This is a genomic window from Sphingosinicella sp. LHD-64 (assembly GCF_031157375.1).
In the GTDB taxonomy this organism is placed as follows: domain Bacteria; phylum Pseudomonadota; class Alphaproteobacteria; order Sphingomonadales; family Sphingomonadaceae; genus Allosphingosinicella.
The window spans coordinates 1-111139 of record NZ_JAVIFV010000006.1 but is presented as its reverse complement, the minus strand read 5'-3'; the positions used below and the strand labels follow the sequence as shown (position 1 = coordinate 111139).

Here is a 111139-nt window from a genome sequence, read left to right as displayed (position 1 = left end):
CCGGGACGAACGGCAAGACCTCCAATGTCGAGCTGTGCCGCCAGCTCTGGCGGATGGCGGGGCATCCGTCGGCAAGCATCGGGACGCTGGGCGTCACCACCGCCGACGACCAGGTGACGACCGGGCTGACGACGCCGGACATCGTCACCTTCCTTTCCAACATGGCGGGGCTGGCGCGCGAGGGGATCACCCATGCCGCGTTCGAGGCGTCGAGCCACGGCCTGTCGCAATACCGGACCGAGGGGCTGCCGGTGCGCGCGGCCGCCTTCACCAATTTCAGCCGCGACCATCTCGACTATCACGAGACGATGGAGGCCTATTTCGAGGCCAAGATGCGGTTGTTCGACGAGGTGGTCGAGCCGGACGGGACGGCGGTGATCTGGGCGGACGACGCGAAGTCGGACGAGGTGGTGCGGCGCTGCGAGGCCCGCGGGCTGCGGGTGATGACCGTCGGTACGCGCGGCGAGGCGTTGAGGCTGGTGAAGCGCGAGACGACGCCCTTGGGGCAGAAGCTCGCGGTCGAGGCGGAGGGGCGGACGCATGTCGTCAACCTCGCGTTGATCGGCGCCTATCAGGCGGCCAATGCGCTGACTGCGGCGGGCCTCGTGGTCGCGACCGGCGGTGAGCTGGCGCCGACGCTGGCCAATCTCGCCCGGGTCCAGCCGGTGCGCGGGCGGCTGGAGCGGGCGGTGATCACCCGCGCCGGCGCGCCGGTCTATGTCGATTACGCCCATACGCCCGATGCGATCGAGAGTGCGATCGAGGCGCTGAGGCCGCATACGCAGGACCGGCTGATCACCGTGTTCGGCGCGGGCGGCGACCGCGACGCCGGCAAGCGGCCCGAAATGGGCGCGGTCGCGGCGCGGCTCTCCGACCTCGTGATCGTCACCGACGACAATCCGAGGAGCGAGGACCCGGCGGCGATCCGCGCGGCGATCATGGCCGGCGCGCCGGGCGCGACGGAAATGGCCGGGCGGCGCGAGGCGATCCGGGCGGCGGTGGCCGAGGCGAAAGCGGGCGACATCATCCTGCTCGCCGGCAAGGGTCATGAGCAAGGCCAGATCGTCGGCGATCGGGTGCTGCCGTTCGACGATGTCAGCGTGGCGCGGGAGGAAGCGGCGTGAGCGCGCTCTGGACCTCCGCAGAAATCGCGACGGCGGCCGGCGGGGCCGCGAGCGGCGACTTCGCGGTGACCGGCGTCGCGTTCGATTCGCGTGAGATCGGGCCGGGCGACCTGTTCGTCGCGATGAAGGGCGAGGCGACGGATGGTCATCGCTTCCTCGACAAGGCGTTCGCGGCCGGTGCGGCCGGGGCGATCGCGAGCGAGGATACGACCTATCCGCACGTCCGGGTCGCGGAGAGCTTCGTCGCGCTGAACGCGCTCGGGCGGGCCTCCCGCGAGCGCACGCAGGCCAAGGTGATCGGCGTCACCGGCTCGGTCGGCAAGACGGGCACGAAGGAGGCGCTGTTCGCGGCGCTCGACCGCACGGCGCCGGGGCGGGCGCATCGATCGGTCAAGAGCTACAACAACCATACCGGCGTGCCGCTGTCGCTGGCGCGGATGCCGCGCGAGACCCGGTTCGGCATCTTCGAGATGGGGATGAACCATGCGGGCGAGCTGGCGGCATTGACCCAGCTGGTGCAGCCGCATGTCGCCATCGTCACCGCGATCGCGCCGGCGCACCGCGAGTTCTTCGCCAGCGAGGCCGAGATCGCCGACGCCAAAGGCGAGATTTTCGGCGGACTCCAGCCCGGCGGCACCGCCATCATCCCTTTCGACAGCCCGCACCGCGACCAGCTGATTGCGGCCGCGCGCCCGCATGCCGGCCGTATCGTCACCTTCGGCCAAAGCGAGGGCGCCGACGTGCGCGCCAATTATGTCGTGCGCTCGCCTAAAGGCGGGTCGATGATCACGGTGACCCTACCGGACGCGCAGCTGAGCTACACGATCGGCCAGCCGGGCGACCATTGGGTGAGCAACAGCCTCGCGGTGATCGCCGCGGTGCAGGCCGTAGGCGGCGACCTCGCCCAGGCGGGCCTCGCGCTTGCCGAGCTCGGCGGGCTCAAGGGGCGCGGCGAGCGCCGGCGGATCGCGCGGGACGGCGGCGCGGCGCTGCTGATCGACGAGAGCTACAATGCCAACCCGGCTTCGATGGCGGCGACGCTGCAGGTGCTGGGCGCCGAGGAGGTGGACGGGCGAAGGATCGTCGTGCTCGGCGCGATGCGCGAGCTGGGGGGCGAGACGGCCGACTTCCACGCGGCGCTGGCGGCGCCGATCGAGGCTGCGAAGGTCGACGAGGCGATCCTCGTCGGACCGGAGATGGCGGCACTTGCGAAAGCGCTTGGCGGCCACATCAAAATGACGCATGTGCCGGATACGGCATCCGCCATCGATCTCGCCCGCGCGGCGATCGGCCCGGGGGACGCCGTTCTCGTCAAGGGATCGAACTCCGTCGGACTTGCCGCCCTCGTCGAGGCGCTGGCAGGTGGGGAAAGCTGATGTTTCTGTGGATCGCCGAGCAGCTGGGTTTTCCCGGGATTCTCAACCTCATCCGCTACATCACGTTCAGGGCGGGCGCGGCGACGGCGACCGCGTTGTTCCTCGGCCTGATCATCGGCCCGAAGTTCATCGGCTGGCTGCGCGTCCGCCAGGGCAAGGGGCAGCCGATCCGCGACGACGGGCCGCAAAGCCACCTCGCCAAGCGCGGCACGCCGACCATGGGCGGGCTCATGATCCTGACTTCGGTCGCGGTCGCGATGCTGCTGTGGATGGATTTCTCCAACCGCTTCCTCTGGGCCTGCCTGTTCATCACCGTCGGCTTCGGCGCGATTGGGTTCCTCGACGACTATGACAAGGTGAAGAAGCGCAGCACCGCGGGCGTCTCCGGCAAGGTGCGGCTCGCGGCCGAGTTCATCGTCGCCGGAATCGGCTGCGCGATCATCCTGTGGGGGGTCGAGGGGCAGCTCTACATTCCGTTCTACAACGGCCCGGCGATCAACCTCGGGCCGTTCTACATCCTGTTCGCCGCCTTCACGGTGGTGGCGTTCGGCAATGCGGTGAACCTGACCGACGGGCTCGACGGGCTCGCGACCATGCCGGTGATCATCGCGAGCCTCGCCTTCATCGTCATCGCCTATCTGGTCGGCAATGCGGTGTTCGCCCGCTATCTCGGCATCCCGCATGTGCTGGGCGTCGGCGATCTCACGGTGCTGTGTTCGGCGATGGTGGGGGCGGGGCTCGCCTTCCTCTGGTTCAACGCGCCGCCGGCGGCGGTGTTCATGGGCGATACCGGCAGCCTTGCGCTCGGCGGCGCGCTCGGCGCGATCGCGGTGGCGACGCGGCACGAGATCGTGCTCGGCATCATCGGTGGGCTGTTCGTGGTCGAGGCGATGAGCGTCATCATCCAGGTCTTCTACTTCAAGCGGACCGGCAAGCGGATCTTCCGCATGGCGCCGATCCACCACCATTTCGAGCAGCTGGGCTGGAGCGAGCCGACGGTCGTGATCCGCTTCTGGATCATCGCCTTCGTGCTGGCGATGGCCGGTCTGGCGACGCTGAAGCTGCGGTGATGAAGATGCGATCATCTTCAGCACCGCACCCCCGCGCAGGCGGGGGTCCAGGCAAAAGAACAAATCTGGGCTCCTGCCTTCGCAGGAGCACGGCCGCCGCATGATCACGAGCCCCGCCTTCGCCGGAAAGAAGTACGCCGTCCTCGGCCTTGCGCGCTCAGGGCTGGCGACGGTCGACGCGCTGGTGGCGAGCGGGGCCGAGGTGGTCGCGTGGGATACGCGCGAAGAGGCACGGGATGCGGTCGCGGACAGGGCCCAAATCGGCGATCCGGTCGGGGCCGATCTCACCGGCTATGCGGGCGTGGTCGTTGCGCCGGGCGTGCCGCTCAACCGGCATCCGATTGCCGGCCATGCAGCGAACTATGGCGTGCCGGTGATTGGCGATATCGAGCTGTTCGCGCAGGCGCGTGCCGATCTGCCCCGGCACAAGGTGGTCGGCATCACCGGCACCAACGGCAAGTCGACGACGACGGCGCTGGTCCACCACATCCTGAAGACCGCCGGCGTGCCGACGACGATGGGCGGCAATATCGGCCTGCCGATCCTCGGCCAGGACCCGCTACCGCAGGGCGGCGTCTATGTGCTGGAGCTGTCGAGCTACCAGATCGACCTCACCTACAGCCTCGATTGCGATGTTGCGGTGCTATTGGAGATAACGCCCGATCATCTCGACCGCTATGAAAATATGGCGGCGTACATCAACTCAAAGCTGCGCCTGTTTGACATGCAGTCTCCAGACCATCTTGCCGCCTATTATCACTATCAACTTTTGTCGACCACCATCCGTAAACGAATAGGCGACGGACATAGGAAGGTAGACTTTGCAAACGACGATGAGGCTCTAGTCGAACTTCAGCGTCACTGGCCTGCACTGCAGGGGCCGCACAATGCCCAGAACGCTGCTGCTGCGATGGCGGTTTGCATTGAACTCGACGTCGGCAAGGATGCTTTGAAGGAGGGTTTCCGCACTTACCCGGGTCTTCCACACCGGATGGAAAGAGTGGCGGAGAGGAACGGGATCCTGTTCGTCAACGACAGCAAGGCGACTAACACCGAATCGAGTGCACCGGCGCTTGCCTCCTATCCGCATATCCACTGGATTGTCGGCGGGCTCGCCAAGACCGAGGATCTGGGTCCCTGCGCGGCGCAGCTCGGCCATGTCCGCGCCGCCTATACGATCGGCGAGGCGGGGCCGATGTTCGCGCGGTTGCTCGAGGGCAGGGTGCCGGTGACGCAGTCGGAATTGCTGGTGACGGCCGTGAAGGATGCGGCGGCGGCGGCGCGGCCGGGCGAGGTGGTGCTGCTGTCGCCGGCCTGCGCGTCGTTCGACCAGTTCAGGGATTATGAGGCGCGCGGGCAGGCGTTCCGCGACGCGGTGGGGGCATTGGGGGAATGAGCACGAACGCGCTCGACATCGGCCCGGCGGGCAAGGCGGGGCGACTGGGCCGCTCCGACCGCAGCGCGCTCGGCCGCTGGTTCTGGGAGATCGACAAGCTGCTGCTCGTCCTCGTCGCGGTGCTGATCGCGATAGGACTGATCGCGGTCGCGGCGGCCTCGCCGGCGGCGGCGCAGCGTTATTCGGGCGGCAGCGTCAGCTTCGCGCCGCTTTACTATTTCTACCGCCAGCTGTTCTGGATCGCGCTCGCCGTGCCGGTGATGATCGCGGTCTCGATGCTGCCCAAGCCGACCGCGCGGCGGCTCTCGCTGCTCGGCGCGGCGGTGTTCATCGGCTTCCTCTTCCTGGTGCCGTTCATCGGGCAGGAGGTGAACGGCGCGCAGCGCTGGATCGGCATCGGCATCACCCAGTTCCAGCCGTCGGAGTTCCTCAAACCCCTGTTCATCGTCTCGATCGCCTGGATGCTGTCCCTGAAGGAGAAGGACCCGTCGCTGCCGATGGTGCCGCTGACCGGGCTCGTCACCGGCGTCGTCGCCCTGCTCCTCATGCAGCAGCCCAATTTCGGCGAGACGATCATCTTCGTCGGCATCTGGGTGCTGCTGCTCGCGCTGTCGGGCGCGCCGATGCGCTTCCTCTATGTCCTCGGCGCGGCGGGCGTGGCGGCGATCGTGCTCGCCTATTTCTTCTACCCCGTCGCGACCGCACGCATCGACGGCTTCCTGTTCTCGGAAGGCGATAACTATCAGGTCGAGTCGGCGCTGCGGACGTTGACCGCCGGCGGCCTGTTCGGTGCAGGGCCGGGATCGGGAACGCGCAAATTCTCGCTGCCGGAGCCGCACACCGACTATATCTTCTCGGTGATCGGCGAGGAGTTCGGCATCATCGCCTGCCTCGCCATCGCGATCCTCTACATGACGATCGTCGCCCGGGTGCTGGTGCGGATGCTGCACGAGGAGGACAAGTTCATCGTGCTGGCCGGCGCCGGCCTCGTCTGCCAGTTCGGGATGCAGGCGCTGATCAACATGGCGGTCAACGTCCATATCGCCCCGTCCAAGGGCATGACGCTCCCGTTCATTTCCTACGGCGGTTCGTCGATGATCGCGCTGTCGATGGGCTTCGGCCTGCTGCTCGCCTTCAGCCGCCGGAACCCGTATCTTCACCGCTCGCCCTATGTCGTGACGCGGAGCGTGAAGAGATGACCCTTTCCCGGCACTACGTTCTCGCCGCCGGCGGGACCGGGGGACATATGATGCCGGCCCATGCGCTGGCCGAGGAGCTGCTGTCGCGCGGCCACCGCTGCGCGCTGGTGACGGACGATCGCGGCGCGCGGATTCCGGGGCTGTTCGAGAATGTGCAGGTCCATATCCTGCCGGCGGGGCGCCTCAGCGGCGGGCCGGTCGGCTGGTTCCGGGCGGCGCGCTCGATCATGACCGGGCGGGCGATGGCGCTCAGGCTCTACGAGACGTTCCGGCCGTCGGCGGTGGTCGGCTTCGGCGGCTATCCGGCCTTTCCGGCCTTGCTCGCGGCGCGGCGCGACAAGATTCCCACGATCATCCACGAGCAGAATGCGGTGCTCGGGCGGGTGAACCGGCTGGTCGCCTCGAAGGTCGATGCGATCGCCACCGCCTATGACCAGGTCGACCGGCTGCCGGGCAATGCGGCGGACAAGGTCCATCTCGTCGGCAATCCGGTGCGCGACGAGGTCATGGCGCTGCGCGACCAGCCTTTCCCGCCGCTCGACGAGGAAGGCGTGTTCCGCCTGCTCGTCACCGGCGGCAGCCAGGGCGCGTCGATCCTGTCCGAGGTGGTGCCGGAGGGGCTGGCGCTGCTCCCCGAGCATTTCCGCCGCCGGCTGCAGGTGACCCAGCAGTGCCGCGCCGAGGATATCGAGCGGGTGCGGGCGCGCTATGCCGAGCTCGGCATTCCGGCCGACCTCGCGACCTATATGCCGGACCTGCCGGACCGGCTCGCCTGGTCGCATCTCGTCATCGCGCGGGCGGGGGCCTCAACCATTGCCGAGCTGACCGTGGCGGGCCGTCCGGCGATCCTGGTCCCGCTGCCGAGCGCGACCGACGATCACCAGACCGCCAATGCCCGCGAGATGGCGAAGGCCGGCGGCGCGCGCACCATCGCGCAGGGCAGGTTCACCCCGATCGAGCTCGCCAAGCAGATGCAGAAGCTGGCGCTCGATCCCGGCGCGCTCGCCAATGCCGCGGCGCGGGCGCGGGCGACCGGCCGGCCCGACGCGGCCCGGGCGATGGCCGATCTCGTCGAACGGGTCGGCCAGCATCCGGACTGCCCGCCGCAATATATCGGCGAGACGACTCCGGCCTTCACCGGGGCGGTGCCGGCATGAGAGCCCTTCGACACGCGCGGACCGTCTTCCAACTCATACCCTCTCCCCTGCGGGGAGAGGGCAGGGTGAGGGGGCTCGGCGTTTGCGGAAAATCCCGGACTCAGAACCCCCTCACCCCGACCCTCTCCCCGCAGGGGAGAGGGGGAGATCGCTTCATTGGAGACGTTCGATGAGGGGCGTCGCGACCGACATCGGCACGATCCATTTCGTCGGCATCGGCGGCATCGGCATGTCCGGCATCGCCGAGGTGATGAAGATCCTCGGCTATCAGGTGCAGGGTTCGGATTCCGCCGAGGGCTATGTCGTCGAAGGCCTGCGCAAGAAGGGCATACCGGTCGCGATCGGCCAGAGCGCCGACAATCTCGGCGACGCCGCGGTGGTGGTGATCTCGACCGCGATCAAGAAGGACAATCCGGAGGTCGTCGCGGCCTATGAGCGGCGCATCCCGGTGGTGCGGCGCGCCGAGATGCTGGCCGAGCTGATGCGGCTCAAGTCCACCGTCGCGGTGGCGGGGACGCATGGCAAGACGACGACGACCTCGATGGTCGCGGCGATGCTGGACGCGGGCGGCATCGATCCGACCGTGATCAACGGCGGCATCATCAACGCCTACGGCTCCAACGCGCGGCTCGGCTCGTCCGACTGGATGGTGGTCGAGGCGGACGAGAGCGACGGCAGCTTTCTGAGGCTCGACGGCACGATCGCAGTGGTCACCAATATCGATCCCGAGCATCTCGACCATTACGGCTCGTTCGACGCGGCCAAGGACGCCTATGTCGAGTTCGTGGAGAACGTGCCCTTCTACGGCGCCGCCCTGCTGTGCGTCGATCATCCCGAGGTGCAGTCGCTGATCCCGCGTCTGCGCGACCGGCGCATCGTCACCTACGGTTTCGCCGCGCAGGCCGACATCCGCGGCGACAATGTGACGCCCTTCCCGGGCGGCAACCGCTTCGACGTCTCGATCCGGGGCCGCTCCGGCGAGACGCGGGTGATCGAGGGGATCGAGCTGCCGATGCCCGGCCGGCACAATGTCCAGAACGCACTGGCGGCCATCGGCGTCGCGGCCGAGATGGGCATACCGGACGAGGTGATCGCGCGCGGCTTCGAGAAGTTCGGCGGGGTCAAGCGCCGCTTCACCAAGGTCGGCGAGGTCGACGGCGTCACCATCATCGACGATTACGGCCATCATCCGGTCGAGATCAAAGCGGTGCTTTCGGCGGCGCGCGAGGGCGCGGAGGGCCGGGTGATTGCCGTGGTCCAGCCGCACCGCTTCACCCGCCTGCAGAACCTGATGGAGGAGTTCCGTGGCGCGTTCAACGATGCCGACGTCGTGCTCGTCGCGCCGGTCTATGCGGCGGGCGAGGCGCCGATCGAGGGCGTCGATCATGTCGCCTTGGTCGAGGGGCTGAAGGAGCGGGGGCATCTCGGCGCCTATGCCGTGGCGGATGCGGACGAGGTGTGCCGGCAGCTCAGGGATCTCGCTGCGCCGGGCGACATGGTGATCTGCCTCGGTGCCGGCGACATCACGAAATGGGCGGCCGGCCTCGCTGAGGGCTTACGCAGGGCGCGGGCGGCATGAGCGCGGTGATCGACATGCCCGCGGTGCGGGGGAGGCTGACGCCAAAGGCGCCGCTGGCGCCGCTCGTCTGGTTCAAATCGGGCGGGCCGGCGGAGTGGCTGTTCGAGCCGAAGGATTCCGAAGACCTCGGCGCGTTCCTCGCCGAACTCGATCCGGCAGTGCCGGTCATGGGGCTCGGGCTCGGCTCCAACCTGATCGTGCGCGACGGCGGCGTGCCGGGCGTCGTGGTGCGGCTCGGCAAGGCCTTCGCGAAGGTCGAGCGGGTGGAGGCGACCATGCTCGCCTGCGGCGGCGGCGCGAGCGGCATCCTCGTCTCCTCGACCGCGCGGGATGCCGGGATTGCCGGTCTGGAATTCCTGCGCTCCATTCCCGGCACGGTCGGGGGCTTCGTGCGGATGAACGGCGGTGCCTATGGGCGTGAGGTCAAGGACGTGCTTGTCGACTGCGAGGTCGTGCTGCGTTCGGGACAGCGCCGGACGCTCGCGCTTGCCGATCTCGGCTACACCTACCGGCACAGCAAATTGCCGGAGGGCGCGATCGTGGTCGGCGCGACCTTCCGCGGCCATGCCGGCGAGCCCGCCGCGATCCAGGCGGAGATGGACCGGATCGCCGCCGAGCGCGAGGCGAGCCAGCCGCTCAGGAGCCGCACCGGCGGATCGACCTTCAAGAATCCCGACGGCACCAGGGCGTGGCAGCTGATCGATCGGGCGGGCCTGCGCGGATTTCGCGTGGGTGGTGCGCAAGTGTCGGAAAAGCATTGTAATTTCCTGCTCAATCTCGGCAATGCGACGAGCGCGGACATCGAGGGGCTGGGCGAGGAGGTGCGCCGCCGGGTGAAGGCGCAGTCGGGCGTCGAGCTGGAATGGGAAATTCAGAGGGTGGGAGTGACAGGATGAGGGGCCGGCCTTTCCCGTCATTCCAGCGAAAGCTGGAATCCCCCTTCTCTTGCGGCGCTGAAGGCAAAGAGATTCCAGCTTTCGCTGGAATGACGGAGAGTATGCGTTGAAGGAGAAGTTGCATGTCGCGGTGTTGATGGGCGGCTGGTCGGCCGAGCGCGAGGTCTCGCTGACCAGCGGCAATGGCTGCGCCGACGCGCTGGAGAGCCGCGGCCACCGTGTCACCCGGATCGACATGGGCCGCGATGTCGCGCAGCAGCTTGCCGCCGCCAATCCGGACGTGGTGTTCAATGCCCTGCACGGGACGCCCGGCGAGGACGGTACGGTGCAGGGCCTGATGGACCTGATGGGCCTCAAATACACCCATAGCGGCCTCGAAACCTCGGTCATCGCGATCGACAAGGAGCTGACCAAGATGGTGCTGGTGCCGCACGGCATCCGCATGCCGGCGGGGACGATGGTGGAGAGCGAGAGCCTCTACGACGCCGATCCGTTGCCGCGGCCCTATGTGCTGAAGCCGGTGAACGAAGGCTCGTCAGTCGGCGTCGCCATCGTCAGCAAGGAGAGCAATTACGGCGATCCGATCGCCCGCGACGCGAAGGGCCCGTGGCAGGAGTTCGGCCGGCTGCTCGCCGAGCCGTTCATCAAGGGGCGCGAACTGACCGTCGCCGTGCTCGGCGAGGAGGCGCTGGAAGTGACGGAGCTGAAGCCCAAGGCGGGCTTCTACGACTACGACGCCAAATATACCGACGGCCTCACCGAGCATGTCTGCCCGGCCGACGTGCCCGCCGATGTCCGCGCGGCGGCGATGGACATGGCGCGAAAGGCGCATATCCTGCTCGGCTGCAAGGGCGCGTCGCGCTCCGACTTCCGCTGGGATGACGAACAGGGCGTGGACGGCCTCTATCTGCTCGAAGTGAACACCCAGCCGGGCATGACGCCCTTGAGCCTCGTGCCCGAGCAGGCGCGCGCGCGCGGCATCGACTATGCGACGCTGGTCGAGCGGCTGGTGGAGGCGGCCCTGTGAACGCCCGCATCGCCCGCGGATCGGCGCAGCGCACCCGGCCGAAGGGGCGGGCGGCGCCGCGCTCGGTCAATACGCGCCGGTCGAAAACGCCGGGTATGCTCGAGACGATGGGTGTGCCGCCGAAGATGGTGCGGCGGATCGGCGGCTGGCTGCTGGCGCTGGTCGTGTTCGGCGTGCTGCTCGGGGCTGTCCTCATGCTCCGCCTGCCGCAGCTCGCCGGCCTGACGCTCGGCGAGGCGATCGGCGAGGCCGGCTTCAAGATGCAGCGCGTCGAGATCCACGGTACCGAGCGCGTCTCGCGGCTCGACATCTACAATGTCGCCTTCGACCAGCCGTCGATGGCGATGCCGCTGGTCGATCTTGCGGCGACCCGCGCGCGGCTGCTCGAATTCGGCTGGATCCGCGAGGCGCGGGTGTCGCGGCGTCTGCCCGACACGTTGGTCGTCGACATCGTCGAGCGGCGGCCGGTGGCGATCTGGCAGAATGGCGGGCGTTTGAGCCTGATCGATGCCGAGGGCGTCGTGCTGGAGCCGGTGCGGGTCGAGGCGATGCCGCAGCTGCCACTGGTGATCGGCGCGGACGCCAACCGCCATCTTGCTTCGCTTGCCGGCCTGCTCTCCGCCGCGCCGCACCTCAGGCCGCAAGTCGCGGGCGCGACCTGGGTCGGCGGGCGCCGCTGGGACATCCGCTTCCAGACCGGTGAGACGCTGACCCTGCCGGAAGGGAATGATCTGGCGCTGCGTGCGATCCGGCGCTTCGCCAGCATGGACCAGCAGACCCAGCTGCTCGGCCGCGGCTTCGTGCGCTTCGACATGCGCGATCCGGCGCGGATGGTGGTGCGGGTGACGCGCGAGCCGGGCTCCTCGGTGCCGCAGCTGGTGCCCTCTGATCCGGGCCAGATTCCCGAAGACCTGTCGAGGACGATATGAGGCGTCCGACCCCGGCGCCCTCCCGCAACCTGGTCGCGGCGCTTGATGTCGGCTCCTCCAAGGTTACGGCGATGATCGCCGAGCCGGGCGAGGACGGGCGGCTCAGGATCCTCGGCACCGGCCAGCGCGAGAGCCGCGGCGTCAAGCGCGGCTTCATCGCCGACATGGCGAAGAGCGAGACCGCGATCCGCGAGGCGGTCGAGCAGGCCGAGCGGATCGCCGGCACCAATATCGACCAGGTCCATGTCGGCTATTCGGCCGGCGGGGTGGTGAGCGACGTCGCCAGCGTCGAGGTGGCGATCGGCGGCGGCCAGATCGCCGATGCCGACATCAATGCGTTGCTCCGCGCCGCCCAGGAATCGATCGATCCGGCCGGGCGGATGGTGCTCCATGCCATGCCGGCACTCTACACGATCGACGGAATAAACGGGGTCAGGAAGCCGCACGGCCTTCATGCCGAGAAGCTCGCCGTCGACATCCATGTCATCGCCGCCGATCCCTCGCCGGTGAAGAATCTCGACCTGTGCGTGCGCTCCGCCCATCTCGGCGTCGAGGCGATCGTCGCCGGGCCGGTGGCCGCCGGCAAGGCCTGCCTCAGCGACGAGGAGCGCGAGCTCGGCGTCGCCCTGGTCGAGCTCGGCGCCGGCGTGACCAACGTCTCGGTGTTCGCCGGAGGCATGCTGGTCGGGCTCAAATCCATTCCGGTGGGCGGCAGCGACATCACCGACGACATCGCCGCCGCCTTCGGCACGCGGCGCACCGAGGCGGAGCGGATCAAGTGCTTCTACGGTTCTGCTATGATGAGCCCGCGCGACAATCACGACATGATCGAGCTGGCGCCGATCGCCGGGCATCAGGACGGCGTCGAGAGCGCACGCATCACCCGCGCCCAGCTCGTCACCGTCGTGCGCCAGCGGCTGGAGCAGCTCACCGGTGAGATCGAGGCGGCGCTGAAAGGTCTCGGCTTCGCCGGACCGTTCGGCCGGCAGGTCGTGCTGACCGGCGGCGGGGCTGAACTCAAGGGCATGGCGGATTATGCCCAGGGGGTGCTCGGCCGTGCCGTCAGGGTCGGGCGGCCGACCATGGCGGGCCTGCCGGAGGCGCATAGCGGTCCGGCCTTCTCGACGCTGGCCGGGCTCGCCCAGTTCGCCGCCTCGGACGACACCGATCTGCGCGCCGGCTTCGCCGCGCCGCAGGCGGACGGGCGGAGCGGCAACATGGTCCAGCGGCTGATTGCGGCTTTTCGGACTCAGTATTGAGGAAAGTTGGGGAAAACGTGACGCTGCTGTTAACTTTTCGCTCGCACCGCGGAATCGCATCGTGCAGAAGGGCTTAGAGGGTATCCGCCACGCGGTGCGCGGGGATAGGGGAGACGAGGAATGAGCATCGATTTCATCCGTCCGGAAGTGGAGGAGCTGCGGCCCAGGATCAGCGTGATCGGGGTCGGCGGCGCTGGCGGCAACGCGATCGCCAACATGATCCAGTCGGACGTGCAGGGGGTCGACTTCATCGTCGCCAACACCGACGCGCAGGCGCTCAACTATTCGACCGCGGACCGCAAGATCCAGCTCGGCCCGAAGATCACCCAGGGCCTCGGCGCCGGCTCGCGGCCGGAGATCGGCAAGGCCGCCGCCGAAGAGGTGAGCGCGGAGATCGAGACCGCGCTCGACGGTGCGCATATGTGCTTCATCGCCGCCGGCATGGGCGGCGGCACCGGCACCGGCGCGGCGCCGGTGATCGCCAAGGCGGCGCGCGACCGCGGCATCCTGACCGTCGGCGTCGTCACCAAGCCGTTCGCCTTCGAAGGCGCCCGGCGCGCCCGCTCGGCCGAGGCCGGCATCAACGAGCTCCAGCAGCATGTCGACACCCTGATCGTCATTCCCAACCAGAACCTGTTCCGCATCGCCAACCCGAACACGACCTTCAAGGAAGCGTTCATGATGGCGGACGAGGTGCTGCAGCAGGGCGTGCGCGGCATCACGGACCTGATGGTCATGCCCGGCCTCATCAACCTCGACTTCGCCGACGTCCGCTCGGTGATGAGCGAGATGGGCAAGGCAATGATGGGCACCGGCGAGGCCGCGGGCGACAACCGTGCGATCGAGGCGGCCGAGCAGGCGATCGCCAATCCGCTGCTCGACGGTGTTTCGATGAAGGGCGCCAAGGGCGTCATCATCTCGATCACCGGCGGCGAGGACATGCGCCTGATGGAGGTCGACGAGGCCGCCAACCATATCCGCGAGCTGGTCGACGAGGACGCCAACATCATCTGGGGCTCGGCGTTCAACAACGATCTCGACGGCAAGATCCGCGTCTCGGTCGTCGCGACCGGAATCGACGTCGAGGAAGCGACCCAGGCGACGCCGCTGCAGGCGAAGGTGTTCACCTTCCCGGGCTCGCGCGGCGCAGCTGCCCCGGCCGCCGAGCCGGCGCCAGCCCGCGCGGCCACCATGCCGTCGGTCGAGGAAGCACCGTCGGCCGCGCCTTCGATCACGCTCACGCCGCCCGAGCCGGCCGCCGAAGCGCCGGCCGAGGAGGAGACGGTCAGCTTCATCGACGAGACCGTCGAGGCGCCGGCCGAAATGCTGCTCGACCAGCCAGCCGACGATGAAACCGGCGATGACGAGTTGCTGCTCGACAATCTCGAAGGGCAGGAGGTCGCACCGCCGCTGCGCGGCGACGAGGACATCAGCCAGAGCGAGCGCCGTTCCTGGCTGAACCGCGACGCCGAGGAGGAACCCGAAGAAGCCGCCAAGCCGCGCGAAGGCGGCACCTTGTTCGAGCGCATGTCGAGCATCGCCCGCGGCGCCGCCAAGGCCCAGGTCGACGACGAGGATTCGCCGCGGGTGCGCCCTGGCCGCGACCCGCTCGACATCCCGCGTTTCCTCAACCGGCAGAACAACCAGTAGGGGGAGTCCAAGCGGCCGATCCGCGATGCAGCTGGTCTGCCGACGGACGTTCGTAATAGGTGCTGCCGCCGCGGCGGCAGCATCTGCGATCGCCGCGCCGGACGCGCCGCAAGGCCGTATCGAGACGGTCGAGCCGCTTCGTTCCGGCGATGATCCTGAGCTGCGCGTCCGGATCTGGCTGCCGTGCGGCTATGACGAAGAGGTTCGGTCCTACCGCACGCTCTACATGCTCGACGGGCAGTGGGCCTTCGCGAGCGACGCCGACGGCGAGAACTTTGCCGCCGATCACCGCGTCGCCCGGCTTGCCGCCGCTGGCCGCATCGAGCCGGTCCTGATCGTCGCGATCGACAATCTCGGGACGATCGCTTCCGGCAATATATGCCGCAGACGATCTACGATCTGTCGGAGGGCAGTCTGCGCGCCGCGATCGATCGTGAGATCGCGCGCCTCGCGGGGCGGCCGCTTCTCTCGGCGCGGTTCATCCAATATCTCACGACAAGGCTGAAGCCGTTCATCGACGCGCGCTACCGCACTCTGGCGGACCGCCTCGACACTGCCATCTTCGGCGCCAGCCAGGCCGGTGTGATGGCCGGCGCCATCTTCGTCGAGGCGCAGCAGACTTTCGACCGCGCCGCGTGCATGTCACCGAACTGGCCGATCTACGACGAGCGTTTCATCGAGCATCCGCAGCTGCTTACGCTCTGGCCCGATTATTTCGGCCGGCTCGGCGGCCCGGCCGGACGGCGGCTGTGGCTGGATCATGGCACCTTGATGATGGACGCCGGCATGGCCCCGCATCAAATCGGGATCGCGCGGCGACTGGCGGAACTGGGATGGCGGCCCGGTCGCGATCTGGAGACGCGCGTCTAAGGGGGGCGCCGGCCACGCTTTCGCCCGGACGGCCGTGCAAATGGACGAGGTTCTGGCATGGCTGCTTGCCTGATGCCGCCCGGCAACCGGGGAGACGCGATTTCATCGTCTTGCGATACCGCCTCGGCGCACGACGGGCACGTCGGTCATTGCCGGTAAAGGCATGCGCGGCTCTACATGTGACATGATCTCATCGACGGTGCGGTCTCGCCGCGTTGGCCTTGTGCTGCTGGCGTCCGCCGCCTTTTCAACCAGCCTTTCGGCGCAGCCGCCGCGGCGGCCGGCCAATCTGCCGCCCGGCGCGGTCGTCCAGCCGCTCGATACCGGCGCCGGCGAGGAATTGCGCCGTCATCTTTCCGCCCTCAACGAGAATCCGCGCAGCGTCTCGGCCCTGGCCGGCGCCGGCCGCGCCGCGCTCGATATGGGCGATCCCGATGCGGCGCTGACCTTTTTTTCCCGTGCCGATGAGGTTTCGCCGCGCGACGCGCGGGTGAAGGCCGGCCTCGCCGTGGCCATGACCCAGCTCGAGCAGGCGCCGGCGGCGCTCAATCTCTTTGCCGAGGCGGTGCAGCTCGGCGCGCCCGAGGCGGAGATCGCCGGGGACCGTGGCCTTGCCTATGACTCGGTCGGCGATCCGGCCCGAGCGCAGCGCGATTATGCGCTGGCACTCCGCAACCGCGACGACCCCGAAATTCGCCGGCGCATGGCGCTGTCGATGGCGATCAGCGGCCAGAGCGAGGCGGCGAGCCGAATGATCGATGCGCAGCTCCGGCGCAACGATCGCGCGGCCTGGCGCACCCAGGCCTTCATCCTGGCGATGAACGGCGACACCGCGGGCGCCAATCGCGCCGCGGCCGGGGTGATGCCGGCCGGCATGGTACAGGCGATGGCCCCCTTCTTCGCGCGCCTGCCGTCGCTGACGCCCGCGCAGAAAGCGATGGCCGCGCATTTCGGCCACTTCCCCGGCAACGGTACCGTGCGGATGGCCAGTCGCGGCAGCGGCACCGTGCCGCCGGCCCCGACGAGCGCACCGCCATCAGTCCCGCCGCCGACCCGCGCCCAACCGGACGCGCCGGGAACCACCATGCCGCCGCGGCGGCAATGGCCAGTCTCGCCGATCGAGAATGCGGCGCCTGGCCGGAGCCGTCCGCAGATCGCCGAACTCAACCCGCGCGTCGTTGGCCCGTCGAACCCTGCCGTCTCACCGCCGACGGGTCCTGCTTCATCGGCGACCACACAGCCGCCGCTGGCCCGCTTCCAGCCCAATGTGCCGGGCACGGGCGCATCGATCACTTCGACGGCCATCCCCGCTTCGACCGTCGGTGCGACCCCCGGTTTTTCTCTGACTCCTTCCGGCACGCAGCCGTCACCTGGTGCGCAATCGCCGCCCGACGAAACCACGCCAGTCGTTGCGATCCCCGCCCGGCCATTTTCCGAGATCGCCGCATTGGTGAACGAGCTGCGCGAGGAGGAGACGGTGCGGCCGCCGGCCAATTCCGCCACGCCGCCGATGACCGACCGGCAGATTGCCGATGGCCTTGCCCGCGAGCGGGCGCGCGCCAACCCACCCGCGCGTACGACGACCGCGCAAGCCCAGCCGGCACGGCCGGCGCCGGCGCCGGCGCGCGCGACGCGGCCGGCGAATCCGAGCCGGCACTGGGTGCAGATCGCGACCGTGCCGGACCGGGCGGGGCTCGCCGGTGAGTTCAACCGGCTGCGGGGGCGGGCGTCGGAGCAGCTCAGTGGCCGGACGATCTACACGGCGCCTTACGGGCGCTCTTCCAGCCGGCTGCTGGTCGGTCCGTTCGACACCCCGCGCGCGGCGCAGGAGTTCGTCAACCGGCTCGGCCAATCCAGCGTCTCGGCATTCGCCTGGACAAGCGAGGCCGGCCAGGAGATAGAGCGCCTCCAGACGCGCCGATGACCCTCGCCCCTTACGCCTCCGATCCCTCCCGCAGCCGCGGGCGGCGCCATGCGGAGGGGGGACGGACGACGCGGGGCCCCCGCGACGATTTCCAGCGCGACCGCGACCGGATCATCCATTCGATCCCATTCCGGCGGCTCAGGCACAAGACCCAGGTCTTCGTCGCCCCGGACGGCGACCATTTCCGGGTGCGCCTGACCCATAGCCTCGAGGTCGCCCAGATCGGCCGGACGATGGCCCGAGCGCTGGGCCTCAACGAGGATCTGACCGAGGCCCTGTGCCTCGCCCACGACATCGGCCACCCGCCTTTCGGCCATGCCGGCGAGGACGTGCTCGAGGCGGCGATGGCGGAGGCGGGCGGGTTCGATCACAACGCGCACACGATCCGACTGCTGACGAAGCTGGAGCGGCCCTATCCCCGCTGCGACGGATTGAACCTTACCTGGGAGACGCTGGAGGGGCTGGCCAAGCATAACGGGCCGGTCGCCAAGGCGACTTGGGCACTCGCTGAAGCCGATGGCGAGTTTCCGCTGGAGCTCGGCACCTGGCCGAGCCTGGAGGCGCAGGTCGCGGCGATCGCGGACGACATCGCCTATGACAATCACGACGTCGACGATGGCCTGCGCGCGGGCCTGTTCCGGCTCGACGATGTGCTGGACGTGCCGCTGGCGAAACAGAACTGGACGGCGGTGCGGGCGCGTTTCCCGGATGTGCCGCAGGTGCGCTTGCTGCCCGAGCTGATCCGCGAGCAGATCGGCGCGATGGTCAACGACGTGCTGGCCGAGACGCGGCGCCGGATCGTGGAGGCCGGCGTGGCGAATGCCGAGGAGGTGCGGCACGCGGGACATGCGCTCGCCGGCTTCTCGGAAGCCTTCGCGACCGACGAGCGGCGGCTGAAACGCTTTCTCTACGCCCGCATGTACAATGCCCCGCCGGTCCAGGCGGTGCGCAAGGAAGCGCAACGCGTCCTCGCTGGCCTGTTCGCCGCCTATCGCGACGATCTGCGCCTGTTGCCGTCGGAATGGCAGCCGGTTGAGGCGAGCCCGACTGCCGCGCTGCGCGCGATCGGCGACTTCATCGCCGGCATGACCGACCGCTATGCGGTCCGCCGCTACGAGGAGCTGGTCGGCCCGGCGCACCTGCCCGAAGGATTCTGACGACTGGCGCGTTTGGGCTATATCGGATCGACCGATCGAGGCCCGCTTATGACCGAAATCGCCATTGCCCTCAATCGCTTCGGCCTTGGCGGCCGGCCTGACGAGGCGCCGCCCGGCGACGCGAAGCGCTGGCTGCTCGGGCAGCTCGATCGCTTCGAGCCGCGTCCGCCCTCAATCGCCGCCGCGCCGCAGCGTCAGACCGTGGTCGCCGATCTGGCGGACTTCTACGAGGAACAACGCGGCCAGGCGCAGCTGCGCCGCGCAGCGGGTGGCGCAGGCCGTCGCGGACGCCTGCGTATGCAGCCGGCCGCGATGAAGGATATGCCAGATCCGGAGGCGCAGCCCGGCATGGCGCAAATGCCGGACGCCATGGCCAATGTGCCGGACCAGGCGCGCCGCTTCGTCAGGCGGCAGGCGCACGATTATTATCTGAACCTGGTCGGCGCGCGGACCAATGCCGCGCTCGCCGCGCCGGCGCCGTTCGTCGAGCGGCTGGTCCATTTCTGGGCCAATCATTTCGCCGTGTCGGCGGACAAGCTGACCGTGATCGGGCTTGCCGGGCTGCTCGAGTTCGAGGCGATCCGGCCGCATGTGCTGGGCAAATTCTCCGACATGCTGATGGCGGTCGAGCGGCACCCGGCGATGCTGCTCTATCTCGACCAGGCAGTGTCGATCGGGCCGGACTCCACCATCGGCCGGCGCATCGCCCAGCGCGGGCGGCAGCGCGGCCTCAACGAGAATCTGGCGCGCGAGATCCTGGAGCTGCACACGCTCGGCGTGAACGGTGGTTATGCCCAGGCGGACGTGACCGAGTTCGCGCGCGCTCTGACCGGCTGGACCGTGGCCGGCATCACGCGCGGCCCCGGCCAGCGCTTCATTCGCGGCGCGCCGGGCGAGTTCGCCTTCGTGCCGATGATCCACGAGCCGGGCCCACGGACGATCATGGGGCGCAATTACGCCCAGGAGGGCGAGGCGCAGGCGACGGCGGTGCTTGCCGATCTCGCCGCCCATCCCGCGACCGCCAGGCACCTCGCCACCAAGCTGGCCCGCCATTTCGCCGGGGACGCGCCGCCGCCGGCGATGGTGCAGCGGCTGGAGCAGGCGTATCTGAGGAGTGGCGGTGATCTGCCGGCCGTCTATCGCGCGCTGATCGATTCTCCGGAAGCATGGACCCCGGCGCCGGCCAAGTTCCGCAGCCCCTGGGATTGGTCGCTGGCGGCCCTGCGCGCGGTCGGCACGCGCGAAGTGCAGCCGCAGCCGGCGGCGGGCCTGCTCACCCAGCTCGGCCAGCCGGTCTGGCGACCGGGTTCGCCGGCGGGGTTCGACGATATCGATGCGAACTGGTCCGGCCCCGACGCGCTGATGCGCCGGGTCGAGGCGGCGGAACGGCTCGCCGGCCGGACCGCCGAGACGATCGACGCCCGCCGGCTCGCCCCCCGGCTGCTGCCCGGCGCGGTGAGCGACGCGACCGTCCAGGCGATCGCCCGGGCAGAGAGCTCGGCGCAGGGGCTTGCGCTTCTGCTCGTTTCGCCGGAATTTCTCAGGAGATGAGCATGTTCGACCGCAGGGCCTTTCTGGGTGGCGCGGCGGCCACGGGCGCGGTGTTGCTCGCCGCGCCCCATCTCGCCGTCGCGCAGGCGGCGACCGATCGGCGTTTCGTCTTCATCATCCAGCGCGGCGCGGCCGACGCGCTCGGCACGTTGGCCCCGACCGGTGATCCGGCCTTCGCCCAGGTGCGCGGCGCCTTCGCCGAGGATTTCGCGAGCGGGGCGCGGATGGGCGACTTCACCCTTCACCCCAATCTCGCCGAGATTGCGCGACTCCATGCCGCGCGCGAGGCCCTGTTCGTCCATGCGGTCGCCTCGCCCTATCGCGAGCGATCGCATTTCGACGGGCAGAACGTGCTCGAGACCGGCGGCAACGCCGCCTATGCGCTGCGCGACGGCTGGATGAACCGGTTGCTCGGCCTGCTGCCGCCGGCGGAGTCGCGCGCGATCGCCGTGTCGGCGACTGTGCCGATGGTCCTGCGCGGATCGCACGAGGTCAGTTCCTACGCTCCTTCTGCGCTGCCCGACGCATCAGACGATCTGCTCGCACGGGTGAGCGCGCTCTATGAACGCGATGCGGAACTTCACGCTGCCTGGCAGCAGGCGCTGCAGACCCGCGCGATAGCGGGCGATCTGGCCCAGGCCGGCGGCCGCAACGCCGCGGCGACCGGCACGCTGGCGGCACGCCTGCTGACCGGCGAGGGCGCGCGGATCGCGGTGATCGAGACCGGTGGCTGGGACACCCACGCCGGTCAGCGTGCCCGGCTCGGGATACAGTTGCGGGGGCTCGATGCGATGATCGCGGCGCTGAAAACCGGGCTCGGGCCGGACTGGGCGAACACTCTGGTGATCGTCGCCACCGAGTTCGGGCGCACGGTCGCGCCGAACGGCACCGGCGGCACCGACCATGGCACCGGATCGATGGCGATGCTGCTCGGCGGTGCGGTCGCCGGCGGGCGGGTGATCGCCGACTGGCCGGGCCTCGGCAACGCGGCGCTCCATGAGGGCCGCGACCTCAAGCCGACGATCGATCTCGACCTGCTGATCGCAAGCGCGATGGCGGAGCATTACCGGCTCGATCCGGGGCGCGCCGGGCGGACATTGTTCCCGAACATCGCCAGCGCCCGGCCGCTGGAGGGTCTGATCCGCGCCTGACCTTGCGGCTTTTGCGGTTTCGCGCGGACCGCGCCGTCCCTATGAATGGGCAAAACAGGAGGGACGGGAATGGCGCCGCTTTCGATCGCCCTGTTCGTGCTGACGCTCGCCGCCGCTTTGGGATCGGCGACGATCGGCGGCCTCTATTTCGCCTTCTCGACTTTCGTCATGCGCGCACTCGGCGAGCGCCCGCCGGTGGAAGGGATGGCGGCGATGGTGTCGATCAACCGGGTAATCCTGCGCTCGCTGTTCATCCCGGTCTTCATGGGCACGGGCGTCCTGAGCCTGATCCTCGCCCTTTACGGCGGGTTCGTGCGGACCGAGGCGTCGGGCTGGCTCCTGTCCGGCGCGCTCGCCTATCTCGCCGGCAACATCTGGCTGACCATGGCGTACAACGTGCCACTCAACAACGCGATCGACCGCGCCGATCCGGCGGCGGACAATGAGGCATTGTGGAAGCACTATCTGGTCCGCTGGACGCAGTGGAACCATGTCCGCACCATTGCCTGTCTGGCCGCGGCGGGGTTCTTCATCATGGCCATGGTGGTCGACGGATAGTCAGCCTTCTGCGGGCATTCGGGTGGTTATGCGCCGATCTCATTGCCATCGACGCCGTTGACCTCATTACCCTCGGTCATGCCGGCCTCATTCGTCTCGGGTCGCGTTGCTTCGCAACGTGGCCACTGATTGGCATCTATTGCAGATCGACCGATCTCCGCCTCGGCGCGTTGGCCACGGCCGTCGATGACGGTCAGGCGCGCGCCGACAGGACAGAATTCGTTCGATCTGACGTCGAGGGAGAGGACACGGCCGTCCACGTTCATCTGCCTGCCGCCATCATTCTCAAATTCAATGAGGCCGAAGAATGGTCCGGTCCCCTGCGCGACGGCGGCCGTGATCCGGCCTTCGGTGATGGCCACGCTCAATTCCGGCTCGGTCGGAACGCCTTCGCGATCCGACGCCCCAAAATAGAAACCGATTATGGTTCCAAACACACCCGAGAAAACCAGAAAGACTTCCCGGGCGAGCCGATAGCGACCTTGAAGTGCGTCATCGGCTTCGGTGGCATATAATGCGCGAACAATCAGAAGGCCGCCGAAACCGAGCATGGCGACAATGAGCGTGAAAACCAATATGGGTCGAGTCGCTTCAATCGATGAGTATCGATCTGGGCCGAGGCCGACAAAATAACCGACCACGCAAACAAAGAATGCGAAGACGACCAGTCCTACCAGCCATCTGGAAAAATTCGACCACAACTTGACATTCGAAGCGATATCTGCAGATCTTTTCAGTTGAATAATTTGATCTTCAAGGACTTTCTTTTCATTTTCATCCGCTGTTTTCATTCTATTGATTATATCGTTCAACTCTAGATTTAGCTGTGATCGCACACTTTCCGTTGGTATCTTGTCGATTGACTCTCTTGCATCCGAAGGATCTATCGAGTCAGCCATATTCCTTCCCCCTCAGTTCATTTAGTTTATTCAAAATACTCCTCTGATCATAACACATAAGTAATAAAAGATCGAGGCTTTGGCTCTGACGTTTGATCGCATTGCTTTGATTCTGAATTCATGACCGGAGCCGAAAAGGGTTGGCAGCCACCGCTTCAAATCTGCGCCCATGTTCGCTAGAGCGCGCCGTCCCTACGAGACTGGAATTGCTGCAGTGATCCTCTACGCCCGCTTTGCCGCGTATGTGAACGATGCGCTCGACGCCCTCGAAGGCGAAGGGGTGTTGACGCGCGGGATCGAGCGCGGGGCGGTGGCGGTCGAGCCGCCGCGCGATCCGGCGCATGGCGATCTCGCCACCAATGCGGCGATGGTGCTGGCCAAGCGCGCCGGGACGAACCCGCGCGCATTGGCGGAAGCGATCGCGGCGAAGCTCGGGGCGCTCAATGAAGTCACGAGCGTCGAGGTGGCAGGACCGGGCTTCATCAATCTCTGGCTCGCGCGCGGCGTCTGGGAAGCCGAGCTGGAGACGATCCTCGCCGACGCCGGCGATTATGGCCGCTCGGCGATGGGCGACGGGCAGATGGTCAATGTGGAATATGTCTCCGCCAACCCGACCGGGCCGATGCACATGGGCCATTGCCGGGGCGCGGTGGTCGGCGATGCGCTCGCCGCCGTGCTGGAGCACGCCGGCTATCGGGTGACACGCGAATATTACGTCAACGATGCGGGTGGTCAGGTCGACGTGCTCGCCCGCTCGGCGCACCTGCGCTATCGCCAGGCGCTCGGCGAGGAGATCGGCGAGATCCCCGAAGGCCTCTACCCCGGCGACTATCTGATCCCGGTCGGGCAGAAGCTTGCCGCGGAGCATGGCGACGGGTTCGTCGGCAAGCCGGAGAGCGAATGGCTGGCGCTGTTCCGCACCGAGGCCGTTGCGGCAATGCTGGTGATGATCAAGGCCGATCTGGCCCTTCTCGGCATCCATCATGACCTGTTCTCGTCCGAGGCCGAGCTGCAGGCCGAAGGCAAGCCGGAAGCGGCCGAGGCCTGGCTGCGCGCGCGCGACCTCGTCTATGACGGGATGCTGGAGGCGCCGAAAGGCGAGACCCCCGAGGATTGGGAACCGGTCGAGCTGCCCTTGTTCCGGGCGACGCGGTTCGGCGACGACCAGGACCGGCCGATCCGGAAGTCCGACGGGAGCTGGACCTATTTCGGCGCCGACCTCGCCTATCATTTCCAGAAGGCACAGAGCGCCGACCAGCTGATCGACATCTGGGGCGCCGACCATGCGGGGACGGTGAAGCGGATCAAGGCGGCGGTCGCGGCGCTGACCGAAGGCAAGACGCCGTTCGACGTGAAGCTGGTCCAGATGGTGCGGCTGCTGCGTGCCGGCGAGCCGGTGAAGATGTCGAAGCGGGCCGGCAATTTCGTGACGCTGGCGGACGTCGTGAACGAGGTCGGCAAGGACGTGGTGCGCTTCACCATGCTGACCCGCAAGGCCGACGCCCAGATGGATTTCGACTTCGCCAAGGTGGTCGAGGCGTCGAAGGACAATCCGGTCTTCTACGTCCAATATGCCCATGCCCGCATCCGCTCGCTCCACCGCCGCGCGAAGGAGGAGGGTCTGTCGCTGCCCGGGGATGCCGATCTGTCGCTGCTCGATGCGGACGAACTCGATCTCGTGAAGCTCGCCGCGCAATTTCCCCGCATCGTCGAAGGGGCGGCCTCGGCGCATGAGCCGCACCGCATCGCCTTCTACCTCGGCGATCTCGCCGCCGCGTTCCACGCGCAGTGGAACAAGGGCAATGACGATCCCGAAAAACGTTTCCTGGTGGCACAGAATCCCGATTTGACACGCGCGCGGCTGGAACTGGCCGACGGGATCGGGCAGATTGTCCGCAATGGCCTGGCCTTGATGGGGGTGGAGGCCGTCGAGGAGATGCAGTGATGCCACGCCGCCGGGGGGACGAGACGGAGAGCGACGCGACGCCGTTCGATCAGGACGAGGTCGTCGATTTCAGCGCCGGGGCGCCGGACGAGGACCGGCTGCCCTGGCTCGAGGCGGTCGAGGAGGACGAAGGCAGTGCGGGTCCCGGAATCGCCAAGCTGGTCGGCGCGGTCGTGATCGGCCTGCTCGCCATCGGGCTTATCGTCGGCGGTCTGTTCTGGCTCGGCAATCGCGGCCGCGAGGGCGGCACCGGCGACCTGATCGCGGCGCCTGAGGGCGACTACAAGGTGCGCCCCGACGAGCCGGGCGGCATGAACGTCGCCGGCGAGGGCGACACCGCTTATGCCGCGAGCGCCGGTCAGGTGCCGCAGGGCCAGCTCAATACCAATGCGGTCGCGGAGACGCCGGTGGCCCGCCCGGCGCCGCAGCCAGCGCCGCAGCAACAGGCTGAGGCACAGCGGCCTCAGGCGCCGGCTCCGCAGCCGCAGCGTCCGGCGCCGGCCGCCACGGGCGGCGGCGCGACGATCCAGCTCGGCGCCTTCTCGACCGGCGCCAGCGCGAACAGCGCGTGGACCGCACTCTCCGGACGTTTCCGCTATCTTGCGCCGCTCAGCCGTTCTGTGATCCCGGTCCAGTCGGGCGGCCGCACGCTCTACCGCCTGCGCGCCAGCGGTCCCGGCGCGGCCGACGTCTGCCGGCGCCTGCGGGTTGCCGGCGAGGCCTGCACCGTCGTCGGCTGAGCCGGCTCAACGGTCCGGATAGGTGCCGAAAAAGCCGAACCCGCCCCACAGGATCGGGTTGGCGAGCGGCGCCTCGCCGGGCGGCGTGCCGGCGGTCGCCGTCGCGATCGTCTCGCGCAGGCTCGCGAGAGAGGCCCGGCTCTCGGGATCGACCCGCCGCTCGCTCTCGACAAGGAACCGCATGATGTCCGCGGTGCTGGCATCGCGGACCCAGAGCTGCGCCTCGCGCAATGCCGCGGCCGGCGGCCGGTCGTGGCGCAGCAGCCGCTCGTAGAACTTGCCCATCACCAGCGCGGAGACGGCATCGTCGACCTGCCAGAGCGCGCCGACCACGCCGGCCGCGCCGCTCGCCATCAGGGCGGCGGCGACGCTGTCGGTCGCGGTGGTGCCGTTGGCGTCGCTGAGGCCGGTCTCGCAGGCGGAGAGGACGGCGAGCGACACGGTGGTGGGATCGGAGACGAAGCGGATGCCGGCGATGGTCAGCACACGTTCGGGGCCGACGGTGATGCCGGTGTTGAGCGGGCCGGCCGCGCTGAAGGTGCCGTGGGCGGCGATGTGGAGGATGTCGGCGCCGCTGGCCGGCCGCAAGACGGTCTCGTCGGTCGTCGGATCGACCGGGGTGATCTCGCTGCGGTTCCCGACGGCGGCGGCGATCAGCGCGCGCTCGGCCTGGGCGAAGGGGAGATTGTTCTGCGGATCCCAGACACCCGAGATCCCACTGAGCTCCCGGCTCGTTCGCCAGCCGGCAGCCGAGGCGCGGGCGGCGGCCAGGGTCGGGGCGCGGCGGAACTCGTAGCAGTCGATCAGCCGCCGGCCGTTCGGCGCCCGCGCCATCTCGACGGGATAGATGTTGAGGCCTTCGGAAGCGATCAGCAGGATGCGCGGCGTCCGACCGGCGAGCGGGCGGTCCGCGGCGCAGCGGCCGCCGGCGAGATCGTCGATCGGCTTGCCGAAGGCCTCGAAGAACTGGTCCTCATAGTGCGGCAGCCGGCTGGTCATCAGCGCGATGAATTCCGGGATGTCGCCCCACGGTCCGCGCAGCCCCGACAACCGGTCGACCTCGGGGAGATAGGTGGCGTAGCCGCGTCCGGTCTCCAGGAACCACAGCCTCGGATCGATGCCCGAACGCGCCGCGGCGGAGACGGGGCCGGCGCGGGCGGCCTCGGCGCCGACGGCGAGCCGACCCCAATCGACGAAGGAGGTCGGCGCCATCGGCGTCGTGTCGCCGCGCTGGACCCGTGCCGCGACCTCGGGATCGATCCGCCCGCCACCGTCGCCGAGCGCGATGATCACATAGTCGACGCCAAGTTCCTCCCCCAGCTGGGCCGGGGCGGGAGCAGCCGCAGCAACGGGGGCCTTGAGGCCGCTCGAGAGGCGTGCGTCCCTGAGGTTCGCGAGCAGGTCCAGCCGATCGATCGCCGCACGGGCATCGCCGCGCCGGAGCGGCATCGCGGCATAGGACAATTCGCGCTCCTGCGTCGCCGGCCCCGGCCCGCCGCCGATCAGCGGCGCGTTGCCGAAAGCGCGGTCCTCGCGCAGCGCCGCGATCCAGAGCTCCGAGAACCTGTCGAACGCGGCATGATCCCCGCGCGCCTCGGCGATCCGCATCCGGATCTCATAGGTGCCGCCCCAATCCAGCCAACCGGCCGGCCCTTGCGGCGCGGCTTCGGCGAGCAGCGCCTCGGCCTGCCGTCCGGCCGGATCGGCGAGGAAGGTCTTGCCGGCCGCCTCCCAGACGATCTGCCGGGCGAGATCGGCCTTGCCGCCGTCGAGCGCCGTCCGCCAGGCGCGCCGATAGACATCGAGACCGACGGGCGTGTTTCTCTCCTGCCCGACATAGGTCGCGCGCCCTTCCGGAGTGTAGCCACGGGCAACCGCAACGAGCAGTTTCGCCCGCATCTCCGGCTCGACACCCTCGTCGTCGAGCAGCGGCGCGATGCGGTCGCGAAGCCAATCGGCGGTCACGGCGATATCGGGACGATACTCGCCCGGGCCGGGTTGATGGCGCGCGCGCAGGAAGCGCCAGAAATAGCGGCCGATGAATTCGGCCGTGCGGGCCTGGCTGGCGCGCCACGCATCGGGCTCGCGATCGCGGTTGATCCGATCGGAGGCGGCAATCATCCTGACGCCCATCTCGACGACCCGATTGCCGCCGGCGAAGACCCCCTGATTGAACTGCCGTTCCAGCTCGTACATCTGGAGGACGCCGCGGACGCTTTCGCGATCGGGCAGCGACTCCGGCCAGGGATCGAGGCGCGTCTCGGCCCGGACGGCGTCGTCCAGCCGGATGCCGCGTCCCGGGCCCTCGGTCATGAAGGTGCGGAGCGTCGCGATGTCCGCGTCGCGCGGCGACAGGGTGGCGGCTGCCGGCTTGTCCTGTGGCAAGGCTGGCGCCTCGGCAGTCGCGGTCGCAAGAAAGGCCGCGAAGGCCCAGGAAACGGCGCGGCCAGACGGATATGGCATGAGCATATTCTCCCGCGGCGTCGCATATCCGCGGCGGATGACGCTCTCAACCTGCGGCAATCCGCAGGCCGTGCCCGCCGCCGCTCGGGATGAAAGGTTTCATTTCGAACCCATTGGGGTCTAGGATCGGCCCACAGGGGTGAATGGTGGCGACGACGGGCTCGACAGGGGACGGCAGGGGGTGGCGCGCGGCATTCGGCGTGCCGGCGATCCTCGCCCATATGTTCGCGCCGCCGCCGCGGTTCGATCCGCTGCTGGAGGCGGTCTATCGGGCCGAGATGGCGAAACGCTGGGCGACGGCCCGCCATGCCGCCGTCGTGCTGCTGGCGGCGATCTGGGTCGCCTATTTCGGCTGGGACTGGTTCCACAGCCAGCGCAATGCCGAGTTCGGCGCGGCCTTCGGCATCATCGCGACGCTCCGCCTGGCGGGCGCCCTGTGCATCGCCGCGCTGGCGGTTGCGATCGTCCGCGCCCGTGAGCCGCGCACCGTCGCGATCGCGTCGGCGGGGGGCCTGGCCGTGCTCTATCTGCTGTCGCTGGCGATGATCGCGGTCACCGAGTTCCCGTACAATTACCTCTTCTACTTCATCTGCCTGCCGATGATCATGCTGTTCATGTTTGGCCTGTTCCGGCTGGACAGCCGGCTGGTCTACCGGCTCACCGCCGTCTTCCTCCTCGCCAGCATCGCCTTCCTTGTCTTCGCCCAGACGACCGACACGAACTCGCCCAAGAGCCTGGTCGAGTTCCTCTCCAAGACTCTCTCCTACTACAATGTCGCGGCGCTCATCTTCCTCGTCACCTTCTCGCTGGTCGGCTGCGCGGTCGCGGTGGAGCTCGAGCGCAGCGCCCGCGACGCCTTCGCCCGCGAGCGCCAGCTCACCGACCGCAACAAGCGGCTGGAGGCGGCGCAGGAAGAGACCCGGATCAAGACCGATGCGCTGGTCAAGGCCAAGGACGAGCTGCGCGCGCTCGCCGAACGGCAGAATGTCGCCAAGTCCAAGTTCCTGGCCGATGCCGCCCACGACCTCAGGCAGCCGATGCAGGCGCTGACCAACCTGCTCGGCGCGGCTCGCCACGCGCTCGACCAGGATGACAGGGCGCGCTGCGACGAGGTGCTGTCGCTCGCCCAGGACGCCTCGCGTCTCACCCGCAACTCGTTCAATGCGGTGCTCGACATCTCCCGCCTCGAATCCGGCTTCGTCCAGGCCGAGCCCATTGATTTCGACCTGACCGGCATGCTCGAGGAGGCGCTGGCGCCCTTGCTGCCGGTCGCCACCGAACGCGGCGTCGACGTGCGCTTTCGCTGGCGCCGCGACCGATCGATCGCCGTGCACAGCGATCCCCACCTGCTCGGCCGGGTGGTCGGCAATCTCGTCGCGAACGGCATCAAGTACAGCGATCCGGCGAGGGAGAATGGTCCGGGCGTGCTCGTCGGCGTGGTCTGCCTGCCCGGGCGGGTGCGGATCGACGTCGTCGACAATGGCGTCGGCATTCCGCAAGCGGACTGGGCGAAGGTGTTCAACCCGTTCGTGCAGCTCGGCAACAGCGAACGCGACCGTGAGAAGGGCGTCGGGCTCGGCCTTTCGATCGTCAATGCGATCATCCCGCTGCTTCCGGAGCATCGGCTCGACATGCGGTCGCGCGAGGGGGTCGGCACGCGGTTCTCGCTGGAGCTGCCCTACAGTCGCGCCGCCGCCGCCTCGGTGCCACGCCACGAGCCGACCCGGCCGCCGGGGCCGATGGATCTCTCGGGCTTCTACATCCTCTATGTCGAGGACGATGCGATGGTGCGCCGCTCCGCGACCGCGCTCTTCGACACGCTCGACATGCGCTACGAGGCCTATGCTTCTTATGACGAGCTGGCCGCCGCCGTCGCGGACCTGGAACGCATTCCGGACCTGCTCATCACCGATTTCCGCCTGCCGGACGGGCGGACGGCGAAGGACGTGGTGCGGCTGACCAGTGAAGCGTTCGACACGGTGCTGCCGCTCATCGTCATCACCGGCGAGATGCAGGCGTTCGAGGAAGGCGACTGGCTCGGCGACGGCCGCGTCCTGCGCAAGCCGGTCTCATCGGAAAGCCTGATCGCCGAGATCAGCGCACAGTGTCTGGCAATAGCGCTGGCTGAGGGATCGCAATCCCCCGCCGCGACACTTCAATGAGCAGCTCGGTCCGCCGCACCACCTTGAAGATACGGAACAGCTTGGGAAGATAGTCCTTGCGGACCGTGCCCTCCTCGATCCCCATGTTGCGGGCGATCGATTTGTTCGGCAGCCCTTGGCAGACATAATAGAGCACTTCGAGCGCCCGGCCGGTGACGCCCAATGATTCCGGCGAGACCGGCACCGGCGCGGCCGGCAAAGCGGGCGAGAAGCCGCCGCGGCCGATCACCGAGGCCGGCAGGTAGATGCTCCCCTGGAACACCGTGTCGAGCGCGCGGCGGAACACGCCGTCGCTCTCCATGTCCTTCAGGATATAGCCGCTGGCGCCCTCGTTGAGGCAGGCCATGACGATGTCCTTCTCGGCCCGGCCGGACAGCATGATCGCGCGCGTGTCGAGCTCGCGCACCCGTAGCCAGCGCAGGAAATCGAGGCCGGAGCGCGAGTCCTTCAGATCGATGTCGAGGAAGGCGATGTCGATCGACGTCGATTCCGCTTGGGCGACCGCTTCTTCATAGCTTGCCGCCTCCAGCACATGCGCGTGCGGCTCGCTGATCTGGACCAGCGCGCGCATGCCGGCGCGGACCAGAGACTGGTCTTCGAGGAGGAGGATGGTGAGCGGCTGATCGGTCATGGGGGCGGCGTTCCGGAACAAGCAGGCATCATATCGCCCGCCTATAGTCCCCCGCCATCCCGGCATTTGTCGGATGCCGCCGCCCGACATCTGCGGGGCGGCTTTCAGGACATCTGCGGGAATTACTTCTTCGGTTCACCCGGGCATCTTCCCGATTGTCGAGCGGCGGGGACGCCGAAGCGACACCAGGTTCCAACCCTTTCGAAGGGAGTTCGCCATGTCCTTGTTTCGCCCCGTGAAGGTCGCCGGATCGCTGGCTTTGGCCGCTGCGCTCGCCGCCGCCATTCCGGCTTCGGCCCAGAATTTCAACGGCAACCCGAGCTACGGCACGGTCAACCTGCGCACCGGCTTCACCCCCGATCCGAACGTCGTCAACGTCCGCTCGGGTGGCAATATCGACGCTTCGTCGTCGATCGGCGGCGCCTGCCGCGGCTTCATCGCCAGCGCGCCGGACGTGCGGCTGAACTTCACCGCCGGCAATCTGCCGCTGATCATCTCGGCCAATTCCAGCGCCGATACGACGCTGGTCATCAACGGCCCGGACGGGCGCTGGTATTGCGACGATGACGGCGGCCAGAACGGGCTCAACCCGGCGGTGCGTTTCAACAACGCCCCGTCCGGCCGCTACGAGATCTGGATCGGCACCTACGGCAACAGCAGCCTGCAGCCCGCCCAGCTCCACATTTCCGAGTTGTACAGTCAGTAGGGCAGCCGGTCGCTGCCCTGTTGTGGGGGGAGGAGGGGCGCCGAAAGGTGCCCCTCCTTTATTGTGCGGGTAGGCTTTGTTAGGGCGCCTGGATGCTGCCCGCCATCTTCGGCCTGTCCGGCGAGACACTGAGCGCCGACGAGCGCGCTTTCTTCGGCGATGCCGATCCCGCCGGTTACATCCTGTTCGCGCGCAACTGCCGGGACAGGGCGCAGGTCAGGGCACTCACCGACTCGCTTCGCGCGCTGAGCGGACGCGACGACCTGCCGATCCTGATCGACCAGGAGGGCGGTCGCGTCGCCCGGTTGGCGCCGCCCGCATGGCCCCCCTTTCCCGCCGCCTGGCGCTTCGCCGAGCTCTACGAGGTCGCGCCGATCAGCGCGATCGAGGCGGCGCGGGTCAATGCCCAGGCGATCGCGCTGACCCTCGACGAGATCGGCATCAACGTCGATTGCCTGCCGTTGCTCGACGTGCGGCGGGAGGGCGCGCATGACGTGATCGGCGATCGGGCGCTCGGCGGCGAGCCGATGCGGGTCGCCGCGCTCGGCCGGGCGGTGCTGGAGGGGCTGGAGGCAGGCGGCTGCATCGGCGTCGTCAAGCACATGCCTGGCCATGGCCGCGCTGGCGCGGACAGCCACAAGCAATTGCCCGTGGTGGAGGCGAGCGAAGACGGGCTGGCGGATGACCTTGCACCGTTCCTGGCTCTGAGGAACGCGCCGATGGCGATGACCGCCCATGTTCTCTATCCGGCCTGGGACGCCGAATGCTGTGCCACCTTGTCCCCGACGATCATCGACAAGGTCATCCGCGGCCGGATCGGTTTCGACGGTTTCCTGATGAGCGACGACATTGCCATGGCGGCGCTGGCGGGACCTCTCGCCGCCCGCGCCGAAGCGGCGATCGCCGCAGGATGCGACGTGGTCCTGCATTGCTCCGGGATCCTTGCCGAAAGCCGGGAGATCGCCGCAGCCTTGCCGGCGATCGGCGACAAGGCCCGCGCGCGTCTCGGGCGGGCAATGGCCCGCATCGGCACCAAATCGGGAAGCTACGAGGCCTTGGCGGGCAAGCGCGACGTGCTTTTGGCGCAGGCATAGACTCTTCCGGTGGGCGGACTATATTCGAACTGAATTCAGTTCGAGGTCGAGATGCGTTATTCCAGCCGTGTAAAGCCGATCAGCTTTCTCAAGGCCAATGCGGCCGAAATCCTGTCCGACATCGCATCCCGTCGCGAGCCGATGCTGATCACCCAGAACGGTGAGGCCAAGGCCGTTCTTCAGGATGTCGCGTCCTTTGAGGAGACGCAGGAGACACTGGCGCTGCTGAAGCTGCTCGCGCTCGGCAACCGCGACATCGAGGCGGGCCGCACCCGGCCTGCACGCGAGGTCCTGAAGCGCCTTCGCGAGAAAAAGACCTCCGCCTGATGGCGCAGGCGAGCGCGTACGAGGTGCTTCTCACGCAGGGCGCCGAAGAGGACCTGGAATCACTCTACGACTATATGACGGTCCATCGGTCGCCCGAGAAGGCCGAGGCACTTCTGGATGCGCTTGCCGGCAAAGTCGAAACGCTTGAGGCGTTTTCTACACGCGGCACCGTTCCGAAGGAACTCGCCGCACTTGGTATCCGCGAGTTCCGCCAGTTGCTCCATGCGCCCTACCGGATCGTCTACAAGATTGTTGATGGGATGGTGTTCGTCGTTCTGATTGCGGACGGGCGGCGCGATATGCGTGCGCTGCTGGAGCAGCGATTGCTTGGTGGCGGCTGATCCGGTGGCGTGACGGGCGGCGCCTCGCAATCGCCGCCCGCCACGCGGCGCCCTGGCGGATTCTCAGGCCAGTGCGCGTCTCAATCCCAGTTCGGCGACAAGCAGATTCGGATTGTGTCCGGACAGCTCGGCCAGCAGGCGAAGGCCCTGCGGCCATTCGGCGAGGCCCGACTCCGCGTTGATATGGCCGGCCGCACCGAGGTCGACCAACCGGCTTCCCCAGCCTTCGGCCGCGGCCTGCGACCATTCTAAACGCGCATAGGGATCGTCGCGGCTGGCGACCACTATCGTCGGGAAGGGCAGGCGCAGCCGCGGCGACGGGCGGAAGTCGCGGAGGCGTGGGGAGGCGTCGAGCACGTCCACGTCGGGCGGCGCGACGAGCAGCGCGCCTTTCACCCGGCCCGCGAAGGCTGCGGTCCAGCGCAGCGACGCCCACCAGGCGACGGCGAGGCAGCCGAGGCTGTGTGCCGCAAAGACAAGTGGCCGCATGCTCGCACGCACCGCCCGGTCGAGCGCGGGCACCCATTCGTGAAGTCGCGGTTTCTCCCAATTGCCGAAGTCGACCCGGCGGAATCCGGTGAGCTCTCCCCAGTGGGCCTGCCAGTGACGCGGTCCGGAGTTGTCGAGCCCCGGCAGGATCAGAATGTCTGTCGGGGGCTGTGACGCCGTTCTTTCGAACCCGGCGTCGTCCGTCTTGCCCGGCAATCCGATGATCTGCACCTTCGCCTCCCATGTCTCTCCAGGAAGCCCTCCGGTGGACCGGTCGGTGCCGTTCTTGATGGCCGCAGATTATCTCTACCTGATAAGTTGACAATGGCCATGCGGCCAACCGAAGCTTATCCGCGTCCGGCGTTGAAGCATAAGCGACACAATCGGCTGCTACTGGACGACTCGTCCCGATCACTGGGGAGTCGTTCGATGGCGATATCGAACTTTTTCAAGGGCCTGGGCGGGTCAGCCCTGCTGTTCGGCAAGCTCGCTTTGTGCTTTTTCCTGAGCGCGAGCGACCGGTTGCGCGAGCGCACGGCAATTTTCTGACACCGGCCGCATTGGCGTCAGCGCCGCGCGAAACTGGCGCGCGCTCGCGGTCCAGGTGAAGCCCTGCGCATAGGCGGCGCAATCCGCCGGGTTCCTGGTCAGCGCCGCTGCAGTCGCGCGCGCGAGGTCTTCGTCCATGCTGCCGACCGCCTCGGTCAGCACGTCGAGCGGGCCGGGAACCGGATAGGCAGCGACCGGCGTGCCGCAGGCGAGCGCCTCGATCATCACCAGTCCGAACGTGTCGGTGCGGCTGGGGAAGACGAACACATCGGCCGAGACATAGGCCGAGGCAAGCGGCGGCCCGCGCAGCGCGCCGAGGAAGTGCGCTTCGCGAAAACGGCGTTTCAGGCTCTCCAGAGCCGGGCCGTCGCCGACCACGACCTTGCTGCCGGGGTGGCCGCTTTCCAGGAACGCCTCGATATTCTTCTCGATCGCGACCCGGCCGACATAGAGCTGGATCGGGCGCGCCAGCCCTTCATAGGCCGGATGCGGCGCGGCGTCGGGGCGGAACAACGTGAGGTCGACGCCGCGGCCCCAATGGGCGGTCTGCGGCAGGCCCTGGGCGGCGAGCTGGGCGGCCATCGTCTGGGTCGAGACCATGATCGCCTGGCTCGGCCGGTGGAACCAGCGGATGTAGCGCCAGAACAGGCTGGCCGGCAGCCTGGTGCGCTGCGCCACATAGTCCGGGAACTGGGTGTGGTAGGCGGTGGTGAAGCGGTAACCGCGCTTCAGCGCCCAGCCGCGCGCCGCAACGCCCAATGGGCCCTCGGTCGCGATGTGCAGCGCATCGGGCGCGAACGCCTCGATCCGCGCGCCGACCGTCCGCCTTGTGGCGAGCGCCAGGCGGATTTCGGAATAGGTAGGGCAGGGGACGGAGTGGAACAGGTCCGGCGAGATCACCTCGACGGCGCAGCCCTCCTTCTCCAGCTCGGCGCGCACCGTCTGCAGCGTGCGCACCACGCCGTTGATCTGCGGCGACCAGGCGTCGGTGACGATGAGGATCCTGTTCAAGCCGCGACCAGTTCGTCGACCGGATCGTCCACCGGATCGGAGGCATGGGCCGGCTGCGGCACCGCGCGTGCCGCAATCTCGTCGGCCCAGTGGAGAATCTCCATCCGCCCGTCCTGGTGCTCGACCAGCGCGGTGCAGCCTTCCACCCAGTCGCCGTCATTATAGTAGGTCACGTCGCCGAACTGGCGGGTCTCGGCGGTGTGGATGTGGCCGCACACGACGCCGTCGACCTTCAGCCGCTGCGCCTCGTGCGCCACCGCCTCCTCGAAACGCGAGATGAACTCGACCGCGTTCTTGACCTTGTGTTTGGCATGCTTGGAAAGCGACCAGTAAGGGAGGTTCAGCCAGCGGCGGACCACGTTCACCACGATGTTGAGCCGCATCAGCATGTCGTAGGCGGCGTCCCCTAAGAAGGCGAGCCAGCGGTGGGCGAGCATGATCGCATCGAACTCGTCGCCGTGGAGGACGAGCAGCTTGCGGCCGTCGGCGGTGGCGTGGACCGCCTTCTTGCGGATCTCGACGCCGCCGAAGTTCATGCCGGCGAACTGGCGGAACATCTCGTCATGATTGCCGGGGATGTAGACGACCCGCGTGCCGTGCTTGGCGCGCTTCATGACGCGGCGGACGATCGCATTGTGCCGCTCGGGCCAGTAGAAGCGCTTCTTGAGACGCCAGCCGTCGATGATGTCGCCGACCAGGTAGAGCGTGTCGGAATCGACATGGTCGAGGAAGTCGATCAGCAGATGATCGTTGCAGCCGCGCGTGCCCAGGTGAATGTCGGAAATCCAGATCGTGCGATAACGGCGTCGGGGCGCGCCCGACGGCCCGACTTTCTTGTCGAACTTCGAGATGTTCTTGCGAAGTTGATCGGTGGTCGGCGTGCCGGAATCGGCGACGACGACGGTTTCGGCATTCATCCGGCGCCTCCCCATGCCCTTGGGTTCGACTTGAGGCGCTTATGCTTTGGGATTGTTACAGAATGAATCGCGCGGGCGACGGCCCGCCGCGTGTCAGCGACGGACCTGGACGAGTCTCAATTCGATGCTCTGGCCGGGCGGCGGCAGAGGATTGCGCGTGTCGGTGATCCAGGCGAGCTGGCCCTGGCCGTCGAGGATGCGGGCCGAGACGGCGTAGGTGCGGCGCGGCTCGATCCGCGCCGGATCGTAGGTCAGCGAGAAGGGAAGCGGCACCTGGCGGCCCTCGGTCGCCGTCTCGGTCTCCGCGATCGTCGTCGACGGCGCGTCGGCGAGGCTCACGTCGCTGATCGTGACGACGAGGCGGGAATCGGGCGGCAGCGCGATCCGCTGGAGATAGGTGGCGGTGCCGGTCAGTGTCGCCGAACCCGGCGACGGTGCCGTCGCACAGGCGGCGAGACCGATGAGCGGGATGAGCAGCAGGGGTCGCATGGGCCGTCTCCTTCCCGCTCAAGCTACTCCGTCTCGGGCAGGGGCGGCAAGCCGGCCAGGCAGGCAAGGGCCGCGAGCTCGAGCACGAATGCGCCGATACCCAGCGGCACGAGCCCCTGCTCGATGAACGGTGCGACCGCTGCGGTGCCGAAGGCGGTCACGGCCATGATCGCGAGAATGACGAGCGCGCTGCCGCGGGCGTCGTCGCCATGGGAGGCGATGACCGCGCGGTAAAAGCCCGGTGGGCCGCGCAGGCCGAGGCCGGTGTTGATCGGCACGAACAGCGCCGCGATCACGATCGGGTTCGTGCCGCCGATGAGCGCGTAGCCGAGGATCGCCGCGGCGCCGGCCGTCGCGACCAGCGTGCCGAGCCAGATCATCCGCTCCGCCCCGAAACGTCTTGCCAGGCTGCCGGCGACATTGGCGGCGAGGATGAAGGTGGTGATGCCGCTGAGCTGGATGACGATGAAGTCGGCGAGCGTGCCGCCGAGCGCACGGACCAGCACCGCCGGCGCACCGAACACGAAGACGAGCAGGCCGCCGAGCACGCAGGCCTGGCTCAGCGCATAGCGCAGGAAGACGGGATCGCCGACCAGCCGGCCATAGCTGCCGCTGGCGCGCCGGCTGGTCTGCGGGACGAGCGGCAGGACGAGATTCAGCGCCGCCAGCGCCAGCGCGATCGCGCCGATCAGCTCGAACGACAGCTCCCACCCGCCGATCGCGAGCAGCCAGACGCCGAGGATCGGCGCCAGCGCCGGCGCCAGCGATTCGATGCTGCCGAGCGCCCCGATCGCACGCACGGCTCCGGCCTCGTCGAACATCGCCCGCGCGATGGCCGGTGCGAATACTGCCGGCCCGGCGGCGACCGCGCCCTGCGCCGCGCGCATCGCGATCAGCGCGCCGATCGACGGCGCCCAGGCGCAGGCGAAGGAGACCAGGCCGGTCAGCAGCAACGAGACGATGACGAGCGTGCGTGTCGCGAAACGATCGCCGAGCGCGCCGAAAGCGAGCAGGCCCGCGCCGGTCCCGGCGACATAGGCGGCAAGGACGAGCTGCGCCGCTGCCGCGTCGCCGCCCAGCGTCTCGGGCAGCGACGGCACCGCGGGCAGCACGAGGTCCGTACCCATGATGCCGAGCACCGTCGCCGCCACCACCAGCCCCAGCGCCAGCCGCGGGCGCGCGATCCGTTCCCCTGTCACGTGGCTTATCCCCAGATTTCGACCGGGCTTTATCGTCCGCGGCCGCGCCGGGCTAGCGCCGCCGTCCGCGTCGTCTTAGGCTTGCCTTCGTGAGCGACTCCCCGGATGATTTCGAGCTGGCCGCCCCTGCCTCCGAGGCGGACCGGCTCACGCTCGACCTCGACGGCTGGGAAGGTCCGCTCGATCTGCTGCTGACGCTGGCGCGGGCGCAGAAGGTCGATCTCGCCAAAATCTCGATCCTCGCGCTGGTCGAGCAGTATCTCGCCTTCATCGTCGATGCGAAGAAGCTGAAGCTGGAGATCGCCGCCGACTATCTCGTGATGGCGGCCTGGCTCGCTTATCTCAAATCCTGCCTGCTGCTGCCCAAGGACCCGATCGTCGATCCCGGCCCAGAAGAGCTGGCGATGCGGCTGCAGTTGCGCCTCCAGCGTCTCCAGGCGATGCGCGAGGCCGGCGCCAGGCTGATCGCCCGCGACCGGATCGGCCGCGACGTGTTCGTGCGCGCGGCGCCGGAGGGGCTGACCGTGGTCCGCCGTGCCGCCTGGCGGGCCGATCTCTACGACCTCATCTCCGCCTATGGCATCGTGCGGGCGAGATCCCAGCCCGCGGTCCATGTGGTGTCGCGCCGGCCGGTGATGACGCTCGATGAGGCGATCCACCGGCTGGAGCGGATGATCGGCGCGAAGATGGATTGGACGACCCTCGAATCCTTCCTGCCCGAGACGCAGGACCGGGAATTCCGCAAGTCCGCGCTCGCCTCCAGCTTCGTCGCCACGCTGGAGCTGGCGCGGACCGGCAAGGTCGAGCTGCAGCAGGAGGAGGCGTTCGCGCCCCTCTATGTGAGGGCGGCATGAGAAGGGAAAGAAACTCCCCTCCCTCTTTAGGGAGGGGTTGGGGGTGGGTCGCAGCCGAGCGGGCTCGATGCCCGCAAGGATGCCGCAGGCGCCTTCGCGCCCATCGAGGGGGCGCAGTCGCTACCCACCCCCGGCCCCTCCCTGCTAGGGAGGGGAGGTGATGCGGGAGCTGCCCGACTCGGTCCGCGCCGTCGAGGCCACCCTGTTCGCCGCCGCCGAGCCGCTCGGGCTCGACGACATCGCGGCCTATCTCGGCGAGGGCATCGATGTGAAGGCGGCGCTGGCCGAGCTCGAGGCGCACTATGCCGGGCGCGGCGTCGAGCTGGTCGAGCGGGGCAAGCGCTGGCATTTCCAGACCGCTGCCGATCTCGCCCATCTCCTCAGGCGCGAACGCGAGGAAAGCCGCAAATTGAGCCGTGCCGCAGTCGAGACACTGGCGATCATCGCCTATCACGAACCGGTCAGCCGCGCCGAGATCGAGGCGATTCGCGGCGTCCAGATCAGCAAGGGCACGCTGGACGTGCTGATGGAGGCGGGCTGGGTCCGCCCCGCCGGCCGGCGCGAGGTTCCGGGGCGCCCGCTCACTTATGCGACGACGCAAGAATTTCTGACACATTTCGGGCTTAAGAGCCGGCGCGACCTGCCGGGAATCGACGATCTCAAGGCGGCAGGGCTGCTCGATCCGGTCGATACGGCGCTCGAACGGCTGGGTCTGGACGGCATGGAAGAGGGCGAAATTGACGCCGAACTGGAAACTGACGGCGAAGACGCCTAAATTCAGCGTGATATTGGGAGAATCTTGAAATGGGCGGTTTCAGCCTTTGGCATTGGCTCATCGTTGGCCTCGTCGTCCTGCTGCTGTTCGGGAAGGGCCGCTTCTCGGACATGATGGGCGACGTCGCGAAGGGCCTCAAGAGCTTCAAGAAGGGTATGACCGAGGACGAGGAGGCGTCGACACCCGCGCGTCGCATCGCCGACGAGCGCACCGTCGAGGCGCGCCCGGCCGTCGATCCCGCGGTCACTCCCGCGCCGGCCCCCGACGCCGACCGGCGCTAGGTTCGCTCGCCTCTCTTGAGGCCTGAAAGGGCGCGATGTTCGGAATCGATTCCGGCGAATTGTTGATCATTGCGGTCGTCGCCCTGTTGGTGATCGGGCCGAAGGATCTGCCGCGCGTGATGCGCACCGTAGGTCACTGGGTCGGTCGGGCCCGTGGCATGGCCCGCCATTTCCGCTCCGGCCTCGACACGATGATCCGCGAGGCCGAGCTGGAGGAGATGGAGCAGCAGTGGAAGGCCAACAACGAGCGGATCATGCGCGAGGGCCCGTCGTCGGCGCCGCCGGCGGTGGAAAGCGACTGGGGCAAGTCCGCTGACGTCGTGTCGGCGCCTGCCGATCCTGTCTTGCCCTTGCCCTTGCCCTTGCCCGAGCCGGCGACGGCCTCCAGCGAAACGCCGGTTGCCTCCAAGCCGAAGGCGCCCCCGCGTCGGGCGCCGCGGGCGCGCAAGGCCAGCCCGGCGCCGCCGATCCCGGCGGTCGGCCCCGCATCTGCCACGGACGACCGGCCGTGAGCGACGTCGACCGGACCGCCGAGGACGAGCTCGACGCCAGCAAGGCGCCGCTGCTCGATCATCTCATCGAATTGAGGCGCCGGCTGCTGTGGAGCTTCGCCGCGCTCGCCATCACCTTCGCCTTCTGCCTCTGGCAGGCGCGGCCGATCTTCGCCTTCCTGGTCCAGCCTTTGCTCGCAGCCGGACAGGACCGCGTGATCTATACGGCGGTGTTCGAGGCCTTCTTCGTCGAGATCAAGGTCGCCTTCTTCGCGGGGCTGATGCTGTCCTTCCCGATCATCGCCAACCAGCTCTGGCAGTTCGTGGCGCCGGGCCTCTACGCCAAGGAGAAGCGTGCCTTCGCGCCGTTCATCTTCCTGACGCCGTTCCTGTTCCTGTGCGGCGCGGCGCTCGCCTATTACGTGGCGATGCCGGTCGCGCTGCATTTCCTGCTGAGCTACCAGGGCAATATCGGCGGGGTCGAGGCGCAGGCGCTCCCCGGCATCGGCAATTATCTCGATTTCGTGACCCGCTTCATTTTCGGCTTCGGCGTCGCCTTCCTGTTGCCGGTGCTGCTGATGTTGCTGGAGCGTGCCGGGCTGGTCACGCGCGACCAGTTGAAGCGGGGACGGCGCTATGCGATCGTTGTTGCCTTCGTCATCGCCGCGGTCCTGACCCCGCCGGATGTCGTCTCGCAGCTGCTGCTCGCGATCCCGCTGGTGTTCCTCTACGAAGTTTCGCTGATCGCGATCTGGTTTACCGAGCGGCGCCGGGCGAAGGACGCCGCCAAGGCCGACGCATAAGAAAAGCGCCGCCGGGCGGACGGCGCTCTCCTTCTCCCAAGCTTGCAACACTCAGTCCGCGGTGTCCTCGATCGCGTTGCCGACCGACTGGACGTCGCGGCCCGCGCCCTCGACGGTGTTGCACGCGGTAAGCACGAATCCGCCGGATAGCGCGAAAATCAACATCAGCTTCTTCATCGACCGTCTCCTGAACCTTGGCGCCGCCGGAGGATGAGGCAGTGCCATATGTGCGCAAAATGCCCGCGCAGGCGCTTCGGTTCCGCGGCCGTGACGAACCGGTGGAAAGTGTCGCTAAGTCAGGAAAAACAAGCGTTTGGCCCAAAAAGAATTCGGACCCGGACGCGCTACCGGGGGGGGGGAGGTTTGCGCATCCGGGTCCATGTTCTGGATAGCGAGAGCGGGGGGGCAAAAGGTCACTATCCGAACCGCACAACGACAGAGGAGGATGCCGGTTCCACGGGTTGATGATTTTTTTCCGAGAGTTCCGGCGGAGCGCCTGATTCCGGCGCCATGAGGCGTCGCAATGGACTTGCCCGCTGGCGCCATGTTAGCCCGGACAAGGTCGAAGCGGGAGCCGAACATCATTTCCAGGCCACGAACGAAAGCGCCGCATCTTCGCCGCGACGAGCTGATGGATGCGGCGGCGGCCCTGTTCATCGCCAAGGGCGTCGAGGCGACGATCGTCGACGAGATCGTGTCGGCGGCCGGCGTCTCCAAGGGCACCTTCTATCATTATTTCGAGACCAAGGCGGACATCGTCACGGCGCTGCGGGCACGCTTTTCGGACGCATTCGTCGCGAGCGTCGAGGCCGCCGTCCAGGCATCGCCCGACAATTGGGACGCCCGGATGCGTGCCTGGGTGGCGGGCGCGGTCGATGCCTATCTCGACAATTTCCAGATCCACGATGTCGTCTTCCATGATTACGGGCCCTATGATCGCGGTAGCGATGAAATGAACGCCATCCTCGATCGGCTGGGAGGGCTGATCTCGGGCGGCATCGCGGCGGGCGCGTGGGCGGTCGACGATGTCCGGCTTGCGGCCATCATGATCTTCCAGGGCATGCACGGAGCCGTCGACGACTGCATCGCGCGGGGCAGTGACCGGACGGGTCTCGCCGACCGGGTTTCGGCGATGGTGCGGCGCCTGCTGGGCCCGGCGCACTGCTGAGCGGAGTCAGGCGGGATCCGATTTTGCCGCAGCCAGTGCGGCGCGTGCCGCGTCGAGCATCGCAGCCATCTCCTCCAGCCAGCCGGCCTCGCCACCATTCTCCCAGCGCTTCGCCGCGGCCCGCTCGCGGCAACGCCAGGCCGCGGCGGCGAGTCGGCGCTCGAGCTTAATGTGCAGGCTCTGGCGCAGCCGAAAGGCACTGCGGGGCGACAGAAGCCCGGTCCCTGGTTGCGCTGCGTCATCCTCCCGACCCATCCTCGCCTGCCCGTGTCCAAATTACTGCGACTCGTTCTCAATAACACCAGACCGACCGTCGGTCAATATCGCACTTGCGCCGGGAAACATCTATTTTTGGGTGAGGGGTGATTACGCCTCGGCGCGGTCGATAACGGCCAGCCGGACGGCGTAGCGGCCGTGCTCGGGGTCGCGGTCGAGCGCCGAGCGAAGCTGGCGGGCGAGGCCGATCACGATCCTGTCGAACCGCTCGGCCAGAGCCGGATCGCAGTCGAAGCCATCGACAAGGCTATCTGCTTCGATGGTGAGGCGGGCGGCGCCAGCGTCCTCCGCAGCCTCCAGCACGATCGAGACCGCGCTCGCCCCGCATAACATGCCGAACTCGACGATCTCGGTGACCAGGAAGGCAACCGACACCGCCGTGTCCTGCGTCACATGGAAGGGCGCGATGTCGAGCCGGATCTGCATGCCGGCCGCCTGCGCCGGTGCGCTGGCGCGCAGGTTCGCGGCGAGCTCGGAGACGAGCGACTTCAGCGCGACGCCGCGATTCTCCTCGAGCTCGGCATAATGGTTGCGGTGGACGACGGCGAGGGCGTCGACGCGCCGCTGGATCGAGGCATAGGCGGCGGCGACCTCCTCGTTGGGCGAGCCGCGCGAATGGAGGTTGAGCAGCGAGGCGACCACCTGGAGGTTGTTCTTGACGCGGTGATGGACCTCCCGGACGAGCCGCTTCTGGCGCTCGACCGCCGCCTCCAGATCGGCCTCGTGGCGCGCCATGGTGCGGGTGACCTGATCGAACGCCTGGCCGAGCTCGCCGATCTCCTTGGCGGGCGACCGCAAGCTCGGCAAATCGAGCGGGCGGTCGCCCGGCTTGTAGAGCGAGACGACGCGCTGGATCCTGCCGAGCGGCTGGAGCAGCAGGCGATTGACGATGATCCAGCCGATCAACGCCGCCGCCAGCCACATCAGGACCGGAAGCAGGATCAGTAGGACATCGACCGCGCGGACCGGCGCGGCGCCGAGCCGGATGCGCAGCTGGAAGCCTTCGTCGCCGATCGGAGCGAGGTCGGACAGCGCCTGCACGAAGGGGACCGCCCGGTAGTCGTTGCGCAAGAGCATGCGCCGGCCGCCGCCGAGCAGCTCGAGATCGAAATCCGCGCTGGTGCCCGGGATGAAGGTGAGGTCGCGCAGCGCCGCCCGGCTAAACTCGGCAATCCCCTCGATCCGGCCGAAATCGTCATAGAGGACGAGTCTCAGCGCTTGGCCGTCGGCGCCGATCGCCAGGTCGCTGCCCGGATCGGCGACCCGCGCCGCCGACGGCGCGAAACCGGCGCTGGCGCAGCTCGGCTGTCCATCGGTACGGTAGAGGGCGTAGCGGCCGGGGATCGCCTGTAACGTGCCGAGCCGGCGCAATGCGACCTCGCAGATCTGCGAATTTGGTGGCGCGGCGACAACGGCGGCGTTGGCCGCCCGGATCGTGCCGGCGGTGCGGGCGAGCAGCTCGTTGAGCCGTTCCGCCTTGTCGTCGAGCCGGGCCAGCGTCTGGCGCGCCCGCTCGGCGCTGTTCTCGCGCGCGCTGTGGATCGAGGTGAGGATCGCGACGACGCCGAGCGGCAGCAGGCCCAGCGTCAGGATCACGAGCATCTTTGGACCGGTCGCCAGACGCGCCCAGAATCGGGTCCACCACCCGGTTCGCTGGTCGCTCACGTCGTCCCCTGCGGCATGGCGGCAGCCCGCCTAGCCGAGCTTGCCCAGCAGATCGAGCATCTCGGGCGGGATGTCCTCATCCACGGTGCGCTGGTAAACCGAGCGAAGCGCGTCGCCCACGTTGCCCGGGGTGGACTCCTTCCGGTTGCGGGTCGATTTGGGGGAAGGGACGGGAGCCTCCTCGGTTTCTGTTCTTCGCTTGCGCTGCTTGTCCCTGTCGGCCTGTACGCTCAACGTTCCTAACCCCTCGCGGCCAGCACCAAAGGCCGCGCCCCGCAGCCCTCAACAATGCGCCTGTGCAGCTCCAGCCAAGCCGTCCCCGCCGACAGACGCCCGATACCAAAGGCGACCCCGGATAATGGGGCCGCGTGGGCTTGGAAACAAAAAAGTCCTCTGTTGGTTCCACCTTGGCACGTGCTGGGCCGGGGATCGTTTCGGAACCGTACGAGTTATAGAGCATTCTCTATCAAGGGTTGCTTGGGGTGGGCTGCATCCGATAGCCCGGGAGCACCGCAAAGGAGTTTAACCGAATGTCGCTTGGCCAGGAACTAGCGCCGCATCTTCCCTTTCTCCGGCGCTATGCCCGCGCCCTGACCGGCAGCCAGGCGCATGGCGACGCCTTCGTCCGGGCGACGCTGGAGGCGATCGTCGCGGCGCCGGGCGACTTTCCGCGCGACGTCGATCCACGCCTCGGCCTCTACCGGACGTTCCACGCGATCTGGTCGTCGGCCAATGTCGAGGAGGAGCCGGGCCATGTCGATCCGGACCAGCCGGAGAGCATCGCGCAGGCGCGCCTCGCCCGGATCACGCCGCTGTCCCGCCAGGCGCTGCTGCTGACCGCGATGGAGGGATTCACGCCGGAGGACGCGGGCTATCTGATCGGCGCGTCGGCCGGTGAGGTCGAAAGCCTGGTCGCCGAGGCGCTGGCCGAGATCGAACGGCAGACCCGCGCCGACGTGCTCATCATCGAGGACGAGCCGATCATCGCGATGGACATCGAGACGATCGTTCGCGACCTCGGCCACAATGTCACCGGCGTCGCCGTCACCCGGGACGAGGCGGTGAGCCAGGCGCTCGCCAAGCGGCCCGGCCTGGTGCTCGCCGACATCCAGCTCGCCGACGACAGTTCCGGCATCGACGCGGTCAAGGACATCCTCGGCGAATTCCAGGTGCCCGTGATCTTCATCACCGCCTTTCCCGAGCGGCTGCTCACCGGCGAGCGGCCGGAGCCGACCTTCCTCATCACCAAGCCGTTCCAGCGCTCGACGGTGAAGGCGGCGATCGCCCAGGCCCTGTTCTTCGACACGGCGACGGTGCCGGCCTGAATGTCGTTTGGCGGGAACCGGTTACGACGTGCGGGCGTTGCCCTGCTGTAACGAATGGAACCTGAAGAGCGAGCGGCATGGACGAGAAACGCGAGCATCTGAGTACGACCGAGGCACGGGCCGGATCGACTCCCCATGTTGCGCGCTATGCGCTCGGCTGGGGGCTCGCCTTGGTCGTCGCGATCTTCCTGATCCTGTTGTTTGTCTGGCGTTAGGGCCTATCTTGGCCACCGATGATCGGTGGTGCTTGCGGGCGCCGTCGCCGATCCGGGTTCGCGTATCAATGAAGGGCTGACCGATGGCGGGCGTGAGGCCGGCGATTCACATGGAACGGGAGCGTGCCGAGGAAACGGTGCCGCTCAGCGATCCCGAGTTCAAGGACCAGCTGACCCAGGTCATCCCCCATCTGCGCGCCTTTGGCCGTTCCTTGTCGGGCAGCCGCGACCTCGCCGATGACCTCGTCCAGGAGACCCTGCTCAAGGCCTGGGCAGCCCGCAAGCGCTTCCAGGCTGGGACCAACATGCGCGCCTGGACCTTCATCATCCTGCGCAATCTCTTCCTGAGCCAGATGCGTCGCGCCCGCTTCAAAGGCGAATGGGACGAGATCACCGCCTCCAAGCTGCTCGCCGCCCCGGCGAGCCAGGACCGGCATATCGAGCTCAGCGACATGCAGCGCGCGCTGCTCCATCTGCCGCAGCCCCAGCGCGAAGCGCTGATCCTCGTCGGCGCCGGCGGCTTCGCCTATGAAGAGGCGGCCGAGATTTGCGGCTGCGCGGTCGGCACGATCAAGAGCCGGGTGGCACGCGGCCGCGTCGCGCTGGAAAGCCTGCTCAACGAAGGCAAGTTGCCGTCACGCCGCGAGCAGCCGACCAGCGACAAGACGGCGCTGCAGACGATCATGGGCGAGGTCGACGATCTCAGCCGCGATCGCGACCCGCGAAATAGTGGGGATGAGGGCGAGCCGTTGGAGTAGATGCGGCCCGATGGCTCAGTCGAGCCGGTCGAGCAGGTCCTGAAACTTCTTGAGCGACACCCCTTCGCCGTTCATGTGGAATGCGCGCCGCAGGGCATCGCCGACGCCGGCATGGACATTCGGCGCCGGTACTTTCACAAAGTGCCGGGCGGATGCCTTGATCAAAGCCACGTCGTTTGAACCCATCTTTTCCACGTCTGTCTTAACGTATGTTGTCGTGTCCGGTTGCAATTGTTGCGCGCAGTGAACGGAACGGAGCCGCTTCTGTGACATGAAAGCGACAGTCTTAGCCGTGCGCGAAGCGATTGAGCGGGGCCGAACGCATTCCCCGTTCCTTCGGTTCCAACTGGATCAACGTCCTCAAGTCGCGGCGGCGCTGGAGGCTGGCGACATGGCCGCCGCCATCGTTGCGGCGGCGGCCGAGGCCGGGGATGGCAACGAGGTCATGGTGGCGTTGCGGCGTCGGCGCAGCGCGCTGGCGCTGGCGCTGGGGATTGGCGATCTCGCCGGCGTGCTGAGCTTCGCCGAAGTCTCCGGTGCGCTGTCCGATCTCGCCGATGCCACGCTGGAACAGGCGCTGACCGCCGCGATCGCCGAGCGGACGCCGGAGGAGGCGCCGCGCGGCTTCGCCGTGATCGCGCTCGGCAAGCTGGGGGGGCGCGAGCTCAATTATTCGTCCGACGTCGATCTCATCTATCTCTACGATCCCGGGACGCTGCCGCGCCGCCCGCGCGAGGAGCCGGATCAGGCGGCGCTCAGAATCGGCCAGCGCGTCACCGAGCTGCTCCAGAAGCGGACCGAGGACGGCTATGCCTTCCGGGTCGATCTGCGCCTTCGACCGTCACCCGAGGTGACGCCGATCGCGCTGCCGGTCGAGGCGGCGATCAGCTACTATGAATCCTCCGCGCTGCCGTGGGAACGCGCCGCCTTCATCCGCGCCCGGCAGGCCGCCGGCGATCCGGAGGTCGGCCGCTATTTCCTGGACGCCGTCCAGCCATTCGTCTGGCGCCGCAGCCTCGATTTCGGCGCGATCGGCGAGGTCCAGTCGATGAGCCGGCTGATCCGCGATCACTATGCGCAGGGGCAAAGGTTCGGCCCCGGCTACGATCTCAAGCGCGGCCGTGGCGGCATTCGCGAGGTCGAGTTCTTCGTCCAGATCCACCAGCTCATCCATGGCGGGCGGGAGCCGGCGCTGCGTGCGCCGCGGACGCTCGATGCGCTTGCGGCACTTGCCGAGGCGGGCCGGGCCGATGCGGATGACGCCGCGGCCCTGGCCGCCGCCTACCCGCTGCTGCGCACGATCGAGCACCGTTTGCAGATGGTCGACGATCTCCAGACCCACAGCCTGCCGCAAGGTCGTGAATCGCTCGACAATGTCGCCCGCCTGCACGGGCTGGCGGACGGCGAGGCATTGCTCGATCTCGTCCGGCCGCATGTCGAGCGGGTCGAGGCGATCTACGACCGGCTCGGCGGTGGCGAGGCACGACGGCTGCCGGCCGATGCCGACGCGCTCGAAGCCGGCCTCGCACAGGCCGGCTTCGCGGACTCTGCCGGCGCGCGCGGGCGGATCGAAGGCTGGCGTTCGGGCAAGGCGCGGTCATTGAGGACGCCGGCCGCGATCGAGGCGTTCGAGGCGATGCTTCCGGCCCTGATCGATGCCTTCGCCGCGGCGCCCGATCCGATGCGGGCGATGAACCGCTTCGACAATGTCGTCGAGCGGCTGCCGACCGGCCTCAATCTCTACCGCCTGCTGGAGGCGCGGCCGGCGCTGACCCAGCATCTCGGCGCGATCCTGAGTCATGCCCCGGCACTCGCCGATCAGCTGGCGCGACGGCCCGAACTGCTGGACGGGCTGATCGACGCAAGTGCCTTCGAGCCCGCCCGCAGCGTTCCGGCATTGGCCCAAAGCTTCGCCCGGGCCGGCGAGGACTATGAGCGCTATCTCGATCGGGTCCGCCGCGATGTGAACGAGGCGCGTTTCGCCCTCGGCACGCAGGTCGTGCTCGCCCGCAGCGATCCGCTCGAGGCGGCGCTGGGCTATGCGCGCGTGGCCGAAGCCGCGGTGGAGGCGCTGGCCGGCGCCGCCGTTGCCGAGTTCGAGCAGGCGCATGGCAAGGTTCAAGGCTGCGAATTGATCATTCTCGGGCTCGGGCGGCTTGGCGGCGGGGCCCTCACCCACGCGTCGGACCTCGACCTCATCTATCTGTTCAGCGGGTCGCACGAGGCGGAATCGGACGGCGCGAAGCCGCTCAGGGCCAATGACTATTTCAACCGGCTCGCGCCGCGGGTCACGGCCGCGCTCAGCGTGCCGACCGCGGCCGGCCCGCTCTATGAGGTCGATACTCGCCTCAGGCCCTCCGGCACCGACGGGATGCTGGCGGTGAGCGCCGAGAGCTTCGCGGACTATCAGCGCACCAGGGCCTGGACATTCGAGCATATGGCCCTGACCCGCGCCCGGCCGGTCTTCGGATCCGACACCGATCGCATGGCGCTGTCGGCGACGATCGACGGCCTGCTGCGGATGGATCGCGATCCCGCCAGGGTTCGCGCCGATGCGGCGCGGATGCGGCTCGAGATCGCCCGCCACAAGCCGGCAAAGGGCCTGTTCGACATCAAGCTCGGGCCGGGCGCCCTCGTCGATCTCGAATTCGCCGTGCAGGTCCTCCAGCTGGTCCATCATGCGGGCCTGACCCCTGACACCGGCGCGGCGATCGATGCACTGATCTCCGCGGGCCTGATGCCGGGCGAGATCGGGGACGCCTATCGGCTGCTCACCGCGATGCTGGTGACGCTGCGCCTCGTCTCGCCCGAATCCACCGAGCCGGCAGAGGCGTCGCGCCTCCTCGTGGCGCGCGCCTGCGGCCTCGGCAGCTGGCAGGAACTGCTTGCGGCGCACGCGCGGGCGCGGCAGAGCATAGGGGCGTTGTGGCTGGAGGTTTCGGCTGCGAAGGGAGGCTGACATGCTGCGCGAGGGCGACCGGGTGCCGGACGTAAAGCTGACCGGCATGGACGGCGAGGCGGTGAGTCCCGCCGACTTCCGCGGCCAGAAGCTGGTCCTCTATTTCTATCCCAAGGACGACACCGCCGGCTGCACCCGCGAGGCGCAGGACTTCACCGCCCTTGCCGGCGAGTTCGAGAAGGCCGGCACCTGGATCCTCGGCGTATCGAAGGACAGTCCGGCGAAGCATCGCAAGTTCACCGACAAATATGATCTCAAGGTCCGCCTTGCCAGCGACGAGGACGGCACGGTCTGCGCGGCGTTCGGCACCTGGATCGAAAAGTCGCTCTACGGCCGCAAATATATGGGCATCGACCGCGCCACCTTCCTGATCCACCGTGACGGCACGATCGCCCGGATCTGGCGCAAGGTGCGGGTGCCGGGTCATGCGGAGGAGGTGCTCGCGGCGGCGAGGGACCTGCCGTGAGGCGCCGCGCGGAACGCAGCCGGCGTGGCTTCGTTTCGCGGGTCATGGTGCAGCCCTATGCTCTGGTCGGTATCGCGCTCGGGCTGATCGTCGCGATCGTGGTGGGGATCAATCTCGGCAATGCGTCGGTCAAGGGCATCAACCCGATCCATTTCCGTCCCGTCACCGCATTCGAACCGCGCGTGCCGGTGCTCGATGAAGCGCCGCCGGCGCCGCTCGCGCGGCGGCTGCCGAGCTATTCCGAACTCTACAGCTGGGAGGACGGGCGCGCGGCGATCGAACAGGAGTGCGGCCCGCCCTGCGGCGGCAGCGCCACCTATTCGGCGAGCGTGCCCTATTTCGGCAGCCGCGAGGAGATCGAGGCGGCGCAGCGCCGGGCGATGCGGGTGATCGACCGCGACTTCGCCGAGGAAACGGCCGACGCGATGAACCGGCGGGTCCGGGAGAGGATCGAGGAGGCGCCCGCCGTCGTGAACGTCGCGGCGCCAAGCCCGGTCGAGGGCGCCGCCGCGCTCAGCCTGCCTCAGGAATAGACGATCCGCACTTTCGCGGCGGCCTCGGCCGCGATCCGCCGTGCCTCGTCGGTGCTGCCGGCACGGGCGAGCGCGACGCCCATGCGGCGATTGGGCCGGGTCACCGGCTTGCCGAACAGGCGCACGTCGACCTCGGCGTCGCCGCCGAGCGCCAGCGCCTCGACGAGCCCTTCGAAGCGGAAGCCGTCCGCGCCGCGGTCGGCAAGGATCACCGCCGAGGCCGACGGGCCGGCGAGGCGGATCGCCGGGATCGGCAGGTCGAGCACGGCGCGCGCGTGAAGATCGAATTCGGAGAGGTTTTGCGAGACCAGCGTCACCATGCCGGTGTCGTGCGGACGCGGCGAAAGCTCGGAGAAGATCGCTTCCTCGCCCGCGATGAAGAACTCGACGCCAAAAATGCCGCAGCCGCCGAGATCGTCGACCACCTTGCGCGCCATGGCCTGCGCCTGGGCGAGAGCCGTGTCGGACATCGCCATTGGCTGCCAGCTTTCCTGATAGTCGCCGCGCTCCTGCCGGTGGCCGATCGGCGGGCAGAACAGGACGCCGTCGCGGGTGCGAACGGTGAGCAGGGTGATCTCGTAGTCGAAGGCGACGAATTCCTCGACGATCACCCGCGGGCGGTCGCCGCGCATGTTGGCGACGGCATAGTCCCAGGCCGCGGCCAGCTCCGCGTCGCTGCGGACCAGGCTCTGGCCCTTGCCCGAGGAGGACATGACCGGCTTGACGACGCAGGGGAGACCGGTGTGGGCGGCGCCGGCGCGGACCTCGTCCAGGCTCTCGGCGAACCGGTAGCGCGAGGTCCTGAGGCCCAGTTCCTCGGCGGCCAGCGTGCGGATCGCGTCACGGTTCATCGTCATCTGGGTGGCGCGCGCCGACGGGACGACCCTCCAGCCCTCGCTCTCCAGCGCGACCAGTTCCTCGGTCCGGATCGCCTCGATCTCCGGCACGATATAGTCCGGCCGGTGGGTCTCGACCGCCCGGCGCAGCGCAGCGCCATCGAGCATCGAGAAGACCTCGTGCGCATCCGCGACCTGCATCGCCGGCGCGCCGGCATAGGAATCGCAGGCGACGACATGGGCGCCGAGGCGCTTGGCGGAGATGGCGAACTCCTTGCCGAGCTCGCCCGAGCCCAGGAGGAGGATTTTGGCGGTGAAAGTCATGGCCGCAGCCGGTACAGCGCCGGCCATGGAGAAGGAAGAGGCATCGATCGCCACGGCCTGCCGCACGGTGCTGCTGGCCGCCGAGCCCTACGCCAAGGTGAAAGCCGCGCGCGCCGTCGCCCGTGCCTGGCGCCGCGGCCGTCTCGCGCACCGGTTCGACGCGGCGATGCCCGATCGTCCGGCCCGCCCGGCGGCGCCCGAGCTGCTGCCGCCCAACCGGATGCCCAAGCGTGGGAAGGCGGGATCGGAGCGCAGCCGGATCGCGCTGCTCCACGCGCTCGCCCATATCGAGTTCGGCGCGATCGACCTCGCCTTCGACATGGCGGGGCGGTTCGGGGCGGAGATGCCGCGGGCCTTCATCGACGACTGGATCGGCGTCGGCGCCGACGAGGCGATACACTTTGCGCTGCTCGACCGGCGGCTGCGCGCGCTCGGCTCACATTATGGTGCGCTGCCCGCGCACGACGGCCTCTGGGCGGCGGCGACGGCGACCGCGCATGACGTGGCCGCACGCCTCGCCGTCGTGCCGATGGTGCTGGAAGCGCGCGGCCTCGACGTGACGCCGACGACGGTCGCCGCGTTCGAGCGCGGCGGCGACCCGCGCGCGGCGGCGATCCTGATGCGCATCTATCGCGATGAAATCCGCCACGTCGCCGCCGGCACGCGCTGGTTCGGATTCGCCTGCGAATCCCTTGGATTGGACCCGGTTCCTCACTGGCATGCGCTGGTTCGGCGGCATTTTCACGGCGCCGTTAAGCCGCCGTTCAACGACTCGGCGCGCGGCGAAGCCGGTTTGTCCCGGGATTATTACGGGGGCCTTGCCGCCTCAGAGTTTCGTTAACAAAGTCCGGCCACACGCACGGGGTGGGCACCTTCCTGCGTCTGTGAGGGGCACAAGGCCCGATGGTTCAACGCGGTCGCCTGAGCGTGGCCGAGCCGGCTCACTTCGGTGAGTCGACCGGGGAAGCTGATGATGCATTCGATTGCCGCGACCAACGTTGGCTGGACCGCGAAGTTCCGCGAACTTTTCAAAGCGCGCGACATTTTCCTCCACGACGGCAAAAGCCTGCGTCGATTCACGATCGGCGCCCGGGTGCAGATGGCGGCGGCTTTCGCCGCCTTTGTTTTGCTGGCCTGGTGCGCCTTCGCGACCTTCCAGGCGATGGCGGCGATGAACAGCGACGTCGTCGAAATGCAGCGCCAGGTCGCCCGCATGCAGGCGGATGTCGCCCAGATGCGCACCGAGACCCAGCAACACGCCGCAATGCTGGAGCGTCGCCAGGCCTTCCTCGCCGAAATGCTGTCGGGCGACGCCGACGCCGCTGAGCTCGCCCAGATGCTCCCCCAGGCCGAAGCGGCCGGTCACAACCCGCTCACCCGTTCCTATGCCGGCGTCGAGGGCATGCAGCAGGAGCTCGCCGCGCAGGCCAAGGCCGCCACCGTCGCCCGCTACCGCGAGACGGCGCAGGCGGTTCGCCAGCTCGGCCTCAATCCGGCCCGTTTCCACCGCGCCCGGGGCGGCGTCGGCGGCCCGCTGGAAGAGGTCGACAATGCCGACCCGCGCTTCCGCGAGCTCTTCGCCTCCTGGCGCCAGCTCGAGCAGCTCGAGCAGGGCGTCGCCGCCATCCCGTCGGCCCGCCCGATCCGCACCGAAATCGCCTTCACCAGCGGCTTCGGCGTCCGCTCCGACCCCTTCCGCGGCCGCGCCGCGATGCACGGCGGGATCGATCTCGCCGGCCCGATCGGCACGCCGATCTACGCCACCGCCGACGGCATCGTGCAGCGCTCCGAATGGAACAGCGGCGGCTATGGTAACCTCGTCGAGATCAACCACGGCCAGGGCATCCAGACCCGCTACGGCCATATGTCGCGGCTGATCGCCCGCCCAGGCCAGCGCGTCCGTCGCGGCGACCTCATCGGCCTGATGGGCTCGACCGGCCGTTCGACCGGCAGCCACCTCCATTACGAGGTCCGCATCGACGGCCGCGCCGTCAATCCGATCCCCTTCATGCAGTCCACCGAGTCGCTCGCCGCGCTGCAGCGCCGCCTCGACGCCCCGGTGGCGGTCGGCGGCCCCGCCGGGGGTTCGCGCTAAGCTTCAAGAGACAGGCCAGGAGAGGGCCCTGAACAGGAAGGCCCCGTCCGAAGAGGCGGGGCCTTTTTCCTATTCGTCGTCCCGGCGCAGGCCGGGATCTCAGGACAAGAAGTCTCAGTGGGTCTCGCTGAGGTCCCGGCCTTCGCCGGGACGACGATAACTACTTCCCCCGCTTCTGCCGGTGCTCCGCCATGTCGAGCACCGCATTGGGCTCGCCTTCGGGCAGCAGCCCGAGCCGGCGCGCCACCTCCTGATAGGCCTCGGCCTCGCCGCCGAGATCGCGACGGAAACGGTCCTTGTCGAGCTTCTCGCCCGAGGCCATGTCCCACAGCCGGCAGCCGTCCGGACTGATCTCGTCGGCGAGGATGATGCGGGCGTAATCATTCTCCCAGAGCCGCCCGAACTCCAGCTTGAAATCGACCAGGCGGATACCGATCCCGGCGAAGAGACCGCACAGGAAGTCGTTCACCCGGATCGCCATGTCGGCGATGTCGTTCATCTCTTCCTGGCTCGCCCAGCCGAAGCAGGCGATATGCTCGTCGGCGATCATCGGATCGCCCAGCGCATCGTCCTTGTAATAATATTCGATGATCGTGCGCGGGAGCTGGGTGCCCTCCTCGATGCCGAGCCGCTTGGAGATCGAGCCGGCGGCGACGTTGCGCACCACCACCTCGATCGGCACGATCTCGACCTGGCGGATCAACTGCTCGCGCATGTTGAGGCGGCGGACGAAATGGGTCGGAATGCCGATCGTGCCGAGCAGGGTGTAGATATGCTCGGAGATGCGGTTGTTGAGCACGCCCTTGCCGGCGATCTGACCCTTCTTCTGCGCGTTGAATGCGGTCGCATCGTCCTTGAAATACTGGATGAGCGTGCCGGGCTCCGGGCCCTCGTAGAGGATCTTGGCCTTGCCTTCATAGACGAGTCGGCGGCGGGTCATGGGAGCAAAGCCTCCGGCTTCGAAAAGGGCGGCCCCGACACGCCGGGGCTTGGGAAGGCGGCTCTATAGAGGAGGCATGAACCGAGCGCAAACGATCCGCTTGCCTTTGCCGTCCCGTCCCGCCACAGCCGCCGCGATGTCCCGCGTAACCTTGTTCGCCCGCGCCGCCTTCTGGTCCGCCGCGCTGCTCGCTCTGGTCATGGCCCTGCTGCCGCAGCCGCCGAATCTGCCGTTCGAGCCGTCCGACAAGTTCCAGCACGCGCTGGCCTTCATGACCCTCGCCGCGCTCGCGACGCTCGCCTATCCGACGATTTCGCCGCTGCGGATCGGTATCGCGCTCTCCGCGTTCGGCGCGGCGATCGAGTTCTTCCAGATGGTTCCGGCGCTGCATCGCGACGCCCAGTTCTCGGATTGGGTCACCGATACGGCCGCGATCTTTGTGGTGCTGGCTTTCGCGGCGGCGCTGCGACGGCGTGCCGATCTCAGGTGACCTTGCTGCGCACCGCGAACTTGGGGTCGCGCCAGCCGTCCTCCTTCAGGATGCGCGCCAGCCTGTCGACGGCGTGCCAGATGTCCTCGAAGCCGAGATAGAGCGGAGTCAGGCCGAAACGGACCACGTCGGGCGCGCGGAAGTCGCCGATCACGCCGTCCGCGATCAGCGCCTGGCAGATTTCGAAAGCGTGCGGATGGGCGAAGGAGATGTGGCTTCCACGTTGCTCCTCGCCGCGCGGCGTGATGCAGGTGAGTTCCGGGCAGCGCTGCTCCATCAGCGCATAGAAGACGTCGAACAAGGCGCGCGACTTGGACCAGAGCCGTTCTATCGTCAGTCCGTCAAAGGCGTCGAGGCCGCTCTCCAATGCCGCAATGCCGAGAATCGGCGGCGTTCCCGCGAGGAAGCGGTCGATGCCCGGGGCCGGCCGGTAGTCGTCGGTGAAGGCGAAGGGCTCGGCATGGCCCATCCAGCCGCGCAGCGGCGAAAGCAGCTGCTCCTGCAGCGCCTCCGCGATGTAGAGGAAGGCCGGCGCGCCCGGCCCCCCATTCAGATATTTGTAGCCGCAGCCGACCGCGAGCTCGACCCCTGCGCCGTTGAGATCGAGCGGCACCGCGCCGACGCTGTGGCTGAGATCCCAGACGATCCGCGCGCCGGCCTTGTGCGTCCGTGCCGTCACCGCCGCCATGTCGAACCGCTCCGCCGTCTTGTAATGGACGTGGGTCAAGAGGACGAGATTGGTGTCCGACCCGATCCGGCCTTCGACCTTCGCGCGCGGGGCGATGTCGAGCCTGAGGCCGGTCAGGTCCGCGACGCCGCTCGCGATGTGCAAGTCGGTATGGAAATTGCCGCTCTCGGACAGCAATACCGGCCGGTCGGACAGGCGCACCGCGGCGACGAGCAGCTTGAACAGGTTCACCGAGGTCGAATCGGCGACGATCACCTCATGCGGCCTGGCGCCAATCAGCGGCGCGATCCTGGCACCGACCCGCTGCGGCAGGCCGATCCAGCCATGCACGTTCCAGCCGCGGATCAGCGACTCTCCCCATTCGCGCGCCACGATCTCCTGCTGGCGCGCCACCGTCGCCCTGGGCAGGGCGCCGAGCGAGTTGCCGTCGAGATAGATGACGCCCTCGGGCAGGTGGAAACGCTCGCGATAGCTGCGCAACGGATCGGCGGCGTCGGTGGCCTTCGCTTCGGCGAGGGTGAAGCTCATGGGTGCAGCGCCCTTTCGATTTCCGCGACCGCCATCGCCCAGGCCGAGGTCTCGGGGGCGACCAGCTCGACATGGCCGGTGCGGTCGACCATGCGAACCGTCACATCGTCGCCGGCCGCCCGCATCGGGGCGGCATAGCCTTCGGCATAGGCGGTCGGGATGATCCGGTCCTGCAGCCCGTTGACGAGCACCTGGCGGATGCCGAGCGGCGCGAGGCGCGGCACCGAGGTTTCCGCGAAGCGGCCGCCACTGATCTGCGCGATCACCTCGGTGCCGCAGCCGCTCCCGGGCGGCCGCGCCGCTTCCTCGAGATCGGGCAGGCCGCCGAGGCTGACCACGGCGTGGATCGGGAGTGGGTTGTTGGTGCGCAGTGGCGAGTCCGCCGGCAGGCGCGGTCGCGCCGCCAGCCAGAGCGCGAGATGCCCGCCGGCCGAATGGCCGGTCGCGACCAGCCGCGAGATGTCGAGCCGATGGCGCGCAGCATGGGTCCTGAGCGCATCCGCCGCCGCCGCGACGTCCTGGAAGGTGCCGGGATAGCCGCCGCCGCGGTCGACCCCGCGATAGTCGACGTTCCAGACCGCCATGCCGCGGCGCCTCAGATCATCGGCGATCCAGTTCATGATGGTGCGATCGGCGATCTCGGTCTGCCAGCAGCCGCCATGGACCATCAGCACGGTCGGGTGCGGTCCCGGTCCGTCCGGCAGCCACAGGTCGACGACCTGCAGCGGGTCGTCGCCATAGGGGATCGTGGTGCGGGGTGCCGGCCGCGGCCGCTCGAGCAGGTCCGGCCAGGCCATCAGGCCGTCCTCGCCGCTCGCCCTGATCTCGCCGTCCGCGCCCACGGCTGCGGCGGCTAGCGCCGCCAGCAGGGGCAGGGCAAGGGCTTTCGTCGACGGCATCGCGCCCTTGATGACGGAGTTCGCGTCCGTCCGCCAGTCCGGCCCCGACAAAAGGAACCCCGCCGGCGAGGGCGGGGTCGAGGCTTCGCCCCAGGGAGGGCGAGAGGGACAAGGTGTTGCGCTGGCGGCCCGCCGGCCCGGGGAGACCGGCGGGCAGCGCTGTCAGTCGCGCGCCCGTTCGGGGCGCCAGGGCGCGGCGTACTGCATCCGGTTGAGCCTGCTGAGGCCGAGATAAAGGTCGGCAAGCACCCGGCGCAGCGCCGCGGTGAAGCCGCTCTTGGGATAAGTCCTGCTCGTCATGTCCAGCTCCTTTCTTGCCTGTGGCGGACGGCGGCTCAGGCCGCCGTCGCGCCGAGAGTGAGCAGCGTCACGCCGACCGCGCCGGCGATCGACAGCAGCTGCCCGGGGACGGTCGAGCCGCGCGAGAAACCCAGGCGCAATGCCGCGCCGATGGCGCCGATCGCGCCGTCGACCCACTTGCCGAACTGATCATGATGGTCGGCCCACATCCGTCCTTCCATTCCGTCCAGCATCGTCTTTCTCCTTCGAACATCGTCTCGGAAAATGCGTCTCGTTACCTGCTCCCAAATGACAAAGGCGGCGGCGTTTCGCCAACGAAAGGCTCGACGCAGGTGATAAAATGCGCTTATGATTGATCCATGCGCCGCATTCCGCCCCTGACCGCCGTCCGCGTCTTCGAAGCCGCCGCCCGGCACGAGAATTTCACCAAGGCCGCCGACGAGCTCGGCATGACCCAGGCCGCGGTCAGCTATCAGATACGCCTGCTCGAGGAGCGGCTCGGCCTCGCCCTGTTCCGGCGCGAGAAAAGGCGGGTGACGCTGACCGAGCCGGGCCGCCGGGTCGCCGGTGCCGTGGGCCGCGCCTTCGACACGCTCGACGCCGCCTTCGCGTCGCTCCGCGCCGAGGACGAGGGGACGCTGACGCTCACCACGTCCTACACCTTCGCCAATACCTGGTTCGCGTGGCGGCTGGGGGCGTTCCAGATGGCCAACCCGGAAATGGCCGTGCGCCTGCTCACCGACGATTCGCTCGCCGACTTCGCCTCGGAGGAGGTCGACATCGGCGTGCGCACCGGCATGGGCGAGTGGCCGGGCCTTTCCGCCGACCTCCTGTTCCGGATCAACTTCACCCCGATGTGCAGTCCGGAATTCCTGGCCGCGCACGGCGGCAGGCTGGAGCCCAAGGACCTGCTCGACCTGCCGCGGATCGGCCCGGACGATCCCTGGTGGAGCGTCTGGCTGCGCGATGCCGGCGTGGAGGTCCCGAACGAGCTGTCGCGCCGCGGCATCCGCCTCGGCTACCAGGCGAACGAAGGGGTCGCGGCGATGGTGGGGCAAGGGATCGCGATCCTCACCCCCTTCTTCTGGCGCAACGATCTCGCCCAGGGCCGGCTGGTCCGTCCGTTCGACCAGCTTTCGACACGAGGCTGGGGTTATTGGCTCGTCTCGGCCGAGCATCGGCGGATGGTTCCGAAGATCAAGCGCTTCCGGGAATGGCTCCTCGCCGAGGTGAAGCGCGATCTGGCCGAACTGGCGGCCGAATCCGCAGCGGACAAGATCCTCGTCGCCAAGGAGCAGGCTTAGCTCCGAACCTGCACCAGCATTGCAACACCGATCGCGACGAACAGCGTCGCCGCCACGATATGGACGACCTTCAGCGGAATGCGGCGCAGAAGCGCCTCACCCAGGAACACGGCCGGAATATTGGCGAGCATCATGCCGAGGGTCGTGCCGGCGGTCACCGCGACGACATCCTGATAGCGGGCGCCGAGCGCGATCGTCGCGACCTGCGTCTTGTCGCCGATCTCGACGAGGAAGAAGCAGACGAGGGTGGTGAGGAAGGCGCCGAAGCGCGCGGGCCTGGGCGCGCCGTCTTCGTCCAGCTTGTCCGGGATCAGGGTCCACAGTCCCATCGCGACAAACGAGATGGCGACCAGGGTCCCGAACCAGGCGCCTTCGAGGATGGCGGCCGCCTGTGCCCCGACGAGCGCGGCGACCGCATGGTTGGCGAGCGTCGCCACGAGGATGCCGAGGATGATCGGCACGGGCTTGCGGAAGCGCGCGGCGAGCACGATCGCAAGCAGCTGCGTCTTGTCGCCCATTTCGGCGAGCGCGACGATGGCGGTGGAGGCGAGAAAGGCTTCCAAGGGACAGCTCCGGCCGGGCGGCGTGATCCAACGACATCGCATCCTCCGCCCGGCGAGACGGAGTGCGACGCCATTGGTCTCGCCCGATCGGTGTCCCGATCACTCCGCGCCACGGCCTCTCGGCCAAGCATGTTGACGCGGAATTCCGTCCGGCGGGACGGCGGCTACTCCCCAAGTGACTGGAGACGGCCCTAGCCGTGCCGGAACAGTAGGGCAAGGGTCGGGGCGGGCGTCGCGGCTCGGCGAGGTTCGAGCCGAAGACGCCCGCCCCTGCCTCTCCCCTGCAGGGAAGAGGCGCGCCGGTCAGGCGGCGTCGACCGGCGCGGCGCCGAAGCGACGCCGCAGGCGGGCGACGCCCCACCAGCCGATCAGGCCGGCGGCGAGCCAGGGCGACAGGACGATCAGGATACGCAGCATCATCACCAGCATGTCGAGCGCATCCTCGCCGGTTTCCCGCGCCGTCTGACCGAGCGTCGGCTCGGGCGCCGGCCCGGGCGCGAACCGGCCAGAGCCGTAGCGCAGCAGGATCGGCGTGGTCGCGAGCGACTGTTGCTGCGCCTCGCTGGTCTCGCGGAGCGAGCGGATCTGCTCGCGCAGCCGCCCCGCCTGCTGTTCGAGATCGGTCTTGGCGGCGGAGACCGGGTCGATGCCGCGCAGCCGCGTCTCGATCCGGGCGAGCTCGGCCTCGAGGTCGGCGCGGGTGCGGCCGACGGCACGCAGCGAGGTGCCGACGTCGGTGCCCTCGATCTCGCTTTCGGTGACGGCACCGTCGGCGGCGGTCACGCGCTGCACCGCCTCGCGGCCGAACTGGCGGGCGAGGGTCGGATCGACGGCGAAGGACAGCATCGCCTCGACATCCTCGTCGTTGACGGCGCGGTAGGACATGCCGGTGATCCGGCAACGGGCGAGGGTGAGGCGTTCGCAGATCTGCTGGTGCTGGTCCTGCACCTCGGCGATCCGCTCGGGCGCGAGGCGGAAGCCGTAGCGGTAGTTGAAGGCGACATCCGGCGCTGCGGTGGTCCCGATATCTGGGCCTTCTTCGCGGCCGGCCGTGCCTTCGACGCCGGCATCCGCGGCGGCTTCGGCAATCTGGTTGGAAGGTCCGCTGCCGGACCCGCCGCCCCGGTCGGCCGACCCGCAGGCGGTGGTGGCGAGAAGCAAGGCAAAAAAGGGAATCGCACGTCTCATGGCACTTTCCTCTCCTTGTTGATCTCTCATGGGGAAAGATAGTCTATCAGATCAGTAGAGAAGGCAAGATATTTCTACTTCAGCAGTTGAGAATGAGTCTGCCGACGGAGGGCTCGCCTCACCGATTCCGCCCTGCTAACGAACGGGCATGAGTGACGAATTCGACACCGTCGTCGAGGCACCGTTCGACGATGCTCTTTCCCAGCGCTATCTCGTCTACGCCCTCTCGACGATCACCGCCCGGTCGCTGCCGGACCTGCGCGACGGCCTCAAGCCGGTACATCGCCGCCTGCTCTGGGCGATGCGGCTGCTTCGGCTCGATCCGGCGGCGGGCTACAAGAAATGCGCACGCGTGGTCGGCGACGTCATCGGCAAATATCATCCGCACGGCGATCAGTCCGTCTATGACGCGATGGTCCGCCTCGCCCAGGATTTCTCGCTGCGCTACCCGCTCGTCGACGGGCAGGGCAATTTCGGCAATGTCGACGGCGATAACGCCGCGGCGATGCGCTACACCGAGGCGCGGCTGACGGCGGCCGCCGGCGAGCTGATGGCCGGGCTCGACGAGGGCACCGTCGCGTTCCGCCCGACCTACAATGGCGAGGAAGAAGAGCCGGAGGTCTTCCCGGGCCTGTTTCCGAATCTGCTCGCCAACGGCGCCAGCGGCATCGCGGTCGGCATGGCGACGAGCATCCCGCCGCACAACGTCGCCGAACTGATCGACGCCGCCACCCACCTGATCGACGATCCGAAGGCGGACGATGCCGCCCTGATGGCGTTCGTGAAGGGTCCGGACTTCCCGACCGGCGGCAAGCTGGTCGATCCCCCGGAGATCATCGCCAACGCCTATGCGACCGGGCGCGGCGCTTTCCGGGTGCGCGCGACCTGGTCGATCGAGAAGGGGGCGCAGGGGAGCTGGACCGCAGTCGTCAGCGAAATTCCCTATCAGGTGCAGAAGGGCAAGCTGATCGAGCAGATCGCGGCGCTCATTTCCGAGAAGAAGCTGCCGATCCTCGCCGACGTGCGCGACGAATCCGACACGCAGATCCGCATCGTGCTGGAGCCGCGCGCCCGCACGGTCGAGCCCGACGTGCTGATGGACAGCCTGTTCCGGCTGACCGACCTCGAGGTGCGCATCCCGCTCAATCTCAATGTCCTCGACGCCAGCCGCACGCCGCGCGTGATGAGCCTGCGCGAGGTGCTGGGTGAGTGGGTCACCTTCCAGATCGAGGTGCTGGTCAACCGGGCGCAGCACCGGATCGGCAAGATCGACGACCGGCTGGAGCTGGTCGAAGGCTATATCGTCGCCTTCCTCAATCTCGATCGGGTGATCGAGATCATCCGCACCGAGGACGAGCCCAAGCCGGTGATGATCGCCGAGTTCGCGCTCACCGACCGGCAGGCCGAGGCGATCCTCAACATGCGGCTGCGCTCGCTGCGCAAGCTCGAGGAGATGCAGCTCAGGAAGGAGCGCGACGACCTCATCGCCGAGCGCGAGGACCTGCAGAAGCTGGTCGATTCGCCCGCGCGTCAACGCACGCGGCTCAAGAAGGACCTCGCGGCGCTTCGCGAGCGCTACGGTCCCGAAACCGAACTCGGTCGCCGCCGCACGGTGATCGAGGAAGCCGCACCGGCCCGCGAAATCCCGCTCGAGGCGATGATCGAGCGCGAGCCGATCACCGTGATCCTGTCGAAGCGCGGCTGGATCCGCGCGATGAAGGGCCATGTCGAGCTGACCAACCCGGAGGCGCTGAAGTTCAAGGAAGGCGACAGCCTCGCCTTCCTGTTCCACGCCCAGACCACCGACAAGCTGCTCCTCGCCGCTTCCGACGGGCGCTTCTACACGCTCGCCGCCGACAAGCTGCCGGGCGGCCGGGGCTTTGGCGAGCCGGTGAAGCTGATGGTCGACATCGAAGGGGAGGGGAACATCGTCGCCCTGTTCCCCGCCAGCCGCGCCGAGAGGCTGCTGCTCGCCTCATCCGACGGGCGCGGCTTCGTCACCCCTGCCGCGGCCGCGGTCGCCGAGACACGCAAGGGCAAGCAGGTGGTGAACCTGCGCACCGGGGCGAAGCTCAAGGTCGTCCGCCCGGTCGGGGCCGGCCACGACTATGTCGCGGCGATCGGCGAGAACCGGAAGATGGTCGCCTACCCCCTCGCCGAACTCCCCGAAATGGGCCGCGGCCAGGGCGTCCAGCTCCAGCGCTATCGTGACGGCGGCCTTTCCGACGCCGTCACCTTCCTGTTCGCCGAGGGGCTGTCATGGCCGATGGGCGGGGAGGGTGGCCGGACCCGCACCGAAAGCGATCTCAACCCCTGGCGCACCGCGCGGGGCGCGGCCGGGCGGATGCCGCCGATCGGCTTCCCGCGCGACAACCGGTTCGGCTGATCGAGTTCGCTGCGAAAAACAGATGGTTACTGCGCCGGCAGGGGCTGTCCCTCAATGATGCGTTAACCTTGTTCCTTTATCGCTAAATCCATGCAGACTGCAGCGAAGCGCGTTGACGGGAAAACTGTGTCCGCCGCCGGGTTGGACGATGAGGAGGTTGCGCTCGCCGCAGCCGCTCAACTCGGAACCATCTTGGAAACCGTCCGCCAGGGATATCTCGACGCGCTGCCGATCGCCGCAGCGATGATCACGATCGAGGACGAAGAGCCATTCATCGAGTGCGCCAATGATCTGTTCCGGCTCGTCGCCGAGTGGGACGAGCGGATCGGCGACCGCGCGATCGCGCGCGTGCCGATCCTGCGCGCGGGGCCGATCGGCAATCGCCTGGGCGTCTTCATCAAGGGACCGGATTCGGCCTATCAGTTCGACACCACCGACGGACGCCCGATCGGCGGCCGCCACTTCACCGTGCGTTTCGCCGGTCTGAAGAAGGTCGAGGGCCAGCCGCGGCGGATGTTGCTGTCGATGATCGACAAGACCGCCCAGGTCGAGACCGAGCGGAGCCTGCGCTCGGAGATGCTACGGGACACGCTTACCGGCCTGCCCAACCGCCTCTCGTTCAACGAGAAGGTCGACGCCGTTCTTGCCGATCCCAATTTCCGCGACGGCCAATATGCGGTGCTCGCCGTCGACATGACCCGGTTCAGCCGGGTCAACGAGTGCATGGGCGCGATGGCGGGCGACGAGCTCCTGATCACCTTCGCCCGTCGGCTGGTCTCGGCCCTGCGTCCCACCGACATGCTGGCGCGTACCTCCGGCGACGAGTTCGGCATCCTGATGCGCCTCAATCGCGGCATGGCCGATGCGCTGCGCGCCGCCGAGCGGATCAAGACGGTGCTCACCCTGCCGTTCCGCCTGTCCGATCTCGAAATCCGGGTCGATTGCGCGATCGGCTGCGCGGCCCTGACGAGCAGCGTCGCCAGCGCCGACGAAGTGCTGCGCAACGCCCAGTTCGCGCTGAAGCGCGCCAAACGCTCCGGCACCACCCAGGTCTACGAGCCGGTCGAGGCGCAGGCGGTCCGCCGCCAGTTCAGCCTCGAGACCGAGCTCAGGGTCGCGATCGAGAGCGAGGCGCTGACGCTGGCTTTCCAGCCGCTCGTCGAGCTGTCGAGCGGACGGGTTTCCGGCTTCGAGGCGCTAGCGCGCTGGGAGCATGAGGGCCAGGTCATCTCGCCCGCCGAGTTCATCCCGGTCGCCGAGGAATCGGGCCTCATCGTCCAGCTCGGGCGCTGGGCGCTCGATCATGCCACGCAGACGCTGGCCGATTGGGACCGGCGCACCGGCACCCGCCTGCCGCTCAACATCAGCGTCAACCTCTCCTTCATCCAGGTCAGCCGCGACGACGTGGTCGGCGCGGTGGCCGGCGCGCTCGCGGCGGCGGGGATTACCGGCGATCGGCTGACGCTGGAGCTGACCGAGAGCGCCGTCGCCCACGATCCCGAGAAGGTCGCCCGCACGCTCAACGCGCTGAAGCGGCTCGACGTGCGCATCGCGATGGATGATTTCGGCACCGGCTACACATCGATGGCGTCGCTGCAGACGCTGCCGATCGACCTCCTGAAGATCGATCAGAGCTTCGTCACCGGCATGCTCGAGGATCACGATTCGCGGGCGATCGTCCGCGCGATCCTGTCGCTCGCCGCCGCGCTCGGCATGCAGACGACGGCCGAGGGCATAGAGACCGAAGCGCTCGCGCTGGCGCTGGGCGAGCTCGGCTGCATCTACGGCCAGGGCTTTCTCTATTCGCAGGCGATGCCCGCCGAGGACGCGCTGACCTACTGGCTCGACCGCAACGCCTGATCGACATGCCGCCGCGCCAGCGCGCGGAGCGCCTCCTTGTCCTCCGGAAAGCCCGACCGCGCCCATTCGCGCTCGACCGCCTGAAAGGTCTTCGCCACCAACGGCCCCGCTGAAAGGCCCATGGCGATGAGGTCGCCGCCACTGATCCCGATTCGCGGCCGAGACCGGGTCTGGAGCGCGGGAAGATTCGGGTCCCGGCATCCGGCCAGGAGCAGGCGATCGACCGCCTCCTCGGCGCCGATCTCGTAAGCCATCACGCCGGGCTCGTCGAGGCTGCTGTCCGCGGCGGAGACGAGACGGGCGGCCGCCCGCTTCGACAGCCGCAGCCGTGCCGCCACCGCGGCAGCGACCTCGTGATCGCTCGGCAGGAGGGCGGCGAGGCGGCGGATGGGATGGGGTGCGATCCCGACTCCGTGTTCCACCTCGACCAGCGCCGCAAGTCGCTTGGCGCTTGTGATTTCCGGCAGGACCGGGCGGAAGATCCCGCGGGCGATCATCAGTGCCACGGTCGGCGCCGGATCGGGCAGGCCGAGCAGCTTGAGGAGTTCGTCGGCGATCCGCTCGCGCGACAAGGCCATCAAATCGTTGGCCCGCGCCGCGCAGGCCTCTGTCCCGGCCACATCCGGCGCACCGGCGCCGAAGCGGGCGTGGAAGCGAAAGAATCTGAGTATGCGCAGATGGTCTTCCGCAATCCGGACGAGCGGATCGCCGATGAACCGCACGGTCCGCGTCTCAAGGTCGGCGAGGCCGCCGAAATAGTCGAAGATCTCTCCGCTTCCCGGATCGGCGCTCAGCGCGTTGATCGTGAAGTCGCGCCGCGCCGCGTCCTCCTGCCAATCCTCGGTGTAGGCGATCGTCGCGCGTCGTCCGTCGGTCGCGACGTCCCGGCGCAGCGTCGTCACCTCGACCGGCCAGCCCTGGATCACCGCGGTCACCGTGCCGTGCGCAAGCCCGGTCGGCACGGCCTTGATCCGCGCCGCCTCCAGCCGCGTCAGCACCTCCTGCGGCGCCAGGCGGGTGGCGAGATCGACGTCGCTGACCTCGAGTCCCAGGAGCGTGTCGCGGATGCAGCCGCCGACATAGCGCGTCTCGCCCGCATCAGCGCCGAGCACGTCGAGAAGTTTTGCCAGGCCGGGCCGTCCCCGCCAGGGCGCATGGGTCAAGGTCATGCAGTGACCTCCAGGCGCCGCGACAGGTTGACGATCATCGCGGCCGTCGCGCCCCAGATGCGCCGACCCTCCCACTCGATCTCGAAATAGGTGCGTTCCTTGCCGCGCCAGACCGCGGTGCGTTCGTGCTGGTGGGCGGGATCGAGCAGGTAGGCGAGGGGCGCCTCGAACATCGCCGCGACCTCGCCCGGATGCGGGTTGAGCGGCAGGTCCGGCGGCACGATGCCGACCACCGGCGTGACCTCGAACCCGGTGACGGTGCGGTAAACGTCCGCGACGCCGATCACCTCGACCTGCGATGGCGGCAGGCCGATCTCCTCCTCCGCCTCGCGCAGCGCGGCCGCCACGGGGCCGTCGTCGTCCGGATCGATCCGGCCGCCGGGGAAGCTGATCTGCCCGGCATGGCGACGCATCGTCTCCGGCCGCATGGTCAGGATGACCGTCGGCTCGGGTCGGTCGACCACAGCGACCAGCACGGCGGCCGGCGTGATTCCGGCCTTCTCGTTTTCCAGCACGTCGCCGGGAATCAGGACGGGGCTGCGATGCCGGCCCCGCTCCAGCGCGTCGCGCAACGTCTCGGCGAGGCTCATGCCGTGCCCTCCATCGGGAAGAAGGCGCCGTCGCTCCACACGCCGCGCCGGTTGCCGGCCTCGGCCAACGCGATCTCGGCCAGTTCATAATAGACCGGCCGTGCAACCAGTGCCTCCAGCCCTGCGCGCACGAGCAGATAGGGCCGAGCGTCGAGCCGCAGCGGCCGTTCGGGCCCGGCGACGACCAGATCGCCGGTGTTGAGCCGGAAGGCGAGGCGACGGCCCCGCCCTTCGCCCTCGCTCGTCACCTCGACGGCGACGAACGGCGCGTCCTCGACGTCGATGTCGAGCTTCTCGGCCGGCGTTACCAGCACGAACCGCCCGTCCGGCTCACGCCTCAGAATGGTGGAGAACAATCGCACCATCGCCGGCCGGCCGATCGGGCTGCCCTCGTGAAACCAGGTGCCGTCGCGCGCGATCCGCATCTGGCTGTGGCCGCAATGGGCCGGATTCCATTTCTCCACTGGCGGCAGCCGGCGCTGCTCGGCCAGCCGCGCGATCTCGGCGAGGCCCAGGCCGGCGAGATCGGCAGGCAGGGAGAAGCTTTCCGGCATGCCCAGCATCTAACCGCGCGCTGGCCTTGCGCCAAGCGCGCCGCTAATCGCGGAGCATGGCAGCGGAGTTCGAAGGCCCACGCACGGCGATCGTCACCGGAGGCGCGAAACGGATCGGTGCCGAGATCGCGCGCGCGCTCGCCGTCGACGGCTGGCATGTCCTCATTCATTACAACCGTTCGCGCGCCGAGGCCGAGGCCCTGGCCGCCGAGATCGGCGGCACTGTCGTCCAGGCCGAGCTGGCAGACCCCGGCGCAGCCGCCACGATCATGGCTGCGCTGGATGGCCTCCAGCCCCCGCGCCTATTGGTCAACAGCGCCTCGCGCTTCGTCCTCGATTCGGCCGCGGACTTCACCGTGGAGGGCTGGGATGCGCATCTCGACATCAACCTGCGTGCGCCGGCGCTGCTCTCGCGGGCCTTCGCCGCGCGGGTGGGCAAGGGGCCGGGCCTGATCGTGAACCTCCTCGACGCAAAGCTGGCCGCGCCCAATCCAGACTTCTTCACCTACACCGTCTCGAAGCTCGGCTTCGCCGGCCTGACTGAACTCAGCGCCCGTGCCTTCGCCCCCGCCGTCCGCGTCTGTGCCATCGCGCCTTCAGTCACGATGGTGTCCGGTCCGCAGACTCGCGACAATTTCGACAAGGTCCACGGCCTCAACGCGCTGGGGCGCGGCGTCGAAGTCGCCGAGATCATCGCGGCCTTGCGCTTCGTCATCGCGACCCCCAGCTACACCGGCCAGACGATCCTTCTGGACGGCGGTCAACGCTTCCTCTCGCTGCCGCGCGACGTCCAGTTTTTGTCGCCATCCGGCGACGGCAAATTCCTGGAGCTCAAATGACGCAGAACCTCGCCACCCTCGACGGCCTCGTGCCCGAGCGGCTCCGCCCGAAGACGCGCAAGATCGTGCTGGAAGGCTATGAGCTCCAGGTCGATATCGGCTTTCACGATTTCGAGGTCGGCAACCCGCAGCGCTTGATGGTCACAGTCGAGGTCTGGGTCGACGAGCGCTCCTTCGCGCCCGACGATTCGGTGGCGAGCGCGTGGAACTACGATTTCCTGCGCACCGAGATCGGCACGCTGGTCGCCGGCCGGCGGTTCAACCTGCAGGAGACGCTGGCGCGCGAGATCTACGATCTCGTCGCCGCCCGCCGCGGCGTCACCGCGATTCGCGTCGTCACCCGCAAGCCCGACATCTATCCGGACTGCGCGGGTGTCGGCGTCGAGCTGTCTTCCTCCTGATCAGCGCGGCCGGCGGTTTCGTTCGCAGGCGCCGAGACCCTGCTTGATGACCCGATAATCGGCCTCGATCGCGCGCGCCTCGTCGGGGGCCGCCTCCGAAAGGCTTTGGCGCGGCAGGGTCGCCGGCAGCGTGCAGGCGAGGCGATACCAGAGCAGGGTGTCGCGCGCCGGCGGTTCGGCGGAATTGTCGACGATCTCCGACAGCGCCACCGCCCAGCGCGGCGTCTCGCCGGGCCGCCGCAGCACGGTCAGCGAGATCGGCCGCCCGTCCGCCGTTTGAAGGAAGTACTGGGTCTCGCTCTCGCCGGGCAGCGAGCCCGGCACATGGAAGGCCCGGCCGATGCCGGTGATTCGCGGCGCCGCGTTCGCGTGGGTCGATTCGCGCAGGATCGCGCGCAGCCGTTCGGCGGTCGCGGGCGCGTAAGGGAGCTGGGCGTCGGGCGCGATCAGCCGGATCTCGCCGGGGCGATTCGGCGCGGGTGCGGCGAGGACGAGATATTCGGTGCCGCGGCGAATCCGTGCCCGCCGCCCGTCCACGTTCGGCATGTCGACCAAATATCTCACCTGCTGAGAGAATTCGGCGGGGCCGCGAATCAGGGCGGCGACTCGCGCCTCGATCAGGAATCGCCTGTACCCAACCGGGACATTGGGTGCGTCCCGCTCGGAGAGCGCTCGTGCCCGCTCCACACTGACATGCGCCGCGATCGGCGCCGGAATCGCCAGATCGGCGAGGTCCGCATAGCTCATCGCCGCCTGTGGCGGCGGAGGAAGATTTTGAGAGTCAACGGGTTGGCAAAATAGGAGGGCGGCGGGGGCGGCAAGCGCCCAGGCTTTTGATCGCATCATCTACCTCTAGACTATCGTATACGATTTTTGTACGGGCACGCGCATTAACCTTGCATTGCCGCGGAAATCGGCCATGCTCACAGAGACATGAAGGATTGCGTCGCGGAAACTGTCACTATAGAGACACCGACCGCGTCCATGTCCGTTACATGGATGAACCGATTAGCGGCCGCTGCGTTTTACCGAACCGGATGGACCGTCAGCAAGAGAGAGGGAGCGCGGCTGATTAATGTCGTACGTTGATCAGGGAATGACCCGGGGACGCATGTGGGCCATCATCATGGTGGCCGTGCTCCATGCCCTCATTGGCTACGCCTTCGTCACCGGCCTCGCCTACAAATATGTCAAGGCGGTGCAGGAAGATCTGAAGACGTTCGACGTCACCGAGGAGCCGCCGCCCCCCGAGGAGCCGCCGCCCGAGCCGCCGAAGGAAGCGCCGCCGCCGCCGGTCGTATCGCCACCGCCGCTCGTGCGCACCAATGCCCCGGCGCCGACGATCACCACGGTGCGGATCGCGCCGCCGCCGGTGATCACGCCTACCGCGCCCCCGGCGCCCCCGGCGCCCCCGGCGCCGCCGCCGCCGCCGCGCGTCGTCGAGCCGGCCCGCGCCCGCGCCAACCTTCAGGGCTTGATCACCGCCGACGATTATCCGTCCGCCGCGCTGCGCAACGGCGAGGCCGGCACCGTTCGCGTCCGGCTGACGATCGATACCAACGGCCGTGTGTCGGCCTGCGAGGTGACCTCCGGCAGCGGATCGTCCTCGCTCGACTCGACGACCTGCCGGTTGCTGCGCAGCCGCGCACGTTTCACGCCGGCGAGGGACAATACCGGCGCGGCCACGAGCGATACGGTGAATGCACCGCCGATCCGGTGGCAGATTCAGGATCAATGATCTCGTCACGCACGCAGATTTCAAGTTTTCAACCGAATTAACTGAGAGGGACTACTTAAAATGGCAGCACCAGCACCCGCCGCGGCCGGCGAAAACCCCTATGGCCTGATGGCCGCGCTCGAGCAGGGCGGCGTCATCGCGTACCTCACCTTCGGCATCCTCGTCTTGATGTCGGTAGGCTCCTGGTACGTCTTCTTCGTGAAGTTCATCGAGCAGCAGAAGATCATCAACGAGGGTCGTCGTGCCCGCACCGCCTTCTGGCAGTCCGCCAACCTGCGCGAAGGCGCCAACAAGCTCGCCAAGAACGGCGCCTATCGTCAGATCGTCGATGACGGCCTTCTTGCCGAAGAGCAGCACACCAAGCTGACCGACCCGGTCGACCAGCATGACTGGATGCAGTCGTCCCTGGCCCGCAGCCAGGGCGCGATTAACGCCAAGCTCGCGACCGGCCTTGCGCTGCTCGCGACCGTCGGCTCGACCGCCCCGTTCGTCGGACTGTTCGGCACCGTCGTCGGCATCTACCGCGCGCTGATCAAGATCGGCGCGTCCGGCCAGGCGTCGATCGACGCGGTCGCCGGCCCGGTCGGCGAGGCGCTGATCATGACCGCGCTCGGCCTCGTCGTCGCAGTTCCGGCCGTTATGCAGTACAACTGGCTGCAGCGCCGCAACAAGGCGATCAGCGAGGAGCTCGCCCGTTTCGCCAACGACGTTCATGGCTACCTGGTCTCGGGCGGCGCGCTGAAGCCGACGGTTCGTGCCGCCGCTCCGGCCCGTCCGGCGACCGCTCCGGCCGCGCGTCCGGCAGCAGGTGCGACGACCGCCGCTGGCGCCGCCGCGACCACCGCGCCCAAGGCCTAAGGAAGATAATGGCGACGGGCCGGTTGGTGCGGGCCCCGTCGCCATGTTGGACCGTCGTCTGCGCGGCGGCGGTGAGTCAGGATAGGAACTGAACTATGTCCATGCAGGTCGGCGAAACCGGCGACGAAGACGTCCCGATGTCCGACATCAACACGACGCCGCTCGTCGACGTCATGCTGGTGCTGCTGATCATCTTCCTCATCGCGGTCCCCGTCGTGTTGCAGACCGTCCCGGTCGAGTTGCCGAAAGTGGACTTCGAGCCGACCCAGACCAAGCCCGAGAATGTGAACCTCTCCGTCCGGGCGGTGGATGGCCAGTGCGAAGTCTATTGGGGTCTCCAGCGGGTGGATTCCCAGCGGTTGCTCGACTTGGCCGTGGCGAAGCTCGAGGACGAGATCGAAAAGCAAGGCGGCCCGGCCAATGTGACCGAGCTTCCCGAGGCGCATATCCGCGGCGACTCCGCCACGCCATGGCGTTGCCTCGGCGGCGCGATCTTCACCATGCAGCGCGCCGGCTTCTCGCGGGTCGGGTTCATTTCCGAGCCTCCGCCCCGCGGCGGCATTCGGTTCTGATCGGATTTAGTTAGGAGTTACGACTATGGGTGCCGCGGTATCTTCCGACGCCGGCGAACCGATGATGGACATCAACACGACGCCGCTCATCGACGTCATGCTGGTGCTCCTGATCATGTTCATCATCACCATCCCGGTGCAGACCCACGCGGTGAAGCTCGACCTGCCGGTGGACAATCCGAACCAGACACCGCCGCCGATCGATCCGGTCAAGAACAAGATCGTGATCATGCCGGACAATACGGTGACATGGAACGGTACGCCGGTCGATCTGACCACGCTGCGCCAGTATCTGGACATCACCACCACGATGCGCCCGACACCGGAGCTGCACCTGCAGCCCCATCCGGAAGCGCGCTACGACACGGTGGACGAGGTGCTTGCTGTCACCAAGCGCGCCAATGTCCAGTCGATGGGCTTTGTCGGCAACGAGGCATACGCCACGTTCAACTGATCCCGGCTTCGCTTGGATACGAGATCGGGCGGCCCTTCGGGGCCGCCCTTTTTCATGGCCCGGTTTGTCGCTAGCATCAGGCCATGGAACGTGAAGCCACCTGCCGCTGCGGCGCGCTCAAGGTCGTGACCCGGGGCGAACCGGTCCGCAATTCCGTCTGCGACTGCGGGGCGTGCAAGCGCGCCACCGGCTCCGCCTTCGCCTGGAACGCCACCTTTGCGGCCGATCAGGTCAGCACAAGCGGACCGGCGAGCCAGTTCACCCGCGTCGCCGAGTCCGGCAACTGGGCTCGCACCTCCTTCTGCCCGACCTGCGGCACGACCGTCTGGTACGAGATCGAGCTGCGGCCCGGCATGATCAGCGTGCCCGTCGGCGGTTTCGCCGATGCGGCGTACCCGGTCCCCGCCGTCGAGGTCTATGGCGAATTGCGCTGCGCCTGGCTCCCCGAGCTGGCGCCGGTCCAGGAATAGCTAGGCGGCCAGCCCTTCGAACTGGAGTCGCGCGAGGCGGGCATACAGCCCGCTCCGTGCGTTGAGCATGTCATGGCTTCCTTCCTCGACGATGGCGCCATGATCCATCACGATGATCCGGTCCGCCGCGCGCACGGTCGCGAGGCGGTGCGCGATGACGATCGTCGTCCGCCCTTCGAACAGCCGCTCGAGCGACGCCTGAACGAGACGCTCGCTCTCGGCGTCGAGTGCCGAGGTGGCCTCGTCGAGCAGCAGCAACGGCGCATCCCGGAGCAGCGCGCGGGCGATGGCGACGCGCTGACGCTGGCCACCGGAGAGGCGGGCGCCGCCTTCGCCAAGGAAGGTGTCGAGCCCATTCGGAAGCTTGCGCAGGAACTCGGCCGCATTCGCCGCCTCGGCCGCGCCCCACAGCTCCTCGTCGCTCGCCTCCCACTTGCCATAGCGCAGATTGTCGCGGGCCGAGGCCGCGAAGATCACCGTCTCCTGCGGCACATAGGCGATCCGCGCGCGCGCATCGTTGGGGTCAGCCTCCCTGAGGTCGACGCCATCGAGCCGGATCGCTCCCGCCTGCGGATCGTAGAAACGCTGGGCGAGCTGGAACAGGGTCGATTTGCCCGCGCCTGACGGGCCCACGACGGCGACCAGCTCGCCCGGCGCGACTGCCAGGTTGAAATCGTTCAGCGCGCTGACTTCCTTGCGCGTCGGATAGTGGAAGCTGACGTTCTCGAACGCGAGCGCGCCTTGTGCCGGCGCGGGCAGGGGGATGGGATTGGCCGGCGCGCGGATCTCCGGGACTTCGGCAAGCAGCTCGGCGAGCCGCCCCGCCGCGCCGGCGCCGCGCAGCAGGTCGCCATAGACTTCGGTCAGCTGCGCGAAGGCATTGGCGACGAGCCCGCCGGTCAGCACGAAGGCGGCGATGGTGCCGCCGCTGATCTGCCCCTCCGACACGTCGACCGCGGCCTGCCACATCAGCAAGGTGAGGCCGCCGAACAGCATCGCGATCACGGTCGCGGTCAGGAAGGCACGCAGCACGATCCGCCGGCGCGCCGTCGCCATCGCGTTCTCCACGGCGGTGCGGAAGCGGTCACTCTCGCGTCGCTCCTGGCCAAAGGCCTGGACGATCTTCATTGCGCCCAGCGTCTCGGCGACGATCGTGCCCAAATCCGCCACCCGGTCCTGGCTCGAGCGCGAGATGTTGCGCACCCGCCGGCCGAGCAGCACGATGGGCATGACGATCAGCGGAATGCCGAGCAGCAGCCCCGCGGTCAGCCCCGGCGCCAGCGTGAACAGATAGATGACGCCGCCGATGCCCATGACGAGATTGCGCAGCGCGACCGACACGGTCGAGCTCACCACCAGCTCGATGACCGACGTATCGGCCGTGATCCGCGACGCGATCTCCGACGGCCGGTTCTCCTCGAAAAAGCGGGGCTCGAGCCGAAGAAGATTGTCATGTACGGCGCCGCGCACGTCGGCGACGACCCGCTCGCCGAGCATGGAGACGAAATAGAAGCGCCCCGCCGAGGCCAAAGCGAGGACGATCACCATCGCGAACAGATAGTTGAAATGATGGCCGATCTCGGCGCTCGGCTGGCTGAATCCCTCGTCGATCACACGCCGGAAGCCGTCGGGGATCGCGAGGGTCGCCGCCGCGGCGATGAGCAGGCAGAAGCCGGCGGCAGCGATCTTGCCCGGATAGCGGATCGCCCGCTGCCAGATCATCCTGAGATTGCCGATCTTGCGCAGCGGCGCGGGTTCGGGACGAGCAGCCATGGCCGCGGCGTAGCAGCCGGGGCGCAGCGGCTCAATGGCGGGCCCCGATGCCCTTTCGGGACGGCCTGCCGATTCCGCACTGGATAAATCCCGAATCGAGGCTCATATGCTTGCTGCACTGCGGCAAGGGGTGGGGAGACTCGGTTTGCTTTACGACGCGTACGAGATGCAGCGCTCGCTCCTCGCCGGAGCCAGCACCCTCGCCAATATGGGCGCGGCGTGGATGCAGAATCCGATCAACCCGCTCGCCTATTCCCATATGGGGCCGATCACCGCTTCGGCCCTCGATGTCTTCGCGCATGCCGCTGCGCCGCGTGGCAAGCCGGAATTCGGTCTCGACAGCACGACGATCGACGGGGAGACTGTCGCGGTTCGCGAGGAGATCGTGCTTCGCAAGCCGTTCGGGCAGCTGAAGCGCTTCGTCCGCCTCGGCGCCCGCGGCAAGCCGATCGAAGGATCGCCCAAGCTGCTGATCGTCGCGCCGATGTCGGGTCACTTTGCGACGCTGCTGCGCGGCACGGTCGAGCGGATGCTTCCCGGCCACGACGTCTACATCACCGACTGGCGCGACGCGAAGCTGGTGCCGATCGACGACGGCAGCTTCGATCTCGATGACTATATCGACTATCTGGTCGCGTTCCTCGAACATATCGGTCCGGGCGCGCATATGCTCGCGGTCTGCCAGCCGTCGGTGCCGGCCTATGCCGCGGCCTGTCTGATGAGCGCCGATGACCATCCGGCGCGGCCGCGCACGCTCGCCATGATGGGCGGGCCGATCGACACCCGCAAGGCGCCGACCGAAGTCAACACGGTCGCCACCCAGCGTCCGTTCGAATGGTTCCAGCGCAACGTCATCATGACCGTGCCCTATCTCTATCCGGGTGCGGGCCGGCGGGTCTATCCGGGCTTCCTGCAGCTCGCCGGCTTCATGGCGATGAATTTCGGCAACCACCTCGTCAGCCACTGGGGGATGTTCAAGCATCTCGTCGAAGGCGATGGCGAGAGCGCCGATGCGACCAAGGATTTCTATGACGAGTATCGTGCGGTCTGCGACATGACCGAGGAATTCTACCTGCAGACGATCGACGTCGTCTTCCAGCGCCATCTGTTGCCCAAGGGCAAGATGACCCACCGCGGCCGCAAGGTCGATCCGGCGGCGCTGAAGGATGTGGCTGTGCTCGCGATCGAGGGGGAGCGCGACGATATTTCCGGCATCGGCCAGACCAAGGCCGCGCTCGACATTTCGAGCGAATTGCCCGTGCGCCTCAAGAAATATCATCTCGCGGAAGGCGTCGGCCATTACGGCATCTTCAACGGCAGCAAGTGGCGGGGCCGCATCGCGCCGGTGCTCGAAGACTGGATCGCGAAGCATAGCGGCTGACCGGTGACGGGCGATCCGCTCTGGCGAGTCGAACAGGCGGACCGGGCCGCGCTCATCGTCGATGCGGCCGACTATTTCAACCATGCACGGAGCGCGATGCTGCAGGCGCAGCGACGCATCATGCTCATTGGTTGGGATTTTGATGCCCGGCTCAGGATCGGCGATGCCGATGCGGCCGAGCCGGCGACGATCGGCGAATTCATCCTGTGGCTCGCCGATCGGCGGCCCGATCTCGACATCTATCTCCTTCGCTGGGACGTCGGTGCCTTCAAATCGGTCTTCCGAGGGATCACCCCGATCACGCTGCTGCGCTGGATGTGGCACAAGCGCATCCATGTCCGGCTCGACGGCGCCCATCCGACCGGCGCCTCGCATCACCAGAAGATCGTGGTGATCGACGATTGCCTCGCCTTCTGCGGCGGGATCGACATGACCGTGGGGCGCTGGGACACGCGTACCCATCGCGACGACGATCCGCGTCGCGTCGGTCCGGGCGCCAAGCCCTACGATCCGTGGCACGATGCCACGATGGCGTTGGCGGGCCCGATCGCGGCTGCCTTGGGCGAACTTGCCCGCGATCGGTGGGTCCGCTCGGGTGGCCGAGAGCTCGGGCCGGTGCGAACGACCGGTCCCTGCTGGCCGGAGGAGCTCGACCCCCAGTTCGAGCAGATCCCGGTCGGGATCGCCCGGACCTCGCCGAGCTACCGGGATTTCGGGGAAGTTATTGAGATCGAGGCGCTCTACCTCGCCCTGATCGCGCGCGCGCGCCGCTTCATCTATGCGGAGACCCAATATTTCGCGTCGCGCCGCATCGCCGAGGCGATGGCGCGGCGGCTCGCCGAGATCGACGGGCCCGAGATCGTCATCATCAACCCCGAGCAGGCGGACGGCTGGCTAGAGCAGACGGCGATGGACAACGCCCGCGCCCGCCTGTTCGAGGCGGTCCGGCGGGTCGACACCCAGGGCCGCTTCCGCATCTTCCATCCGTTCACGGCGGCTGGCACGCCGATCTACGTCCATGCCAAGCTGATGGTGGTCGACGATCTCGTTCTGCGCTGCGGCTCCTCCAACATGAACAACCGCTCGCTGCGGTTCGACACCGAGTGCGACGTGATCATTGACGCCGAGGCGGCGGGCGAGGTCGTCCGCGAACGGATTGCGGCGATCCGCACCGATCTCATGGCCGAGCATCTCGGCGTCGATCCGAAGGAGGTCTCGGCACGTTTCATCGAGACAGGCTCGCTGATCGAGACGATCGAAGGTCTCGTCGGAGCGGGTAAGACGCTGCGGCCGTACCAAGTCCCCGATCTCAGCGCAGTCGAGGCCTATCTCGCCGATCATGAGGTTCTCGATCCTGAAGAGCCGGACGAGATGTTCGAGCCGATCGGCCGCCGCCGGGGCCTGTTCCGACGTTTGCACCGGCCGCGCTTGCCGAAATAGATCTTCGCCTCGAAGAAAGTTCATGCGGTTTTCTGCTCGCCATTCGTCGTAGAGACGAGACCGGAGGACGGCATGAGGGACGATCAAAGCAGCGCGACCAAGCCCACGGACCGTCGTTGGCTGGCGCTGACGGTGCTCTGCCTCGGCGTGCTGATCGACGTGCTCGACACGACCATCGTCACCGTCGCCTTGCCGTCGATCAAGGCCGATCTCGGCTTCAACGACACATCGCTCGCCTGGGTGCTCAACGCCTATATCCTGACCTTCGGCGGCTTCCTGCTGCTCGGCGGCCGGCTCGGCGACCTCTATGGGCATCGCAGGTGGTTTCTGATCGGCATTGCCGGCTTCGCCCTGACCTCGCTCGCCTGTGGCCTCGCCCAGTCGCAGGAGGTGCTGATCGCGTCCCGTGCGGCACAGGGCATCTTCGGCGCGGTGATCGCCGCCGTGGCGCTGTCGCTCATCATGGACCTGTTCACCGAGCCAGCCGAGCGCGCCAAGGCGATGGGCGTCTACGCCTTCGTCGCCTCCGCCGGCGGCAGTATCGGGACGATGCTCGGCGGGTTCCTGACGCACGCGTTCAACTGGCACTGGATCTTCCTCGTCAACCTGCCGATCGGTGCGGCGGTGATCGCCTTCTCCCTGAAGCTGCTGCCCGACACGCACAACGAACATGCCGATCCGCGCCTCGACGTCTCCGGCGCCCTTACGGTCACGGCCGGCATGCTGCTCGCCGTCTATGCGGTGATCAACGGCAACGTCGCCGGCTGGACCTCCCCGCAAACGCTGGGGTTGTTCGGCGCGGCGGTGGCGCTGCTTGTCATCTTCCTGGTCATCGAATCGCGCGTCGCCCATCCCCTCGTGCCGCTCTCGATGTTCCGCCTGCGCAACGTCTCGACCGCCAATGTGATCGGCGTGCTTTGGGCCGCCGCTATGTTCGCCTGGTTCTTTCTCTCGGCGCTCTACATGCAGCAGGTGCTGCACTATGATCCGCTCCAGGTCGGTCTCGCCTTCTTGCCGGCGAACCTGATCATGGCCGCCTTCTCGCTCGGCCTCTCGGCCCGGGTCGTGATGCGCTTCGGCATAAGGGTGCCGATCGTCTGCGGGCTCGGCCTCGCCGCGCTCGGCCTCGCCCTGTTCGCGCGGGCCCCGGTCGACGGCACTTTCGTCGTCGACATCCTGCCGGGCATGCTGCTGCTCGGCCTCGGCGCCGGCATGGCATTCAATCCGGTGCTACTGGCGGCGATGAGCGACGTCAGCCCGAGCGAATCCGGCGTCGCCTCGGGGCTGGTCAACACCAGCTTCATGATGGGCGGCGCGCTGGGGCTTGCCGTGCTGGCCAGCCTCGCCGCGGCCCGGACCGGGCAGCTCAGCGCCGCGAATGCGGACGCGCTCACGGCGCTCAACGGCGGCTATCAGGCTGCCTTCGCAGTCGGCGCCGTCTTCGCGGTGCTGGCCGCCGTGCTCGGCTGGGTCTTCATTCGCATGGCCAAGCCCGTCGAGGAGCCGGAGGCGGCACATTGAGGGGCTCACCCGGTGAGCGGCCTTACATGCGCTGTCAGTGCGCCGACGAAGGCCTGGGCATTGGTATAGCAGGCGAAATGCCCGCCCTCGATCGTGGCGAACGCTTTGGCTGGCGCGGCGAGGTCCGATACGAACCGCTCCGCGACGTCAGTCGGTGTGATGTGGTCATCCCGGCCCTGGATCACGACGACGGGGATCGCCGCGGATGGCCCGGAGGCATAAGCGTCGAACGCCACGACCGCCGGCGTCAAAGCCTCCGCCGAGAAGCCGAAGCCCGCGACCCAGTCGCCGACTGGGCCGGTCTCCGGATGGGGGCGGGCCCCGACGAAGCGCCGCTGCTCTTCGAGAAAGGCCAAGTCCGCGGGTGGCATGATCCAGCGCCGGAGCGGCGCCGTACGCGCCATGTCGCTGATCGGCAGTCTCTGCGCCGCATCCAGCGCTGCCAGCGCCTCGCGATCATCGGCGGCGGTCGCCCGGGCGCGGGCGTAGCGCTCCTGCGAAATGATCGAGCGCCCCCAGTTCACACTCTGGCCGGTCCCGACATAGGCGGAAAAAAGGTCGGGCCGAGCGTGGATGGTGTTCCACGCCAGGATCGAGCCCCACGACTGGCCGGCCAGCACGATCTTTGTCTTACCGAGCCGCGCGCAAAGATGCTCCGCAATGGCGATCGTGTCGGCGGTCAGGCGCGTCAGCGACATCTCGCCCTGGCCGGCCCTGTCGCGACCGAACGTCCGACCGGCGCCCCGCTGGTCCCAAAGCGCCACCGTGAACGCGTGCCGCCACGGATCGAACAGCGACGCGAAGGGCGACATCGCCTCGCCCGGGCCGCCATGCAGGAACAGGAGCACGGGATCGGCGGGTCCGGCGGGCCGGATCGACAGCCATTGCTCGATCCCGCCGATCGGCACGAACCCATCCGTCGACCCCTCCGTCTCGCCCGCAAAGGCCGGCATCGGGAGGCCGGCAAGCGGTGCTGCAGCGACCATGCGCAAGACGTCACGTCGGCCGGGCAGGGCGTTCATGCTACAAATGTAGCATAGTGGTCCTGCCAAGTCACGCTGCCTGCGCGGCGAACGCCTTTAGGCCCGCTGCGACGCTACCCAGCGATTCACCTCCTGCTCGAGGATGGTGAGGGGCAGGGCGCCTTTGAGAAGGATCTGGTGGAACTGCCTGAGGTCGAAGCGTTGACCCAGCGCCGTCTGCGCCTCGCCGCGCAGCCGCATCCAGACGGTATGACCCACCTTGTAACTGCATGCTTGGCCCGGCGCGACGCAGTAACGGTCGATCTCGCGCTGGGTACGCGGGCGCGGGAAGCCGGTCGTATTGACCATATAGTCGGTCGCCCGGGCGCGGTCCCAGCGCATGTGGTGGATGCCGGTGTCGACGACCAGGCGGACGGCGCGGAACAGCAGCGACTGGAGCATGCCGACGCGGCCCAGCGAGTTGCCCTCGTAGACGCCGAGCTCGTCGGCGAGCGATTCCGCATAGAGCGCCCACCCTTCCGTATAGGCGCCGAACGGCGACAGCTTCAGCAGCATCGGCGTGTCGCGGCTCTCCTGCGCGAGGCTGATCTGCAGGTGATGGCCCGGCATCGCCTCGTGATAGGTGAGCGAGGGCAGACCGTATTTCGGCCAGTCGTGGGTGTCCTTGAGGTTGATGTAATAGAGCGCCGGCCGCGAGCTATCGAACGGCGCCGGGTTGTAATAGCCGTTGGGTGCGCCGTCCTGGATGAACTCGGGCACGCGCACCACCCGGATCTGCGACCGGATCTGCGTCGCGAAGGCGCGGGGCAGCAGCGTGTCGACCTGCTCGATCTGCCGGTTGAGGTCGGCGAGCAGCTGCTCGCGCCCGGCGTCGGTGTTGGGATAGAGCTGGGCCGGATCGGCATTGAGCGCGGTGAGCCGTGCGCCCACCTCGTCGCCGGCCAGCCCCTGCGCGTCGAGCAGTTCGCCGATCCGCGCGCTGATCTCCGCCACCTGGGTCAGGCCAAGCTGATGAACCTCCGCCGGGGTCATGGTGGTGGTCGTCGCCGCGCGGACGGCCGAGGCATAGTAGTCGCCGCCATTGGGCAGCCGCCACACGCCGGCCTCCTGCGTCGCGCGGCCGCGCAGCTCGCGGATCAATGCGATCTGACGATCAAGCGCGGGAAAGACCTTGCCGGTGACGATCGCCTCGGCCCGCGTCGCATAATCGCCGCCGAGACTGGCCTCGCCCGCCTTGCGGGCGATCGAGGTGACGAGGACCGTCTCGGCCGCCGGCACGCCGCGCAGCGCGTTCAGCTGGGCGAGCGTCGTATCGAGCGCGAAAGCGGGCGCGAACACGTTCTGCGCCGCATCCTGCCGCTGCTTCTGGCTGTTCTGGTCGAGCGCGGTGTCGAATGCATCGAGCCGCGCCAGATAGGCGTCGGCATCGCCGGCATTGTGCACGGCATGGTGCTGATCGAGGAAATCGGGAATATTCTGGTAGGCGCCGTCCTGCTGGCTGATCACATAGGGCGAATAGCCGACGCCGTTATTGCCATAAGGGATCGCGAGCCCCTCGAGGATGCTGTCGCCGAGGAAGCGGACGGTGTCGTAGTGCAGCTTGTGGCTCTCGGAGAGCCGGGCGCGGTCGATCCCCTCCATCTCGGCCTTGAAGCGGCGGTTGTCGGCGAGCCCGCGCGCCTGCGCTTCCGGCGAATAGTCGGTGAGCTTCGATTTCCACGCGGCATGTTCGCCGGTGTCGAGGCCCAGCATCGTCGCATATTCCGGATTCATCTCCATGAAGTAGAGGAACATCCGGTCGAGCAGACCGGTCAGCGCCGCGTCCGCGCTGCCCGCCGCCGCCTGCCCGAGCGCGGCCGAGGGGAGGAAGGCGAGCGCCGATGTCGCGCCGAGCGAGGCGATGAAGGTCCGTCTGTCCATGGAAAGCCGCTCCGGGTGAGTCGTGGGATGGCCCGTGCTGCCACCTTCCGATGCCCGGAGGCAAGACGGTGATTTAGTCCGCTATCACGGGCGGACCGTCGCCCTGCCGGGCCCTGCGCAGCAGCAGGAGCAGCGGGATGGCGATCAGGGTGACGATCATCATCAGATGGAAGTCGTCGATATAGGCGATCATCAGCGCCTGCCGGTTCACCTCGGCGTCGAGCAGCGCCGCCGCCGTGACGGTCAGCGGCTGGGCGGCGCCGATCGTCGGGTCGATCGGCGGCAGGCTGGCCGGCGTGACGTGCGCGGCGAGATCGGCATGGCTGATCTGGAGATTGCGGGCGAGCAGCACGCTCACCACAGAGATGCCGATCGACCCCCCGACGTTGCGCGAGAGATTGAGCAGGCTCGCCGCGGTGGTGCGGAAGCGCGCATCGAGCGTGCCGAAGGCGAGGGCGTTCAGCGGCACGAACAGGAAGCCCAGGGAGAAGCCCTGGACGACGCCGCTGACGATGATCGGCCGCTTGTCCATCTCGAGCGAGAAGCCCGACATCTGCCAGAGCGAAAGCGCCATCAGCGCGAGGCCGACGAGGATCAGCACGCGCGCGTCGACCCGACCGACGAGCCGGCCGACGACGATCATCGAGAGCAAGGTGCCGATCCCGCGCGGCGCGGTGAGGAAGCCCGATTGGAGCACCGAATAGCCGAACAGCCCCTGCAGCATCGGCGGCAGCAGGGCGAGGCCGGCGAGGAGCATCACCCCGGTGATTGCCATGAACAGCATGCCGGTGACGAAGTTGCGGTCCCTGAACATCGTCGAGTCGAACAGGGGTGCCTTGCTGGTCAGCATGTGGACGACGAACATCCAGGCGCCGGCGAGGAACAGGCCGGTCTCGATCCAGATCTCCCAGCTCGCGAACCAGTCGACCTGCTCGCCGCGGTCGAGCATCATCTGCAGGCCGCCGAGCGCGAGGGCCAATAACGCGAAGCCGAAAATGTCGAACCGCCGCTTCACGATCTTCGTGACCGGCAGGAAGCGCAGCAGCATGACGGTGGCGAGCACGCCGACCGGCAGGTTGACGAGGAACACCCAGCGCCAGTTGAAATTGTCGGTGAGCCAGCCGCCGAGCACGGGCCCCAGGATCGGCCCGACCATGATGCCGGCGCCGAACATCGCCATCGCCCGGCCGTGATTCTCCGGCCGGTTGATGTCGAACATCACCGCCTGGGCGAGCGGCACGAGGAAGGCGCCGGCGACGCCCTGGAGGATGCGGAACAGCACCATCTCCTCGAGGCTCGTCGCGACCGCGCAGAGCAAAGAGGCGATCGTGAAGGCGATCACCGACCAGACGAAGAGCGGCTTGCGCCCGACCCGGTCGGCGAGCCAGCCGGTGATCGGAATGGCGATGGCGGAGGCGACGATGTAGGAGGTCAGCACCCAGTTCACGGTATCGCGGGTCGCCCCCAGGCTGGTCTGCATGTGCGGCAGCGCGACGTTGGCGATCGTCGTGTCGAGCACCTGCATCAGCATCGCGAGGATCACCGCGACGGTGATCGCCGCGCGTTTGCCGGGGCTCATGTCGTAGAGGTGGGTGGGGGCGGCCGCCGCCATGGGATCAATGCCGGACCGCGACCTGCTGGCGCGGGCGGTCGCGCGTGTCGACCGTCACGTCGGCGGAAAGGCCGGCGATCAGCGGCCGGCCGGGATCGGCGTCGACCGCGATCCGCACCGGCACGCGCTGCGTCACCTTCACCCAATTGCCGGTGGCGTTCTGGGCGGGGAGGATCGAGAATTGCGATCCGGTGCCGGCGCCAATGCTCTGGACATGGCCATGGACGCGGACGCCGGGATAGGCGTCGAGCTCGACCTCCGCCGGCTGGCCGACATACATGTTGGTGAGGTCGGTCTCCTTGTAGTTCGCCTCGACATAGGTCGTCGCGCTGCGCACGATCGTCACCGCCGGCACGCCGCTGACCGCGGCATTGCCGGTCTGCAGCCGATCGGTCTGCGTCACGATGCCGTCCGCCGGCGCGCGCACCTCGGTGCGGGCGAGGTTGAGCAGCGCCTGGTCGCGGGCGACCCGCGCCGCCTGTACCGACGGTTGCTCGGCGACGCCGCCGCCGGTCAGCGCCGAACGGGCGGTGACAGCGGCGGACCGCGCATTGGCAAGCCGCTCGCGCGCCTCCTCGACGTCGTGCATCGCGTTGTCATAGGCGGTGCGGGTGGTGAAGCCGCGCTGGACCAGCGCCTCGTAGCGGGCGAAATTCTGCTCGGCATATTGGAGGTTCGCCTGGGCGCCCTGGATGTCCGCGCCGGTGCCCGCCACCTGGGCGGAGGCCTGCGCGACCTGGACCTCGGCGGCGCGGATCTGCGCCTCGGCATTGGCGAGCGCGATCCGGTAAGGACGCTGGTCGATGCGGAACAGCAGGTCGCCGCGGCGCACCCGCTGGTTCTCCCGCACGAAGACCTCGCCCACCGTCCCGGAAATCTCCGGCGCGACCGAGACCATGTCCTGCTGGACATAGGCATTGTCGGTCGAGACGTAGCGGCCCGAGGTCAGCCACATATAGCCGCCGAACGCGGCGAGCAGCAGCGGCACCGAGAGCATCAGGATCAGCCGCCATGGCCGCTTCTTCGGCTCGGCGGCGGCAGGAATGTCGGGCGGAGTGGCGACGGCGGCCGCCTCGACGGGCGGCTTGGGATCGGCTTCGCTCATTGTGCGGATACCCTGGTCTGTATGGCGTTGAGATTGTCGCGGACGCGGGCGAGCACGCGCGAGGCGACGGCCCGGTCCTCGGAGGACACGCCGGCGAGCAGGTCGGCGTGGAAGACGTCCGAAAGGGCGTCGAGCTCCTCGAGCACGGGCAGCGCTCTTTGAGTCAGGTGGATGCGCCAGACGCGTCGGTCGGCCTCGTCCTGGCGGCGCTCGACATAGCCGGCCTCGGCCAGGCGATCGACCATGCGCGAGAGGGTGATCGGCTCGACGTCCAGCGCTTCGGCGAGTTCGACCTGCTTCTGGCCGTCGCGGCGCGACAGCTTGGCGAGCACCCGCCACTGGGCGCGGGTCGAGCCGAGCACGGCGGCGCGCCGGTCGAAATCGCGGCGCAGCGCGTGGGCGGTCTCGACGACCTCGATGGCAAAGCGTTCCATGAGCGGAGATATAATAAGCATACTCATAAATTGCAAGACGCAATGCTGCGCCGCAACAAACGTTCGGCCTGGAAAAAAGCTCAGGCGGGCTGGCTGACCGCCTCGAGCAGGCCTTCGAACAGGCGGCGGCCATCGGTGCGGCCATGGGCGTCCTCGACCGCCCGCTCCGGGTGGGGCATCATGCCGAGCACGTTGCCGGCCTCGTTGAGGATGCCGGCAATGCCGCGTGCCGAGCCATTGACTTCGGCGGCATAGCGGAACGCCACCCGGCCTTCGCCTTCCAGCCGGTCGAGCGTCGCCGCGTCGGCCTGGTAATTGCCGTCATGATGGGCGACCGGAATTGCGACCGCCTCGCCGGCGCCGTAGCGGGCGGTGAACGCCGACTGGCTGTTCTCGACGGTCAGCGGCACATCCCGGCAGATGAAGGAGAGGCCGGCATTGCGCATCAGCGCGCCGGGAAGCAGGTGCGTCTCGGTGAGCACCTGGAAGCCGTTGCACACGCCGAGGATGAACACGCCGCGTTCGGCGGCGTCCTTCACCGCCCGCATCACCGGCGATTGCGCCGCCATCGCGCCGGAGCGCAGATAGTCGCCATAGGAAAAGCCGCCCGGGATCGCGATCAGGTCGAGGCCCTCGGGCAGCTCGGTCTCGCGATGCCAGACCATCGTCGGCGCCTTGCCCGTCACGATGCGAAGACCCTCGGCCATGTCGCGGTCGCAGTTCGAGCCGGGGAAGACGATGACAGCGCTTTTCATGCCGCGGCTCCCACGCGCTCGATCTTGAAATTCTCGATGACGGTGTTGGCGAGGAGCTTGCGGCACATGTCCTCGACCTCGGCGTCGCTGACCTTCGGATCGAGATCCAGCTCGATCAGCTTGCCGGCGCGCACGTCGTTGACGCCGGAAAAGCCGAGGCCCTCCAGCGCGTGATGGATGGCCTTGCCCTGCGGGTCGAGGACCCCGTTCTTGAGCGTCACATAGACACGGGTTTTCATGAATGCTCCGGCTGGTCGCGGGTTGGCCGCCATATGGTCCGATCCTGCCTGCGGCACAAGCGGTTCGCGTCCCTAATCGTCATGCCAGCGAAGGCTGGCATCTCATGGAGACCCGCCGAGACCTCCTGTCCCAAGACCCCAGCCTTCGCTGGGGTGACGAAGAGGGGGCTGGTTTTGCCGCTTGGGCTTACCTATCTCCCTCTCATGAGCGAAACGGCCGACATCTCCCTCTCCCCGAGCGCGGCGGCGCGGATCTCCGCGATTGCGGCGAAGCAGAACAAGCCGGCGATCCTGCGCCTGTCGGTCGAGGGCGGCGGCTGCGCGGGCTTCCAGTACCGCTTCGGCCTCGCCGATGCGGTCGAGGCGGACGACGTGACCGCCTCGACGGACGGCGTCACCCTCGCGGTCGACCAGCTCTCGCTCGATCTGGTCCGCGGCAGCATGGTCGATTTCGTCGAAAGCCTCGGGGGCGCGGCCTTCCAGGTGACCAATCCGAACGCCGCATCGGGCTGTGGCTGCGGGACGAGCTTTTCGATCTAGCTCGCGGCGGCTATCACCGCCGCCATGAAGATCGCCTCCTACAACATCAACGGCATCCGCGCGCGCATGCCCCGGCTCGTCGAATATCTCGAGGAGCAGAAGCCGGACGTGCTCTGCCTGCAGGAGCTCAAATGCGCCGACGACAATCTGCCGATCGGCGAGATCCAGGCGGCGGGCTATGACGGCATCTGGCACGGGCAGAAGGGCTTCAACGGCGTCGCCATCCTGACGCCCGGCGGCGCGCCGACGCTGCGCTGCATCGGTCTTCCCGGCGATCCCGACGACACCCACAGCCGCTATATCGAGGCGGAGGTGAACGGTGTGATCGTCGCCTCCATCTACCTCCCCAACGGCAATCCGGTCGGCACCGAGAAATTCGCCTACAAGCTCGCCTGGATGGACCGCCTACGCGCTCATGCCTCGGAGCTGCTCGCCGAGGAGCGGCCGGTGGTGCTCGCCGGCGACTGGAACGTGATCCCGACCGACGATCCCGACGACGTCTTCTCGGCCCGGGCGATGGCGTCCGACGCGCTCGCCCAGCCCGAAAGCCGCCAGGCGTTCCGCCGCATCCTCAATCTCGGCTACACCGACGCGATCCGCGCCCGCCATTCCGAGGGGGTGATGTACACCTTCTGGGATATGAAGACGAACGGCTGGGAGCGCGACGCGGGTTTCCGCATCGACCACCTCCTGCTTTCGCCCCAGGCCGCCGACCGGCTGTTCGATGCCGGCGTCGACAAGGACTATCGCGGCCGCGAGCGGCCCAGCGACCATACGCCGGCCTGGGTAATTCTCGACGACTAGGAACCGCGCTTCGGGAAAAGTGGCGCGCGGTGGGACTTGCGTTCCCCACAATGCGTTCGGTCGGCCTGAGGGCCGGACCCGTGCTACGGCAGCAAGATTCACCGTGTCGCGCGCGCCGGCCATTTGCATAACATGATCCGCCCGAGTCGCGAACCTCCCGCGCGCGACCGGTCCCCGCTCCGGCTCGGCTCGCCCGGACTCAGCAGCGCTGCGAGGTGCCGACCGATCCGTCGGGATTGGTGATGATGAGCTGGTCGGGGCCACCCCGGCGCACGCGAAGCGGGAAATCGCCATTCTCGCCGGTCAGCACCAGCCGGTCGCCGCTCAGCGTCCAGCGTCCCTCGCCGCCCAGATGGGTGCGGAAGGTGCCGTCGGCCCGGAACGCCACGTCCTTCATGCAGTCGCCATTGTCGCCCCAGCGGCCGACGAGCGCGGCCGCGGTGACCGGCGCGTCCGCCTGAGGCCGGGGCTGCGGTTTGCCGCTGAACGCAGAAGCGGGGGCCGCCGCCAGCACGCCGGCCATGAGGAGGACCGCCAGGCCTTTGCAGAGACGTCTTGCCATGATGATTCCCCCTCTCCCGCAGCCGGCCTAGCAGCGTGTCGATCGACCGCGCGTCCCGTTTGGGTCGGTGGTCAGGATCGTCCGCGCATCGGACGCCTCGAGCCGCAGCGACGTGTTGCCGCCCTGACCCGAGAGAAACAGCATCTCGCCGTCGAGCTCCCAGTCGCCGCCGCCGCCGTTGAAGGAGCGGAACGTCCCGTCGGGCAGGAATTGGACGGCCATGCCGCAATTGCCGTTATCGGTCCAGCTGCCGATCAGCATCGCCTCGGAGATGGCGACCGCTCCGTCCCCGAAGCCGCCGGACGGATCCTTGCCCCCGCCTGCGCCTGCGCCGTTGTTGGAAAAGGCCTGAAGCGAACGGCTGGACGTGACGCCGGCGTCGGCAACCTGGGTCGATCCTTGCCCGGTCGGCTTGCCGCCCGGCGCTGCGCCCTGGTTGCCCTCGGCCGCCATGTTGGCCTGGTTCGCCACCACGCCGCCGGACAGGCCGCCCTTCACGAAATCGCAGGCGCCGAGCGTCAGCACCGCCGCTGCCAGAACCACCGTCTTCATGCCTCGCGCCTCGCAACTGCCTTCCGCCGATCATAGCCCGCCGCCGGTTGATCGCAAAGCGCGGGGCGCGCTGCTTGCACCGGCCGGGAAAGCATGTTTGGCTGCCGCCGAGGTCATCAGGGGGGATCCGAACATGAAAACGGGACAGTTTTTTGCGGCCCTGGCGCTTCCGGCCGCCTTGCTCGCCGGCGCGCCGGCGGCGCATGCGGCCGAAGGCGAGGGGATCGGTGGCTTCTATGTCGGCATCCACGGTGGCCGCGGCAGCGACTCGTCCGACTGGGCGGGGACGCCGAACGGCAATCCGGCGCCGGGTTTCTCGACGGCGAACGTGGCCGATATCGATGCCAGCGGCTGGCTGCTCGGCGGCACCGTCGGCGGGCGCTGGCAGACCGGCTATCTCGTGCTCGGGCTGGAGGGCGAGGCGAGCTGGGCCAATCTCGAGGATTCCGCCGCAAATACAGCGTTCGCCGGCCGCACCAATACGACCGAGATCGACTGGATCGGCACCGTCACCGCCCAGTTCGGTATCCAGACCGGCAAGGTTCACGGCTATCTCGAAGCGGGCCTCGGCTTCACCGGCAGCGACTACAGCGTTGCGGATGCGGACGGCGTCGCGCCCGATCTCACCGGCGGCATCTCGGACACGCGCAGCGGTCCGGTCTTCGGCGCCGGCTTCGAATATCTGGTGAGCAGCGGTTTCTCGCTGCGCGGCGAATACAACTACATGAACTTCGGCTCGAACGATTATACGTTCGGCGGCGACACGTGGGAGATCGACCAAACCCTCCACGTCTTCCGCCTGGCCGCGCTGTACCGGTTCTAGCCCGGAGAGATGGGCGCTTCGTTCAGAGCGCCTTTTCGTAGATCCGGTAGATCCGGTTGACCTTGGATTCGATCGCATCGGCGATCGAGACCATCCCTTGGTTGTCGTCCAGGATCCAGCCGATCTCGCCACGCGTCATGCCGTGGACCGAGACGCCGGCGCGGCGGATATATTCGATCAGCATGAAGGCGAGCTGACTTGCCAGCCGGCTCGACTGGAGCCGCTTCCTGACGCCCATCAGCGCCACCCGGCCGTTCGGGAAGCGCTGGCGGTGGAGCCGCCACAGCAGCTTCGCCCAGCCAAACGGAAAGAGATTGCCCTTGAGGTCGCGGATGAAGAGGTTGAGGTCCGGCAGGGTGAGCATGAACGCGACCGGTTCGCCGTCGAGCTCCGCCACCTGGATGAGATCGGGGAAGACGATCGGCTTGAGCTTCTTGCCGGCAAAGGCGATCTCGCTGTCGGTCAGCGGGATGAAGCCCCAATTGTCCGACCAGGCGTCGTTCAGGATATTGAGGATGATCGCCGCCTCCTCGTCGAAGCGGCTCTTGTCGATCCGGCGCACGCGGATCCGCGGATTCTTCTCGCCCGAGGCCACGATCCGGCCGATCAGCGGCGGAAACGGCGTGTCGACGGCGAGGTCGTAGGTGACGAGGTCCTTGACCTTGGCGTAGCCGGCCTTCTCGACCCAGGCCTGGTAGGCGGCCTTGTTGTGCCCCATCATCACCATCGGCGGGTAATCGTGGCCGTGGACGAGCAGCCCCGGCTCGTCCCAGATGCCGAGGCTGAACGGGCCCATCGAGCGTGTCATGCCTTTCGCCCGCAGCCAGTCCTCGGCCGCGGCGATGAGCGCTCGGTACACGTCTTCGTCCTCGCCCTCGAACATGCCCCACTGGCCGAGCCCCGCGCCCATATGCTCCAGCACGAGCTGATCGACCTGGGCGGAGATGCGCCCGACCACCCGGCCGCCGCGCTCGGCGAGGAAGAATTCGCCCTCGGCATGCTCGAACCAGGGGTTCTTCCCCGGCGTGATCAGCGCACGGACTTCGTCCTTGAGCGGCGGCACCCAGTTCGGATCATCGGCATTGAGACGATAGGCGAGGTCGACGAAGGCCTTTTTGTCGGCCTTGGATGCGAGCGGACGGACGCTGATTGGGGCGGCGGGCATGGCGCGGGGATAGGGCAAAGGCCATCGCCGCGAAAGTGCCCGCGCAGCCGATCAGCCGACGAAGAGCGGCGCGGTCCGGTCGTGCCAGGGACGCGCCTGTTCGAGCTCGAAGGCCAGTTCCAGCAGCGCCTTCTCGCCTCCGGGTTCCGCGGCGAAGTGCAGGCCGATGGGGAGACCGTCCCGTGACCAGTGGAGCGGCAGGCTGATCGCCGGCGCGCCCGCGACATTCTGGATCGGCGTGTAGCCGACATAATCCCACATCCGGTCCTTCATCTCGGCCCAGCTCAGTCGCCCGTCGAGATAGCCGACCGGCGCGGGCGGGCGATTGAGCACGGGCGAGAGGATGACGTCGTAGCGCTCGAACCATTGGACATAGGCGCGCGCCGCGGCCTGCAATCGGGCCAGGTTGGCTTCGAAGGCGTCCGGCACGGTGTCGGCGCTGCGGGCCATGTCGAGGAAGGCCGGCTCGAACGCCTCGGCGGTCGCGACCTTTCCGGTCCGCTCCTCATAGGCGCGCACGATCCGGGCAGTGGCGGTGATCCAGTAGGTGCGGAAATCGTCGTTGAAGCCCGGCACCGGAAACGGCCAGGCGGCGGGTTCGACATGATGGCCGAGCCCGGCAAGCAGATGCGCCGCTGCCTCCAGCCCGTCGCGCACGTCGGTTGCCGGCGGACGATCCGTCTGGCTGACCGCGACCATCCCGATGCGCAGCCGCCGCCGGCCGGGCGCCTCGATGAGGCCGATCGGCGGGAACGCCGCCTCCGCCGACCGGTCCTCGGTGACCGCCAGCAGGGTTGCGCTGTCGCGGACGGAGCGCGACACGCAATGGTCCGATGCGAGCGCGAGCCGCGCCGGGCTCCTGCCCGAGGAGATCGTCCGGCCCCGCGACGGCTTCAGGCCGACGAGCCCGCAATTGGCCGCGGGGATGCGGATCGAGCCGCCGCCGTCATTGGCATGCGCGAACGGCAGGACGCCCGCGGCCACCGCCGCCGCGCTGCCGCCCGAGGAGCCGCCAGGGGAACGGTCGCGGTTCCACGGATTGCGGGTCGGGCCGAAGGCGAGCGGCTCGGTCGCACTCGATGCGCCATATTCGGGCGTTGCCGACTTGCCGAGGATGACCAGCCCAGCCTCCTCCAGCGCGGTCACATAGGGTGACTGGCTCGCCGCCGGCGGCAGGTCGGCCGTCGACCGGGACCCCGACCGGGTCGGCAGCCCGGCGACGTCGGTCAGGTCCTTGACCAGATAGGGCACGCCGGCGAAGGGCCCGGTCAGTCCGCCGGCGCGGGCGCGGGCCCGCGCCCGCTCATAGGCCTTCGTCACCATGAAGTTGAGCAGCGGATCGGCCCGCTCGATCCGTGCGATCGCCGCCTCCACCGCCTCGGACGCGCTGATCTCGCCCCGCCGGATGCGCGCCGCGAGCGCCACCGCATCTCCCGGCCCGCCCGGCGAGGCGGCGAACAGGCCTGGCGCCGCGCCCAGGGTGGCGGACAGCCCCGCCGCGGCGATGAACGAACGTCGTGTCAGCATCTTCTGTCCCCCGTCCAGGCCCGCTTCAGTTCTTGCGGGACGAATGAAGAAAGCGGAGCTTCCAGCCGTCGGCCGTGCGCACCAGGTGGGCGCTTTCCAGCCATTGCGGCGTCTGCAGCTGGCCGTCGGCGCCCAACCGCCAGCCCTCGCTGCGATAGCGGATCGTCGCGAGGTCCCCCGCCGCTTCGACGACCAGGTTGGAGAGGATCCAGCGCAGCTCGGGATAAGCCTGCCTCACGGCGGCGAGGCGATCGAACAGCACGTCGTTGGTCATCACCTCGCCCGCGTCGTAGAGCAGGAAATCGCCGGTCGTCAGCCGCGCCGCCGCCGCCCGGTCGCCGCGTTCGAGCGCGCCGAAATAGCCGGCCAGCACCGCACGGATCGCGGCTTCCTGCCCGACTGGCCCTTCCGGCCGCACGGAATTGACGATCTCGCGCAGGAAGCGCCCTTCCATCCGCGAGAAGGCGATCGGCTGGCCCGGCGGTGTGCCGCCGCCGAAGCCGAGGCGGAGCACGACAAGGTCGTGCGAGGGGATGATCCACATCGCCTGCCCGTCGATGCCGAGCATGGCATAGCTGTCCTCGGGAAGCTCCGGATCGTCGAGGCGCGAACGTGCCAGCCAAAGCTGCCCGGCATAATCGGGCGTACCGGCGGCGACCCAGGCCGGTGCCGGTGCGCGCAGCATGTCCATGAAGTCCGCGTCGAGCAACCGCTCCCCGTTCCAGGTGCCGTCCTGCAGCAGGAACTGGCCGAATCGCCCCCAGTCGCGCGCCGTCGCATGGCCGAAACCGGTCATGACCGGATTGCCGCGCGCGTCGCTGGAGACGGTCATGCTGGTCATTCCGATGGGCTCGTAGAGCGCGGCGCGCGGCCAGGCCGCGAAGCTCCGGCCGTGCCGCCGTAGCACCCGGTCGATGGCGGCGCTCAGCGCCACCGTGTCGCAATTGCGGTAGCGGCCGATCCGCCCCGCCGGAAACTCGGCGGGCCGCGCGAGTGCCCAGGCGAACGTATCGGGCTGCACGACGGCGGCGAGATGATCGGGATAGCCCTCGGCGTGCCAGCGCCGCGCGTCATAGCCGCGGCCGTCGCTGCAGCGCAGGCCTCCGCTCATCCGCAACAGGTCGAGCCAGCGGATCGATCGCCGGTCGTCGCCCGTCCATTCCTCGATCGGCACCGGATCGCGAAGCCGGATCAGCCCCTCGCCGGCGAGCAGGCCGACGAGCGCGGCCTGCACCGTCTTGGTCATCGACCAGCCTGCCAGCGGCGTCGTGGCGGTGATGCCGGGGGCGTAGCGCTCGGCGACGATGGCGCCGCGATGGACGACGAGCACGGCGCTGGTGCGTGCCGCCGGATCGGAGAAGGCCCGCGCGACTGCCCGGTCGATCGCCGCCGCGGCGGAGGCCGGCAGGCGCTCGCGCGAAACCGTCCAGTCCGCCCCGGTTGACGGCGCAACTGGCTCTCGTGATGCGGGCGGCAGATCGTCGGCGAGCGTGCAGCCCTGCCCACGGACATGGGTCGCCGTCCGGCTGCGCCCTTCCGCCCGCACCGTCACGCGCCCGCGGCGCCGGTCGACGATCGGCGGGGCGACCGTGCCGCGCGCGCCGATCCAGAAGAGGCCGCTGTGGGAAAGGAAGTCCGAAGCGGGAAGGCCGGTCAGGAAAACCGCGCCGCACGCCTCGAGCGCGACGCCGGCAAGCGGAAGGTCCATCGCTTCTGCATCTTCCGGAGCTGCGCCGGCTGGTGACGCGGCCCACAGAGCCACGGCCGCAATCGCGGCGAGACAGAAGGGCCGGGTCAATCGTCTGCGCACGCTTGACCGGCTAGCCAGTCGGAACGATACGATCCAATACATAGTTCGTCATCATCAAGACGCAGATTATATCGATGGACTTTCGCCAGCTTGAGCTGTTCGTGGCGGTTGCCGAGGAGTTGCATTTCGGCCGCGCGGCGGCGCGGATCGGCATGGCGCAGCCTCCCTTCAGCTATCAGATCCGCAGGCTCGAAGATCGGCTCGGCGCGACGCTGCTCGACCGCACCAGTCGCAAGGTGACGCTGACCCCGGCCGGCGCCCAGCTTCTACGGGAGGCCTACGGCCTGCTCGGACGCCGTGCGGAGATCGAGATGAACGTGCGGCGGGCGGGAAGGGGCGAAACCGGCACGCTGCGGATCGGCTTCGGCGCTAGCGCCGCATTCGGTATCCTCCCCGATGCGGTCCGCCGCTTCCGGGCGCGCTATCCCGATGTCGCGCTCAGCCTTCATGGCCATGATGTCGCCGAAGTACCCGCCGCCTTGTCGCGCGGCCTGATCGACGTCGCCTTCGTCCGCGCGCCGGTGACCCATGTCGGCGTCGTCACCGAACCGCTTTGCGCCGATCCCTTCATGGTGGCATTGCCGAGCGATCACCCGCGCGCCGGCGAGACCTGCTTCGAGCTGGCGTCGCTTGCCGATGAGCCGTTCGTCTTCGTGCCCCGGCGCGTCGCGCCAGACCTCCATGATCTGGTCATCGCCCAATGTCGCAAGGCCGGTTTCCCACCGCGCGTCGTGCAGGAGGCGGTGACCTGGCTGGAGGTGATGAGTTGCGTCGCCGCCGGCTTCGGCATAACGATCAATTCCCGTGCGATGTCGCGCCTCTGGCCGGACCATATCGTCTTTCGGGACCTGGACGACTTCGATGCGACCGCGGAGCAAGGCCTGGCCTATCTCGACTCCGACCCTTCCGAGACCGTCGCGAATTTCAGAGCGGACTGCCGGGCCGTCGCGCAGATCGCCTGAACCGTGCCCAATCCCAGTCTTCGGCCTAGTCTTCGGACCCTGGCGCCTGTTTAGCTGATGCGCTGGAACGTAACAGTCCGCCGATCCGCATCGATGGCAGTGAGCCGGACACGAAGCGCATCCCCCGGCGCGACCCGATGCGCGTCCACGCGCGCGACGACGGGGAGGTCGGCAAGCTGGATGCGCGCGCCGCGTCCGTCGATGTCGGTCACAACCGCCGGCAGAATCTCGTTCTCGCGGCCGCTCAGCATCACCGCTTCGGCGAGATCGATCACCGAGCGCTCGACTTGCCCGGCGATCGCGTCCGCCCGCGCCATCACCGCCGGCAGCTTCGCGAAGGCCTCGCCCGTCGCGGCGGGAACCGGATTTCCGTTCGCGATCGCCAGCGTCGCCTGCACGACGTAGCGATCGGCCAGCCGGCGCAGCGGCGCGGTCGCATGGGCATAGGTCGCGGCCATCGCGGCATGCCAAGGCGTGACGCCGTCGCGGAATGGCACGTAGAGCGCGCCGGGGCTGGCCCGGCGGATCGCCAGCATGAAGGCCGCCTGCTTCGGATCGGCGGGATCGAGCCCGGCCTCGAAGGCATCGAGCGATGTGCCCGCCGGCCAGTCGAGACCGAAGGCGCGGGCGGTCTGCCGCAGCCGGCCGATCGCCCGTTCGTCGGGCGCCTCCATCGTCCGGAACAGGCCGGTGCGATGGGCCTGAAGCGCATTCGCGACGGCGAGGTTCGTCGCCAGCGACAAGGCGGCGTTGCGGTCCTCCGAGAGGAGGCGCGGACGGAAGGCGAGCCGGAAGCCGCCATTCCCGTCCGATGCGACCTCCTGCTCCGGCGGGTCGACGCGGGCCGCGCCGCGCTGTCGCTCCGCGGCCTGGATGCGCCCGGCCAGCTCGGCGAAGCCGGGCGGCAGGTCGGCCTCGGCGACCTTGTCATAGGCGAGCTTGGCCCGGCTGCGGATGATCGCGCGTTCAACGCCGTCGAGGCCCACCGTGCCGTCGGGCGCGACCCGGACGGTGAACACGACCGCCGGCCGCGGCCCGTCCGGCAGCAGGCTGGCTGCGCCCTCGCTCAGCACCGGCGGATAGAGTCCCGCCTTGCCGTCGGGCAGATAGAGGGTCGCGCCCCGCCGCCACGCCTCGACATCGATCGGGTCGCCGTCCTCGACGAACCAGGCGACATCGGCAATGGCATAGTGAAGCAGGAGGTCGCTGCCGGCACGGTCGATCACGAAAGCCTGGTCGAGATCGGTGGAGGTCGCGGGGTCGAGGGTGACGAACGGCCGGTCGGTCCGGTCGACATGGTCCGACGGCGCGCGCTTCGCCGCGACCTCCGCGGCCGCGAGCACATCGGGCGGAAAGGACTCTGGCACCTTGAACTGGGTGCGGATGGCGGCGAGGCCGCGGCTCAGCGCGCCGGTCGGATCTGCAAGTGCCTTCATCGCCACCTTGGTAGACCGCAAGGCGGCGGTTCGGGAAGCCGGCTCAGCGCTTCAGCGCCGGCCACATCGCGACGACGATCACGCCGAGCAGCAGCCAGGAGACGACGTCGAACGGCCCGTCCTCGAGCAAGGCGCTGATCAGGCCGACGAGGCTGATCACGCCGAGCAGCGTCGGCACGCGATAGGCGCGCCACAGCCCCATGCGGGTCTTGCTCATGCGGCAGCCGCCGCCCGGGCGCGTTCGCCCGCCTCGAGAATCTCGCTGACGCGCTGATCGGTGGAGCCGCGCGCGCGGCGCAGCCAGAGGTAGAGGCCGCTGCCCAGCACGATGATCGTGGCGATGTCGAGCAACGCCCAGATGACCTTGAGCGGCAGGCCGCCATAGTCGCCGAAATGGAGCGGTTGCGAAAGCAGCAGCGTGGTGATGTACCAGGGCACTTCCGGCTCGGCCGTCACCTCGGCAGTCGCCGCATCGACCAGCACGGGCTTCATCAGCCGCTCGGTCAGCGGCGTGTTGCCGCGGAAGAAGACGCCGAGATGGTGGTTGCCGCTATAGCCGGTGCCGGGATAGCTGACGAAACCGGGCGTCATGCCGGGCGTCCGCGCGCGCGCCGCCGCCACCGTCGCGTCGAGCGAGGCGAAGCGCTCGGGCCGCAGCGCATCGGCATAATGCGCGCTGAACTCGGCCACGGCCTCGGCCTGCCAGGCGTAGAGGAGCGGGCGGGCCAGCGTGTTGATCGCTCCGGTCAGGCCGACGACCAGCGCCCAGGCGAGCGTCACCGCCCCGATCAGGTTGTGCATGTCGAGCCATTTCAGCCGCGCGCTGCCGTGGCGCCGCACCGTGCCGAAGTCGAGCTTGCGCATGAACGGTCCGTAGAGGACGATGCCGGAGACGAGCGCGACCGCGAAGAGCAGGGTCATCACGCCGAGGAACAGCGTCATGCCGAGCCCGAGGAACAGGTCGGTGTGCAGCCGGTAGATGAACATCATCACGCCGGAATCGAGCGCCTGCCGCCCAAGCTCCTCGCCGGTATGGGCGTCGAACAGGAAGACCTTCATGTCCTCGACCGTCACGTCCGGGCGCGGGCCGGTGTTGACGTAGACGACCGGCTCGTGATCGTCCCAGCCGAGGAACAGCGGCACGTCGCCGGGCGCGCGGGCCAGCGCGCTGGCCATGATGCCGTCGAGGCTCGCCGGCCGGGCGCCCTCGACCACCGCCGCGGGCTCCTTCATGTCCCGCGTCGCGTGGTCGATCTCCTCCCAGAAGATCAGCGGCAGGCCGGTGACGCACAGGATCAGCAGGAACAGCGTGCAGATGAGGCTCGTCCATTTGTGGACGAGATACCAGGCCTTGACCTTGCCGCGCGTCATCGTGCCGTCTCCCAGTTTGCAATCGTCCTCAGAACGTCATTGCGAGGAGCGGAGCGACGAAGCAATCCAGACTGACTTGAACGCCCGGCTGGATTGCTTCGCTTCGCTCGCAATGGCGGGGTGGGAGAGCTTGCGGAGACCATGCCTACCCTCAGAACCGATAGCCGAGCGTGGCGATAACCGACCGGCCGTTGCCCGTGAAGCAGTCGCCGAACGAGCGGCAGGGCGCGAAATAGTCGTTGTCGAACAGGTTGGTGGCGTTGATCGACAGCCGCCAGTGCTGGCGATAGTCGAGCTCGACCAGCGCATCGACCAGGGTGTAGCCGGGCGTGCGGACGGTCGGCGCGCCGAACAGGCCGATCGAGGTGGTCGATCCGACATAGCGTACGCCGCCGCCGAGCCTCAGATGGGCATCCGCCGAGAGCGGAAAGGTCCGCGCCGCCCAGGCCGAGGCGAGATGGCGCGGCGTGTCGTTCAATTGCTCGCCGATTTCCTCGGGATAGCCGCTCTCCTTCACGATCGCCTCGTTGTAGCTGTAGGCGGCGGTGATCGTGAAATGGCCGGGCAGGACGAAGCTCCCCTCGATCTCGAAGCCGCGCGACTTGATCCGCCCGGTCTGGATGATGTTGACCGGATTCTCGGGATCGTTGATCGGCCGGTTGGTCTCCTCGAGATCGTAGAGGCTGGCGGTGACGAGCACGCCGCGCCGCGGTTGCCACTTGAGGCCGATCTCATACTGGCGCCCGCGTTGCGGCACGAAGTCCTGGCCGCCGAAGTCGAGCCCGGCGAGCGGCAGAAACGCCTCGGAATAGCTCGCATAAGGCGAGAGACCCCAGCCGATCTCCCCGATCAGCCCTACGCGGAAAGTGGTCGCCTTGTCGATCCGTTCGACCTCGGAGCCGGGGCTCGTCGTCAGCGAGCGCGCCCGGTCGCGCCGCGCGCCCACCACCAGCGTGACGCGGTCGGCATAGCGGATCTGGTCCTGCACATAGATACCGAGCTGGGTGTTGCGCTGATCGGGGAGGTCGACGAGTGGCACCGGCGTCACGCCGGTGGATACCGGATCGTAGATGTCGATCGGCGTGGTGACGCCGCTGCCGCTCCGCGCGCGCTGTCGATAGTCGGTATAGTCGAGGCCGGCGAGCAGCAGATGCTCGAACGGGCCGGTCGAGAAGCGTAGCTCCAGGTTGGTGTCGGAGTTGAACGTGCGCAGGTGCTGGCGGGTGCCGTAGATGAAGCGGTTCACCACCCGGTCGTCGGCGTCGATGAACGGGTCGAGCGGGTTCGAATAGACGTCCGGATAAAGTTCCTGGAAGAAGGTGTCCGCGTCGAGATAGCGCAGGCTGGTGCGCGCGGTCACCGCATCGGAAAAGCGATGCTCGGCGAGCAGCGTCCCGACATATTGGGTCGTGCGCAGCCGGTCCTGCTCCGGATCGCCGAGGAAGGTCGACAGGTCGAGCCGCTCCTCCTCCGGCGCCAGGATGGTGGCGATGATCGGCAGGAACTGCTGGGTCGAAGCGCCGCGGTCGCGCTGATAGGTGCCGATGAGGGTGATCGACGTGTCGGGGCCGGGGCGCCAGGTCAGCGACGGATTGATCACGATGCGGTCGTCGTCGACGAAATCGGTCTGCGTCCCCGCATCGCGCACCACGGCCACCAGCCGTCCGGCGAGCGTGCCGCCGGCATCGAGGCTGCCGGTGAGGTCGATCTGCCCCTGATAGCGGTCGAAGCTGCCGTATTGGACGGCGATCTCGCCGCCGAAGGCGCCGAATTGCGGGCGCTTGCTCACCATGTTGACGATGCCGCCATTGGCGCCCTGGCCATAGAGCACGGAGGAGGGGCCGCGCAGGATCTCGACCCGCTCCAGAGTCTCGACCGAGATGCGCGGCAGCACCGCATAGTTGAAGATGCGCCGCATGCCGTCGAGATATTCGACCGGATTGAGGCCGCGGATCGCGCTGGTGTCGCCGCGCGAATCGAGCCCGTAGGCCTCGCCGGTCACGCCCGCGGAATAGCGCAGCGTCTCCTGCAGGTTGCGCGCGCCGCGATCGGTGAAGAGGTCGTTCGAAATGACGCTGATCGATTGCGGCGTCTCGATCAGCGGGGTGTCGGTCTTGGTGGCGGTGATCGCGTTGGCGGTGACGACGATCTCGTCGCCGGGTGCACCGGTGTCAGCCGGCTGCGCAGCCGCCAGACCCGCGCCGGAAACAGACAGCAGCGCAGCGGCACGCACGCACAACGACAGACCCCGAACCATGACCCACCCTTCGATTGTTATTGAGAACGGGTCGCGGCTAACCTTGTTGCGAGGGATTTGCAATAGCGATCCCAACGCGATGCACGTTCATCCGGCGTTCAGCCTCTATGCTACAAATGTAGCATCATCGGCAAATCGAGGAGGCGGCGATGATCGTGCGGGTCTGGGTGACGGTGTTCCTGGCCGCCGGTTTCCTTGCGGCGGTGCATCCGGCGCTGGCCGAGGATGCCGAGCAGGCGCTCGACACGACGATCGAGCGTGCGATCCGCGCCGGCGGCCCCTTCTTCACGCCCGCCGAGCAGGCCGTGATCAATCGCGCCTGCGGCTACGCGCCCGGCGAATGGGACGGCTATGAGCTCAACATGCACCGGGACGTGCTTCGCTGCACCGATGGCCGCCGCGTCGACGATCCGGCCGTGCGCCGCGTCGTCCGCAACGCCGGCCCGCGCATCGGGCGCCGGGTCGAGGCCGCCATGGCGCGCCCCGAGGTGACGGCCGCCATCAACCGCGTCGCCGCCGAGGCGACCGCCGCGGCCCTGCGCGAGATCGGTTCCGACTAGCGCGGAATGTTCGCAGGAAATCGGCGCATCCGCGACAGCGGCGGATCAGGCCGACTTTTCCCTTTGCCGCGGATGGCCGGTCGTCACGCCGCCGGACAGCTCCGCGACCCACGGCCAGCGCCTGGCGGCCGTCTCGTCATAGCCGAGGTTGAACACGGTCGGGCTCTTCGCCGGGCGCTCCGAGCGGTCGTAGAACGTCCCGAACAGCTTGTCCCAGAAGAAGGTGGTGATGCCGTAATTGCCGTTCTCGTCGTGGAAGTGGTGCGCCATGTGGCGCCTCTTCATCTCGACGAGCAGCTTGTGGCGCGGCTTGTAGGCGAGGTGCTGGATGCAGTGCACGAACTCGTAGATGCAGGTCGTGATCAGCCCGGTCGCGAACGCGATCGCGGCGCCGCCGAAGCCGGCGTCCCAGAAGCTGCCGATCGCCCAGCCGAGCGGAATCACGCCGATCGCGATCGTCGGCAGCGTCGTGTGCAGCGCGCCGAACAGGACCTCGAGATGGTTGGGGTCCTGGTGGTGATCGTAGTGGATCCGCTTCCAGGTCGCGGCGAGGAACTGGCGCTTGAACATCCAGCGGCTGTGCAGCACCCAACGGTGCAGCACGTACCAGATGAGCGGATAGGCGACGCTCGCCGTGCCGATCGCCAGCAGGGTCGGCACCACCGGCGCCGGCGACCAGGCGAACGCGCCGAGCGCGACGACCGACAGCAGCAGATAGGCAATGATCGCCGGATACTGGAAATAGGCGACGACCAGCTCCTTGAAGGTCATCTTGTCGAGATGATGCTCGCGCTGCCAGAAGGCGGTGCGCAGGAGCTTCAGTTCGGGGCTTTGGGCGGTCTTCACGTCGCTGTCCTTAACGCGCTCACGACCCGAAGGGGAGCGCTTTCCTGTTCACATATGCATCCGGCAGATGGATTTGCAATGCGGCGCTTTTGCGGCGGGGGCGGGGCGCTGGCCTGACCCGGACGCTGCCAAGTGTCGGGAACTCCATGGTTCCGGCGCCGTTTCTATCCTTCGGATGTAAGCGTGGAGGTGGGTATGAAAGCGTTGTTTGCAGCGATCGCGCTGGCGTTGTGCGTCGGGATCGGCAGTCCGGCCCCAGCCGCCGCCCAGGATTGGCTGGGCTCGCATCTGCAGGCCCAGCGTCACGACAATCTCCGCCGCCACCAGCAGCGTATCCGCGAACAACGCCAGGCGCGAAGCGGCCGCGGACTTTCCGCCCATCAGAAGGCCTGCGCGCGCCGCTACCGCAGCTACAATCCGCGCACCGACCGCTACACGGTGCGGCCCGGCGTCACCGCACGTTGCCGGCTGTAGGGCAAATAGGCATCGAGCCCGCTGCCCCTCTCCCCCACGGGGAGAGGGGTTGGGGTGAGGGGGTTCTGAGTCAGAGAATAATCCCGGCCGCCCGACCCCCTCACCCTGCCCTCTCCCCGAAGGGAGACGGGGAAAGAAGGTGGATGTCGATACAGCCTAGACCCGGTAGTTGAAGCTGATGCTGATCCGGTCGCCCTTCTGCGTGCCGGGCACGACCTCGTGGCGCAGCCAGCTTTCCCAGAGGAAGATCGTGCCCGGCTTCGGCTCGGCATAGACGAAGGTCCTGAGCGACTCCGGCGCGTCCGGGGTGCGCGGCGGCGCGGCCATCATCAGCGGCAGGCGCGGATCCTCCAGCTTCAGCGCCCCCGCGCCCGGCGGCACGGCGACATAGACGGTGCCGGAGACGACGCTGTGCGGGTGGATATGGCCGCTGTGCGTCCCGCCGGGCTTCAGGACGTTCACCCACAGGCTGTCGAGCTTCAGCCGCCGCCCGCCCAGATCGAACGCGCAATCCTTCGCGAAGGCGGCGACATGGCGGTTCAGGTGCCGCACCAGATCGCCGAAGCGCGGATCGCGGTCCGGCAGGTCGTTGAGCGAGGCATAGGAGGTGTAGCCGCGATAGCCGTGTGCGCGGCTCCAGCGCCGCCCGGCCATGTCCTCATCGGCGAGGGCGAGGCACGCCTCCTTCAGTTCGGGCAGCAGGCCGGGATCGGCGAGGTCGCCCGCGTAGAAGCGGGTGGCGAAGAGGTCGCGGCTGGTCATCGCCCGTTCCTGCCGCCGGCGAACGGGATTTGCAAAACAGGATTCCGTCCCGATGGCGATTGCGTCCCCCGCTTCTCCGACATCCGCCCGGGCTTTTCCTCTCGTAAAGTTCACGATCTCCCGCGACTCCGTGAACTTCCCCTTCGTTCGATGCCTCGTACCTTCGGCTGCGCTCGGGACGGCCTGGTGCTCGGCTGGCGCGGTATCCGGCGCGATACGGATGGCGGGATGATCGGGAGATCGGCGACGGGCGCGGGCGGCATCGGCGGATGCGACGGTCCGATGGTCGCACTGGCCATGGGGGCTTCGGAAACGGGCCCAGGGACGCAGAGCGGGCGCATCGTGGATCGACGATATGAAAGAGCCGATGCGGAACATAACAGAAACAGACTCTGTAGGAAGGCTCGCCGGGAAGGCCACCGTCAATCGTTCATTTGTGCTTTCGCGCGGAGACACCGGGAGGCGTTCGGTAGACTGGCACCGTAACACCACCGTAATCCGAACAGGATTGCAAAATAGGATCGTATGTTCTATTTATGTTCCCGAGGCGCTAATCTGCATGTCTCATGATAAAATGGGTCATGGACGGTTAACCCACCGACGCGTATAGGGGGACCCCATGTCAATCGCATACCCCGACTACAAGCCGGTGGCCGCGCTTGGGTTTGACCACCTCAAATCGATTCAGACGATTGCTTACTTTGTCCGGAAAGCGGGTGGATCAGCCGAGAAGCTTAAGCTCATCAAGCTGGTTTATCTGGCTGACCGGCTGTCGTTCGCGCGCCGGGGTAAGCCGATCAACTTCGACTCGTATTTCTCCCTCCCACACGGTCCTGTTGCGTCCAGCGCCCTCAACGGCATGGACCACAACTTATCTGATGGAGCTTGGCATGCATTGGCTCTGGCTGAGAATCGTAAGGACGTAACGATTATCGGCGAGGTGACTGAAGATCGATTAAGTCGAGCGGATCGAGCGATCTTGGATGCGACGTGGGATGAGTTCGGGGTCATGACGGCTTCCCAAATCCGCAATTGGACCCACAAGCATTGCCCTGAATATGTCGAAGTCGGCCCGGCAGCGAGCCTTCCGATTGATCTATCGGAATTACTCGCACAAGTCGGGATTAATGACCCCGATAATAGTGCGCGCGATCTGCGCACACTACAAAAGGAAGTGGGTCGCTTAGGGCGGCTGCGTGCCGCTTAGCGTCAGCGCGACGTTTCTGATGCACAATACCGGCGGGGCTCATAATCCTGCCGGAGCCCACCTGATGATTTGTGTGGCCATCAACGTTCAAAAGGACTTGGCTGTTATTGTGCCGATAGTGACTCGGCACGAACGCTCCGATTCGTCGTGTGTCCTGAACGTAGGTGACCATCCCTTTATCAATCGGGAATCATGTGCATCTTACGATTTCGCCCAAGTGGTATCTCTCAACGATACCAACCAACAGATTGCAAAGGGTCACATCAAACTCCGAGCATCCGTCAGCGCGGATGTCTTGTATCGTCTTCAGGCTGGCTTCGTACTTTCAGACGAAACGGCGCCTTGGATTTTCGAGGCGGCCAGTGGTCAGAAACTGACGATTTTTCTCAAGGGCAAAGGCTATATAAAATAGGTTCTTGTGGGCTTTCGGTGGGTGTCGTGCCAATTCACCTGATATGAAGATGGTCGGCCAGAATACCATCATTTCGCGCTCGGGCGGTGATTCATGCCCATATAGACACCGCCGGCCTTCAGCTCGGCGACCATCTGGTCGATCCGCTTCTGCCGCGTGTCCGACTGCCGGGCGCTGGCGATCCAGCCGAGATAGTCGTTGCGCTGGTAGTGGGGGCGGGCGTCATAGTCCGCGGTGACGCCCCCGGCCTTCAGCGCGGCGCGGACATCGTCGGGCATCGCATGGATCGGCCGTTTCGCCATCGCCTCACTCCGGCTGCTGCATCCTCATCGCGATATCGCTCATGAAGCGGGCGTCGTCACCTCTGGCGAGCCAGTCCGCCTCGGCGGCGATGGCGGCGAGGAGATCGGCGAGTTCGTCCGTCTCCGCCTTGGCGTAGTTGCCGAGGACGTGCTTCGTCACCCTGTCCTTGTGGCCGGGATGGCCGATGCCGATCCGCACCCGGCGGAAATCGGGGCCGAGATGGGCGTCGAGTGACCTCAGGCCATTGTGGCCGGCGGTGCCGCCGCCGGTCTTCACCTTCACCTTGAACGGGGCGAGATCGAGCTCGTCGTGGAAGGCGGTGACGGCGCCGGCGTCGAGCTTGAAGAAGTCCATCGCCGCGCGGGTCGCCCGGCCGCTGTCGTTCATGAAGGTCGCGGGCTTCAGCAGCAGGATGCGGCTGGTGCCGATCCGACCCTGCTGGGCCCAGCCGTGAAAGGCCTTCTTCGCCGGCTCGAAATTGTGGATTTCGGCGATCGCATCGACCGCCATGAAGCCGACATTGTGCCGGTGCATCGCATATTGCGCGCCTGGATTGCCGAGGCCGACCCAGATCTGCACGGGTGCGAAATCCCCCCAAGCCTTCGGATCATCTGGCACCTCGGGTGCCGAGGCGGGCTGGCCCGGCACCTCGACAGCCCGCGGGCCGAAGAGGGAACCGAGCCAGGAAAGTACGGACAATTACTGGGCCTCTTCGCCGCCCTCGGACGCTGCGTCCTCGCCGACGGTCGGCACTTCGTCCGCCGCGGGCTCCTCGGCGCCCTCGGCCGCCGCCGCGGCTTCCGCCGCCTCGGCCTTGACGCCGGACGGGGCGACGATCGTCGCGATGGTGAAGTCGCGGTCGGTGATCGCGCTGGTCGTGCCCTTGGGCAGGGTGACGGCGCTGATGTGGATCGAATCGCCGATGTCGGTGCCGGCGAGGTCGACGATCACGTCCTCAGGGATCTCGGCCGCGTCGCAGACCAGGTCGAGCTCGTGGCGCACCGCGTTGAGCACGCCGCCGCGCTTGATGCCCTTCGACAGCTCGTCGTTGATGAACCGGATCGGCACCGCGACGGTGACCGTCGCATGCTCGGAGATGCGCAGGAAATCGACATGCAGCGGCCGATCGGTGACCGGATGGAACTGGACGTCCTTCGGCAGGGTGCGGACCGGCTGGCCGCCCGCGTCGATCATCACCACCGAGTTCATGAAGTGGCCCGTGTTGAGGGCCTTCATCAGCACCTTCTCCTCGACGTGGATCGAGAGGGGCGCTTCGTTGTTGCCGTAGACGACGGCGGGCACGCGGCCATCGCGACGCAGGTGACGGGAGGCTCCCTTGCCAGCCCGTTCGCGCGTCTCGGCCGACAGCGTAAGCTGTTCGCTCATTGCATGTCTCCAGAATGCGGGTTCAATATCCCCCGCACACGCCTCCAGGGATGACCATGCGCGGGAAGGCGCGGCCTATAGGGGAAGCGGGGGCCGGGCGCAAGGACTCCCGCAGGGCGCCTCGACATGCGGCACGCGTTCGGCACGAAGGCCGCCCTCCGCAAGCGCCGCCTGGACGCTGTCGCTGCCGGCGAGATGGCCGGCGCCGACGGCGAGGAACACCGTTCCCGGACGCGCCATCCGCTGGCGGATCCAGTCCGCCCAGGCGCGGTTGCGCTCGGTGAAGAGCAGGCGGTGCAGTGCCGGATCCTCCTCGCTCTGGGCGTCGAGCATCGCGACCAGCCGCTCCACGTCGCCGGTCGACCAGGCCTCCAGCATCGGGCCGAGCTCGCTCGCGACGTCGTCATGCGCCTCGAGCGTCTGGGCGAGCATCGCCACCTGCTGCGCCTCGGGCATCGAATCGAGCATCTGAAGCTGCCGTTCCACGCTCTCCAGCTCCCCGACCGGCATGTTGCGCGCACGTGCGGCGCGGGTGAGCACGCCCTCCGGGCCGTTGGCGGCGCCGATGCCGATCTGCCGCCCGCCGACGGCGGACAAGGTCATCGCGACGAACCAGGGCTTCATCCGGTCGAACCGCTCGGCCGGCAGGTTCGCGCCGGCGAGTATGTTGTTCAGCGCGGCTCGCTGATCGGGGGTCAGGCGCTGCGACAGGCTCTCGCCTTCGGGATAGCGGGCATAGCGGGCGACGAGCTGGCCCATGCTCGCCAGGTCGTCGGGAATGATCGCCTCCAGCACCAGCTCGTTCGAGGCATCGAACGCCGTCCTGACCTCGTCGTTGAACCAGGGCCGCTCGTCGAGCAGGTGGAAGGTGCCGAAGAGGTAGATCGTCGTGTCCTCGTCGCGCACCACCCACAAGGCGGGATCGGCATCGGGCAGCGGCGCCGCCTGGGCGGTGGGGGAGGGCGCGGGCGGGCGCGCCGGGGCCGCCTCCTGGGCGAGGGCGGGCGCGGAGGCGAAGGCCAGCGCGGCGGCCGCCAGCCGCTTCAGGAGCTGAAAGGCCCTTTTCTTCCGGCGGCTCATCCGCCCAATCAGGTGACGATCGATACGCAACATCGGTCTCCATGTTCGCGCCCTCTTTCCCGGCAGGAGAGCAGGGGCGATATGGAGGGTGCATGAACAAGCTTCAAACCCTCGTCGCCGAAGAGCTGGCGCGGCCGGTCGATCCGCAGGTGACGGCGATGGCGGCCGCCCTGGCGGCGGACTATCCCGAGGCGGCCAGGGCGGTGCTGTTCTACGGGTCGTGCCTGAGGCAGCGCGAGCTCGACGGGCTGATGCTCGATTTCTACCTGATCGTGTCCGACTATCGCGACGCCTATGGCAGTGCCTGGCTGACCCTCGCCAACCGCATGGTGCCGCCCAACGTCTTCCCCTTCGAGCATGAGGGCCTCATCGCCAAATATGCGGTGCTGAGCGAGGCGGATTTCGCGCGGGAAGCCGACAGGTTGGCGAGCACCGTATCGGTGTGGGCGCGTTTTGCTCAGCCATCGCGGTTGGTTTGGGCTTCGGACGGGGACGCGCGGTCGAGGGTCGTCGAGACCGTGGCGCGTGCGGCTCCGACACTGCTGAACGCTGCAGCAGCCGTCGCAGCCGAAACCCAATCGTCCATCACCTCCCTCGATCTCTGGCGTCTCGGATTCAGGCTGACCTATGACGCCGAGCTAAGGGCCGAAAGGACCGACCGATCAACTTCGATCGTCGATCTGGATGCGGATCGCTATCTCCTTTTCACAGAACCAGCGCTTGAGCATACGCCGCTGGCATTATGTGAGCGGAGGGGTGTCGTCGATCTAACGGGGCTCGACTGGCGTGATCTGGCATGGGAACGCCAACTTTGGCCGAAACGCCGCTGGAAGGGCAAGGCCCTGACCCTGCTGAGGCTCGCCAAGGCGACGACGACGTTCGCCGGCGGCGTCGACTATCTCGCCTGGAAGATCAATCGTCATGCCGGCGCGGGGATCGAGGTGAAGCCGTGGATGCGGCGCTGGCCGATCCTGGGGGCGCTTACGCTGCTGCCTCGCCTCTGGCGGGGGGGCGCGATCCGCTGACGCCGCGCAGCGCCGCCTCGACGGTGTCGGCCAGAGCGGAGACGGTGAACGGCTTGCGCAGGAGCTCGCCACCCATCAGGTCCTCGGTCTCGCCGGCCTCGCCGACATAGCCGGTGACGAACATGACCGGGAGGTGCGGATGCTGGCGGCGCAGCTCCGCAGCGAGCTCGGTGCCGGTCATCTCCGGCATCATCACGTCGGTGATGACGAGATCGAAATCCGACGTCCGGGTGAGGAGGTCCAGCGCCTCGCGTCCGCCCGAGCAGGCGACCGGGCGGTAGCCCAGCTCCTCCAGCGCATCCATGGTCGAGCGGCTGACCCGGGGATCGTCCTCGACCACCAGGATCGAGCCGGCGCCGCGGCCACGCTCCGGTGCCGGCGCGGGGCGTGGCGCGCGTGCGGCGGCGGCGCGCGCGGCCGCCTTGTCCGCGGCGGCGAGCGAACGGGGCAGGAAGACCGAGACGGTGGTGCCTTTGCCGACCTCGGATTCGATGGTGACGTCGCCGCCCGACTGGCGGGCGAAGGCGAAGAGCTGGGAGAGGCCGAGGCCGGTGCCCTTGCCCATCGGCTTGGTGGTGAAGAAGGGTTCGAACACGCGGTGGAGGTTTTCCGGCGGGATGCCCTTGCCGGTGTCGATTACCTGGATGCGGACATAGTCGCCGGTGTCGAGCGCCTCGCGCGGCGCGGCAAGGGCGATGTTCTCGACCGCGATCGTCAGCGTGCCCGCGCCGTCCATCGCGTCGCGGGCGTTGACCGCGAGGTTGAGGATCGCATTCTCGAGCTGGGTGCGGTCGGCCCAGACATGCCAGGGCTCGTCGGCGAAGCGGGTCAGGACCTGGATGCGCTCGCCGATCGCGCGGTCGGCGAGGTCGAGCATGTCCTCGACCAGCTCGGACGGCGCGATGGCCTCGGGGACGAGGGGCTCGGCGCGGGCGAAGGTCAGAAGGCGGCGGGTCAGCGCGGCGGCGCGGGTGGCGCCCTCCATCGCATTGTCGAGGTGGAACTCGACCTCGCGTCGGGAGCCGTGGAGCTTGCGGCGGGCAAGATCGAGACCGCCGACGACGACTGCGAGCATGTTGTTGAAATCGTGGGCGATGCCGCCGGTGAGCTGGCCGACGGCCTCCATCTTCTGGACCTGGCGCAGCTGCGCCTCGGCGGCGGCGCGCTCGGCCGCCTCGGTCTTCAACGCCGCATTGGCCTCGACCAGCTCGAGGGTGCGCGCCTGCACGGCGTCCTCGAGTCCCGAGGCGCGGATCGCCTCGCTTTCCGCCTCGCGGCGGGCGTAGACCGCGTCGACGAAGGTGCGCCACGCCATGATCGCGAGTCCGACCGCACCGAGGCCGATCAGGATGGCGAGCCAGCCGAGCCATTCCGTATAGGCGTCGGCGCGCGCGACGAAACCCTGCGTCTCCTCGACCCGCCGGGTGAGCTTGGCGCGCTCGGCCCGCGAGATGTCGCTAAGGAGTACGCGGAGCGCTGGCAGGGTGGGCGCGGCCGCGGCCTGATAGAGCAGGCCAAGCCCGCCCGAGCCCTCGCCGCGCTGGGCGGCGCTTGCGGCCGGGACCAGTTCGGCATTGCGCTGGTCGAACAACTGCTTCAGCCGGTCGATGCGCGCCGCCTGGTCGGTGTCGCGGCGGATCAACCGCTCGAGCTGGCCGATCTGATAGTCCGCGGCGCGCCATTCGTTGTAATAATCGGTGCCGGTCTGCCGCTGCTCGTCGAGCACGTAGCGGCCGAGCGCAGCTTCCGAACGGGCGATTGCGGCGTCGATCGAGCGGGTGAGCACCATGACCTCGTAGGTGCGCCGCTCCCAGCCGAGCGCCTCGTCGCGGGCGCGGTTCGACCAGGTGATCATGAAGATGAGCGCAATCAGGGCGAGAGTCGCCAGCAAGGCGCCGGCGCTCACCCATACGGCCCGCCAGGTGGAGGGTCCGCCCTCCTCGGGAACGGCTTCGAGCCCCTCGTCCGCCATGACGGCGGACTAGTAGAATAAGGTTAACAAGTTGGAAAGGAAGTTTGCGGGCGCCCCGGGGAGCGCCTAGCCGATCACCCCGGTCGCCTTGCCCGCATTCTCGAACATCCGGAGGATCTGGCCGACCTCCTCGTCGCTGTGCGCGGCGCAGAGCGAGCAGCGCAGCAGCGTCATGTTCGCCGGCGTCGCGGGCGGGCGGGCGAGGTTGACGTAAAGCCCCTCGGCGAGCAGCGCCTCCCACATCGCGGCGCCCTTTTCGAGATCGGGCATGAGGACCGCGATGATCGCCGATTGCGGCACGTCGGTCCCGAGCTGGAAGCCGAGCCCCTTGAGACCCGCATGGAGCCGCTTGGAATTCTCCCAGAGATGGGCGCGCTTCTCGGGCACGTGCATCAGCTTGCGGATCGAGGTCGCAGCGGTGGCGACGACGCTCGGCGGCAACGAGGCGGTGAAGACATAGGGGCGGCAGACGAGCCGCAATATCTCGAACTTGGGATGGTTCGAAACGCAGAAGCCGCCGACCGTGCCGACGCTCTTCGAGAAGGTGCCGATGATGAAGTCGACCTCGTCGATAATGCCCTGATCCTCGGCAACGCCGCGACCGTTGGGGCCGATGAAGCCCATCGAATGGGCCTCGTCGACCAGCACCATCGCGCCGGCGGCCTTGGAGACCGCGACCATCTCCTTCAGCGGCGCAACATCGCCGAGCATCGAATAGACGCCTTCCAGGACGACGAGCTTGCCCGCGCCCTCCGGAATGCGGGCAAGCCGCTTCTCCAGCGCGCCGATGTCGTTGTGACGGAACGGGACGATCTCGGCGTCGCCCATCTTGCAGCCGTCGTAGATCGAGGCGTGGCTGTCGATATCGAGGACGACATAGTCGCCCTTGCCGGCGATGGTGGAAATGATGCCGAGATTGGCCTGGTAGCCGGTCGAGAACACCATGGCATGGTCCATGGCGTAGAAGTCCTTGAGCGCCTCCTCGACCGCCTTATGGCCGACATAGGTGCCGTTGAGGACGCGGCTGCCGGTGGTGCCGGAGCCGAACTCGTCGAGCGCCTCATGGCCCGCGGCGATGACGTCGGGGTCGAACGTCATGCCCATATAATTGTAGGTGCCCAGCAGGATGGTTTCCCTGCCGTTGCAGATCGCGCGGGTCGGCGAGAGCACCTTCTCCATGACGAGGCTGAAGGGATCCTTGACCCCGGTCGCGAGCAGGGCCTCGCGCTGGGCGATCAGCGGATCGAATTTGGAGAAGAGGTCGGTGGCGGGCGCATCGGCGTCCGCCGTCTGGCGGAGGGCGTCGGTCATCGTGGCTCAGCCTTCGTTCTTCAGGCTCTCGACCGCGTCGACGAGCTGGCCGACATTCTCGATCTCGGCCTGCATGTTCATGGTGATGAGGATGTCGAACTCGTCCTCCACGGAGGCGACGAAATCCATCACCACCAGGCTGTCCCATTCGAGGTCGCCCGCAAAGGTGGTGGCATCCGCGAGGGGGACGCCCTTCTTGTTGAACGGCGCGATCAGCTTGGCGACCTTGTCGAAGGTCTCGTCTCTGTCGGTCATACTTGGCCCTTTAGGATTGCCGGGCCCATGTGCCAAGCGAATAGGGCGGAAAGGCGGCGTCGGGGCGTCGCCTTGGATTTCAGATGACGATGAAGTCGCTGGCGGCGAGGGCCGGCGCGGTCTG

At 68.0% G+C, this 111139-nt stretch carries 113 protein-coding genes, 1 pseudogene and 1 riboswitch (1 of these 115 cut by a window edge); of the genes and pseudogenes, 63 read left to right on the top strand and 51 right to left on the bottom strand.

Annotation, left to right across the window (positions count from 1 at the left end; genetic code table 11):
• The 19 genes and pseudogenes from RCO27_RS18610 to RCO27_RS18525 all read left to right on the top strand — a co-directional run.
• A protein-coding gene (locus RCO27_RS18610; RefSeq protein ID WP_309004234.1) for a UDP-N-acetylmuramoyl-L-alanyl-D-glutamate--2,6-diaminopimelate ligase crosses the window boundary here: on the top strand, positions 1-1124 show its 3' portion. 292 nt of this gene lie to the left of the window's left edge; 1124 of the gene's 1416 nt are visible here — the last part of the coding sequence; its start codon lies beyond the left edge, outside the window; it ends in the stop codon at positions 1122-1124.
• Positions 1121-2500, top strand: a complete 1380-nt coding sequence (gene murF, locus RCO27_RS18605) for a UDP-N-acetylmuramoyl-tripeptide--D-alanyl-D-alanine ligase (protein WP_309004220.1) — start codon at positions 1121-1123, stop codon at positions 2498-2500. The genes RCO27_RS18610 and murF overlap by 4 nt, the downstream gene beginning before the upstream one ends.
• Positions 2500-3570 (top strand): phospho-N-acetylmuramoyl-pentapeptide-transferase, encoded by a 1071-nt coding sequence (gene mraY, locus RCO27_RS18600; RefSeq protein ID WP_309004219.1) that lies wholly within the window; start codon positions 2500-2502, stop codon positions 3568-3570. Before murF ends, mraY begins: the two co-directional genes overlap by 1 nt.
• A 100-nt stretch (positions 3571-3670) precedes the next feature.
• Positions 3671-4966 (top strand): UDP-N-acetylmuramoyl-L-alanine--D-glutamate ligase, encoded by a 1296-nt coding sequence (murD, locus tag RCO27_RS18595; RefSeq protein WP_309004218.1) that lies wholly within the window; start codon positions 3671-3673, stop codon positions 4964-4966.
• Positions 4963-6165 carry a putative peptidoglycan glycosyltransferase FtsW gene (locus RCO27_RS18590; protein ID WP_309004217.1) on the top strand — a complete coding sequence of 401 codons (1203 nt, stop codon included), beginning with the start codon at positions 4963-4965 and terminating at the stop codon, positions 6163-6165. The genes murD and RCO27_RS18590 overlap by 4 nt, the downstream gene beginning before the upstream one ends.
• Positions 6162-7322, top strand: coding sequence for an undecaprenyldiphospho-muramoylpentapeptide beta-N-acetylglucosaminyltransferase (gene murG, locus RCO27_RS18585; RefSeq protein ID WP_309004216.1), 1161 nt, complete (start codon positions 6162-6164; stop codon positions 7320-7322). Before RCO27_RS18590 ends, murG begins: the two co-directional genes overlap by 4 nt.
• Before the next feature lie 169 nt (positions 7323-7491).
• Positions 7492-8901, top strand: a complete 1410-nt coding sequence (gene murC, locus RCO27_RS18580) for a UDP-N-acetylmuramate--L-alanine ligase (RefSeq protein ID WP_309004215.1) — start codon at positions 7492-7494, stop codon at positions 8899-8901.
• Positions 8898-9797 carry a UDP-N-acetylmuramate dehydrogenase gene (gene murB / locus RCO27_RS18575; protein ID WP_309004214.1) on the top strand — a complete coding sequence of 300 codons (900 nt, stop codon included), beginning with the start codon at positions 8898-8900 and terminating at the stop codon, positions 9795-9797. Before murC ends, murB begins: the two co-directional genes overlap by 4 nt.
• Positions 9798-9903: 106 nt before the next feature.
• Positions 9904-10824 (top strand): D-alanine--D-alanine ligase, encoded by a 921-nt coding sequence (locus tag RCO27_RS18570; protein WP_309004213.1) that lies wholly within the window; start codon positions 9904-9906, stop codon positions 10822-10824.
• Positions 10821-11753 (top strand): cell division protein FtsQ/DivIB, encoded by a 933-nt coding sequence (locus tag RCO27_RS18565; protein ID WP_309004212.1) that lies wholly within the window; start codon positions 10821-10823, stop codon positions 11751-11753. Before RCO27_RS18570 ends, RCO27_RS18565 begins: the two co-directional genes overlap by 4 nt.
• Entirely contained in the window at positions 11750-13012 is a 1263-nt protein-coding gene (ftsA, locus tag RCO27_RS18560; RefSeq protein WP_309004211.1) for a cell division protein FtsA, read from the top strand. The genes RCO27_RS18565 and ftsA overlap by 4 nt, the downstream gene beginning before the upstream one ends.
• Positions 13013-13132: 120 nt before the next feature.
• Positions 13133-14662, top strand: a complete 1530-nt coding sequence (ftsZ, locus tag RCO27_RS18555) for a cell division protein FtsZ (protein WP_309004210.1) — start codon at positions 13133-13135, stop codon at positions 14660-14662.
• Positions 14663-14687: 25 nt separating this feature from the next.
• Positions 14688-15014, top strand: a pseudogene (locus RCO27_RS19285) (alpha/beta hydrolase-fold protein); the annotation flags it as partial.
• A gap of 26 nt (positions 15015-15040) precedes the next feature.
• Complete coding sequence (locus RCO27_RS18550) at positions 15041-15532, top strand: alpha/beta hydrolase-fold protein (RefSeq protein ID WP_309004209.1); 492 nt, start codon at positions 15041-15043, stop codon at positions 15530-15532.
• A 184-nt stretch (positions 15533-15716) separates the two neighbouring features.
• Positions 15717-17456, top strand: coding sequence for a tetratricopeptide repeat protein (locus RCO27_RS18545; protein WP_309004208.1), 1740 nt, complete (start codon positions 15717-15719; stop codon positions 17454-17456).
• A complete protein-coding gene (locus RCO27_RS18540; protein WP_309004207.1) occupies positions 17453-18613 on the top strand; it encodes a deoxyguanosinetriphosphate triphosphohydrolase in 1161 nt (386 codons plus the stop codon). The genes RCO27_RS18545 and RCO27_RS18540 overlap by 4 nt, the downstream gene beginning before the upstream one ends.
• A 48-nt stretch (positions 18614-18661) precedes the next feature.
• A complete protein-coding gene (locus tag RCO27_RS18535; protein ID WP_309004206.1) occupies positions 18662-20164 on the top strand; it encodes a DUF1800 domain-containing protein in 1503 nt (500 codons plus the stop codon).
• Between the two features lie 2 nt (positions 20165-20166).
• Positions 20167-21315, top strand: a complete 1149-nt coding sequence (locus tag RCO27_RS18530) for a DUF1501 domain-containing protein (RefSeq protein ID WP_309004205.1) — start codon at positions 20167-20169, stop codon at positions 21313-21315.
• Positions 21316-21384: 69 nt separating this feature from the next.
• Positions 21385-21873, top strand: a complete 489-nt coding sequence (locus tag RCO27_RS18525; RefSeq protein ID WP_309004204.1) for an anthrone oxygenase family protein — start codon at positions 21385-21387, stop codon at positions 21871-21873.
• 26 nt (positions 21874-21899) lie between these two features.
• On the opposite strand, the gene RCO27_RS18520 is transcribed toward RCO27_RS18525, so the two are convergent.
• The gene (locus RCO27_RS18520; RefSeq protein ID WP_309004203.1) at positions 21900-22664 is read right to left on the bottom strand and encodes a hypothetical protein; all 765 of its coding nucleotides are present in this window, start codon (positions 22662-22664) and stop codon (positions 21900-21902) included.
• A gap of 322 nt (positions 22665-22986) precedes the next feature.
• Here RCO27_RS18520 and argS point away from each other — a divergent pair, with 322 nt between their 5' ends.
• The gene (gene argS, locus RCO27_RS18515) at positions 22987-24717 is read left to right on the top strand and encodes an arginine--tRNA ligase (RefSeq protein WP_309004202.1); all 1731 of its coding nucleotides are present in this window, start codon (positions 22987-22989) and stop codon (positions 24715-24717) included.
• Positions 24717-25457: an SPOR domain-containing protein gene (locus RCO27_RS18510; protein ID WP_309004201.1), complete on the top strand. Its 741-nt coding sequence runs from the start codon at positions 24717-24719 to the stop codon at positions 25455-25457. The genes argS and RCO27_RS18510 overlap by 1 nt, the downstream gene beginning before the upstream one ends.
• Positions 25458-25463: 6 nt before the next feature.
• Here the strand turns inward: RCO27_RS18510 and RCO27_RS18505 are convergent, their stop codons facing one another.
• Positions 25464-27920, bottom strand: coding sequence for a CHAT domain-containing protein (locus tag RCO27_RS18505; RefSeq protein ID WP_309004200.1), 2457 nt, complete (start codon positions 27918-27920; stop codon positions 25464-25466).
• 143 nt (positions 27921-28063) lie between these two features.
• Between RCO27_RS18505 and RCO27_RS18500 the strand changes: the two genes are divergently transcribed.
• On the top strand, positions 28064-30082 hold the full coding sequence (locus tag RCO27_RS18500) for a hybrid sensor histidine kinase/response regulator (RefSeq protein ID WP_309004199.1): 2019 nt from the start codon (positions 28064-28066) through the stop codon (positions 30080-30082).
• Here RCO27_RS18500 and RCO27_RS18495 read toward each other — a convergent pair.
• Positions 30015-30713, bottom strand: a complete 699-nt coding sequence (locus tag RCO27_RS18495) for a response regulator transcription factor (RefSeq protein WP_309004198.1) — start codon at positions 30711-30713, stop codon at positions 30015-30017. The genes RCO27_RS18500 and RCO27_RS18495 overlap by 68 nt on opposite strands.
• A gap of 217 nt (positions 30714-30930) precedes the next feature.
• On the opposite strand from RCO27_RS18495, the gene RCO27_RS18490 reads away from it, so the two are divergent.
• The 4 genes from RCO27_RS18490 (at position 30931) to RCO27_RS18475 (ending at position 33181) form a co-directional block, all read left to right on the top strand.
• Positions 30931-31419: a hypothetical protein gene (locus RCO27_RS18490; RefSeq protein ID WP_309004197.1), complete on the top strand. Its 489-nt coding sequence runs from the start codon at positions 30931-30933 to the stop codon at positions 31417-31419.
• Between the two features lie 92 nt (positions 31420-31511).
• Positions 31512-32513, top strand: coding sequence for a beta-N-acetylhexosaminidase (nagZ, locus tag RCO27_RS18485; protein WP_309004196.1), 1002 nt, complete (start codon positions 31512-31514; stop codon positions 32511-32513).
• A gap of 51 nt (positions 32514-32564) precedes the next feature.
• Complete coding sequence (locus tag RCO27_RS18480) at positions 32565-32840, top strand: type II toxin-antitoxin system Phd/YefM family antitoxin (protein WP_309004195.1); 276 nt, start codon at positions 32565-32567, stop codon at positions 32838-32840.
• Positions 32840-33181, top strand: a complete 342-nt coding sequence (locus tag RCO27_RS18475; RefSeq protein ID WP_309004194.1) for a type II toxin-antitoxin system RelE/ParE family toxin — start codon at positions 32840-32842, stop codon at positions 33179-33181. Before RCO27_RS18480 ends, RCO27_RS18475 begins: the two co-directional genes overlap by 1 nt.
• A 63-nt stretch (positions 33182-33244) precedes the next feature.
• On the opposite strand, the gene RCO27_RS18470 is transcribed toward RCO27_RS18475, so the two are convergent.
• The 5 genes from RCO27_RS18470 to RCO27_RS18450 all read right to left on the bottom strand — a co-directional run bounded on the left by RCO27_RS18470 (position 33245) and on the right by RCO27_RS18450 (position 37835).
• On the bottom strand, positions 33245-33901 hold the full coding sequence (locus RCO27_RS18470) for an alpha/beta hydrolase (protein ID WP_309004193.1): 657 nt from the start codon (positions 33899-33901) through the stop codon (positions 33245-33247).
• A 234-nt stretch (positions 33902-34135) separates the two neighbouring features.
• Positions 34136-35230: a glycosyltransferase family 1 protein gene (locus RCO27_RS18465; protein WP_309004192.1), complete on the bottom strand. Its 1095-nt coding sequence runs from the start codon at positions 35228-35230 to the stop codon at positions 34136-34138.
• Positions 35227-36147, bottom strand: a complete 921-nt coding sequence (locus RCO27_RS18460; protein ID WP_309004191.1) for a UDP-2,3-diacylglucosamine diphosphatase — start codon at positions 36145-36147, stop codon at positions 35227-35229. Before RCO27_RS18460 ends, RCO27_RS18465 begins: the two co-directional genes overlap by 4 nt.
• Before the next feature lie 93 nt (positions 36148-36240).
• Complete coding sequence (locus RCO27_RS18455) at positions 36241-36636, bottom strand: YbaY family lipoprotein (protein WP_309004190.1); 396 nt, start codon at positions 36634-36636, stop codon at positions 36241-36243.
• Between the two features lie 23 nt (positions 36637-36659).
• Positions 36660-37835: an MFS transporter gene (locus RCO27_RS18450; RefSeq protein WP_309004189.1), complete on the bottom strand. Its 1176-nt coding sequence runs from the start codon at positions 37833-37835 to the stop codon at positions 36660-36662.
• 89 nt (positions 37836-37924) lie between these two features.
• Here RCO27_RS18450 and RCO27_RS18445 point away from each other — a divergent pair, with 89 nt between their 5' ends.
• The 5 genes from RCO27_RS18445 (at position 37925) to tatC (ending at position 41039) form a co-directional block, all read left to right on the top strand.
• On the top strand, positions 37925-38689 hold the full coding sequence (locus tag RCO27_RS18445; RefSeq protein WP_309004188.1) for a ScpA family protein: 765 nt from the start codon (positions 37925-37927) through the stop codon (positions 38687-38689).
• A gap of 160 nt (positions 38690-38849) precedes the next feature.
• A complete protein-coding gene (gene scpB / locus RCO27_RS18440; protein WP_309004187.1) occupies positions 38850-39464 on the top strand; it encodes an SMC-Scp complex subunit ScpB in 615 nt (204 codons plus the stop codon).
• Between the two features lie 29 nt (positions 39465-39493).
• A complete protein-coding gene (locus tag RCO27_RS18435; RefSeq protein ID WP_309004186.1) occupies positions 39494-39745 on the top strand; it encodes a twin-arginine translocase TatA/TatE family subunit in 252 nt (83 codons plus the stop codon).
• 35 nt (positions 39746-39780) lie between these two features.
• Positions 39781-40257 carry a Sec-independent protein translocase protein TatB gene (gene tatB, locus RCO27_RS18430; RefSeq protein ID WP_309004185.1) on the top strand — a complete coding sequence of 159 codons (477 nt, stop codon included), beginning with the start codon at positions 39781-39783 and terminating at the stop codon, positions 40255-40257.
• Entirely contained in the window at positions 40254-41039 is a 786-nt protein-coding gene (gene tatC / locus RCO27_RS18425) for a twin-arginine translocase subunit TatC (protein WP_309004184.1), read from the top strand. The genes tatB and tatC overlap by 4 nt, the downstream gene beginning before the upstream one ends.
• Before the next feature lie 51 nt (positions 41040-41090).
• Here tatC and RCO27_RS18420 read toward each other — a convergent pair whose 3' ends face one another.
• Positions 41091-41216 carry an entericidin A/B family lipoprotein gene (locus RCO27_RS18420; protein ID WP_309004183.1) on the bottom strand — a complete coding sequence of 42 codons (126 nt, stop codon included), beginning with the start codon at positions 41214-41216 and terminating at the stop codon, positions 41091-41093.
• 454 nt (positions 41217-41670) lie between these two features.
• Here RCO27_RS18420 and RCO27_RS18415 point away from each other — a divergent pair, with 454 nt between their 5' ends.
• Entirely contained in the window at positions 41671-42207 is a 537-nt protein-coding gene (locus tag RCO27_RS18415; protein WP_309004182.1) for a TetR/AcrR family transcriptional regulator, read from the top strand.
• A 6-nt stretch (positions 42208-42213) separates the two neighbouring features.
• Here RCO27_RS18415 and RCO27_RS18410 read toward each other — a convergent pair whose 3' ends face one another.
• From RCO27_RS18410 to RCO27_RS18400, 3 genes are all read right to left on the bottom strand, one after another.
• Complete coding sequence (locus tag RCO27_RS18410) at positions 42214-42462, bottom strand: hypothetical protein (RefSeq protein ID WP_309004181.1); 249 nt, start codon at positions 42460-42462, stop codon at positions 42214-42216.
• Positions 42463-42573: 111 nt separating this feature from the next.
• Positions 42574-44148: a sensor histidine kinase gene (locus tag RCO27_RS18405; RefSeq protein WP_309004180.1), complete on the bottom strand. Its 1575-nt coding sequence runs from the start codon at positions 44146-44148 to the stop codon at positions 42574-42576.
• Between the two features lie 30 nt (positions 44149-44178).
• Entirely contained in the window at positions 44179-44382 is a 204-nt protein-coding gene (locus RCO27_RS18400) for a NepR family anti-sigma factor (protein WP_309004179.1), read from the bottom strand.
• A 296-nt stretch (positions 44383-44678) separates the two neighbouring features.
• Between RCO27_RS18400 and RCO27_RS18395 the strand changes: the two genes are divergently transcribed.
• The 3 genes from RCO27_RS18395 to RCO27_RS18385 all read left to right on the top strand — a co-directional run bounded on the left by RCO27_RS18395 (position 44679) and on the right by RCO27_RS18385 (position 46446).
• Positions 44679-45473, top strand: coding sequence for a response regulator (locus RCO27_RS18395; RefSeq protein ID WP_309004178.1), 795 nt, complete (start codon positions 44679-44681; stop codon positions 45471-45473).
• Positions 45474-45550: 77 nt separating this feature from the next.
• On the top strand, positions 45551-45688 hold the full coding sequence (locus tag RCO27_RS18390; RefSeq protein WP_309004177.1) for a hypothetical protein: 138 nt from the start codon (positions 45551-45553) through the stop codon (positions 45686-45688).
• A 110-nt stretch (positions 45689-45798) separates the two neighbouring features.
• Entirely contained in the window at positions 45799-46446 is a 648-nt protein-coding gene (locus RCO27_RS18385) for a sigma-70 family RNA polymerase sigma factor (RefSeq protein WP_309004176.1), read from the top strand.
• Between the two features lie 15 nt (positions 46447-46461).
• Here the strand turns inward: RCO27_RS18385 and RCO27_RS18380 are convergent, their stop codons facing one another.
• Complete coding sequence (locus tag RCO27_RS18380; RefSeq protein WP_309004175.1) at positions 46462-46641, bottom strand: hypothetical protein; 180 nt, start codon at positions 46639-46641, stop codon at positions 46462-46464.
• Between the two features lie 76 nt (positions 46642-46717).
• Between RCO27_RS18380 and RCO27_RS18375 the strand changes: the two genes are divergently transcribed.
• From RCO27_RS18375 to RCO27_RS18365, 3 genes are read left to right on the top strand one after another with little or no spacing between them, the layout of a single operon-like run.
• Positions 46718-49405, top strand: a complete 2688-nt coding sequence (locus RCO27_RS18375) for a bifunctional [glutamine synthetase] adenylyltransferase/[glutamine synthetase]-adenylyl-L-tyrosine phosphorylase (protein ID WP_309004174.1) — start codon at positions 46718-46720, stop codon at positions 49403-49405.
• Between the two features lies 1 nt (position 49406).
• Positions 49407-49871, top strand: a complete 465-nt coding sequence (locus RCO27_RS18370; RefSeq protein WP_309004173.1) for a peroxiredoxin — start codon at positions 49407-49409, stop codon at positions 49869-49871.
• Positions 49868-50404: a hypothetical protein gene (locus RCO27_RS18365; protein WP_309004172.1), complete on the top strand. Its 537-nt coding sequence runs from the start codon at positions 49868-49870 to the stop codon at positions 50402-50404. The genes RCO27_RS18370 and RCO27_RS18365 overlap by 4 nt, the downstream gene beginning before the upstream one ends.
• On the opposite strand, the gene purT is transcribed toward RCO27_RS18365, so the two are convergent.
• Complete coding sequence (purT, locus tag RCO27_RS18360; RefSeq protein WP_309004171.1) at positions 50395-51564, bottom strand: formate-dependent phosphoribosylglycinamide formyltransferase; 1170 nt, start codon at positions 51562-51564, stop codon at positions 50395-50397. The two genes, RCO27_RS18365 and purT, sit on opposite strands and share 10 nt — an antisense overlap.
• Before the next feature lie 25 nt (positions 51565-51589).
• Here purT and RCO27_RS18355 point away from each other — a divergent pair, with 25 nt between their 5' ends.
• Positions 51590-52405 (top strand): ferritin-like domain-containing protein, encoded by an 816-nt coding sequence (locus RCO27_RS18355; protein ID WP_309004233.1) that lies wholly within the window; start codon positions 51590-51592, stop codon positions 52403-52405.
• Positions 52406-52534: 129 nt separating this feature from the next.
• Complete coding sequence (locus tag RCO27_RS18350) at positions 52535-53659, top strand: M23 family metallopeptidase (RefSeq protein WP_309004170.1); 1125 nt, start codon at positions 52535-52537, stop codon at positions 53657-53659.
• A 160-nt stretch (positions 53660-53819) separates the two neighbouring features.
• Here the strand turns inward: RCO27_RS18350 and purC are convergent, their stop codons facing one another.
• Complete coding sequence (gene purC, locus RCO27_RS18345) at positions 53820-54599, bottom strand: phosphoribosylaminoimidazolesuccinocarboxamide synthase (RefSeq protein ID WP_309004169.1); 780 nt, start codon at positions 54597-54599, stop codon at positions 53820-53822.
• A gap of 136 nt (positions 54600-54735) precedes the next feature.
• On the opposite strand from purC, the gene RCO27_RS18340 reads away from it, so the two are divergent.
• Positions 54736-55089 carry a hypothetical protein gene (locus RCO27_RS18340; protein WP_309004168.1) on the top strand — a complete coding sequence of 118 codons (354 nt, stop codon included), beginning with the start codon at positions 54736-54738 and terminating at the stop codon, positions 55087-55089.
• Here RCO27_RS18340 and kynU read toward each other — a convergent pair.
• From kynU to RCO27_RS18320, 4 genes are all read right to left on the bottom strand, one after another.
• Entirely contained in the window at positions 55082-56305 is a 1224-nt protein-coding gene (gene kynU, locus RCO27_RS18335) for a kynureninase (RefSeq protein WP_309004167.1), read from the bottom strand. The two genes, RCO27_RS18340 and kynU, sit on opposite strands and share 8 nt — an antisense overlap.
• Complete coding sequence (locus RCO27_RS18330) at positions 56302-57204, bottom strand: alpha/beta hydrolase (protein WP_309004166.1); 903 nt, start codon at positions 57202-57204, stop codon at positions 56302-56304. Before RCO27_RS18330 ends, kynU begins: the two co-directional genes overlap by 4 nt.
• A gap of 162 nt (positions 57205-57366) precedes the next feature.
• Positions 57367-57504 (bottom strand): hypothetical protein, encoded by a 138-nt coding sequence (locus RCO27_RS18325; RefSeq protein WP_309004165.1) that lies wholly within the window; start codon positions 57502-57504, stop codon positions 57367-57369.
• 35 nt (positions 57505-57539) lie between these two features.
• Positions 57540-57737, bottom strand: coding sequence for a hypothetical protein (locus RCO27_RS18320; RefSeq protein WP_309004164.1), 198 nt, complete (start codon positions 57735-57737; stop codon positions 57540-57542).
• 126 nt (positions 57738-57863) lie between these two features.
• Between RCO27_RS18320 and RCO27_RS18315 the strand changes: the two genes are divergently transcribed.
• Complete coding sequence (locus RCO27_RS18315; RefSeq protein ID WP_309004163.1) at positions 57864-58808, top strand: LysR substrate-binding domain-containing protein; 945 nt, start codon at positions 57864-57866, stop codon at positions 58806-58808.
• Here RCO27_RS18315 and RCO27_RS18310 read toward each other — a convergent pair.
• Together RCO27_RS18310 and RCO27_RS18305 are read right to left on the bottom strand one after the other, a co-directional pair.
• Positions 58805-59371: a TMEM165/GDT1 family protein gene (locus RCO27_RS18310; RefSeq protein ID WP_309004162.1), complete on the bottom strand. Its 567-nt coding sequence runs from the start codon at positions 59369-59371 to the stop codon at positions 58805-58807. The genes RCO27_RS18315 and RCO27_RS18310 overlap by 4 nt on opposite strands.
• Positions 59372-59456: 85 nt before the next feature.
• Positions 59457-59557, bottom strand: a riboswitch (yybP-ykoY riboswitch).
• A 117-nt stretch (positions 59558-59674) separates the two neighbouring features.
• Entirely contained in the window at positions 59675-60559 is an 885-nt protein-coding gene (locus tag RCO27_RS18305) for a hypothetical protein (RefSeq protein WP_309004161.1), read from the bottom strand.
• 148 nt (positions 60560-60707) lie between these two features.
• Here RCO27_RS18305 and parC point away from each other — a divergent pair, with 148 nt between their 5' ends.
• Together parC and RCO27_RS18295 are read left to right on the top strand one after the other, a co-directional pair.
• Positions 60708-62945: a DNA topoisomerase IV subunit A gene (gene parC, locus RCO27_RS18300; RefSeq protein WP_309004160.1), complete on the top strand. Its 2238-nt coding sequence runs from the start codon at positions 60708-60710 to the stop codon at positions 62943-62945.
• A 192-nt stretch (positions 62946-63137) separates the two neighbouring features.
• Positions 63138-64805, top strand: a complete 1668-nt coding sequence (locus tag RCO27_RS18295) for a bifunctional diguanylate cyclase/phosphodiesterase (RefSeq protein WP_309004159.1) — start codon at positions 63138-63140, stop codon at positions 64803-64805.
• Here RCO27_RS18295 and RCO27_RS18290 read toward each other — a convergent pair.
• The 3 genes from RCO27_RS18290 to RCO27_RS18280 are packed head-to-tail and all read right to left on the bottom strand — an operon-like array spanning position 64781 to position 67118.
• The gene (locus tag RCO27_RS18290; RefSeq protein ID WP_309004158.1) at positions 64781-65974 is read right to left on the bottom strand and encodes a CCA tRNA nucleotidyltransferase; all 1194 of its coding nucleotides are present in this window, start codon (positions 65972-65974) and stop codon (positions 64781-64783) included. The genes RCO27_RS18295 and RCO27_RS18290 overlap by 25 nt on opposite strands.
• Positions 65971-66564 (bottom strand): CoA pyrophosphatase, encoded by a 594-nt coding sequence (locus RCO27_RS18285; protein WP_309004157.1) that lies wholly within the window; start codon positions 66562-66564, stop codon positions 65971-65973. The genes RCO27_RS18290 and RCO27_RS18285 overlap by 4 nt, the downstream gene beginning before the upstream one ends.
• Positions 66561-67118: a DUF1285 domain-containing protein gene (locus RCO27_RS18280; protein ID WP_309004156.1), complete on the bottom strand. Its 558-nt coding sequence runs from the start codon at positions 67116-67118 to the stop codon at positions 66561-66563. Before RCO27_RS18280 ends, RCO27_RS18285 begins: the two co-directional genes overlap by 4 nt.
• Positions 67119-67174: 56 nt before the next feature.
• Here RCO27_RS18280 and RCO27_RS18275 point away from each other — a divergent pair, with 56 nt between their 5' ends.
• Both RCO27_RS18275 and RCO27_RS18270 read left to right on the top strand, forming a co-directional pair.
• Positions 67175-67957: an SDR family oxidoreductase gene (locus RCO27_RS18275; protein ID WP_309004155.1), complete on the top strand. Its 783-nt coding sequence runs from the start codon at positions 67175-67177 to the stop codon at positions 67955-67957.
• Positions 67954-68358: a dihydroneopterin aldolase gene (locus RCO27_RS18270; RefSeq protein ID WP_309004154.1), complete on the top strand. Its 405-nt coding sequence runs from the start codon at positions 67954-67956 to the stop codon at positions 68356-68358. The genes RCO27_RS18275 and RCO27_RS18270 overlap by 4 nt, the downstream gene beginning before the upstream one ends.
• Here the strand turns inward: RCO27_RS18270 and RCO27_RS18265 are convergent, their stop codons facing one another.
• On the bottom strand, positions 68359-69105 hold the full coding sequence (locus RCO27_RS18265; protein ID WP_309004153.1) for a hypothetical protein: 747 nt from the start codon (positions 69103-69105) through the stop codon (positions 68359-68361).
• A 364-nt stretch (positions 69106-69469) separates the two neighbouring features.
• Between RCO27_RS18265 and RCO27_RS18260 the strand changes: the two genes are divergently transcribed.
• The 5 genes from RCO27_RS18260 to RCO27_RS18240 all read left to right on the top strand — a co-directional run bounded on the left by RCO27_RS18260 (position 69470) and on the right by RCO27_RS18240 (position 72450).
• Positions 69470-70096 carry a TonB family protein gene (locus tag RCO27_RS18260; protein WP_309004152.1) on the top strand — a complete coding sequence of 209 codons (627 nt, stop codon included), beginning with the start codon at positions 69470-69472 and terminating at the stop codon, positions 70094-70096.
• Positions 70097-70156: 60 nt separating this feature from the next.
• Positions 70157-70954 carry a MotA/TolQ/ExbB proton channel family protein gene (locus tag RCO27_RS18255; RefSeq protein WP_309004151.1) on the top strand — a complete coding sequence of 266 codons (798 nt, stop codon included), beginning with the start codon at positions 70157-70159 and terminating at the stop codon, positions 70952-70954.
• Positions 70955-71049: 95 nt separating this feature from the next.
• Positions 71050-71526, top strand: coding sequence for a biopolymer transporter ExbD (locus tag RCO27_RS18250; protein WP_309004150.1), 477 nt, complete (start codon positions 71050-71052; stop codon positions 71524-71526).
• 25 nt (positions 71527-71551) lie between these two features.
• Positions 71552-71980, top strand: a complete 429-nt coding sequence (locus RCO27_RS18245) for a biopolymer transporter ExbD (RefSeq protein ID WP_309004149.1) — start codon at positions 71552-71554, stop codon at positions 71978-71980.
• A gap of 83 nt (positions 71981-72063) precedes the next feature.
• Positions 72064-72450 (top strand): GFA family protein, encoded by a 387-nt coding sequence (locus tag RCO27_RS18240; protein ID WP_309004148.1) that lies wholly within the window; start codon positions 72064-72066, stop codon positions 72448-72450.
• On the opposite strand, the gene RCO27_RS18235 is transcribed toward RCO27_RS18240, so the two are convergent.
• Positions 72451-74223 carry an ABC transporter transmembrane domain-containing protein gene (locus tag RCO27_RS18235; protein WP_309004147.1) on the bottom strand — a complete coding sequence of 591 codons (1773 nt, stop codon included), beginning with the start codon at positions 74221-74223 and terminating at the stop codon, positions 72451-72453.
• Positions 74224-74368: 145 nt separating this feature from the next.
• On the opposite strand from RCO27_RS18235, the gene RCO27_RS18230 reads away from it, so the two are divergent.
• The 3 genes from RCO27_RS18230 to RCO27_RS18220 all read left to right on the top strand — a co-directional run bounded on the left by RCO27_RS18230 (position 74369) and on the right by RCO27_RS18220 (position 78565).
• Positions 74369-75604: a polyhydroxyalkanoate depolymerase gene (locus RCO27_RS18230; protein ID WP_309004146.1), complete on the top strand. Its 1236-nt coding sequence runs from the start codon at positions 74369-74371 to the stop codon at positions 75602-75604.
• Positions 75605-75607: 3 nt separating this feature from the next.
• A complete protein-coding gene (locus RCO27_RS18225; protein ID WP_309004145.1) occupies positions 75608-77044 on the top strand; it encodes a phospholipase D-like domain-containing protein in 1437 nt (478 codons plus the stop codon).
• A 72-nt stretch (positions 77045-77116) separates the two neighbouring features.
• Positions 77117-78565: a DHA2 family efflux MFS transporter permease subunit gene (locus RCO27_RS18220; protein ID WP_309004144.1), complete on the top strand. Its 1449-nt coding sequence runs from the start codon at positions 77117-77119 to the stop codon at positions 78563-78565.
• A 5-nt stretch (positions 78566-78570) separates the two neighbouring features.
• On the opposite strand, the gene RCO27_RS18215 is transcribed toward RCO27_RS18220, so the two are convergent.
• The 7 genes from RCO27_RS18215 to purS all read right to left on the bottom strand — a co-directional run bounded on the left by RCO27_RS18215 (position 78571) and on the right by purS (position 85613).
• A complete protein-coding gene (locus RCO27_RS18215) occupies positions 78571-79551 on the bottom strand; it encodes an alpha/beta hydrolase (protein ID WP_309004143.1) in 981 nt (326 codons plus the stop codon).
• A 93-nt stretch (positions 79552-79644) separates the two neighbouring features.
• On the bottom strand, positions 79645-81468 hold the full coding sequence (locus RCO27_RS18210) for a DUF885 family protein (RefSeq protein ID WP_309004142.1): 1824 nt from the start codon (positions 81466-81468) through the stop codon (positions 79645-79647).
• Between the two features lie 73 nt (positions 81469-81541).
• Positions 81542-83080: a DHA2 family efflux MFS transporter permease subunit gene (locus RCO27_RS18205; protein ID WP_309004141.1), complete on the bottom strand. Its 1539-nt coding sequence runs from the start codon at positions 83078-83080 to the stop codon at positions 81542-81544.
• Between the two features lie 4 nt (positions 83081-83084).
• Positions 83085-84185 carry an HlyD family secretion protein gene (locus tag RCO27_RS18200; RefSeq protein ID WP_309004140.1) on the bottom strand — a complete coding sequence of 367 codons (1101 nt, stop codon included), beginning with the start codon at positions 84183-84185 and terminating at the stop codon, positions 83085-83087.
• Positions 84182-84619 (bottom strand): MarR family transcriptional regulator, encoded by a 438-nt coding sequence (locus RCO27_RS18195; protein WP_309004139.1) that lies wholly within the window; start codon positions 84617-84619, stop codon positions 84182-84184. Before RCO27_RS18195 ends, RCO27_RS18200 begins: the two co-directional genes overlap by 4 nt.
• A gap of 80 nt (positions 84620-84699) precedes the next feature.
• On the bottom strand, positions 84700-85374 hold the full coding sequence (gene purQ, locus RCO27_RS18190) for a phosphoribosylformylglycinamidine synthase subunit PurQ (RefSeq protein ID WP_309004138.1): 675 nt from the start codon (positions 85372-85374) through the stop codon (positions 84700-84702).
• A complete protein-coding gene (purS, locus tag RCO27_RS18185) occupies positions 85371-85613 on the bottom strand; it encodes a phosphoribosylformylglycinamidine synthase subunit PurS (RefSeq protein ID WP_309004137.1) in 243 nt (80 codons plus the stop codon). Before purS ends, purQ begins: the two co-directional genes overlap by 4 nt.
• 204 nt (positions 85614-85817) lie before the next feature.
• Between purS and RCO27_RS18180 the strand changes: the two genes are divergently transcribed.
• Both RCO27_RS18180 and xth read left to right on the top strand, forming a co-directional pair.
• Entirely contained in the window at positions 85818-86153 is a 336-nt protein-coding gene (locus tag RCO27_RS18180) for an iron-sulfur cluster assembly accessory protein (protein WP_309004136.1), read from the top strand.
• Between the two features lie 24 nt (positions 86154-86177).
• Positions 86178-86957: an exodeoxyribonuclease III gene (gene xth, locus RCO27_RS18175; protein ID WP_309004135.1), complete on the top strand. Its 780-nt coding sequence runs from the start codon at positions 86178-86180 to the stop codon at positions 86955-86957.
• A gap of 199 nt (positions 86958-87156) precedes the next feature.
• Here xth and RCO27_RS18170 read toward each other — a convergent pair whose 3' ends face one another.
• Both RCO27_RS18170 and RCO27_RS18165 read right to left on the bottom strand, forming a co-directional pair.
• Positions 87157-87519: a hypothetical protein gene (locus RCO27_RS18170; RefSeq protein ID WP_309004134.1), complete on the bottom strand. Its 363-nt coding sequence runs from the start codon at positions 87517-87519 to the stop codon at positions 87157-87159.
• A gap of 27 nt (positions 87520-87546) precedes the next feature.
• Positions 87547-88071 (bottom strand): hypothetical protein, encoded by a 525-nt coding sequence (locus RCO27_RS18165; RefSeq protein ID WP_309004133.1) that lies wholly within the window; start codon positions 88069-88071, stop codon positions 87547-87549.
• A gap of 133 nt (positions 88072-88204) precedes the next feature.
• Here RCO27_RS18165 and RCO27_RS18160 point away from each other — a divergent pair, with 133 nt between their 5' ends.
• Positions 88205-88894: an outer membrane beta-barrel protein gene (locus RCO27_RS18160; RefSeq protein WP_309004132.1), complete on the top strand. Its 690-nt coding sequence runs from the start codon at positions 88205-88207 to the stop codon at positions 88892-88894.
• A 22-nt stretch (positions 88895-88916) separates the two neighbouring features.
• Here RCO27_RS18160 and RCO27_RS18155 read toward each other — a convergent pair whose 3' ends face one another.
• The 3 genes from RCO27_RS18155 to RCO27_RS18145 are packed head-to-tail and all read right to left on the bottom strand — an operon-like array spanning position 88917 to position 93348.
• Positions 88917-90059 (bottom strand): N-acetyltransferase, encoded by a 1143-nt coding sequence (locus RCO27_RS18155; RefSeq protein ID WP_309004131.1) that lies wholly within the window; start codon positions 90057-90059, stop codon positions 88917-88919.
• 51 nt (positions 90060-90110) lie between these two features.
• The gene (locus tag RCO27_RS18150) at positions 90111-91586 is read right to left on the bottom strand and encodes an amidase (RefSeq protein ID WP_309004130.1); all 1476 of its coding nucleotides are present in this window, start codon (positions 91584-91586) and stop codon (positions 90111-90113) included.
• A 25-nt stretch (positions 91587-91611) separates the two neighbouring features.
• Complete coding sequence (locus RCO27_RS18145; protein ID WP_309004129.1) at positions 91612-93348, bottom strand: serine hydrolase; 1737 nt, start codon at positions 93346-93348, stop codon at positions 91612-91614.
• A 122-nt stretch (positions 93349-93470) separates the two neighbouring features.
• Between RCO27_RS18145 and RCO27_RS18140 the strand changes: the two genes are divergently transcribed.
• The gene (locus tag RCO27_RS18140; RefSeq protein ID WP_309004128.1) at positions 93471-94358 is read left to right on the top strand and encodes a LysR family transcriptional regulator; all 888 of its coding nucleotides are present in this window, start codon (positions 93471-93473) and stop codon (positions 94356-94358) included.
• 50 nt (positions 94359-94408) lie between these two features.
• Here RCO27_RS18140 and RCO27_RS18135 read toward each other — a convergent pair whose 3' ends face one another.
• The 4 genes from RCO27_RS18135 to RCO27_RS18120 form a co-directional block, all read right to left on the bottom strand.
• On the bottom strand, positions 94409-95794 hold the full coding sequence (locus tag RCO27_RS18135) for an RNB domain-containing ribonuclease (RefSeq protein WP_309004127.1): 1386 nt from the start codon (positions 95792-95794) through the stop codon (positions 94409-94411).
• A gap of 43 nt (positions 95795-95837) precedes the next feature.
• Positions 95838-96011 (bottom strand): hypothetical protein, encoded by a 174-nt coding sequence (locus RCO27_RS18130; RefSeq protein WP_309004126.1) that lies wholly within the window; start codon positions 96009-96011, stop codon positions 95838-95840.
• Entirely contained in the window at positions 96008-97165 is a 1158-nt protein-coding gene (locus RCO27_RS18125) for a PepSY-associated TM helix domain-containing protein (protein WP_309004125.1), read from the bottom strand. The genes RCO27_RS18130 and RCO27_RS18125 overlap by 4 nt, the downstream gene beginning before the upstream one ends.
• Positions 97166-97316: 151 nt before the next feature.
• Positions 97317-99422: a TonB-dependent siderophore receptor gene (locus tag RCO27_RS18120; RefSeq protein ID WP_309004124.1), complete on the bottom strand. Its 2106-nt coding sequence runs from the start codon at positions 99420-99422 to the stop codon at positions 97317-97319.
• Positions 99423-99571: 149 nt separating this feature from the next.
• Here RCO27_RS18120 and RCO27_RS18115 point away from each other — a divergent pair, with 149 nt between their 5' ends.
• A complete protein-coding gene (locus RCO27_RS18115) occupies positions 99572-99982 on the top strand; it encodes a hypothetical protein (protein WP_309004123.1) in 411 nt (136 codons plus the stop codon).
• Between the two features lie 45 nt (positions 99983-100027).
• Here the strand turns inward: RCO27_RS18115 and RCO27_RS18110 are convergent, their stop codons facing one another.
• A complete protein-coding gene (locus RCO27_RS18110; protein ID WP_309004232.1) occupies positions 100028-100753 on the bottom strand; it encodes a sterol desaturase family protein in 726 nt (241 codons plus the stop codon).
• A gap of 270 nt (positions 100754-101023) precedes the next feature.
• Here RCO27_RS18110 and RCO27_RS18105 point away from each other — a divergent pair, with 270 nt between their 5' ends.
• Positions 101024-101302, top strand: coding sequence for a BA14K family protein (locus tag RCO27_RS18105; protein WP_309004122.1), 279 nt, complete (start codon positions 101024-101026; stop codon positions 101300-101302).
• A 156-nt stretch (positions 101303-101458) separates the two neighbouring features.
• On the opposite strand, the gene RCO27_RS18100 is transcribed toward RCO27_RS18105, so the two are convergent.
• Positions 101459-102064 carry a TIGR02466 family protein gene (locus RCO27_RS18100; protein WP_309004121.1) on the bottom strand — a complete coding sequence of 202 codons (606 nt, stop codon included), beginning with the start codon at positions 102062-102064 and terminating at the stop codon, positions 101459-101461.
• Positions 102065-102683: 619 nt separating this feature from the next.
• On the opposite strand from RCO27_RS18100, the gene RCO27_RS18095 reads away from it, so the two are divergent.
• Both RCO27_RS18095 and RCO27_RS18090 read left to right on the top strand, forming a co-directional pair.
• A complete protein-coding gene (locus tag RCO27_RS18095) occupies positions 102684-103271 on the top strand; it encodes a Panacea domain-containing protein (RefSeq protein ID WP_309004120.1) in 588 nt (195 codons plus the stop codon).
• A complete protein-coding gene (locus tag RCO27_RS18090; protein ID WP_309004119.1) occupies positions 103261-103683 on the top strand; it encodes a hypothetical protein in 423 nt (140 codons plus the stop codon). Before RCO27_RS18095 ends, RCO27_RS18090 begins: the two co-directional genes overlap by 11 nt.
• A 68-nt stretch (positions 103684-103751) precedes the next feature.
• Here RCO27_RS18090 and RCO27_RS18085 read toward each other — a convergent pair whose 3' ends face one another.
• The 4 genes from RCO27_RS18085 to RCO27_RS18070 form a co-directional block, all read right to left on the bottom strand.
• Positions 103752-103985 carry a YdeI/OmpD-associated family protein gene (locus RCO27_RS18085; protein WP_309004118.1) on the bottom strand — a complete coding sequence of 78 codons (234 nt, stop codon included), beginning with the start codon at positions 103983-103985 and terminating at the stop codon, positions 103752-103754.
• Between the two features lie 4 nt (positions 103986-103989).
• On the bottom strand, positions 103990-104565 hold the full coding sequence (pth, locus tag RCO27_RS18080; RefSeq protein ID WP_309004117.1) for an aminoacyl-tRNA hydrolase: 576 nt from the start codon (positions 104563-104565) through the stop codon (positions 103990-103992).
• Between the two features lie 120 nt (positions 104566-104685).
• Positions 104686-105372 carry a 50S ribosomal protein L25/general stress protein Ctc gene (locus RCO27_RS18075; protein ID WP_309004115.1) on the bottom strand — a complete coding sequence of 229 codons (687 nt, stop codon included), beginning with the start codon at positions 105370-105372 and terminating at the stop codon, positions 104686-104688.
• A gap of 75 nt (positions 105373-105447) precedes the next feature.
• Positions 105448-106452 carry a TraB/GumN family protein gene (locus tag RCO27_RS18070; protein WP_309004114.1) on the bottom strand — a complete coding sequence of 335 codons (1005 nt, stop codon included), beginning with the start codon at positions 106450-106452 and terminating at the stop codon, positions 105448-105450.
• Positions 106453-106544: 92 nt separating this feature from the next.
• Between RCO27_RS18070 and RCO27_RS18065 the strand changes: the two genes are divergently transcribed.
• Positions 106545-107477 (top strand): hypothetical protein, encoded by a 933-nt coding sequence (locus RCO27_RS18065; protein ID WP_309004113.1) that lies wholly within the window; start codon positions 106545-106547, stop codon positions 107475-107477.
• Here RCO27_RS18065 and RCO27_RS18060 read toward each other — a convergent pair.
• The 3 genes from RCO27_RS18060 to RCO27_RS18050 all read right to left on the bottom strand — a co-directional run bounded on the left by RCO27_RS18060 (position 107434) and on the right by RCO27_RS18050 (position 111015).
• Complete coding sequence (locus RCO27_RS18060; RefSeq protein ID WP_309004112.1) at positions 107434-109449, bottom strand: ATP-binding protein; 2016 nt, start codon at positions 109447-109449, stop codon at positions 107434-107436. The genes RCO27_RS18065 and RCO27_RS18060 overlap by 44 nt on opposite strands.
• A 66-nt stretch (positions 109450-109515) precedes the next feature.
• The gene (locus tag RCO27_RS18055; protein WP_309004111.1) at positions 109516-110760 is read right to left on the bottom strand and encodes an aminotransferase class I/II-fold pyridoxal phosphate-dependent enzyme; all 1245 of its coding nucleotides are present in this window, start codon (positions 110758-110760) and stop codon (positions 109516-109518) included.
• Positions 110761-110766: 6 nt separating this feature from the next.
• Positions 110767-111015 (bottom strand): acyl carrier protein, encoded by a 249-nt coding sequence (locus RCO27_RS18050; protein ID WP_309004110.1) that lies wholly within the window; start codon positions 111013-111015, stop codon positions 110767-110769.
• Between the last annotated feature and the right edge of the window lie 124 nt (positions 111016-111139).

Excerpts from the sequence above, each read along its gene's own strand:
- mraY (WP_309004219.1), top strand. The coding sequence starts at position 2,500 with ATGTTTCTGTGGATCGCCGAGCAGCTGGGTTTTCCCGGGATTCTCAAC.
- murD (WP_309004218.1), top strand. The coding sequence starts at position 3,671 with ATGATCACGAGCCCCGCCTTCGCCGGAAAGAAGTACGCCGTCCTCGGC.
- RCO27_RS18590 (WP_309004217.1), top strand. The coding sequence starts at position 4,963 with ATGAGCACGAACGCGCTCGACATCGGCCCGGCGGGCAAGGCGGGGCGA.
- murG (WP_309004216.1), top strand. The coding sequence starts at position 6,162 with ATGACCCTTTCCCGGCACTACGTTCTCGCCGCCGGCGGGACCGGGGGA.
- murC (WP_309004215.1), top strand. The coding sequence starts at position 7,492 with ATGAGGGGCGTCGCGACCGACATCGGCACGATCCATTTCGTCGGCATC.
- murB (WP_309004214.1), top strand. The coding sequence starts at position 8,898 with ATGAGCGCGGTGATCGACATGCCCGCGGTGCGGGGGAGGCTGACGCCA.
- ftsA (WP_309004211.1), top strand. The coding sequence starts at position 11,750 with ATGAGGCGTCCGACCCCGGCGCCCTCCCGCAACCTGGTCGCGGCGCTT.
- ftsZ (WP_309004210.1), top strand. The coding sequence starts at position 13,133 with ATGAGCATCGATTTCATCCGTCCGGAAGTGGAGGAGCTGCGGCCCAGG.
- RCO27_RS18550 (WP_309004209.1), top strand. The coding sequence starts at position 15,041 with ATGCCGCAGACGATCTACGATCTGTCGGAGGGCAGTCTGCGCGCCGCG.
- RCO27_RS18545 (WP_309004208.1), top strand. The coding sequence starts at position 15,717 with ATGATCTCATCGACGGTGCGGTCTCGCCGCGTTGGCCTTGTGCTGCTG.
- RCO27_RS18540 (WP_309004207.1), top strand. The coding sequence starts at position 17,453 with ATGACCCTCGCCCCTTACGCCTCCGATCCCTCCCGCAGCCGCGGGCGG.
- RCO27_RS18535 (WP_309004206.1), top strand. The coding sequence starts at position 18,662 with ATGACCGAAATCGCCATTGCCCTCAATCGCTTCGGCCTTGGCGGCCGG.
- RCO27_RS18530 (WP_309004205.1), top strand. The coding sequence starts at position 20,167 with ATGTTCGACCGCAGGGCCTTTCTGGGTGGCGCGGCGGCCACGGGCGCG.
- RCO27_RS18525 (WP_309004204.1), top strand. The coding sequence starts at position 21,385 with ATGGCGCCGCTTTCGATCGCCCTGTTCGTGCTGACGCTCGCCGCCGCT.
- RCO27_RS18520 (WP_309004203.1), bottom strand. The coding sequence starts at position 22,664 with ATGAAAACAGCGGATGAAAATGAAAAGAAAGTCCTTGAAGATCAAATT.
- RCO27_RS18510 (WP_309004201.1), top strand. The coding sequence starts at position 24,717 with ATGCCACGCCGCCGGGGGGACGAGACGGAGAGCGACGCGACGCCGTTC.
- RCO27_RS18505 (WP_309004200.1), bottom strand. The coding sequence starts at position 27,920 with ATGCCATATCCGTCTGGCCGCGCCGTTTCCTGGGCCTTCGCGGCCTTT.
- RCO27_RS18500 (WP_309004199.1), top strand. The coding sequence starts at position 28,064 with ATGGTGGCGACGACGGGCTCGACAGGGGACGGCAGGGGGTGGCGCGCG.
- RCO27_RS18495 (WP_309004198.1), bottom strand. The coding sequence starts at position 30,713 with ATGACCGATCAGCCGCTCACCATCCTCCTCCTCGAAGACCAGTCTCTG.
- RCO27_RS18490 (WP_309004197.1), top strand. The coding sequence starts at position 30,931 with ATGTCCTTGTTTCGCCCCGTGAAGGTCGCCGGATCGCTGGCTTTGGCC.
- nagZ (WP_309004196.1), top strand. The coding sequence starts at position 31,512 with ATGCTGCCCGCCATCTTCGGCCTGTCCGGCGAGACACTGAGCGCCGAC.
- RCO27_RS18480 (WP_309004195.1), top strand. The coding sequence starts at position 32,565 with ATGCGTTATTCCAGCCGTGTAAAGCCGATCAGCTTTCTCAAGGCCAAT.
- RCO27_RS18475 (WP_309004194.1), top strand. The coding sequence starts at position 32,840 with ATGGCGCAGGCGAGCGCGTACGAGGTGCTTCTCACGCAGGGCGCCGAA.
- RCO27_RS18460 (WP_309004191.1), bottom strand. The coding sequence starts at position 36,147 with ATGAATGCCGAAACCGTCGTCGTCGCCGATTCCGGCACGCCGACCACC.
- RCO27_RS18455 (WP_309004190.1), bottom strand. The coding sequence starts at position 36,636 with ATGCGACCCCTGCTGCTCATCCCGCTCATCGGTCTCGCCGCCTGTGCG.
- scpB (WP_309004187.1), top strand. The coding sequence starts at position 38,850 with ATGCGGGAGCTGCCCGACTCGGTCCGCGCCGTCGAGGCCACCCTGTTC.
- RCO27_RS18435 (WP_309004186.1), top strand. The coding sequence starts at position 39,494 with ATGGGCGGTTTCAGCCTTTGGCATTGGCTCATCGTTGGCCTCGTCGTC.
- tatB (WP_309004185.1), top strand. The coding sequence starts at position 39,781 with ATGTTCGGAATCGATTCCGGCGAATTGTTGATCATTGCGGTCGTCGCC.
- RCO27_RS18420 (WP_309004183.1), bottom strand. The coding sequence starts at position 41,216 with ATGAAGAAGCTGATGTTGATTTTCGCGCTATCCGGCGGATTCGTGCTT.
- RCO27_RS18415 (WP_309004182.1), top strand. The coding sequence starts at position 41,671 with ATGGATGCGGCGGCGGCCCTGTTCATCGCCAAGGGCGTCGAGGCGACG.
- RCO27_RS18410 (WP_309004181.1), bottom strand. The coding sequence starts at position 42,462 with ATGGGTCGGGAGGATGACGCAGCGCAACCAGGGACCGGGCTTCTGTCG.
- RCO27_RS18395 (WP_309004178.1), top strand. The coding sequence starts at position 44,679 with ATGTCGCTTGGCCAGGAACTAGCGCCGCATCTTCCCTTTCTCCGGCGC.
- RCO27_RS18390 (WP_309004177.1), top strand. The coding sequence starts at position 45,551 with ATGGACGAGAAACGCGAGCATCTGAGTACGACCGAGGCACGGGCCGGA.
- RCO27_RS18385 (WP_309004176.1), top strand. The coding sequence starts at position 45,799 with ATGGAACGGGAGCGTGCCGAGGAAACGGTGCCGCTCAGCGATCCCGAG.
- RCO27_RS18375 (WP_309004174.1), top strand. The coding sequence starts at position 46,718 with ATGAAAGCGACAGTCTTAGCCGTGCGCGAAGCGATTGAGCGGGGCCGA.
- RCO27_RS18370 (WP_309004173.1), top strand. The coding sequence starts at position 49,407 with ATGCTGCGCGAGGGCGACCGGGTGCCGGACGTAAAGCTGACCGGCATG.
- purT (WP_309004171.1), bottom strand. The coding sequence starts at position 51,564 with ATGACTTTCACCGCCAAAATCCTCCTCCTGGGCTCGGGCGAGCTCGGC.
- RCO27_RS18355 (WP_309004233.1), top strand. The coding sequence starts at position 51,590 with ATGGAGAAGGAAGAGGCATCGATCGCCACGGCCTGCCGCACGGTGCTG.
- RCO27_RS18350 (WP_309004170.1), top strand. The coding sequence starts at position 52,535 with ATGATGCATTCGATTGCCGCGACCAACGTTGGCTGGACCGCGAAGTTC.
- purC (WP_309004169.1), bottom strand. The coding sequence starts at position 54,599 with ATGACCCGCCGCCGACTCGTCTATGAAGGCAAGGCCAAGATCCTCTAC.
- RCO27_RS18340 (WP_309004168.1), top strand. The coding sequence starts at position 54,736 with ATGTCCCGCGTAACCTTGTTCGCCCGCGCCGCCTTCTGGTCCGCCGCG.
- kynU (WP_309004167.1), bottom strand. The coding sequence starts at position 56,305 with ATGAGCTTCACCCTCGCCGAAGCGAAGGCCACCGACGCCGCCGATCCG.
- RCO27_RS18330 (WP_309004166.1), bottom strand. The coding sequence starts at position 57,204 with ATGCCGTCGACGAAAGCCCTTGCCCTGCCCCTGCTGGCGGCGCTAGCC.
- RCO27_RS18325 (WP_309004165.1), bottom strand. The coding sequence starts at position 57,504 with ATGACGAGCAGGACTTATCCCAAGAGCGGCTTCACCGCGGCGCTGCGC.
- RCO27_RS18320 (WP_309004164.1), bottom strand. The coding sequence starts at position 57,737 with ATGCTGGACGGAATGGAAGGACGGATGTGGGCCGACCATCATGATCAG.
- RCO27_RS18315 (WP_309004163.1), top strand. The coding sequence starts at position 57,864 with ATGCGCCGCATTCCGCCCCTGACCGCCGTCCGCGTCTTCGAAGCCGCC.
- RCO27_RS18305 (WP_309004161.1), bottom strand. The coding sequence starts at position 60,559 with ATGAGACGTGCGATTCCCTTTTTTGCCTTGCTTCTCGCCACCACCGCC.
- parC (WP_309004160.1), top strand. The coding sequence starts at position 60,708 with ATGAGTGACGAATTCGACACCGTCGTCGAGGCACCGTTCGACGATGCT.
- RCO27_RS18290 (WP_309004158.1), bottom strand. The coding sequence starts at position 65,974 with ATGACCTTGACCCATGCGCCCTGGCGGGGACGGCCCGGCCTGGCAAAA.
- RCO27_RS18285 (WP_309004157.1), bottom strand. The coding sequence starts at position 66,564 with ATGAGCCTCGCCGAGACGTTGCGCGACGCGCTGGAGCGGGGCCGGCAT.
- RCO27_RS18280 (WP_309004156.1), bottom strand. The coding sequence starts at position 67,118 with ATGCCGGAAAGCTTCTCCCTGCCTGCCGATCTCGCCGGCCTGGGCCTC.
- RCO27_RS18275 (WP_309004155.1), top strand. The coding sequence starts at position 67,175 with ATGGCAGCGGAGTTCGAAGGCCCACGCACGGCGATCGTCACCGGAGGC.
- RCO27_RS18270 (WP_309004154.1), top strand. The coding sequence starts at position 67,954 with ATGACGCAGAACCTCGCCACCCTCGACGGCCTCGTGCCCGAGCGGCTC.
- RCO27_RS18265 (WP_309004153.1), bottom strand. The coding sequence starts at position 69,105 with ATGAGCTATGCGGACCTCGCCGATCTGGCGATTCCGGCGCCGATCGCG.
- RCO27_RS18260 (WP_309004152.1), top strand. The coding sequence starts at position 69,470 with ATGTGGGCCATCATCATGGTGGCCGTGCTCCATGCCCTCATTGGCTAC.
- RCO27_RS18255 (WP_309004151.1), top strand. The coding sequence starts at position 70,157 with ATGGCAGCACCAGCACCCGCCGCGGCCGGCGAAAACCCCTATGGCCTG.
- RCO27_RS18250 (WP_309004150.1), top strand. The coding sequence starts at position 71,050 with ATGTCCATGCAGGTCGGCGAAACCGGCGACGAAGACGTCCCGATGTCC.
- RCO27_RS18245 (WP_309004149.1), top strand. The coding sequence starts at position 71,552 with ATGGGTGCCGCGGTATCTTCCGACGCCGGCGAACCGATGATGGACATC.
- RCO27_RS18240 (WP_309004148.1), top strand. The coding sequence starts at position 72,064 with ATGGAACGTGAAGCCACCTGCCGCTGCGGCGCGCTCAAGGTCGTGACC.
- RCO27_RS18235 (WP_309004147.1), bottom strand. The coding sequence starts at position 74,223 with ATGGCTGCTCGTCCCGAACCCGCGCCGCTGCGCAAGATCGGCAATCTC.
- RCO27_RS18220 (WP_309004144.1), top strand. The coding sequence starts at position 77,117 with ATGAGGGACGATCAAAGCAGCGCGACCAAGCCCACGGACCGTCGTTGG.
- RCO27_RS18215 (WP_309004143.1), bottom strand. The coding sequence starts at position 79,551 with ATGGTCGCTGCAGCACCGCTTGCCGGCCTCCCGATGCCGGCCTTTGCG.
- RCO27_RS18210 (WP_309004142.1), bottom strand. The coding sequence starts at position 81,468 with ATGGACAGACGGACCTTCATCGCCTCGCTCGGCGCGACATCGGCGCTC.
- RCO27_RS18205 (WP_309004141.1), bottom strand. The coding sequence starts at position 83,080 with ATGGCGGCGGCCGCCCCCACCCACCTCTACGACATGAGCCCCGGCAAA.
- RCO27_RS18200 (WP_309004140.1), bottom strand. The coding sequence starts at position 84,185 with ATGAGCGAAGCCGATCCCAAGCCGCCCGTCGAGGCGGCCGCCGTCGCC.
- RCO27_RS18195 (WP_309004139.1), bottom strand. The coding sequence starts at position 84,619 with ATGGAACGCTTTGCCATCGAGGTCGTCGAGACCGCCCACGCGCTGCGC.
- purQ (WP_309004138.1), bottom strand. The coding sequence starts at position 85,374 with ATGAAAAGCGCTGTCATCGTCTTCCCCGGCTCGAACTGCGACCGCGAC.
- purS (WP_309004137.1), bottom strand. The coding sequence starts at position 85,613 with ATGAAAACCCGTGTCTATGTGACGCTCAAGAACGGGGTCCTCGACCCG.
- RCO27_RS18180 (WP_309004136.1), top strand. The coding sequence starts at position 85,818 with ATGAGCGAAACGGCCGACATCTCCCTCTCCCCGAGCGCGGCGGCGCGG.
- xth (WP_309004135.1), top strand. The coding sequence starts at position 86,178 with ATGAAGATCGCCTCCTACAACATCAACGGCATCCGCGCGCGCATGCCC.
- RCO27_RS18170 (WP_309004134.1), bottom strand. The coding sequence starts at position 87,519 with ATGGCAAGACGTCTCTGCAAAGGCCTGGCGGTCCTCCTCATGGCCGGC.
- RCO27_RS18165 (WP_309004133.1), bottom strand. The coding sequence starts at position 88,071 with ATGAAGACGGTGGTTCTGGCAGCGGCGGTGCTGACGCTCGGCGCCTGC.
- RCO27_RS18160 (WP_309004132.1), top strand. The coding sequence starts at position 88,205 with ATGAAAACGGGACAGTTTTTTGCGGCCCTGGCGCTTCCGGCCGCCTTG.
- RCO27_RS18155 (WP_309004131.1), bottom strand. The coding sequence starts at position 90,059 with ATGCCCGCCGCCCCAATCAGCGTCCGTCCGCTCGCATCCAAGGCCGAC.
- RCO27_RS18150 (WP_309004130.1), bottom strand. The coding sequence starts at position 91,586 with ATGCTGACACGACGTTCGTTCATCGCCGCGGCGGGGCTGTCCGCCACC.
- RCO27_RS18140 (WP_309004128.1), top strand. The coding sequence starts at position 93,471 with ATGGACTTTCGCCAGCTTGAGCTGTTCGTGGCGGTTGCCGAGGAGTTG.
- RCO27_RS18135 (WP_309004127.1), bottom strand. The coding sequence starts at position 95,794 with ATGAAGGCACTTGCAGATCCGACCGGCGCGCTGAGCCGCGGCCTCGCC.
- RCO27_RS18130 (WP_309004126.1), bottom strand. The coding sequence starts at position 96,011 with ATGAGCAAGACCCGCATGGGGCTGTGGCGCGCCTATCGCGTGCCGACG.
- RCO27_RS18125 (WP_309004125.1), bottom strand. The coding sequence starts at position 97,165 with ATGACGCGCGGCAAGGTCAAGGCCTGGTATCTCGTCCACAAATGGACG.
- RCO27_RS18120 (WP_309004124.1), bottom strand. The coding sequence starts at position 99,422 with ATGGTTCGGGGTCTGTCGTTGTGCGTGCGTGCCGCTGCGCTGCTGTCT.
- RCO27_RS18115 (WP_309004123.1), top strand. The coding sequence starts at position 99,572 with ATGATCGTGCGGGTCTGGGTGACGGTGTTCCTGGCCGCCGGTTTCCTT.
- RCO27_RS18110 (WP_309004232.1), bottom strand. The coding sequence starts at position 100,753 with ATGACCTTCAAGGAGCTGGTCGTCGCCTATTTCCAGTATCCGGCGATC.
- RCO27_RS18105 (WP_309004122.1), top strand. The coding sequence starts at position 101,024 with ATGAAAGCGTTGTTTGCAGCGATCGCGCTGGCGTTGTGCGTCGGGATC.
- RCO27_RS18100 (WP_309004121.1), bottom strand. The coding sequence starts at position 102,064 with ATGACCAGCCGCGACCTCTTCGCCACCCGCTTCTACGCGGGCGACCTC.
- RCO27_RS18095 (WP_309004120.1), top strand. The coding sequence starts at position 102,684 with ATGTCAATCGCATACCCCGACTACAAGCCGGTGGCCGCGCTTGGGTTT.
- RCO27_RS18085 (WP_309004118.1), bottom strand. The coding sequence starts at position 103,985 with ATGGCGAAACGGCCGATCCATGCGATGCCCGACGATGTCCGCGCCGCG.
- RCO27_RS18075 (WP_309004115.1), bottom strand. The coding sequence starts at position 105,372 with ATGAGCGAACAGCTTACGCTGTCGGCCGAGACGCGCGAACGGGCTGGC.
- RCO27_RS18070 (WP_309004114.1), bottom strand. The coding sequence starts at position 106,452 with ATGAGCCGCCGGAAGAAAAGGGCCTTTCAGCTCCTGAAGCGGCTGGCG.
- RCO27_RS18065 (WP_309004113.1), top strand. The coding sequence starts at position 106,545 with ATGAACAAGCTTCAAACCCTCGTCGCCGAAGAGCTGGCGCGGCCGGTC.
- RCO27_RS18060 (WP_309004112.1), bottom strand. The coding sequence starts at position 109,449 with ATGGCGGACGAGGGGCTCGAAGCCGTTCCCGAGGAGGGCGGACCCTCC.
- RCO27_RS18055 (WP_309004111.1), bottom strand. The coding sequence starts at position 110,760 with ATGACCGACGCCCTCCGCCAGACGGCGGACGCCGATGCGCCCGCCACC.
- RCO27_RS18050 (WP_309004110.1), bottom strand. The coding sequence starts at position 111,015 with ATGACCGACAGAGACGAGACCTTCGACAAGGTCGCCAAGCTGATCGCG.